This is a genomic window from Pseudomonas orientalis, from assembly GCF_002934065.1.
In the GTDB taxonomy this organism is placed as follows: Bacteria; Pseudomonadota; Gammaproteobacteria; order Pseudomonadales; family Pseudomonadaceae; genus Aquipseudomonas; species Aquipseudomonas orientalis_A.
Genome location: NZ_CP018049.1, coordinates 4,642,758 through 4,757,263, shown reverse-complemented (window position 1 = coordinate 4,757,263; position 114,506 = coordinate 4,642,758). Strand labels below are relative to the sequence as shown.

Genomic DNA, 114,506 nt, shown 5'->3' with positions numbered 1-114,506 from the left:
CCTGGCGCTCCTGCATGGCTTCGAGCAGTGCGGCCTGGGTCTTGGCCGGGGCGCGGTTGATTTCGTCGGCCAGCAGCAGGTGAGTGAACAACGGCCCCTTGCGCAGCTTGAACTGTTCGGTCTGCAGGTCATACACCGCGTGGCCGGTGACGTCGCTGGGCATCAGGTCCGGCGTGAACTGGATGCGTGCGAAATCGCCGCCGAAGCAACGGGCCAGGGCACGCACCAGCAAGGTTTTGCCAAGGCCGGGCACACCCTCAAGCAGCACATGGCCACCTGCAATCAATGCGGTGAGCACGTCATCGATCACCGCGTCCTGGCCAATGACTGCCTTGCGTAATTCAACGCGCAGGGCCTGGGCCTGTTGACTTGCGGTTTGGATAGTATTTTCTGCGTTCAGGGTTGTGGCCATTGGAGAGTCGCTCATAGGGCATTCCTGAGGGTTTGCAGACACGCCACCTGTTGGCTGAAATCGGCGCTGGAGAGCCGTTTCAGCGCAGGTGCGCCGAGTGCCTGGCGGATGATAGGGGAGGGTTGTCGCGTCAGGTGTTCCAGCACCTGACATTGTTCTGCCATGTCGAGGTGTTCAAAGCCGGGGTGACGGCGCCGGGCGGTGCGCAGTAAATCCTGCTGCAAGGCTTGCAGCAAGGCGCCCTGGCCGCTGCGGCGTAGCAGGAAGTCGGCGCTGGCGCGCAAATGCTCCTGTAGCTGTCGACGCGCCTTGGGTGCGGGTGCCTGGATCGGGCCCTGGCGCAGGCCGGCGTGCCAGAGTGCCAGGGCAAGCAGTGCGACCAGCGCGACGAGGGCCTGGGGGAAGTAACGGGCCAGCAGGGTAAGCAGGTTGTCCGCATCGCTGTTGAACAGCAGGGTGACGTCGGTGCCCTGGTTCAGGTACCACAGCAGCCAGGCATTGTCGTGCTTGCCGATGCTCGGGGTTTTCCACAGGTCGCTGTCGGTGAGCACCGTAACGCGGCCTCGCCCCAGGTCAAGTTGCATCAGATGGCTGGACTTGGCGCTGTTGGCTGAAAACTGCGCCAGGTGCCTGGGGTCGGTAAGGTTGAAGTCGGTGTCAAAACTGAAATAAGCCGGCGCGGTTTCATTGTCGACATACAGTTTCGTGAGGTCCGGCGCGATCTTTTTGCGCGGCGCCGCCGGCTCGTCGAAGTCATCGCTAAGGGTTTGGTGAAGATTGAGACGATCGAGCAGCAGGTCGCCGCTTTTACCGGTCTCTTCATCCCATAACGCCTCGGCCACCAGTAACAGGTGCCCCCCGGCTTTTGCCCACGCCAGCAGTTGTTCGACCTGGCCTGGAGTCATGTTGCCACGCTCCCCCAGCAACAGCAGGCTGTGGCCTGGGGCGGGCAGATCGGCAAGCCGCTCAAGCCCGTTGGCCTGTGTTACCGCCAGGCCTTGCCGGCGCAGGAAATCCTCCGCCGCGAGGTAGGGGTTGGCCAGTGCCTCCGGCGATGGGCCACGATCCACAACCTCCTCATAGGGAATTGCCTTGTGCCAGGCATACAGGCCGCCCGCTCCCAACAGGCAGGCCAGCAGCGCGGCAATCCACAGTAATGGCCGGTTCATTGGCTGGCTCCGCTACTGAAGAGTGCGCGCCAATCGCTGCACAGCTTTTGCTGGGCGGTGCCGGGAGGCAGTCGATGGCCATAGGCGAGGTTTTGCCAGTGAGCGGTCAATTCGCTGCTGAATGCCAGCAACTGCGGTTGCTGCAACTGATGAATACGCTCCAGCACCTGGCCCTCGGTGTCGGCACTTTTGAGTGGCAGGTTGAATTCATGCAGCAGCCGGCTGAGCAGGCCGCGATACAGCAGGCCCAGGGCTTCCCGCGGGCGGGTGGGCCATAGCTGTTCGGCGGCGCTGGCGATATCGTCGGGCAATGTCTCGACCCCCAGTTCCAGGCCGAACAATTGGGCAGGCGCAGGTCTTGCTATGTTGGGTTGAGGTCGCCGTTTGCGGCTGACAAATGTGCGCAGCCATTCACGGTAGCGCCATACCACCAGGGCCAGCCCGCCAATCACCACGCTCCATAACAGTATCTCCAAGCCTTGGGCCACGTGCTTGAAGGTGTTGCTGTTGAGGTTGTCGAGCAATTGCTGGAGCCAGGCAGGTAATTTACCGTCCCCATGGGCTTTGGGGGGCGTGGCGGGTTTTTCCTCGCCAAAACGATAACGGGTGACGGTTTGCGGATTCTTGAACGGCGGTTTTTCCAATAGCGCCTTGATCGATTGGCTGGCCGCCTGGGTGCCGAGGGGCTTCAGATCAGCGGTTTGATCGGCCTGCGCCGATGGGCTCAGTTGCACCAGCGTGAGCCCGACGACCAGCAGCAACAGCGGCGCGACACCGCTCAGGCGTTGGCGCAACCGGCGAAACACCAGTTCCAGGTCCCAGGCTTCCAGAACGGTGCGACGGTTGAGGTACAGGCTGAAACCGCAGGCGACGTAGATGGGCTCCCAGAACACCAGGACCAGCGCATAGAACGCGTTGCTCAGGTGTTCCAGCCATAGCCCCTGCGGGCCTGTCGCCAGTACCAGCCGCTGCCAGTCCCAATCCAGTTCGACCTGCTCCGGGATGAATAGATAGAACAGCGCCATGCACCCGAACCATAGGCCGATCTCCAGATGCACCCCGATAATCGTCAGCCAGCGCGCGGCACCTGCATTGCGCTGTTGCAGTACGCCCAGGCGTTGTTGACGCACTGGCCCATCCAGGCCTTCGAGCTGGTTCACCGGCAGCATGAAGCTGCGGCTCAGGCTCAGCCGGCGCCAGGTCAGGCTGGCGAACAGTTGCCCCTTGAGCAGGCGTGGCCACTGGCGAACGGACTGCTTCAGGCTCGGCGTTTCACCAAACAGGGCCTTGGAAAGAATGTACAACGGTAAGCGCTCGAAGGCAGGCTTGAGCCACCAGAACAGGAATAGGGCGTAAGACGGGTACTGCCACAGCAGCGCGGTGAGCAGCAGGAACACAGGCAGGCTGACCAGCGCCCAACTGCCCATCAGCACTGCACGATGTTCCCGGGCCATCAGTACGCCGAGGTCCATGGCTTCCCAGGAGGTACGCGGGCGGATGACCACACTGGCGTCAGTCAGGCGCATTATGAGTCCGACCAGCGAAGATCAGATAGGCGGCCACCAGCAGCCATAGTGCGCTGCCCACCAGGTATTTGATCCACGGCGCAATGCTCGTGGTGGATGACCAGTAGGCTTCGATGAACGCTGCGATCAGCAGGAACACCATGACTCCGCAGAGCATCTGCACGCTTTTGCGGGCCGCCAGGCGCAGGGATTCGCTACGTGCCAACGGCCCTGGCGCGATCAGTGACCAGCCCAGTTGCAGGCCCGCCGCACCGGCCAGTGCGATGGCGCTGAGTTCGAAGGCACCATGGCCGATCACGAATGACCAGAAGGTCTGGCCGTAGCCGATTTCACTCAGGTGCCCGGAGACCGCGCCGATGATCAAGCCGTTGAAGACCAGGAAGAACACGCTGCCCAGGCCGAACAGCAAGCCTGCGGCAAAGGTCTGGAAGGCGATGCCGATGTTGTGCATCACGTAATAGCCAAACATCATCCAGTCTTCGCTGGAGGCGCGTTCGGCCGCGCGGCCCAGACGACTGGCGGCGGGGTCGTACATGCTTTGCATCTCGGCCACCTGTTGCGGGCTGACGATGCTGTAGATCAGGTCGGGAAACAGGTAGACCAACAGGGCTATGCCCAGCAGGCTGCCAAAGAACAGCAGGCTGGCGATCAGCACGAAGCGCCATTGTTCGCGTACCAGGCGCGGGAAATCGGCGAGGATGAAGGCCACCATGTTCGCCGTCGTTTGGCTGCGATGGCGATACAGTTGCTGGTGGCCGCGCAGCGCCAGTTGTTGCAGGCGGTCCACCAGGTAACTGCTGTAGCCGCGCTCCTGGGCCAGGGCCAGGTGTTGGCACAGGCGTCGATAGTGATAAGGGAAGTCGGCCACCTCGCAGGCTTTGCCGCGCTCCAACTGTTTCAGCTGTTCAGCGAAGGTCTGCCATTGCTGCTGGTGCCGGCTTTCAAAAAGGCTCTGCTTCATGTCGGCCCCAGCAAACCACGGGCCACACCGTTAAGTTGCTCCACGGCGCGAGCCGGAGGCACCTGCAAGGGCGCGGCGAGGATTGCAGCCAGTTCGTGCACCCGCTCGGCAGACAGGTCGGCCTGGCGTTCGGCGAAACCGAGGATGGCCCGCTGTTCGCTCAGCTCCAGCGCGAAGGGCAGGCGCAGGGCGGCTGCCTGAGGTAGGGGGCGGCGGGCCAGCGACTGTTCGCGGTAGACCACCAGCGTTCCCGCCGCCAGGTCGCCAAGCCGCTTGAAGTGCGGATGTTGCAGGCAACTGATGGCGCCGAAGAAGTAGCCGAAGGGCAGCATGTCGACAAAACGCAGCAGGTTCCGGATCAGTGATGCCGACCAACCGATGGCCGTGCCGTCATCCTGTACCACCCGCAGGCCCATGACCTGCTTGCCGGGCGAGCAGCCCTGGTTGAGCACTTCGAACAGCACCATGTACCACCAACTGACCAGGAACAGCAGCAGCGCGCCCAGGCCTAGGCCGAGGTTGCCAAGCAGCGCCAGGGGCACCAGCAGGATGCCCATGATCACGCCGCGCGCGAGCAGATCGAAGGCGTAGGCCAATGCCCTTGGCGCAAGGCCGGCAGGTCGCAAGGGCAGGTCGATACCCTCGGGGGTCTCGATCTGGTAGCAGGTATCCAGAGGAGCTGTTGGCATTGCGTTCCTTGGCAGTGCGAAGCGACTGAGAGACACGGATGCTAGCAGTGTCGAGGCGGGAAGCAACCCTTCAAGATTTTGCTGGATATTTGTCCAGTAAGGTATCGCTGGCCCCTGGCCCCTTGCAGCGCCTAGACTTTGCCGGTCTTCAGCACAGGAACAGCCCGTGACCTCCATTTTCTGGTACGACTATGAAACCACCGGAATCAACCCGCGCAGCGATCGCCCGCTGCAGGTAGCCGGCATTCGTACCGACCTCGAGCTCAACGAGGTCGGCCCGCCGATCAATCTGTATTGCCGGCCCAGCGACGATATCCTGCCCCATCCGGCAGCGTGTGCGATCACCGGTATCACGCCGCAGGTCCTGGCGCACAAAGGCCTTGCCGAAGCGGACTTCATGACCCGGGTGCACGCCGAACTCGCGGCCCCCGGCACCTGCGGCGCGGGTTATAACACCCTGCGCTTTGACGATGAAATGACGCGCTACAGTCTCTATCGCAACTTTTTCGACCCTTACGCACGCGAGTGGCAGGGCGGTAACAGCCGCTGGGACTTGATCGATGTGATGCGTACCGCCTATGCCCTGCGGCCGGAGGGGATTGTGTGGCCCGAGCAGGACGGGCGCGTGACGCTCAAGCTCGAACGCCTGACGCAAGCCAACGGCATCGACCACGGCCAGGCCCACGATGCGTTGTCTGACGTGCGCGCGACCATCGCCCTGGCGCGATTGGTGCGTGAAAAACAACCCAAGCTGTATGAGTGGCTGTTCCAGTTGCGGAGCAAGCAACGGGTGATGGACCAGGTGCGCCTGTTGCAGCCGCTGGTGCATATTTCCGGACGCTTCAGCGCCGAGCGACATTATCTGGGGGTGGTCTTGCCGTTGGCCTGGCATCCGCGCAATCGCAATGCATTGATTGTGTGCGACTTGGGGCTCGACCCGCAGGCCCTGCTCGAACTGGATGCCCAAACGTTGCGCGAGCGCCTCTATACGCGGCGCGATGAGCTGTCGCAGGGTGAGCTGCCGGTGCCTCTGAAGTTGCTGCACATCAACCGCTGTCCGGTCGTCGCGCCCTTGAAAGTGCTGCGCGCGCAAGATCGCGAGCGGCTGCAATTGGATATGGAGGTTTACCAGGCACGGGCGCTGCGACTAACTGACGCACAGGAAGTTTGGCGTGACAAGTTGGCGAGCGTTTACGCCGAGGAGGAATATGCGCCGAATGCCGATCCAGAGCAGCAGCTCTATGAGGGTTTTATCGGCGACCGTGATCGGCGCTTATGTGAACAAGTTCGCATGGCAGAGCCGGTACAACTGGGACGCCAGCAATGGCCGTTCGATGATCATCGATTGCCTGAATTATTATTCCGCTATCGCGCGCGTAACTTTCCTGAAACCTTGAACAATGAGGAGCAAGAGCGCTGGAGACTTTTCTGTCAGCAACGGTTGTCAGACCCGGTATGGGGCGCACCCAATACCCTGGCGGCATTTAAGCTGGCCCATCAGGAATTGAAAAACAGTGCGACAGCGTTTCAGTGCCAGGTACTGGATGAATGGCAAGACTATGCTGACTCTTTAGCGGCCCGCCTGAATCTGTAGCCGAGCAACTGCAAAACATTCAGACAATAAAAAACGCCAGCGAGCTGGCGTTTTCAATGTGTCGCGTATCGGGTGCAGATCCGACCAGGCTTAGCCCAGCAGGGTAGCCCAACCTTCTACCACGTCACCGCCCCACTTGGCTTTCCACTCTTTCAGTGTCTTGTGATTGCCGCCTTTGGTTTCAATCACTTCACCGTTGTGCGGGTTTTTGTACTGCTTGACCTTGCGGGCACGTTTGGTGCCGGTAGTTTTCACAGCGCCACGCGGTGCTTTAACTTTCGATTCCGGATCCAGCAGCGCAATGATGTCACGCAGGGATTTGGAGTATTCGCCCATCAGGGTGCGCAGTTTGCCTTCGAATTCCAGCTCGGTTTTCAGCTTGTCGTCTTGCGACAGGTTCTTCAAACGGGCTTGCAGCTCTTTGATAGCTTCTTCGGTGGCACGGTATTCGTTGATCAGAGACATGTGGACTACCTTATGTAGAACGCTGATTGACAGGGTGAGTGGCCTAATAATAGTCAGGCAATTTCATCAAGTAAACATTTAAGCAGCTATTTACGTGAATTAGATTGAAGTTTTTCGCCGCGGTGTGAAGTCGAGTTAATTATCGGGTACGCGGCTAAAAACAATCAGCTTAATTCTGCTAATTGCCGAGCTTGCCTGTGTAAGGCCATATAACGGTGGTAAAACCTTACGCTGTTAAGGGGTGTTGCCAGCGCCAGGGATCAGAATAAGGCACAAGGAGTACTGCAGTTTTTCTGCGCAATCGCTAGAATGGCGGCCTTTGCGAAGTTCTGGAGTTTCCCCCTAATGCGCACTTTTCGGCTGGTGATTGCTTGCCCGGACCGGGTTGGCATCGTTGCCAAGGTCAGTAACTTTCTGGCTTCTCATAACGGTTGGATCACCGAGGCGAGCCATCACTCGGATGATCTCAGCGGTTGGTTTTTCATGCGTCACGAAATTCGTGCCGATACCTTGCCTTTTGGTCTGCAAGCCTTCCGTGAGGCGTTTGCGCCGATCGCCGAAGAGTTTTCGATGACCTGGCACATCACCGACACCGAGCAGAAGAAACGCGTCGTGCTGATGGCCAGCCGTGAATCCCACTGCCTGGCGGACCTGCTGCACCGCTGGCACAGCGATGAGCTCGATTGCGAGATCGCGTGTGTGATCTCCAACCATGACGACCTGCGCAGCATGGTCGAATGGCATGGCATCCCGTATTACCACGTGCCGGTCAACCCGCAGGACAAGGAGCCGGCGTTCGCTGAAGTGTCGCGCCTGGTCAAGCAGCACGATGCCGATGTGGTGGTGCTGGCGCGCTACATGCAGATCCTGCCGCCGGAACTGTGCCGCGAATACGCGGGCAAGGTGATCAACATTCACCACAGCTTCCTGCCGTCGTTCGTGGGTGCCAAACCTTATCACCAGGCGTCACTGCGCGGCGTGAAGCTGATCGGCGCGACCTGTCACTATGTCACCGAGGAGCTGGACGCTGGTCCGATCATCGAGCAGGACGTGGTGCGCGTCAGCCACAGCGACAGCATCGAAGACATGGTGCGTTTCGGTCGCGACGTCGAAAAGATGGTGCTGGCCCGTGGCTTGCGTTATCACCTGGAAGATCGCGTGTTGGTGCACGGCAACAAGACCGTGGTGTTCTGATCCACACAGTTGGATTGAACAAACAGGGGCCCGGGAGTAAAACTCTCCGGGCCCTTTTTATTTTCAGGAGGCGGCCATGACCGACCCACTCGACAAGGCGACTTCCAGGCCACCCGCTACCCTGGGCGAGGGCTGTCTGAGTCGCTACGACCCGGATGCGCTGGGTGCTGAGGATGGTACTGACTTTCCCGGCGCCGCCCGGTTGTGGGAGCAGTTGCAGGAGGGTGAGAAGCCGCCCGCTGCCCCCGAAAAAGACGCTTGAGCAGCGGTTTGCCCACCATCAACAGAAACACGGGCGCACCGGCCAACAGATAGAAGTAGTAGGTGACCGCCCGCCAGATCAGAATGGCTGCCGCCGCCGTGGAGTTGCCCACCATCGGCGCAAGCAGTGCCGCCGACGTCAACTCCGCCGCCCCGGCCCCGCCTGGCAGCAGGCTGAACTGCCCGGCGGTCAATGACAGCATCTGGATCAAGAAGCTCAAGGCCCACTGCACCTGCCCACCCAGGCCGCGCAGCGCCAGGTACAACACGCTGTAGCGTAATAGCCAATGCAGGCTGGTCAGCGCAAAGACCCCGAGCAGGGTGCGCCGGGGCAATTTCAGCGTTTGGGTGAAGGCCGCGAGGAAGCGCAGCAACCGGCGGGCCCAGCGCCGGCGGGTGCCAACGCTCACCTTCATGGCCTTGAGTGCCCGTCCTGCCAGGCGAATCAGGCGGCGATGAAAGCGCACCACCAACAAGCCGCCGACGACGCCACCGACCATCGACACGGCGCTGAGCCCCAGCAGCCATTCCAGGCGCGGGTTGAGGCTATGGAACAGCGCATACAGCACGATGCCCACCAGTGCGCAGAAAAAGAACAGCAAGTCACTCAACTGGTCCATGGCGAACACCGCGCTGCCATGGGCTGGCCGTATGCCATTGCGTGCCAGCAGGCCCATCAGCGTGAGTGGCCCGCCGCTGCCGCCAGGGGTCGCGCACATGGCGAATTCGGTCGATATCACTACGCCCAGGCTTTTGCGCCATCCCAACCGACTGCGCTGCCGGCCAAGCAACAAGCGGATGCGCAGGCTGTTGATCAGCCAGCAGCCGATGATCATCGCAAACATTCCCAGTAACAGGGGCAGGGGAAACTGGCGCAGGCGCGCAACGGTTTCGCCGCCACCCAGCCACACCGGGATCACCAGCGCGACCAGCAGCGCCAGTCCCAGCCAGATCAGCCGGCGCATGGCAGCGTCGACAGCCACGCGGACTTGGTTTGTGGCGTGCGCCCATTGTCAAGCAGGCGCTTCAGGGTTTGCAGCCAATACTGACGGGAAAATTCGTGACGCATATCGACGGGGTGCAAGCCTAATCTGATCACCGATGCGGTCTGCCAGCGCTGCTCGCGTCGATCACTCAGGACCTTGGACAAGCCTCGGCGCCATGCACTGCGCGCGCTCCACACCAGGCCCGGGGCGTGGATGGGCGTGAAGTCGGGCAGGCGATACAGGTGCTGCGGGTCGCTGGTGTAGCTCAGCGGTAACTGGCGCAACGCCAACCGGGTGCCCTGGCTCATCAGCCAGGCGGGTGCGACAAACCCTTGCAGGGGCCAGTCATTGCGCTGGAATACCTCAATGCCGTCGGTCAGGCGCTGCAACGCTTCGGCTTCGGACAACTGGTAGAACTCGCCCTCATGGGTATAGATGCGCCGCATGAACCATTCCCGGGGTGTACGCGGCCGGGGTTGGTCGTCGCAGTGGTAATACCCGTGCAAGGTGAGTTCATCGCCCCTGGCCACGCGATGGTCGAGCAGGCGCCGGAAGTCGGCATGGGTGGCCAGGGCGTTGTGATGATGAAAGTCCGGAACCACCAGCCAGGTGACAGGGACATTGCCGATGGCATCGACGGCTTCGACAAAGGGCCGGTAATCAGCCCAGGTGCTCGGCGCCACGTCGTGCAGCACCAGCATGACTGAACGTTCAACCATGGGCGAGCATCGGCTTTTGTGTGCCGAGCACGGCGTGGTAGTGCCCCAACAGACTGTCCACCACCGCATCCCATGCGTAATGCTGTTCGACATGGCGCCGCGCCTGTTCCCCGAGACGGCGGCTGTCGGCGCCAAACAGTTCGCGTACCGCATCGGCCATCGCCTTGGGGTTGTTGGGCGCGCAGAGCAGGCCGCAGCGCTCGTCGACAATCTCGGTAAAGGCTCCCGCCGCCACGGCGACCACCGGAATGCCGCAGGCCATGGCTTCCAGAATGACCAGGCCGAAGGTTTCCTGGTCACCGCCATGCAGCAACGCATCGGCGCTGGCCATCAAGCGCGCAACATGATCCGCCGGGCGGAAGCCATCGACTACGGTGACATTGTCCGGCACATGGGCCGGCATGCCGGAACCCACCAGCAATAGGTGATAACCCTCGCCCAGGCGCTTCATGCAGTTGAGCAGCACCGGCAGGTTTTTTTCCTTGGAGCCACGCCCGGCGAAAATCAGCAGCCGGGTGTCTTCATCGATCCCCAGTTCGGCGCGCAGGCCGGGGTCGCGTACCTGTGGCGTGAAGGTTTGCAGGTCGACGCCCAAGGGTTGCACGAAGACGTTTTTTACCCCAAGCCCAATGAGTTTGTCGGCCATTACCTGGCTGGGCGCCAGTACCCGATCAAAATTCCCATAGAGTTTGCTGACATAAGCTTCGACGTTGGGGGTAAACCAGGCGCCCATGCGGTTACGCACCAGCAGGGGGAGGTCGGAGTGATAAAAACCGATGACGGGCACATCCAGCTGGCGCCGGGCGTCCAGGGCGGCCCAGGCGGTCAGGTAGGGATCGCCGACTTCGATCAGGTCAGGCTGCAAATCGTGCAGGACATTTCGCCATGGCGCCAGGCGCAGGGGGAAGCGGTAGCCTTTGCCGAAGGGCAGCGGCGGCGCCGGCACCTGGAAAATACCATCGCGCTCGCTCAAATGGGCGCCCGGCACCAACAGGCTGTGGCGAATGCCGGGCTTGAGCGCCAGGCGCCGGTGCTTGGCGTCCAGATAAGTGCGTACGCCACCGCTGGCCGGGGCGTAGAACATGGTTATGTCAGCGATATGCACGATGAACATCCCTCCGATCCATTGCTCTCCTTAACGTGGACCTGAGGTAAGGATAGATGTTCGATCGGGATTGGGGTCGTGCTGCGTGTTCGAGCTTGAAAGGCTGGCAAATGTGGGAGGGGGCTTGCCCCCGATGGCGGCCTCAGGACCGACCAGGATGCTGGATCAGACCGAGTACATATCCGTTTCTGCGGTAACGGCTGCTTAGGGTTCCGCCCTTACGGCGGCTCACTTTTGAAAAGCGCAAAAGTAAGCAAAACGCTCTTGCCCCACCACTCGGCACCTCGCTTGGGCTCGGTGTGCCCGAACGCAGGCTTGAATCCGTGGGCCGCCGCAATGGGCCATCCATGGCCCAGTGCGGCTAACCCGGCGTCCTGCCGGGTTACCCACGGATTCAAGCCTGCGTTCGGCCAGCGTGGTTTAACGGGGCGCCTAAGATCAAAAACAGATCAAGATCAAGAGCGGCTCGCTTCGCATCGTGGTTACGTTTGGGCGCTACAGAGTTGTGTAGACACCTATGCTCATCCTGGGCAAGCCGCTCCCACATGTTTGCCGAGTACCGCCAAGCCCCTATGTGTATCAGATGCGGAAGCTGCCCACCAATTGCTTCAGGCGCGACGCCTGTTGCTCCAGGTCCGTGCAGGCGCGCAGGGTCGATTGCAGGTTTTCCACGCCTTCCTGGTTGAGGGTGTTGATCTCGGTGATGTCCATATTGATCGATTCCACCACCGAGGTCTGCTCCTCGGTAGCGGTGGCCACGGACTGGTTCATGCCGTCGATCTCGCCAATGCGCTGAGTCACGCTGTTCAAGCGCTCGCCGGCCAGGTTGGCGATTTCCACGCTGTCCTGGCTGTGGCGCTGACTTTCACTCATGGTGCTCACCGAGTCGCGGGCGCCGACTTGCAGTTCCTCGATCATCTTCTGTACCTGTTGCGCCGATTCCTGGGTGCGATGCGCCAGGTTGCGCACTTCATCGGCCACCACCGCGAAGCCGCGACCGGCTTCTCCGGCACGCGCGGCTTCGATGGCGGCGTTGAGTGCGAGCAAGTTGGTTTGCTGGGAAATACTGGTGATCACTTCAAGGATCTGGCCAATGTTCACCGTCTTGCTGTTCAGCGCCTCGATATTGCTGCTGGAGGCGCTGATCATGCTCGACAGCTGGGTCATGGCCTTGATATTGCGCTCTACCACCTGCTGACCGTCTTCGGCCAAATGCCGCGCATCACTGGCCTGGCTGGAGGCCTGCGCCGCGTTACGCGCGATTTCCTGGGCGGCAGCGCCCAGTTGATTGATCGCAGCGGCAACGCTGTTGGTGCGGTTGGCCTGCTCGTCTGAATTGACCATCGACGAGTTGGACGCGCTGACCACCCGCAGTGCCACTTCATTGACCTGCTCGGTGGCCGATGACACTTCGCGGATCGAGGTGTGGATGCGCTCCACGAAACGGTTGAACGCGGTGCCCAGGGTGCCGAACTCGTCGTTGTTCTGGATGGTCAGGCGCCGGGTCAGGTCGCCTTCGCCGTCGGCAATGTCCTGCATGGCGCGGGTCATCACGTGCAGCGGTTGCAACAACACGCGGATCAGCATGCCCAGCAACGCGATGATGATCACCACGGCGATGAGGGTGGCGATGACCGCCGAGGTGCGGAATTCAGTGAGCATGGCGAAGGATTTGGCTTTATCCACCGAAATGCCCAGGTACCAGTTTACCGACGGCAGGCCCTTGATCGGGGTAAACGTGACGATATTGGTCTTGCCATTGGCCTGCACTTCGCTGAAATCAGCGCTGATCTTCGGCGTGTCCTTGGGGTAAACGTCCGACAGGGTTTTCATCACCAGCGCCTTATCCGGGTGCACCAGCACTTTGCCGTCGGCACTGACCAGGAACGCGTAGCCCATGCCGCCCAAGTCCAGCGCGCCAATGTTGTCCACCAGGGTTTGCAGGCTCAGGTCGCCGCCCACCACGCCGATGCTCTGGCCGGCCTTGGCGCTCGGTGTGGCGATGGAAATAATCAGCTGCCCCGTGGCCGCGTCGATATAAGGCTCGGTCAGGGTCGAGCCGTTGCTGGCCTGAGCGCCCTTGTACCAAGGGCGAACACGCGGGTCGAAACCGTCGGGCATCTTGGTGTCCGGGCGGATGGTGAACGTGCCCTGGCTGTCGCCGACGTAGGTCGCCATGAACGACGATGTCAGGGCTTTCTGTTCCAGCAGGCCGGCAACCACGGAAGGCTCGGGATTTAGGGCGATATTCTGCGCAGCGTTTTCAACCAGGGCGATGCGGCCGGTGAGCCAGGTCTGAATGCTGCCGGCGGTGACGTCGCCCATTTCATGCAGGTAGCTATTGAGGTCGTCACGAATCGCATTGCGCTGCAGGTAGTCGTTATAGAGGGTAAACAACGCAAAGGCGGCGATGACGATAAGGGAGGCTGCAAGCAAAATTTTATGGCTGAAGCGCAGGTTTTTATTCATGGCTTGTAGGGTCCGCTAAGGTCTTGATATCCGGTGCGCGCCCTCTAGAGGAGGCGCAAAATGGCAGCGTTAAAAAAGTGTGATATTTCTGGTGAGAGATCCGTTGGTCCATGTCGGAATTATCTGACCGTTTTCTAGTCTTTGTCGGGCTTACATCCGTCTATATCGACCTTGCGGCACTAAAGATTAACCATAGGTGACGAAATGCCTGACTCCACACAACTGCTTATCGGTGCCGGTCCAGACGGCCAGCCCATCGCCCAGCCCATGCGCCTGGCCAACCGTCACGGGCTGATTGCCGGTGCCACCGGCACCGGCAAGACCGTCACCTTGCAGCGCCTGGCGGAAGCGTTCAGTGACGCAGGGGTGGCGGTATTCGCCGCCGACATCAAGGGCGACCTGTGCGGCCTGGGCGCTGCGGCCAATCCCCAGGGCAAAGTCGCCGAGCGCATCGCCGGGATGCCCTTCCTTGATTACGCGCCGAAGGCTTATCCGGTCACGCTGTGGGATGTCCACGGCCAGTCGGGTCATCCGTTGCGCACCACCATCAGTGAAATGGGCCCGTTATTGCTCGGCAGCCTGCTGGAACTCACCGACAGCCAGCAGTCGGCGCTGTACGCGACATTCAAGGTGGCCGACCGTGAAGGCCTTTTGCTGCTGGACCTCAAAGACCTCAAGGCCTTGCTCAACCACCTGCGTTATCACCCTGAACTGTTGGGCGACGACGCGGCGCTGATGACCACCGGTTCCAGCCAGGCGTTGTTGCGGCGCCTCGCGGTGCTGGAGCAGCAGGGCGCCGAGGCGCTGTTCGGCGAGCCGGCCCTGCAGCTCGAAGATATTTTGCAGCCCGCCGGCGACGGGCGCGGCCGTATCCATTTGCTGGACGCCAGCCGCCTGGTGCATGACGCGCCGAAGGTCTACGCGACCTTCCTGTTGTGGCTGCTGGCGGAATTGTTCGAGCAACTGCCCGAGCGCGGCGACGCGGAAAAGCCGCTGTTGGCGCTGTTTTTCGATGAAGCGCACCTATTGTTCGCCGACACCCCCAAGGCGTTGCAGGACCGTCTGGAGCAAGTGGTGCGGTTGATTCGCTCCAAAGGGGTGGGCGTGTACTTCGTCACGCAGTCGCCGGGCGACTTGCCTGACACGGTGCTGGCGCAACTGGGCCTGCGTATTCAGCATGGCCTGCGGGCATTCACCACCAAGGAACAAAAATCCCTGCGGGCGGTGGCGGACGGTTTCCGGCCTAACCCGGCCTTCGATGCCCTGGCGGTGCTGACCGAGTTGGGCACCGGGGAAGCGCTGGTGGGCACCTTGCAGGAAAAGGGCACGCCGGAGATGGTCCAGCGCGTGCTGGTCGCGCCGCCACAGTCGCGGATCGGACCGCTGACCGAGGCCGAACGGGCGGCATTGATCGCCAGTTCGCCGCTGCAGGGCCGTTACGACAAGCCGATTGACCGCGAATCGGCCTACGAGGTGCTGATGGCGCGCAAGGACTTGGGGCCGACCGATGAGACCAAGCCTGCGACGCAAGAGCCCAGCTTCACCGACAAGGCCGGTGCGTTCCTGGGAACCACGGCAGGCAAGGCGCTGAAATCCGCCATGCAGCAGGCCGCCAATCAGATGGGGCGGCAGTTGGTGCGCGGCTTGCTGGGCTCGTTGCTGGGCGGCAGCAAGCGCAAGTGAGGCTCAGGATTTGGGCCTGGCATGGGCGGCCAGCCGTTGCAGTGCCGCGCGCAGACCCGGATCGTTGATCCCTTCAGCCGTGGCCTGGAGGGTTTCGGCGGCATTTTCCGACAGGTCCATCGTATGCCCCGCCGTGCTGCGCAGCACGGTGGGCGGCTGGACCTTGAACTGGATACGCACCAGGCCGGCAAACTCATCGAACACCATCAATTGTCGCTGCAGGCGTTTTTGCTGGTAACGCAAACGGGTCGCCCAATGGCCGTCAGTGACAATTAATAGCAGATTGCCTTCACGCCAGGACGCCACATGACAGTGTTCGCGCGCGGCCGGTTGCAGCTGGCTTTCGAGCAGGCGTTGTAAATGCCCCAGCCGTTTCGCGTGGCCAAAGATGGCTTTCAACGGCTTGGCTTCGCGAAGCAACACGCCGGGAGCGCGGGCTGGAAGAGGGCGAAATGCCATGTATAGACACCTTAGGTAACAGAGCCAGCATCTTATCAGAAAGCGCGTGTGGGCCCCGAAGCCATGCATCGGCAGGGCTTTTCCCGTGAAATCAATAAGTAACTTCTGCGCTTGATGGGTTGAAGTTCCAGCAAAAGCCCTTATTTTAAACAGGCCCTCTCACAGCGCCGTGCCCGCATCCGGGAACAACGCCACTTTCCTCACCCACGATTCCGGGTAGAATGCGCGTTCGCATGCGGCCGTGAGGGCTGCTCGGGCCACTGACGGTGCGCCCTCCATCCCTATGTGTGGAAGAACCTGCCGATATGTTTGCGCCTTTGTTAAAGAAACTTTTTGGAAGCAAGAATGAGCGCGAAGTCAAACGCATGCTCAAGACGGTGCAGCTGGTCAATGCCTTCGAAGAGCAGATGGTTGCCCTGTCGGACGAGCAATTGCGCGCCAAGACCCAAGAGTTCAAGGCCCGCATAGCCAAAGGTGAAACCCTCGACAAGCTGCTTCCCGAAGCCTTTGCGGTCGCCCGTGAAGCCGGTAAGCGCGTCATGGGCATGCGCCACTTCGACGTCCAGTTGATCGGCGGCATGACCTTGCATGAAGGCATGATTGCCGAAATGCGTACCGGTGAAGGCAAGACCCTGGTGGCAACCCTGGGCGTTTACCTCAACGCATTGTCCGGCAAGGGCGTGCACGTTGTGACGGTGAACGACTACCTGGCTCGCCGCGACGCCAACTGGATGCGCCCGCTGTATGAATTCCTCGGCCTGACCGTCGGCGTGGTAACGCCGTTCCAGCCGCCGGAAGAGAAGCGCGCCGCCTACGCCGCCGACATCACCTACGGCACCAACAACGAATTCGGTTTCGACTACCTGCGCGACAACATGGCGTTCAGCATGGAAGAAAAATTCCAGCGCGAACTCAACTTTGCCGTGATCGACGAAGTCGACTCCATCCTCATCGACGAAGCCCGTACCCCGCTGATCATCTCCGGCCAGGCCGAAGACAGCTCGCGCCTGTACACCGAGATCAACAAGTTGATCCCGCGCCTGGAGCAGCACATCGAGGAAGTCGAAGGCGTGGTGACCAAAGAAGGTCACTTCACCATTGACGAGAAGACCCGTCAGGTCGAACTCAACGAAGCCGGTCACCAGTTCGTCGAAGACATGCTGACCCAGATCGGCCTGCTGGCCGAGGGCGAGAGCCTGTACTCGGCGCATAACCTGGGCCTGCTGACCCACGTGTATGCCGGCCTGCGCGCGCACAAGCTGTTCCATCGCAACGTCGAATACATCGTGCAGGACGGCCAGGTCGTTCTGGTCGACGAACACACCGGTCGTACCATGCCCGGTCGTCGTCTGTCCGAAGGCCTGCATCAGGCCATCGAAGCCAAGGAAATGCTCAACATCCAGGCCGAGAGCCAGACGTTGGCATCCACCACCTTCCAGAACTACTTCCGTCTGTACAACAAACTGTCCGGCATGACCGGTACGGCCGACACCGAAGCGTTCGAATTCCACCAGATCTATGGTCTGTCGGTGGTGGTCATCCCGCCGAACAAGCCGCTGGCGCGTAAAGACTATAACGACCTGGTGTTCCTGACCGCCGAAGAGAAATACGCGGCGATCGTCAACGACATCAAGGACGGCATGGCCAAGGGCCGTCCGATCCTGGTGGGTACCGCGACCATCGAGACGTCCGAGCACGTGTCCAACCTGCTCAACAAGGAAGGCATCGAGCACAAGGTGCTTAACGCCAAGTTCCATGAAAAGGAAGCCGAGATCATTGCCCAGGCCGGTCGTCCCGGCGCGCTGACCATCGCCACCAACATGGCCGGTCGTGGTACCGACATCCTGTTGGGCGGTAATTGGGAAGTGGAAGTGGCCTCCCTCGACAACCCGACCCCCGAGCAAATCGCTCAGATCAAGGCTGACTGGCAGAAACGCCACCAGGCCGTGCTGGAGTCCGGCGGTTTGCAGGTGATCGCGTCCGAGCGTCACGAATCGCGCCGTATCGACAACCAGTTGCGTGGTCGTGCCGGTCGCCAGGGCGATGCCGGTTCCAGCCGTTTCTACCTGTCCCTGGAAGACAGCCTGATGCGTATCTTCGCCTCGGATCGGGTGAAGAACTTCATGAAGGCCCTGGGCATGCAGTCCGGGGAAGCGATCGAACACCGCATGGTGACCAACGCCATCGAGAAGGCTCAGCGCAAGGTCGAAGGGCGCAACTTCGACATTCGCAAGCAACTGCTCGAGTTCGATGACGTCAACAACGAACAACGTAAAGTGATCTATCACATGCGTAACACGTTGCTGGCCGCCGACAACATTGGCGAAACCATCGCTGACTTCCGCCAGGACGTGCTCAACGCGACCGTCAGCGCACATATCCCGCCGCAGTCGCTGCCTGAGCAGTGGGATGTGGCCGGCCTGGAAGCCGCGTTGAAAAGCGACTTCGGCGTCGACCTGCCGGTTCAGCAATGGCTGGACGAAGACGATCACCTGTACGAAGAGACGCTGCGCGAGAAGCTGATGACCGAGCTGCTGGCCGCGTACAACGAGAAAGAAGAGCAGGCGAGTGCCGAAGCACTGCGCACCTTCGAGAAGCAAATTGTCCTGCGCGTGCTGGACGACCTGTGGAAAGACCACCTGTCGACCATGGACCACTTGCGCCACGGTATCCATTTGCGTGGCTACGCCCAGAAGAACCCGAAGCAGGAGTACAAGCGCGAGTCGTTCACGTTGTTCTCCGAGCTGCTGGATTCGATCAAGCGCGATTCGATTCGCGTGCTGTCCCACGTTCAGGTGCGTCGCGAAGACCCGATCGAGGAAGAAGCACGTCTGCGTCAGGAAGCCGAGGCACTGGCTGCGCGCATGCAGTTCCAGCATGACGAAGCGCCTGGCCTGGAAGCGCCTGAGGTGTTGGGCGAAGAGGTCGATGTGGCCCTGGCTCAAACCCCGGTACGCAATGATCAGAAATTGGGCCGCAACGAGCTGTGCTTCTGCGGTTCGGGCAAGAAATACAAACACTGCCACGGCCAGATCGAATAAGATTTTCGCCTGACGCTGCAACATCCTGCGCCGCGACCGGCATCAGCCGTCGCGGCGTTTTGCCATTAATTCCCGTCGACAGTGACGGCATACACATCCTCTCTCTCAAGGAGCGCATACATGGCTGTTGGTCTTGGTCCTTTGCCCACATTGCACCCGGTTGCCGGTTTTGAACTCGGTATCGCTTCGGCCGGTATCAAGCGTCCGGGGCGCAAGGATGTGGTGGTGATGCGCTGTGCCGAAGGCTCGACCGTCGCCGGTGTGTTCACCCTCAACGCCTTTTGCGCTGCGCCGGTGATCCTGGCCAAGCAGCGTGTGGCCGGGTCGATTCGTTACCTGTTGACCAACACGGGGAATGCCAACGCCGGTACCGGCGAGCCTGGCCTGGTCGCCGCTGCGCGCATCTGCGCCAAGCTGGCTCAGTTGACCGGCGTAGACGCCAGCCAGGTGCTGCCGTATTCCACCGGCGTGATCGGTGAGCCCTTGCCGGTGGAGAAAATCGAAGGCGCCCTGCAAGCCGCGCTGGATGACCTGTCTGTGGATAACTGGGCGGCTGCGGCCACCGGCATCATGACCACCGACACCTTGCCCAAGGGCGCGAGCCGTCAGTTCGTGCACGATGGCGTCACCGTCACCGTGACCGGTATCAGCAAGGGCGCCGGCATGATCCGCCCGAACATGGCCACCATGCTCGGTTATATCGCCACTGACGCCAAAGTCTCCCGCGATGTGCTGCAGCGCCTGATGCTGGACGGCGCCAACAAGTCGTTCAACCGCATTACCATCGACGGTGACACCTCCACCAACGACTGCTGCATGCTGATCGCCACCGGCCAGGCCAACCTGCCGGAAATCACCTCCACCGAAGGCCCGCTGTTCGCGGCGTTGAAGCAGGCGGTGTTTGAAGTGTGCATGGACGTGGCCCAGGCCATCGTGCGTGACGGTGAGGGCGCTACCAAATTTGTGACGGTTGAAGTCAACGGCGGCGGCAACCACCAGGAATGCCTGGATGTGGGCTACACCGTGGCGCACTCGCCGCTGATTAAGACCGCATTGTTCGCTTCCGACCCGAACTGGGGCCGCATCCTCGCAGCCGTTGGTCGCGCCGGTGTACCTGACCTGGACGTGAGCAAGATCGACGTGTTCCTTGGCGACGTGTGCATTGCCAGCCGTGGCGCCCGCGCCGAAACCTACACCGAAGCCCAGGGCTCGGCAGTGATGCAGCAGGAAGAAATCACCATCCGCATCGAGCTGGGTCGCGGCGAGTGCAGCGAAACCATCTGGACCACGGACCTGTCCCACGAATACGTGAAGATCAACGCGGAATATCGCACCTGAAGGTGGGAGCGAGCTTGCTCGCGAAAAACTCAACGCCATTGCGTTCATCCAGGGTGTACGCGTTATCGTTGACGTTCTTCGCGAGCAAGCTCGCTCCTACAAGGGTTATAACGAGAGGAAGCAGTGGCGGTGAAACGAGTGCATGTAGCAGCAGCGGTGATCCGCGGTGTCGATGGCAGGATCCTGCTGGCACGCCGCGCCGATACTCAACATCAAGGCGGCCTCTGGGAATTTCCCGGCGGCAAGGTGGAGGCGGATGAGTCGGTCCCCACGGCCTTGTCCCGCGAATTGCAGGAAGAGCTGGGTATCCAGGTCACCACCGCGCGGCCGTTGATCCAGGTGCAACATGACTACCCGGACAAACAGGTGCTGCTGGATGTCTGGGAGGTCTCGGCCTTCACCGGCGAACCCCACGGCGCTGAAGGGCAGCCGTTGGAATGGGTGGTGCCACGGGACCTGGTCAACTATGCGTTCCCGGCGGCGAATACACCGATTGTCGCTGCTGCGCGCTTGCCCGCCGAATACCTGATCACCCCTGGCGAGCTGGAAACCCCGACGCTGCTGCGTGGCATCCAGAAGGCTATCGCGGGTGGCATCAAGCTGGTTCAACTGCGCGCACCCAACGGCTACGACCCCAAATACCGTGACCTGGCAGTGGATGCGGTGGGCCTGTGTGCCGGCAAGGCGCAATTGATGATCAAGGGGCCGTTCGAATGGCTGGGGGATTTCCCCGCAGCCGGCTGGCACATGACCTCGGCGCAATTGCGCAAATATGCGAGCAAGGGCCGTCCGCTGCCTGAGGATCGTTGGCTGGCGGCTTCTTGCCACAATGCTGAGGAGCTGGCGCTGGCGGAATTGATGGACGTGGATTTCGTCACGCTGTCACCGGTTCAGCCGACGCAAACCCATCCCGAGGCCCAGCCGCTGGGTTGGGAGCAGGCGGCCGAGCTGATCCGTGGGTTCAGCAAACCGGTGTTTCTGCTGGGCGGAGTTGGGCCTGCGCAGCGGGAGCAGGCTTGGGAGACTGGGGCTCAGGGTGTGGCTGGGATTCGGGCGTTTTGGCCCGGGGATTGATTTTGCTTTGACGGGCGCTATCGGGGGCAAGCCCCCTCCCACATTTTGAAGGTGTTCACAAATCAAGTGTGGGAGGGGGCTTGCCCTCGATGAGGCCCTGTCAGTCACCCGTGAAACATCAGTTTGGCTTGGCCGCCGCCTGCCACAACACCTCGGCAACCCCCTGGCGCCTGGCTATTACCCTGGCCGCCACAAACAGCAAATCCGACAACCGATTGATATACGCCAACCCCACACCCTCCAACGGCTCCACCGCATTCAAATGCTGACAGCGGCGTTCGGCACTGCGCGCCAGGCTGCGGCACACATGGGCCTGGGCGATCAGCGCTGAACCACCGGGGAGGATGAAATTCTCCAACGGCCCCACCTCTTCGTTCCAGCGATCGATTGCCGCTTCCAGCCGATCCACTTCCGCTGCCGTCAACGCTTTGTACACCGGCATCGCCAACTCGCCGCCGAGGTCGAACAATCGGTGCTGGCAAGGTGTGAGCACTTCGATGACATCATTCAATTCGGGGTGCTTGCCGCTCTGTTCCTCCAGATTGGCCAACAGCAACCCCAACTGACTGTTCAGCGTATCCACCTCGCCGATGGCCTCGACCCTGGGGTGATCCTTGGGCACGCGGCGACCGTCGCCGAGGCCGGTTTCGCCTTGGTCGCCGGTGCGGGTGTAGATCTTTGACAGGCGAAAGCCCATGGTCATTGCTCCAGTCGGGTGAGTTCAGCAGGGGATAATTGGCTGCCGGCCAGCGGCAGACGCAAGGTGAAACACGTGCCTTGGCCGAGGGTCGAGTGCACTTCCATCTGGCCCTTGTGGTTATTGGTAATGATGAAATACGACACCGACAACCCAAGCCCGGTGCCCTGGCCTATTTCCTTGGTGGTGAAGAACGGCTCGAAGGTGCGTTTGCGCACGTTTTCGCTCATGCCGATGCCATTGTCTTCCACCTGGATCTCGGCCCAGGGCGGGTTGAGGCGGGTGCGCAGGATGATGCGCCCCGGTTCGCTGTCGTCTTCACGCAGGTGAATCGCCTGGGCGGCATTTTTCAGCAGGTTGAGCAGCACTTGCTCCAGTTCGTTGGCCGTGCCCGGCACCGGGCCCAGTTGCGGATCGAACTGGCGGATGATTGCCTGGCCCTTGAAGTCAAAGCCGATGGCCAGGTCGAAATCGTTACCGGCGATCTCCACGGCCTGGTCGATCAGGGCCGGCAAGTCGCAGGGGGCCATTTGCCGGTTGCTGCGGCGGCTGAAGCTGAGCATGTGCGTGACGATTTTCGCTGCACGCGCGCCCGCCTGTTGAATGCCGTCAAGTAATTGCGGGACTTCGCGCGCTCGCAGGTAACGGTTGACGGTTTCCAGTTCGATACCTGCCTGTTCGGCGTGTTCCAGGTTCCTGGGCAGGTCGGGTGACAGGCGCCGCCGGATGTTTTGCACGTTGTGCAGGATCGCGCCCAGCGGGTTGTTGATTTCATGGGCCATGCCGGCCGCCAGGCCACCGACCGAGAGCATTTTTTCCGATTGCACCATCATTTCTTCCAGGGACAGGCGCTGGGTGATGTCGTCGATGCGGATCACCACGCCACGCCCGGCACCGCCCATCAGCGGGTAGAACGTCAGGGCGTAGTGCTTTGGCTCGTCGTCCTTGACCCAGGTGACCCGCTCGATCCGCTCGACAGTATGCTGTTCCACCGTGGCCTTGATTTGCGGCAGGTACGGCTTGAGCGGTTGGAACGCGAGGAAGATCGGCTGATTGAGGGCTTCATCCAGGCGCGTGCCGGAAAGCGCAGTGGCTTCCTGATTCCACTGGGTGACGTAGAGCTGTTCGTCCAGGGCAATCAGCGCTGAAGGCATTGAGTCGATGATGCTGTTGAGGTAATTCTGAAAACCGGTGAGTTTTTTCTCGATTTTGCTGCGCACCTGGACTTCCAGTTCCAGCTTGCGGTTGGTATGGCGGGTTTCCTCGGCCAGGCCCTGGGCCTGGTCGTAGGCGGCCTGGGAATCATCCCGCGCACGTTTGAGCTGTTGTTCACGGGCCTCGATGCGCGACAGCATGGTATTGAACGCTTCCGCCAGGCTGCCGATTTCGTCATGGTTGCCGGGGCCTGCGCGCAGGGCGTAGTTCTCTTCGCGCGTCACCTGGCGCGACAGTTCTTCAAGCTCATGGATGGGGCGGGTGATCAAGCGTTTGATCTGCCGGGCAATCACCAGCCACAGCAAGACGCTGAAAATCAGGATGCCCAGGCTCGCGGTCAGGGTGCCGGTATAGAACGCCACCGGTAGCTCACTGCTGGCCACCAGCAACAGATGCCCCGAAGGCTGGCCGGGGCGGGGCAGGGTGATGATCTGGTTGCTGCGAAACTCGGTGAGTCGCCAGGCTTCGACATGCCGGTAATTGTCGGGCAGGTGCAGGCGATCGCCGTGTTGCATCTGCGCCAGGCGATTGCCCTCGCCGTCGTACAGGGCAGCGGCGCGCAACGGTGAATAGCTGGTCAGTTCATTGAGCAGGGCATCGGCCTTGTCCGGGGACTGAAGGGCCTCGGCGGCGAGTGCCGGGTTGGACACCAGTCGACCGATGGCCTGCAACGCCTGGGGCGCCATGCTTTCCTGGGAGATCCAGTAGGCGGCGCTGATAAAGGTCAGGTTGGCCACCAGCAATACGGTGGTCAGCAGTACCAGCAGGGCGGCCAGCAATTTCTGCCCTACCGGTAAGTTTTCAAGACGCTGGCGCAGTGGCATCAGGTTTTTCGCAGGCAATAGATATAAGGCAGGGTAGCGCGTGCCTCAGTCGTGGGGCAATCGGCGTGCAACCAAGTGCTCGATCAAACGCGCCTGCACCTGCTGCAGATGCGGCAGCACCCGTTGATGACGAGCCGCCGCCTCGCAGGCGTAGCCCAATAAGTAGCTGATTTCGGTACGCCGCGCGTTGGCCACGTCCTGGTACATGGACGAGTAGTTGGTCGCGGTAGCCTGGATCACCCGTTGCACCTCGCTGAGCAAGTCCTGCGCAGCCGCAGGCTGGCCGCAGCACTCCAGCAGTTCGCTCAATTCGGCGCACAAGGTGGCCACTTCGCATTGATGGGCCTGGAGTCCCCCGTTGCGGCACTGGTAAAGCACGGTCAGTGGGTTGATCGCGCAATTGAGCGCCAGCTTGCGCCACAGGCGCGTGAGAATATCGGTGCTCCATTCATGGGCAATGGCGGCGGCCTGCAAGTCCTCCAGCCACAGCGGCGCGGTGGGGCGCGCCGCGTCCCCCAGCCAGGTGTAGCCGTGGCCGGCAAATACCACGCGCCACTCGCCATCGCGGAACGCGCCTTCGGTGCTGGAGGCAAAGATGCAACGCGCCTGCGGCACCTGCGCGGCGACGGCATCCTGGCTGCCGAGGCCGTTTTGCAGCAGGATCAGTTCCGCGTCAGGCGCCAGGCGATGTTGCAATTGTGCGACAGCGCTTTGGGCATCGTAGGCTTTGCACGCCACCAGCAGGCGGTGGATCGGTTCGGGACTGTCGGGCGTTTCGCCGGTGACCCGGTAGGTGTGCGCGATGCCTTGTTCAACCAGGGTCAGGCCCGCGCCCGACGCATAGCTGGCCAGGCGCGCCTGATCGCGCAGGATCAACCGAACCGGCACGCCCGCCCGCGCCAGACGCGTGGCCCAGAGGGTGCCCAGGCTACCGGCGCCGAGAATATGCCAGGTGGTCGCCATCAGTGTGTGCTCCTTGGGGTCGCCAGCGGTGAACGCGGCGAAAGAACCGCTATAATGCCCCGGCATTTTAGCTCGGGCGCGCTCCATCTCTACTGAGCCCGCCCCTTATATTGGAGAAATGACATGCCTTCGTTCGACGTGGTATCCGAACTGGACAAACACGAAGTCACCAATGCCGTCGAAAACGCCGTCAAGGAACTGGACCGTCGCTATGACTTGAAAGGCAAGGGCAGCTTCGAATTCAAGGAAAAGGAACTGACCGTCAACCTGACCGCTGAAGCCGATTTCCAGCTGGAAGCGATGATCGAAATCCTCAAGCTGGCCCTGGTCAAGCGCAAGATCGACGTGCAGTGCCTTGAAGTCAAGGACGCCTATGCTTCCGGCAAGCTGATGAAGCAGGAAGCCGTGCTCAAGGAAGGCATCGACAAGGAACTGGCGAAGAAGATCGTCGCGCACATCAAGGACGCCAAGCTCAAAGTCCAGGCGGCCATCCAGGGCGAGCAGGTGCGTGTCACCGGCAAGAAGCGCGACGACCTGCAAGAGGCCATCGCGGCCCTGCGCGCCAAGACGTTCGACATGCCGCTGCAATTCAATAACTTCCGCGACTGATGGCAGTTTGGGGAACCAGTGGGCGTTTTTGACGTCCCACGGCCCAGAATCGGCGCCTACAATTGAGCCCTACGGGGCTCAATTGCGTTTTCAGGCAGTCAATCAAGCCGCATATCCGCTAAGACAGGAGAAGCTACATGGATTTAAACGCAGAAGTGGATCACTTGATCAAAACCTCGCAGTCCTGGATCCCGATGATCATGGAGTACGGCAGCCGGGTGCTGCTGGCCGTTATCACCCTGGCCATCGGTTGGTGGCTGATCAACGTGTTTACCCACCGCGTAGGGCGCCTGCTGGCGCTGCGTAACGCCGACCTGGCGCTGCAGCACTTCATCACCAGCCTTGCGAACATTGCGCTGAAAGTCATGCTGATCGTCAGCGTGGCGTCGATGATCGGCGTGGCAACCACCTCGTTCGTCGCCGCCATCGGTGCGGCTACCCTGGCTATCGGCCTGGCACTGCAAGGCAGCCTGGCCAACTTCGCCGGCGGCGTGCTGATCCTGCTGTTCCGTCCGTTCCGTATCGGTGACTGGATCGAAGCCCAGGGCACCTCGGGCACCGTCGACAGTATCCAGATTTTCCACACGGTGCTGCGTACCGGCGACAACAAGACCGTGATCGTGCCGAACGGCATTCTGTCCAACGGCATCATCACCAACACCAACCGCCAGCCGACCCGCAAGGTCGTGTTCGATGTGGGCGTGGACTACGAGGCTGACCTGCAGAAAGCCCGTGAAGTGTTGCTGGAACTGGCCAAGGACCCGCGCGTGCTGGCCGACCCTGCGCCCGTCGCAGTGGTATCGACCCTGGGCGACAGTTCCATCACCGTTTCCCTGCGCTGCTGGACCAACACTGCGGATTATTGGGATGTTGTGTTCATGCTCAATGAACTGGCGCGCGACCGCTTGAAAGCGGCGGACATTGATATTCCGTTCCCGCAGCGCGTTATTCGCGTGATGCAGGAAGCCCCGGTGAAGTGATAAAGCCGTGTTGCGTTTAAGTTGGCCGAAAGGTCAGCTTAAACGCGACGGTTATATGTCATGGGCGAATATAGTTACTTAGCTTGCTAGTTACTTTTCCGTTGACATATAACTGCAATAAAAAAGCCGCTCCCTTGCAAACAGGGGAGCGGCTTTTTATTCAAGGTCGAAACCTTAAGTCATCGTTGTAAGGGCTTTCGCGATTACAGGATGTTCAGCGGGTAGTTCGCGATCAGACGCAGTTCGTCGATCGAAGGCGAACCGTAGTAAACGCCATCACCGGAACGATAGGTCGCTTGACGCAGACGCAGGCTGAGGTTTTTAGCCGGGCCGCTCTGGATCACGTACTTGGCTTCGATGTCACGTTCCCACTCTTTACCGTTGCTGGTGGTGGCCGTGTTGGCGCCGCTACCGGTGACGTAACGGGTCATGAAGCTCAGGCCGGGAATGCCGAAGGTCGCCATGTTGATGTCGTAACGCGCCTGGTAGGACTTCTCGCCTTCGGCGTTGAAGTCGGAACGGGCGATGGAGTTGGCCAGGAACACGGTGCCGCCGCCATCTACGCCGTAGCCGTAGTCGCCGTCGCCGGTAACCTTCTGCGCCGCCAGGGTAAAGGTGTGAGCGCCGATGGTGTACGCACCCTGCAAGCTGAACGCGCGGTTGTCGAGCTTGGTCACGCCATCTTTTTCGGCGCGCTGCAGGCCGGCACCATCGCTCTTGGTGTCGTAGATGTTGAAGTCCAGCGCGAACGACTGGTCATCGCTCAGGGCGTGGGTCCAGTTCAGGTTGCTGTAATACTTGCGGAAGTAATCTTCAGTCTTCGCGTAGTACAGGCTACCGGTAACTTCCGGAGTGAAGGCATAGACGCCGCCGACGAAGTCGGTCTTGGTCAGGCCCAGGCTGTCATGGTAAGTCTGGTTCTGCGCGACGCTGGAAGTGAAGTGACCGCCTTCGAGCTTCAGGCCCTTGATCTCGTTGCTGGTGATCGAGATGCCCTGTGGCAGCTCAGGCAGCAGACGGCTGTCATCGGAGGCGAATACAGGCGCTGTGGTGTACTGGTCACCGATTTTCAGCACGGTATTGGAGATGCGGAACTTAACCGCGCCGCCTCCTTTGGAGTACTCGTCCTGGGAACGACCGTCGGAACCGGTGGGGAACAGACCAGTGCCGGCGCGGCCCTTGCCGCTGTCGAGCTTGAGGCCCATCAGGCCGATCACGTCGACACCGACACCCACGGTGCCCTGGGTGAAGCCCGATTCGTACAAGGCGTTGAAGCCCAGGCCGCTTTCTTCGGCACGGCTCTTGGAGCCTGGGCCCGACGGGTTGTTACGGAAGTCGCGGCTGAAGTACAGAGCGCGAGTATTGATGCTGAACGTGCTGTCTTCAACAAAGCCCTTGGAATCGTCCTGGGCGGACGCCATTGCGAACTGCGAGGTGCCTGCTGAAACAGCCAGGGCGATCATGCTCCACTTCATCACGCGCATCGTGATTTGCTCCTTTGGTTTTAGGAAGAGTACTGCCGTCCCACCTGTATTTTTATCTGGGCGGCTCTTTCTTTATTGTGTCGGCGCAAAGTTAGCTCACACCGGCGTTATTGACGATACTTACCCAACTATCCTTTCAGCTTCTTTACGAGGCTGTCGTAAATTGCTAGCTCCGTGTCGCAAATCACAGCCCGGCGGTGACCGGGCTGACAACTTCAATGTTCTTTTCAGACTTGCAGAAAGTTTGAAATCTATCCTTGGTACACATTGAAACGCTCTGTTACCTATCGCGAAACCCTGGCATTCACCCAGGTGCCGTTGCCGACGATAGTGAGGTGAATGCAACAAGCGTGCACAAAGCGCTGACCGAATGTCATTTTTTCGTGAAAAACGTTACGGCCGTGTAAAAACCGCATAGGCACGGGCTTTTTAAACCGATTGGTTCTCGCTCGATGCGGGGGTGTTACTCCCGTTAGGTGGTCCACAGAACCTGCATCTGAGCAAAACGTTACCGATTGACCCTCCAAGTGGGTAGCGGTTGGATCTCTTTGAGGCACGGCTGGGTCATTTTGGTGCATCCCTAGGGGCCCGACTTAGCGTGGTTCAAGTGTCCAAATGCCTCGAAAGAGTGCGTGCAGGCGATCCATTTGCCTCAAGGCTTCCTCGCATTCGCCGTGAAGCCGTAAGCATTCGGCGTTATGCTGGTCGCCTGAATTGACTGCCGAACGGAGTGTCCACGTGTTCGCTTTAGATCAACGCCTGCAACAAGACACATTGGCCATCGGGGACTTCCCGCTCTGTCGCCTGCTGCTGTCCAATGATTCGAATTACCCCTGGTTCATCCTGGTTCCGCGCATCGACGCTATCAGCGAAGTGTTTCAACTGGATGTCGCCGAACAACAGCGGTTGTGGCAGGAAACCACTGCCCTCGCACAGCTGCTGAACGATGGTCTGGCCGCCGACAAGATGAACATCGGCGCGCTGGGCAACGTCGTCAGCCAGTTGCATGTGCATGTCATCGTGCGCAAGCGCGATGATGCAGCCTGGCCCGCACCGGTGTGGGGCAAGCATCCGGCCCGTCCCTACAGCCCGGAGCAAGTGGTGGCGATCCGCAGCCGACTGCGTGAATTACTGCCAGCCGACTTCATTTTTACCCAGGACTGAACCATGGACCTGCAAGCTCGCGTCAACGATCTGGAAAGCCGTCTGGCCTTTCAGGACGACACCATCGAAACCCTCAATGACATTCTGGTCGCCCAGCAGCAAGCGGTGGAGCGCCTGCAATTGCAGATGATCGCGTTGCTCAAGCGCCAGGAAGAGATGGGCGGCCAGTTCGAAACCTCGGAAGAAGAAGCACCGCCACCGCACTATTGAATGAGCGTGCAATAAAAAACCGCGATCCAGCCTATGCCGGATCGCGGTTTTTTGTGCAGCGCAGGCTGGAATCAGCGACGCGGCAGGGCAGCGATTACATCTTCAGCTTGCAGACCTTTGTCGCGGTTCATCACCGAGAACTCCACACGCTGGCCTTCAACCAGAACGCGGTGGCCTTCACCGCGGATAGCCCGGAAGTGGACGAAGATATCGTCGCCCGAGTCGCGGGAAATGAAGCCGAAGCCTTTGGAGGTATTGAACCACTTGACGGTCCCGGTATCCCGGTTGGTCATGTCGTAGTTTTGCGACGCGGCCGCTGGGGACGAACGGTAGAAGCTGATGGCCAGGTGAAGAACGATGGCGACCACAGCAATCACCAGGCTGAGCAGGATGGCCGGGTGGCCGCCCACTTCAGGCATGGGTGCCAGCAGGGTGAGGGTTTGAACGACTACGGTCAGTACCAGCAGCGCGCTGACCAGGTTTTGCAGTTGATGACGCGTGCCTTTGTTCCAGTAAGGGATTACCGGTGCCAGCGTCAGGTTGAGAAGGCCGAACAAGGCCAGGTATAGAGCGTCGTGTTGTTGCAGGTAGGGCAGGCTTTCAGGCTGCAGGCTCGGGATAAAGGACAGCAGCAAAGCCGCAACGCCCGTCAGCAGGTGGACGATTTTCAACATTTTGATTAACTCACGTTAAGACGGATCACAAGGAAGAGCTGACTGGCACGGTTCGCTTCTGAACAATGGGAGGCGTTGAGCACGTGCGCGGGTATCAGCCTATGTGACGTGCCGCAGAAATGAACGGCAGCCACACGGCGTCTATTTAACAGCAAAGGCTGTGCCTACTCAAATCAAGCATTTCGGGGTGTTGCAATCGCGGCGGCATTTTTGCGCCGAAGGCTTGTCCTAGACGGGTGCAGGTAATTTGCGCGGCCTTCCGAGCGTTTTTCCTACAGGACAACAGGCTCACTGGCCGCTGCCTCGACAGCGGTGCGGGGCGATTTGCCGCACATCGCCTGGATATGCCGGGCTGCACGCAGCCAGCACTCTTGCTAGAGTGATCCTGCGCCTGATCAATGAATGCTCATCAATTGAAGGGGAAAAACATGGCAATCGATATTGGTATCAGTGAAGAAGACCGTAAATCCATCGTCGACGGACTCTCACGGCTGCTGTCCGATACCTATGTACTGTATCTGAAGACCCACAACTTCCATTGGAACGTCACGGGCCCCATGTTTCGTACGCTGCACCTGATGTTCGAGGAGCAGTACAACGAGCTGGCGCTGGCGGTGGATTCCATTGCCGAGCGTATCCGAGCCCTGGGCTTCCCGGCGCCGGGTGCCTACTCGATCTATGCACGTCTGTCTTCAATCAAGGAAGAGGAGGGCGTGCCGAGCGCCGAGGAGATGATCAAGCAACTGGTGGCTGGCCAAGAGGCCGTCACTCGTACCGCGCGTGGCATTTTCCCATTGCTCGACAAGGTCAGCGATGAGCCCACGGCGGACCTGTTGACCCAGCGTATGCAAGTGCACGAAAAAACCGCCTGGATGCTGCGCTCGCTGCTGGAAAATCAGTAACCGTCGAACCGGGTGGCGCCTGCAGGGCGCCACTCACTGGTTTCCCTGTACTTCCTGGCGTTGTCCTACGACCCCCATCTCCCGCGTCTTCTGGCCGCTCTTGGCTTCCTGCTGTTTTATAGACCTACCGTCCAATGGGAGAAACCCATGGACTGCTGTTTGGCAAGGGAGTGTCAGGTGTATGTCGTGTGGATTGAGTAAGGGCGTGGAAACCGCTGGTTTTCACAAGATAAAGGTCGATCCCTTCGCTAAAGGGTTCGACATGGGGCTCGCCAAACCCTTATCGCGGTCGGTGCGCCTCAATGGGTTTTCCACATGCCTGCGGCTTGAACAGATCTATTGGAATATCCTCACGGAAATCGCCAGGATCAATACCTGCTCGGTCAGTGCGCTGTTGTCCTACGTCGACCGCGAAGTGCATTTGCGTTATGGCGGTGTGAAGAACTTCAGCGGGCTGGTGCGGGTGGTGTGCGTGGTTCACCTGTTGAAAGATCGCCTTGGCGCCTTCGGACCAGCGTGACGGGATGGCTCCAGGCCCCGGCCCTTCCTTCTGGCGGGCCGGGCCTCGGGCAGAAAGCCGGCTGCGCTGCCTCGATTTACCAGATATAATCCCGCGCTTTGCTGCGCATGCCGGCTTTATGTACAACGGCAGGGCGTAGCGCAGTAACGATCTGATCGGCGAGACATCTCCATGCCCATGTACGACTATCAATGTGCTTCCTGTGGTCATCAGTTGGAAGCCATTCAGAAGATCAGCGCCGCGCCGTTGGTCGATTGCCCAGCCTGCCAGGCACCTGAGTTGAAAAAGATGCTGTCCATGCCAGGCTTCCGCCTGAGCGGCAGCGGCTGGTACGAGACCGATTTCAAGACCGGCGCCAAGAAGAACCTGGCGGGCGGCGACAAAGCAGACTGAGTTGAACTCTACGCGCAGGCTCCTGCATTATCCGTCCCCTGCTTTAATGTACGGTGGCGAGGCAGTCCTGCCACCGAATTTCGAATTACGAGAAGTGAAACCACTACCATGATGCGCAGCCACTATTGCGGCCAACTGAACGAGACCCTGGAAGGTCAGGAAATCACCCTTTGCGGATGGATTCACCGTCGCCGCGACCACGGCGGGGTGATCTTCCTCGATATCCGTGATCGTGATGGTCTGGCCCAGGTGGTGTTCGATCCGGATCGCGCCGAGAGCTTCGCTGCCGCCGACCGCGTGCGCAGCGAATACGTCGTGAAAATCACCGGCAAGGTGCGTCTGCGCCCGGCCGGTGCGGTGAACAAGAACATGGCGTCCGGTGGCATCGAAGTGCTGGGCTATGAGCTGGAAGTGCTGAACGAGTCGGAAACCCCGCCGTTCCCACTCAACGAATATTCCGACGTGGGCGAGGAAACTCGCCTGCGTTATCGCTTCCTGGACCTGCGTCGCCCGGAAATGGCCGAGAAGCTGCGTCTGCGCTCGCGCATGACCACCAGCATCCGCCGCTTCCTCGACGAGAACGGCTTCCTTGACGTTGAAACGCCGATCCTCACCCGCGCCACCCCGGAAGGCGCGCGCGACTACCTGGTGCCTAGCCGCACCCACCCAGGCAGTTTCTTCGCCCTGCCGCAATCGCCGCAGCTGTTCAAGCAACTGCTGATGGTGGCCGGCTTCGACCGTTACTACCAGATCGCCAAGTGCTTCCGTGACGAAGACCTGCGTGCTGATCGCCAGCCTGAATTTACCCAGATCGACATCGAGACCAGCTTCCTCGATGAAAAAGAGATCATGGGCCTCACCGAACAGATGATCCGCAACCTGTTCAAGGAAGTGCTGGACCTGGAGTTCGGCGACTTCCCGCACATGACCTTCGAAGAAGCCATGCGCCGCTACGGTTCCGACAAGCCAGACCTGCGTAACCCGCTGGAACTGGTGGACGTGGCCGACCAGCTCAAGGATGTCGACTTCAAGGTGTTCAGCGGCCCGGCCAACGACCCTAAATGCCGCATCGCTGCCCTGCGCGTACCTGGCGGCGCGAGCATGCCGCGCAAGCAGATCGACGACTACACCAAGTTCGTCGGCATCTACGGTGCCAAGGGCCTGGCGTACATCAAGGTCAACGAGCGCGCCAATGGCGTTGACGGTCTGCAATCGCCGATCGTTAAAAACATCCCGCTGGACAACCTGAACGAAATCCTCGATCGCGTCGGTGCGGTCGATGGCGACATCGTGTTCTTCGGTGCCGACAAGGCCAAGATCGTCAGTGAAGCCCTGGGCGCGCTGCGCATCAAGCTCGGTCACGACCTGAACCTGCTGACCTGTGAATGGGCGCCGATGTGGGTTGTCGACTTCCCGATGTTCGAAGAAAACGACGATGGCAGCTTCAGCGCCTTGCACCACCCGTTCACCGCGCCGAAGTGCTCCCCGGCCGAGCTGGAAGCCAACCCGGCCGGCGCGCTGTCCCGTGCCTACGACATGGTGCTCAACGGCACCGAGTTGGGTGGCGGCTCGATCCGTATCCACCGCAAGGAGATGCAACAAGCGGTATTCCGCCTGCTGGGCATCAATGAAGCGGAACAGGAAGAGAAGTTCGGCTTCCTGCTCGACGCGCTCAAATACGGTGCACCGCCCCACGGTGGCCTGGCGTTCGGCCTGGATCGCCTGGTGATGCTGATGACCGGCGCCCAGTCGATCCGTGAAGTGATTGCGTTCCCGAAAACCCAGAGCGCCGCAGACGTCATGACCCAGGCTCCGGGTGTGGTGGATGCCAAGGCACTGCGCGAACTGCACATCCGTCTGCGCGAGACGCCGAAGGCTGAGTAAGGCTGCTGCGTGAAAGCGCGATAAGGTTGTAAGCAGTCAAAAAGGCGCATCTTCGGATGCGCCTTTGCGTTTAAAAGAGGGAAATCTCGCCGGCGGCGGGATTGACAGGTTTCTAGAGAATTTCGGAGTTGTGTTATGGCTGGCCATTCCAAGTGGGCGAACATCAAGCACCGCAAAGAGCGTCAGGATGCCAAGAAAGGCAAGATCTTCACCAAGTGGATTCGCGAACTGACCGTCGCCGCCCGCCAGGGTGGTGGTGACCCGGGTTCCAATCCGCGCCTGCGCCTGGCGCTGGACAAGGCGCTCGGCGCCAACATGAGCCGCGACATCATCGACCGCGCCGTGGCCCGTGGCGCCGGTGCCGCCGATACCGACGACATGGTCGAGCTGACTTACGAAGGCTACGGCCCCGGCGGCGTGGCGGTGATGGTCGAGTGCATGACCGACAACCGTAACCGTACCGCCGCAGCGGTGCGCCATGCGTTCAGCAAATGTGGCGGCAACCTGGGGACCGACGGTTCGGTGGCCTACCTGTTCGAGCGCAAGGGGCAGATCACCTTTGCGCCGGGCACGGATGAAGACGCGCTGATGGAAGCCGCGATGGAGGCGGACGCCGACGATGTGGTCACCAACGAAGATGGCTCCATTGAGGTGTTCACCTCATTCGCCAGCTTCTACTCAGTGCGCAATACCCTGGAAGCCGCAGGCTTCAAGGGCACCGACGCGGAAATCGTGATGCTGCCGACCACCAGCGCCGAACTCGACCTGGACGGTGCGCAGAAGGTGTTGAAGCTGCTGGACATGCTCGAAGACCTGGATGATGTGCAGAATGTGTACTCCAACGCCGACATCCCGGAATCCGTGGCTGAACAGCTAGGCTGAAAAAATGTAAATCAAAATGTGGGAGGGGGCTTGCCCCCGATGAGGGAGTGTCAGTAGGCACATTTGTGACTGACCCACCGCCATCGGGGGCAAGCCCCCTCCCACATTGAAACTACGATGTCTCAGAAATTGTATTTATTTAACCCGCAGGCGTTATGACTTTAATCCTAGGTATCGACCCCGGTTCGCGCATCACCGGTTTTGGCGTGGTGCAACAGACCCCGCGCGGCTGCGTGTATGTCGCCTCGGGCTGCATCCGCACGGGCGCAGGCGAACTGGCCGAACGCCTGCAGATCGTCTATCGCGGCGTGCGGGAGGTCATCCAGACCTACGGCCCGGTAACCATGGGCATCGAAAAAGTCTTTATGGCCAAGAATGCCGATTCGGCGCTCAAGCTCGGCCAGGCGCGTGGCGCGGCCATCGTGGCGGGGGCCGAGGAGGGCATGGAGATCGCCGAATACACCGCGACCCAGGTCAAGCAGGCCGTGGTGGGTACAGGTGGAGCCAATAAAGAGCAGGTGCAGATGATGGTCATGCACATGCTCAAACTTACCTCCAAACCCCAGATCGACGCCTCCGACGCCCTGGCCATCGCCATTTGCCACGCCCACACCCGCTCCAGCCTGCTGCCCCATGGCCTGGGTGCGGCACGCAGTCGTGGCGGACGCCTGCGTCTCTGATAGCATCAGCGCAATCGTTATTTCCGGTCAGGCCTGCTCTGACCTCCAAGCTTTAAGGATTTGAACCGTGATTGGACGCTTGCGCGGCACCCTGGCTGAGAAACAGCCGCCGCACCTGATTCTGGATGTGAATGGATTGGGTTATGAGCTTGAAGTGCCCATGACCACCTTGTACCGCTTGCCGTCGGTCGGCGAGCCGATAACCTTGCACACGCATTTAGTGGTGCGCGAAGACGCGCAACTGCTCTATGGTTTCATCGGCAAGCGCGACCGCGATTTCTTCCGCGAGCTGATTCGGCTCAATGGCGTCGGGCCCAAATTGGCCCTGGCATTGATGTCGAGCCTGGAAGTGGATGAACTGGTACGCGCCGTTTCAGCCCAGGACACCTCGGCCCTGACCAAGGTGCCGGGTGTGGGCAAGAAAACCGCCGAGCGTTTGCTGGTGGAACTCAAGGACCGTTTCAAGGCCTGGGAAGTGGTGCCGAGCATGTTCGCCCTGGTCCCGAACCAGCCGGATATGCCGGCAGGCCAGGTCGCCAGTGCCGAAAGCGATGCGGTCAGTGCGTTGATCTCCCTGGGCTACAAGCCCCAGGAGGCCAGCAAGGCCGTATCGGCCATCAAGGACAAAAACCTGAGCAGTGAAGACATGATCCGCCGAGCCCTGAAGGGAATGATTTAAGTGATAGAAGCTGATCGTCTGATCGCGGCTACCGGCCCGCGCGACCGTGAAGAAGTCCAGGACCGCGCCATCCGCCCCCTGAGCCTGGCCGACTATATCGGCCAGCCCACCGTGCGCGAACAGATGGAGCTGTTCATCCAGGCCGCACGCGGGCGCAGTGAGTCGCTGGATCACACGCTGATCTTCGGCCCGCCGGGCCTGGGCAAGACCACCCTGGCCAACATCATTGCCCAGGAAATGGGCGTGTCGATCAAGTCCACGTCCGGCCCGGTGCTGGAGCGCCCCGGTGACCTGGCCGCGTTGCTGACCAATCTGGAACCCCACGACGTCCTGTTTATCGACGAGATCCACCGGTTGTCGCCGATTGTCGAAGAAGTGTTGTACCCGGCGATGGAGGACTTCCAGCTCGACATCATGATCGGCGAAGGCCCGGCGGCCCGTTCGATCAAGCTTGACCTGCCGCCGTTCACGCTGGTGGGGGCCACGACCCGCGCGGGCATGTTGACCAACCCTTTGCGAGACCGTTTCGGTATTGTTCAACGTCTGGAGTTCTACAGCACGGCAGACCTTGCGACCATCGTCAGCCGTTCGGCGAACATCCTCGGCTTGCCGCTGGACCCGGAAGGCGCGTTCGAAATCGCCCGACGCGCCCGCGGCACACCACGGATCGCCAACCGCTTGCTGCGCCGCGTGCGCGATTTCGCCGAGGTGCGCGCCAAGGGGCATATCACCAAGGCGGTCGCGGACCTGGCCTTGAACCTGCTGGATGTGGACGAACATGGCTTCGATCACCAGGATCGGCGTCTGCTGCTGACCATGATCGAGAAGTTCGACGGCGGCCCGGTGGGCGTGGACAGCCTCGCGGCTGCCATCAGTGAAGAGCGTCACACCATTGAAGATGTACTGGAGCCCTACCTGATCCAGCAGGGCTATATCATGCGCACGCCACGGGGCAGGGTGGTGACGCGTCATGCCTATCTGCACTTTGGGCTAAACATTCCGTCACGATTGGGAGAGATGCCCGTGGTAGACGAATTCCTTGATGCGGTAGACGATTAAAAAACTGTAGGAGCGAGCTTGCTCGCGAAAAGCGTCAACGATAACGCGGTATGTCTGGTTATACGCGGCGTGCTCAGGTTTTTCGCGAGCAAGCTCGCTCCTACAGGGTATTTGCCATGTGGGGTGATTTATCTGAAGTTTGTGCTGTCCCAGTGTCTGGCGTCGTCATTCAGGCGTTGGAAATATGTTCAGGTATTGAAAAAACAGTTGTCCAGCCGGATTGGCAACCTGAGGAGTAAGCACTAGAGTATGCGCGCGCAAAACGGGGATCAGTCGTTCGCACATCGCTGTCGCGTTTATTACGAGGACACGGATGCCGGCGGCATCGTTTATTACGTCAATTACCTGAAATTCATGGAACGGGCTCGAACCGAGCGGCTAAGGGAGCTGGGCTTTGCCCAATCCACGCTGGCCGGGGAGGACCTGTTATTCGTCGTGCATTCCAGCGAGGCGCGTTACCACGCACCGGCGCGACTGGACGATGAGTTGTTGGTCAGCGCTGAAGTCATCGAATTGAACCGTGCCAGCCTGCGATTCAAGCAGCAGGTCAGGCGGGCTACGGATGCAACGCTGCTCTGTGAGGGGCAGTTCCTGGTGGCGTGTGTACGCACCAACAGTTTGAAACCTCGGGCCATTCCCGAAACTCTACGTGCAGCCTTTGCTGCCGTGAGCGGCGCGGGTAAACAATCAAAGCAGGAGATTTAGCGTGGAACCTACCGTCGTCGACCATTCCTCGATGTGGAGCCTGGTCAGTAATGCCAGTATCGTGGTGCAACTGGTCATGCTGACCCTGGTAGCCGCATCGGTTACCTCTTGGGTCATGATTTTTCAGCGCAGCAACCTGCTGCGTGCCGGTCGACGCGCCCTGGAGAGCTTCGAGGAGCGCTTCTGGTCGGGTATCGACCTGTCCAAGCTGTATCGCCAGGCCGGCAGCAATCCGGACCCGGATTCGGGCGTCGAGCAAATCTTCCGCGCCGGCTTCAAGGAATTCTCGCGTCTGCGCCAGCAGCCGGGCGTTGACCCGGAAGCCGTGATGGAAGGCGTGGCCCGAGCCATGCGCGTGGCCATCTCCCGCGAAGAAGAGAAGCTGGAGCAAAGCCTGCCGTTCCTGGCGACTGTCGGCTCCGTCAGCCCGTACATCGGCCTGTTCGGTACCGTATGGGGCATCATGAACTCCTTCCGGGGTCTGGCCCAGGCCCAGCAGGCGACCCTGGCTACTGTAGCCCCGGGCATTGCCGAAGCCCTGATCGCCACCGCGATCGGCCTGTTCGCCGCTATCCCCGCAGTAATCGCCTACAACCGTTTTGCCGCCACCAGCGAAACCTTGATCGGTCGTTACTACACCTTCGCCGATGAATTCCAGGCGATCCTGCACCGTAAAGTGCACACCAGCGAAGAATAAGCAGGTAATTCCCAATGGCTTTAATCGCTCGAGCTCGCAAAAAGCGCAAGCCGGTCGCCGAGATGAACGTAGTGCCCTACATCGACGTGATGCTGGTGCTGCTGGTTATCTTCATGGTGACCGCGCCGATGCTCAACCAGGGCGTGAAGGTTGATCTGCCCAAGGTTTCCAGTGAAGCCTTGCCGCAGGACAACAACACTCAGGTCCTGACCATTTCGATCAAGGCTGACAAGACCTACTACTGGAACCTTGGCAGCGAAGTCGACACACAGAAGCAGCAGGACAAGGCGCTGACCTTGCCGGCGATGACCGATGCCGTGACCAAGATCATTCGCTCCGGCAACGAAGGCGGCAAGCACACCCAGGTGTTCATTCGCGGTGACAAGTCGGTCGACTACGGTTCCGTCATGGGCGCCATGGGCGGGCTGCAGAAGGCCGGCGTGGGTAACGTTGGCTTGATTACCGAGGCGCCCTGATGCAGCAACAGCGAGAGCCGTCCGCCTCGGAAAGCTTCTTCTGGCCTAGCGTCTGGGCAATTGCCCTGCACGTCCTGGTGTTCGGCATGCTGTTTGTCAGCTTTGCCATGACCCCGGACCTGCCGCCAGCCAAGCCGATCGTGCAGGCGACCCTGTATCAGCTGAAATCGAAAAGTCAGGCCACCACCCAGACCAATCAGAAGATTGCGGGTGAGGCCCAGAAGTCGGCTGCGCGCCAGACCGAAGTCGAGCAGATGGAACAGAAGAAGGTCGAGCAGGAAGCGGTGAAGGCTGCTGCGGAACAAAAGAAAGAAGAGGCGGCTCAAAAGGCCGAGGAATCGAAAAAGGCTGACGAAGCGAAGAAAGCCGACGAGGCGAAAAAGGCTGATGAAGCCAAGAAGTCCGAGAAAGCTGCCGAAGCCAAAAAGGCCGAAGAGAAACAATTGGCTGATATAGCCAAGAAGAAGTCCGAGGAAGAAGCCAAGAAAGCTGCCGAAGAAGAGGCCAAGAAAAAGGCCGCTGAGGAAGCCAAGAAAAAGATCGTCGAAGACGCGAAGAAGAAAGCCGCCGAAGACGCCAAGAAAAAAGCTGAAGCAGACGAGGCGAAGAAGAAAGTCGCCGACGACGCGAAGAAGAAAGCTGCCGCCGACGCCTCCAAGAAAAAGGCCCAGGAAGCAGCCCGTAAATCCGCCGAAGAGAAAAAGGCCCAGGCCCTGGCAGATTTGCTTTCCGACACGCCGCAGCGTCAGCAAGCCTTGGCCGATGAACGTGGCGATGAAGTCGCGGGCAGTTTTGACGACCTGATCCGGGCGCGGGCAGCGGAAGGCTGGACACGTCCACCTTCGGCACGTAAAGGCATGACAGTAGTGCTGCAGATCGGCATGTTGCCGGACGGTACGGTGACTTCGGTCAGCGTGGCCAAGTCCAGTGGTGACGGTTCGTTCGACAGTTCGGCGGTTGCCGCAGTCAAGAATATTGGCCGGTTGACCGAGATGCAGGGAATGAAACCAAGCGACTTCGCTCCCTATCGTTCATTCAAGATGACATTCACACCTGAGGATCTAGCCTTGTGAGAAACCTTCTTCGAGGAATGCTTGTCGTTATTTGCTGTATGGCAGGGATAGCGGCGGCGGATGAAAAGAACATCCTGGTTACCAGCGGCAGCGATCGGGCCACCCCGATCGCGGTAGTACCGTTCGGCTGGCAGGGCGGCAGCGTGCTGCCGGATGACATGGCCCAGATCGTCAGCGACGACCTGCGCAACTCCGGCTACTACGCACCGATTCCAAAAGGCAACATGATCAGCCAGCCCAACCAGGCCAGCGAAGTCGTGTTCCGTGACTGGAAAGCGGTGGGCGCGCAGTACCTGATGGTCGGCAACATCACGCCGGCCGGCGGTCGCCTGCAAATCACCTACACCTTGTTCAACGTGGCCACCGAGCAGCAGGTCCTGACCGGCAATGTCTCCGGCACCGCTGAACAACTGCGTGACATGGCCCACTACATTTCGGACCAGTCGTTTGAAAAACTCACCGGTATCAAGGGGGCGTTCTCCACGCGCCTGTTGTATGTGACCGCTGAGCGTTTCTCTGTCGACAACACTCGCTACACCCTGCAGCGTTCGGACTACGACGGTGCGCGTGCAGTGACCTTGCTGCAGTCCCGTGAGCCCATCCTGTCGCCGCGCTTCGCGCCGGACGGCAAGCGTATTGCCTACGTATCGTTCGAACAGAAGCGTCCACGTATCTTCGTCCAGCACATTGATACCGGCCGTCGCGAGCAGATCACCAACTTCGAAGGCCTCAACGGTGCACCGGCCTGGTCGCCGGATGGTTCGCGCCTGGCATTCGTGCTGTCCAAGGACGGCAACCCGGATATCTACGTGATGAACATGGCCTCGCGTCAGCTCTCGCGTGTGACCAGCGGCCCGGGTATCAACACCGAACCGTTCTGGGGTAAAGATGGTTCGACCATCTACTTCACCTCTGACCGTGGCGGCAAGCCTCAGGTCTACAAGGCAAATGTGAACGGTGGCGGCGCGGAACGTGTGACCTTTATCGGTAACTACAACGCCAATCCCAAGCTTTCGGCCGATGAAAAGACGTTGGTAATGATTCACCGTCAGGATGGTTTCACTAATTTCCGGGTTGCGGCCCAGGATTTGCAGCGCGGAACCGTGAAAATCCTTACAGATACCAACCTTGATGAGTCAGCCACTGTTGCGCCCAACGGCACCATGGTAATCTACGCCACCCGCCAGCAGGGCCGGGGAGTCTTGATGCTCGTGTCCATCAACGGACGCGTAAGGCTCCCGCTTCCTACCGCACAAGGCGAAGTCAGAGAACCATCCTGGTCCCCTTACCTGAACTGACGCGGCGCTACAAAAAGAAGTACTTAACACACTGGGGTTCATTAGGAGTTTCACGATGGAAATGCTGAAGTTTGGTAAGTTTGCTGCTCTGGCTCTGGCTCTGTCCGTAGCCGTTGGTTGCTCCTCTAAAGGCGGCGACAATGCCGGTGAAGGCGCAGCTGTTGATCCAAACGCTGGTTACGGCGCTAACACTGGTGCAGTCGACGGCTCCCTGAGCGAAGAAGCTGCTCTGCGCGCGATCACCACTTTCTACTTCGAATACGACAGTTCGGACCTGAAGCCAGAAGCCATGCGCGCTCTGGACGTTCACGCCAAGGACCTGAAAGCTAACGGCGCTCGCGTTGTTCTGGAAGGTAACACTGACGCCCGTGGTACTCGTGAGTACAACATGGCTCTGGGCGAGCGTCGTGCGAAAGCCGTTCAGCGCTACCTGGTACTGCAAGGTGTTGCTCCAGGCCAACTGGAACTGGTTTCCTACGGTAAAGAGCGTCCAGTTGCAACTGGCAACGACGAGCAGTCGTGGGCTCAGAACCGTCGCGTCGAACTGCGTAAGTAATTCGTCATGCGAACGTGCCGTCGTGCTCTGACTGTATTGGCTCTCAGCCTCGCACCGCTTGCGGTGTGGGCTGCGGTTCCTGTAACGGATAGCAACTCTGGCTATAACAATAGCGGCAGCAGTTATCCGCCAGCAGGTTATGGCACGAACGGCGCCTATGCTGGGGGGGCGGCTACGGCCGCGCCCTCGGCACAGGGCGAGCTGTTCAACCAGCTGCAACGCATGCAGGATCAATTGGCCCAGCAACAAGGCGCCATTGAAGTTCTGCAGAATCAAGTAAACCAGCTCAAGCAAGAAGGCCTGGAGCGTTACCAGGATCTTGATCGACGTATTGGAGCCGGTGTTGCACCTGCCGCTACTCCTGATAATTCTTCTGCCGGTGGCGCGCCCAGTGCCGCTATCGGTGGTGCCGCTGCCGGTGGCGCAGCAGCGGGGGCCGCAGCAACTGCCCCTGCCGCGAGCAGCGAACCGGGCGATCCGGCGAAGGAAAAACTGTATTACGATGCAGCCTTCGACCTGATCAAGGCCAAGGACTTCGATAAAGCCAGCCAGGCCTTTACCGCGTTCCTGCGCAAGTACCCGAACAGCCAGTACGCGGGCAATGCCCAGTACTGGTTGGGTGAGGTCAACCTGGCAAAAGGTGATTTGCAGGGGGCGGGCCAGGCGTTTGCCAAGGTCAGCCAGCTGTACCCCAAGCATGCCAAGGTGCCTGACTCGCTGTACAAGCTGGCTGACGTAGAACGCCGCCTGGGTCATACCGACAAGGTCAAAGGCATTCTGCAGCAGGTGGTTGCCCAGTATCCGGGCACCTCCGCCGCGCAGTTGGCCCAGCGGGATCTGCAACGCTTGTAGGCAATGCAGCCCGTTTAGAAGAAACCCGCGCCTGGCGCGGGTTTTTTCGTTAGAATCCACGCCCTTTTATGAAACACGCTTCCTGGGGTTGACGCGTTGGCGCAATCCCTTGAAGTGCCTGACGGAGGCGGACAGCCTGTTTAGCTGTTACGCCCGTGGCGACTATGCAAGACACATTACGTATTACCGAAGTTTTTTACTCGTTGCAGGGTGAAACGCGCACTGCCGGCCTGCCCACCGTATTCGTACGGCTCACCGGCTGCCCCTTGCGTTGCCAATACTGTGACAGCGCCTATGCCTTCAGCGGCGGCACCGTACGCACCCTGGATGACATCCTCGAGCAGGTTGCCGGTTACCGGCCGCGCTACGTCTGTGTAACGGGCGGCGAGCCGTTGGCGCAACCCAATGCCATCCCCTTGCTCAAGCAGTTGTGTGATGCCGGTTACGAGGTCTCCCTGGAAACCAGTGGCGCCTTGGATATCTCTGCGGTCGATCCGCGAGTCAGCCGAGTAGTCGATCTGAAGACCCCCGACTCCAAGGAAGCCCATCGCAATCGCTACGAGAACATGGACTTGCTGACGGCGAACGATCAGGTCAAGTTCGTCATTTGCTCTCGCGACGATTATGACTGGGCGACTTCCAAGCTGATCCAGTTCGGCCTTGAGCGTCGAGCGGGGGAGGTGTTGTTTTCCCCGAGTCATCACGACCTCAACGCCCGCGATCTGGCGGACTGGGTAGTGGCGGATAACCTGCCGGTGCGTCTGCAATTGCAGTTGCACAAATACCTGTGGAATGACGAGCCGGGTCGCTGATACGGCTGATGAGACGCCTATGGAAGGCCTTCAAACCGAACCATTTTTGTCTTCAATGCGTTTTTTCTGATTTATTTCAAATAAGGTGTTGAATAATCCTTAGAAATCAGTATTATACGCGCCACCACACAGCGGGTCGTTAGCTCAGTTGGTAGAGCAGTTGGCTTTTAACCAATTGGTCGTAGGTTCGAATCCCACACGACCCACCATTTTTGGCGGTTTAGAAAATCCGGAAGGCCCACGCAAGTGAGGATTTCCGGGTTTTTTTTTGCCTGTCATTCTGGTATTCCCATATAGAAGCGGCTTGCGTCGTGATCAATTCATCTCGCTGGTCAGCCGTAAACCTTCCTTTTCTCTCGCGTCTCTCCCGTCCCATCCAGGTTATTGCTATTAAAGTAGCCAAGCTGAAGGAATCTACCAATATTTTTATAGATATTGGTTTTTTTATGTATTTTTCTTCACGTTGTCGACTCAAATACGCAATTCATGCCAAGCTTTCTTTGTTTAGTATTGGATCCAATGTCGAGCGTGGTCAGCAAGTCTGCCTAGGCAACCGACGATCAGTCTAAAAAGGAGAAGCCACATGATGCTCAAGGATCCTTCCAGCAAATACCGCCATTTCACCACCGTCGATCTGCCGGACCGCCAATGGCCCCATGTCGTGCAGGCTGCGGCACCGACCTTGTGCAGTATCGATATGCATGATGGCAACCAGGCGCTGATCGAACCCATGAATGCCGAGCGCAAGCATCGCTTCTTCTATCTACTGGCCAGGGTGGGTTGCAAGGAAATCGAGGTGGGGTTTACTGCCGAGTCCCTCAAGGGGGTGACGAGTGCCGTCAATCGCGCATCGCGTCTGGGCCTGCTCAGCGTGATGAGTGCGGCGGTGCCTTCCTGAGATGAATGCACATACCGCATTGGCGGCGCTCACCGGTAACTATGGCCACGGTGACATCGTTGCTTCGCATCGACATGAAGAAGGCCAGTTGGTGTATGCCATCAACGGCGTGATGCTGGTATCGGTGGTGGGCACCACATGGGTGGTGCTCTCCGGCCACGCGCTGTGGGTACCTTCGGGGCAGGAGCACCAGATCCGCATGACCGGCGAGGTGCGCATGCGCACCTTGCTGATCACCCCCGGCGCCCACCGCGCCTTGACCGAGGAGTGCCACGTCATCCGCGTGTCGCCACTGCTGCGTGAGCTGATCATCGCTGCGGCCGAAACGCCCGACAGCGAGCCGGCCGTGGTGCGTCATGTGCAGATTGTCGACCTGATCTTCTCCGAACTCGACAGGGCGCCAAGGGTCTTGGCCCATGTGCCGATTCCGGATGAGCCGCGGCTCAAGTCGCTGTGCGCCGACTTTATCGACAACCCTTCACAGGAATCGAAACTGGAGAGCTGGGCGGTGCAACTCAATATGAGTTCGCGCACCCTCGCTCGGCTGTTCCAGAAAGAGTTGGGCATGAGCTACGGCGAGTGGCGCAAGCGTACACGGCTGCTGCTGAGCATGCAGCGCCTTGCCTGCGGTGTGTCCATTCTGGAAGTGGCGCTGGAGCATGGTTACCAAAGCCCGAGCGCTTTTACCGCGATGTTCAAACGCACCATGGGTTATACACCGAGCAACTGCCGTCTGGTCTGAGCCGCACCCGGCGTTCACCCCCCTCCCACTGGACATGGCCCGCGGCTGCGCAGGGCCATGTTTGCGTCTGCGCGGCCGACGGTTGCTCAGGATTCAACGGTGGCACGCAGGTTGTCCCAATCGAAACGATGGTTGTCTGGAACTCGGGAGATGCGCAGCGCTGCGCTCTCTTAACCTGCGTCTCTACTTAGCACTCTGGATTTCTGCGATGGGTTCGCCTTCTTTTTCCGCGCGGCACTGCCGTCTTTCGCTCCTGGGCGCGGCGGTTGTCTGGTTGGCGGGGTGTTCTTCCTGGATCGCCCATACGCCGGCGCAATCGCATCCCCAGCGAATCGATGCCTTGAGCCGCCTGCCGCAAGGCGTATCGGCCCAGGCGCTGCCCGACCGTTGGTGGCAGTTGTACAACGACCCCAGGCTCGATGCGCTGGTGCAGCAAGCGTTGGAACACAATCGCGATCTGGCGGCGGCGCAGGCCCATGTGCAATCGATGCTGGCCGGGATCATGCAGGCCGACGCCGAGCGTTGGCCGTTCACGCAGGCCTCACTGGGCGCCGCTTACGGCAAGACGGCCGACGATCAGACCCTGGCCGAGGCCATCGACAGTCACGCACCGTCGCAGTGGTCCTTCAACCCAGGCTTCGAATTGGCTTACCAGGTGGATGTGTGGGGCCAGGTCCAGCGCAGCATTGAACGGGCGCAGGTGCAGGCGGCGGCGGCTCAGGACGCCGAAGACCTGCTGCGTATCACGGTTGCCGCGCAAACCACGCGTGCCTACGTGAATGCCTGCGCCCTGGGCGCACGCGCCAAGGTGCAGCGTCATTCGCTGGAAGTGGTCGGGCACAGCCTGGCGCTCACCGACCGCCAGCGTCAGGCAGGCGTGGTCACAGATCTTGAATACAGCCGCATGCAGGCACTGCAAGGCGAAACCCTGGCCTTGCTGCCGATGCTGGAGGCGCGTCGCCGGGCCGCGCTGTACGAGCTGGCGATGCTGACCGGCATGGCGGACCTGGAGCAAGGCTCAGGCGCGGCGACCTGCGAAGTGGTGCCGCAACTCGCCGCCGCACTGCCGGTGGGGGATGGCTGGCAATTGCTGGCGCGCCGACCCGATATTCGTCAGGCCGAGCGGGCTTTGCAGGCGTCCACGTTGCAAGTGGATATCGTCCAGGCCGACCTTTACCCCAAGGTGACCTTTGGTGCATCAGTGTCTTCCTCGGCCATCAATACCCATGAACTGGGCGACAGCAGCGCGGTGATGTTCGGCATCGGCCCGCTGATCACCTGGCAGTTCCCCAACTGGCGTGCCAATCGCGCACGGGTCAACCAGGCCCGGGCGCTTGAGCAGGTGCAGGTCGCGCAATTCGAGGCCAGCGTGCTCAACGCCCTCAAGGACGTGCGCCAGGCACTGGTGTTGTACGACGGCGAGCGCCAGCGCCACGCCGCCCTGAGCCAGGCGCTGGAGAGCAGTCAGCACGCCTACAGGCTCGCGCAGTTCAATTACAACGCCGGCTCCATCGACTTTCTCGACGTGCTCGACAGCGAGCGTGAGCTGATCCGCCTGCAAGCCACGCGCGCCGACGCCGATGGCCAGTTGCTGCAGCGCCAGATCAGTCTGTTTCGCGCCCTGGGCGGCGGCTGGCAGTCCGCTTCCAGCCAGGCCCCGACCGCTGCGCTTACCCATGCTTCCGTCAATTCTTCCGGTACCCAGCCATGAATATCGCTGTTGATGAAAAAAACACTGTGCAGGATGAGCAGGAGCAGGTGGTCGAGCAACTCATGCACGACCGCAAGCAACGCCGCAAACGCAACCTGATCCTGCTCGGTGGTGCTGTTTTATTGATCGCGGCAGTGGTGTTCGGCGTGTATTGGATGACCATCGGGCGCTACCTGGAACAGACCGATGATGCCTACGTGCGCGCCGACTGGATTCCCATCAGTCCGCGGGTATCGGGCTACGTGGCCCAGGTGCTGGTCGAGGATGACCAGCCCGTCAAGGCCGGCGATGTGCTGGTGCGCATCGAGGACCGTGACTACCAGGCGAGGTTGGCCCAGGCCCGTGCGGAGTTGGCTGAAGCGCAAGCCTCGATTGCCGCCCAGCAGGCCAACCTGCAAGTCACCGACAGCCTGATCGCGCAACAAAAGGCCGGCATTGCCCAGGCGGAGGCGCACACGCGCAGTGTGGGAGCGGAGTTGCGCCGCGCCGGTCTGGATCAGCGTCGCTATGAAGGCCTGGTCCGTGAGCATGCCGCCAGCGCCCAGCGTCTGGAAAGCGCAGCCGCCAGTTACACCCAGGCCAGCGCTGCGGTGGAAATTGCCCGGGCGATGCAACGCCAGCAGGAAACCCGGCTGAATGTCGCCATTACCCGGCGCCAATTGGCCGATGCCTCGCTCCAGCAGCAAATAGCCCGGCGCGGCCAGGCCGAGGCGCAGTTGAAACTGGCGACCAACGCGCTTGAAGACACCTTGATCCGCGCGCCGATCGACGGGGTGGTGGGGCAGCGCAAGGTGCGCACGCGCCAGTACGTCGCACCGGGCCTGCCGTTGCTGGCGGTGGTGCCTTTGCACCAGGCCTACGTGGTGGCCAACTACAAGGAAACCCAACTGCGCGATATGCGCGCCGGGCAACCGGTGGATATCAGTGTCGACAGCTATTCGGGACGCAAGCTCACGGGGCATGTGGTGAGTTTTTCGCCGGGCTCGGGGGCGGTGTTTGCGCTGCTGCCGTCGGACAACGCCACCGGCAATTTCACCAAGATCGTGCAGCGCTTTCCGGTGAAGATCGTGATCGATCAGCACGATGAAGGTGGCCCGATTCTGCCGGGCATGTCGGTGATTACCACGGTAGATACCCGTCCTGCCGTCCAGGACGCCAAGCATGACTGAGGCCGGAGAGAAAAACGTCTCCTTTCGCGCCTGGGTGGCTGTGATCGGCGGGCTGTTCGGTTGTTTCATGGCCGGCATGAACGTGCACGTGACCAGCGCCGCGCTGCCTGAAATCGAAGGCTCGCTGGGCGCGACCTTTGAGGAGGGCTCGTGGATTTCCACGGCGTATCTGGTCGCCGAAATCGTCATGATCCCGCTGACCGCCTGGCTGGTGCAGGTGTTTTCCCTGCGCCGGGTGATGTTGGTGGGCTCGTTTGTATTCCTGGTGGCTTCCATCACGTGTTCCTGGGCGCCCAACCTGGAAGTCATGATCATCATCCGGGTCATCCAGGGCGCCGCCGGCGCGGTGCTGATCCCGCTGTCGTTCCAACTGATCATCACTGAACTGCCGCCGAGCAAGATCGCCATGGGCATGGCCCTGTTCGCCCTGTCCAACAGCGTGGCCCAGGCTGCCGGCCCGTCCATCGGCGGCTGGCTGACAGATGCCTATTCTTGGCGCTGGATTTTCTACCTGCAACTGGCCCCGGGTATCCTGCTGTTGCTGGCGGTGGCGTGGTCCATCGATGCCAAACCGATGCAGTTGAGTTTGCTCAAGCGCGGCGACTGGGGCGGTATTTTGGCCATGATCGTCGGCCTAGGCGGTTTGCAGATCGTGCTCGAAGAAGGCGGACGCAAGGACTGGTTCGGCTCCGATTTCATCTTGTGGATGTCGTTGATCGCCGGCGTCGCTCTGGTGTATTTCGTGCTGTCACAGCTGTACGGCAGCCGCGCCTTCATCAACCTGCGCTTGCTCAAAAGCTACAACTTCGGCGTGGCGAGCGCGGCGATGTTCATTTTTGGCGGGGCCACGTTCGGCCTGGTCTTTCTGGTACCCAATTACCTGTCCCAGTTGCAGGGCTACAACGCGCGCGAAATCGGGATCAGCCTGATTGCCTACGGGATGGTGCAACTGGTGCTGGCACCGTTCATGCCGCGCCTGATGAAGTGGCTCAACCCGAAGTTGATGGTTGCCAGCGGGTTTTTCATCATGGCCCTGGGGTGCTATCTCGGTGCGCATCTGGACGTGGACAGCGCCGCCAACGTGATCATCCCGTCCACCGTGGTACGGGGCATCGGGCAGCCATTGATCATGGTAGCGCTGTCGGTGTTGGCCGTGTCCGGGTTGGCCAAGGATGAGGCCGGTTCGGCTTCCGCCTTGTTCTCCATGCTGCGCAACCTGGGGGGCGCCGTGGGCACAGCCGGGTTGACCCAGATCGTTGCGATGCGCGAACGCTTTCATTCCGAGCGCGTCGGCGAGTCGATCACCCTGTTTTCCCCGTCATTGCAGGAGCGCCTGCGCGCCAGCATGGCAGACAGTGAAGCATTCATCTTCAACCAACTGGTGCCCGCTCAACAGCAAATCCTTGAAGGCCTGATGCACACGGTGCGTCGCGAGGCCTACCTGATGGCCTACAGCGATGCGTTTTACGTGTCCTGTGTCGCCTTGATCCTGTGTGGTGTGGCGGCATTGGCGTTACGTCAACAAGCGAAGTATTGAATGCACGCAGCTCGCGATATTCGCAACGGCTACAACCCTTCCAACCGGATGACAGAGCGCATCACCTGGTGGTGTTTCGCGCCACTGGTCACGATTTCCAGTGGGAGCAGGTGACACAATGGTGGCGGCACCTGTCGACGATCGACGGTGACAATGCGTTATTCGTTGTCTGTCGGCGTCTCCCCAAGGGTGTTGAGGCAGGCATCGGCGATATCGCTCTCATTAAAGCTAAAAAAAGGAGCTGTTCATGCTACATCTGGAACCCGATACCCTGGTGCGCAATCCCGTGGGCAACCCGGTGGTCGCCAGCGTTACCGTCAACGGCGACGCGCGCAACGTGTGGAATATCGTCGGAGACTTTTCCGGCTTCGCCAAATTCATCCCGGCGTTGTCTCACATCGAAATGACCGGGGAGGGTGTGCGCTCGGTACGCAAGAAGCTGTTCAAGGACGGCAACGTGGTGATCGAGCAACTTAACAGCCATGACAACGAAGGCATGACCATGACCTGGTCGCTGATTTACACCTCGCTGAATATCGGCAACCTGTGGGCCGTCATGCAAGTGGAGCCGCAAGGTGCGAATCAAAGCCAGGCGACCTGGACCATCATTGGTCAGCCTTACACCGGCGGCCCGGAGGACGTGCCGGCGTTCGAGGCGTTCCTGCAAGGGTTTGCCGATGATGCGATGAAGAACGTGCAGGCGCTGTTCAACTGATGAACAACAGGTGACGGGGCGCCCAACGCCCCGGCACCGCCGGGATTGTAAAATGCAAAAGGCCATTCGCATGAATGGCCTTTTTTTGTACGAGCCTATAATCAGCCTCCCGCTGATTGCTCGTTCAACAGGAAGGCGTGCAGCGCCTCCATCGTCATGCTTCCCAAGTCTTCGCCTGCGCGCGAGCGAACGGTGACGGTACCGTTTTCTTTCTCTCGCTCACCGACCACGAGCAAGTAAGGCACCCGTTGAATAGTGCTTTCGCGAATCTTGTAGCCGATTTTCTCATTGCGCAGATCAGCTTCCACCCTGAACCCCAGTTGGACCAGGTCATTGCGTGTCTGGTCGGCATAATCGTTCTGTGCATCGGTGACCGTCACGACGATGGCCTGCACCGGCGCAAGCCAGAGCGGGAACTGACCGGCATGGTGTTCGATGAGAATGCCAAGAAACCGCTCCAGAGAACCCACGATTGCGCGGTGCAGCATGACCGGCTTGCGTCGTTGCGAATGCTCGTCGACGTATTCGGCGCCCAGACGATCCGGCATGTGATAGTCGACCTGCATCGTGCCTACCTGCCATTCACGGCCGATGGCATCGCGCAGGTGATATTCGATCTTGGGGCTGTAGAATGCGCCTTCGCCCGGCAGCTCTTCCCACTCCACATCACACTCGGACAGGGCCTCACGCAACAGGTTTTCGGCCTTGTCCCACACTTCGTCGCTGCCCAGGCGCTTGCCTGGCTCAGGGCGCAGTGCGATTTTGACCGCAATGTCAGTGAAGCCGAAGTCGGCATATACCTTGACTGCCTGGTAGTGGAACGCCTTGATCTCGGCCGCGATTTGCTCTTCGGTGCAGAAAATGTGCCCGTCATCCTGGGTGAATGCGCGTACTCGCATGATGCCGTGTAAAGCGCCCGAAGGCTCGTTGCGGTGGCAGCCGCCGAACTCGCCGTAACGGATCGGCAGTTCACGGTGGCTGCGCAGGCCATGCTTGAAGATTTGGATGTGGCCGGGGCAGTTCATCGGCTTGAGTGCGTACTGGCGGTTTTCGGACTCAGTGACAAACATGTTTTCTTTGTAGTTGTCCCAGTGTCCTGATTTCTTCCACAAGGTACTGTCGAGCACTTGCGGCGACTTGACTTCACGGTAGCCGCCATCGCGGTAAACCCGGCGCATGTACTGTTCGACCGTCTGCCACAACGACCAGCCCTTGGGGTGCCAAAAGACCATGCCTGGCGCTTCTTCTTGTTGGTGAAACAAGTCGAACTGTTTGGCCAGTTTGCGGTGATCACGCTTTTCAGCTTCTTGAAGTTGGTTCAAGTAGGCCTTGAGCTCTTTTTCGGTGCCCCAGGCAGTGCCGTAGATACGGCTGAGCATGATGTTGTTGGAGTCGCCGCGCCAGTAAGCGCCAGCCACTTTCATCAGTTTGAAGGCGCCAAGCTTCGCTGTGTTGGGCACATGCGGCCCACGGCACAGGTCGGTGAACTCGCCCTGGGTATAAAGCGAGAGGATTTCTCCGGCGGGTATGGAGTCGATGATTTGGGTCTTGTAGCTTTCGCCCAGTTGTTCAAAAAACGCCAGTGCTTCATCCCGTGGTAATTGCGTACGGGTAACCGGTAGTTGTTCTTTGACGATCCTGGTCATTTCGGCTTCGATGAGCGGCAGATCGTCCATTGTGAAGGGACGAGGTGCCACGAAGTCGTAATAGAAGCCATTGTCAATAACCGGGCCTATCGTTACTTGTGTGCCGGGGTACAGGCGTTGAACCGCCTGTGCCATCAAGTGAGCCGTCGAATGGCGTATCAGCTCCAGCGCTTGCGGACTTTTGGTCGTGACAATCTCTACGGTGGCGTCTGTGTCCAGAAGGTAGCTGGCATCGACCAGCGTGCCGTCGACTTTGCCGCCAATAGTCGCGGCAGCGAGGCCCGCGCCGATGGATTGGGCCAGTTGTTGCACAGTCAATGCTTCTGGAAAATCTCTGCGACTGCCGTCCGGTAGAGCGATAGTGACCATATGTAAGGGTGCTCGAATATTAAAAGTTTCTAACGGGTGAATGCGTCGTGTATAGGCACATGAGCTTATAAGCAACACATCCTGTGTTTGCTGTCTGAGCGTCTGGAACTGCGGTGTGCAACCATATCACGATATGTTCCATACATATTCATTGGCGAGATAGGGTTTCATTTTGTTGCTGGTCTCCAACCATTCCCGGTAGGGATCACTGGCCTTGACGATGCCGCTGCCGGCGTAGACATGAATATGCGATTCGGTGAGCTTGACCGTGCGAATCGCCAGCGCGAAGTTGGCATCATCACCCAGGGTGAAGTAGCCAAGCCCACCGGTAAAAAAGCCGCGGTCGATTTGCTCATAGCGACGAATACGTTCGCCGCAGACGGCCAAGGGTTTACCCCAGATCGTGGCGGGTGGATAGACCGCCGCCAAGGCATCGAATACGTTAAGCCCTGCTTTTACCGTGCCACTGATCAAGCTTTTGAGATGCTGTACGTAACCCAGGTCGATTACGCTGCGCGACTCGCGCAAGTCCAATGAGCCGTTCTCACAGACCGTTGCGAGCTGTTCAAGAAAGAGCCCGGCAGCGGTTTCATGCTCCTCGAGCTCCTTCAGGTCGCTGGTGAGTTCGTGCCGATAGCGGGCGTTTTTTTCACCCTCGCTCGAACCCTTGCGAGTGCCCGCCAAGGGCTCGACAACCAGGAGGTCGTTGTCCTTGCGCAGCAGTGTCTCGGGTGAAATACCGACCCAGGCCACCTGGTCGGCCCATCGGAAGACGAACTCGTAGTGCGGGTTGGGGCGCGGTGCCACCAGGCGCAGCAGCAGCGCAGGTGAAATTGGCCGTTCGAGGGTTAATTTGACTTCACGGCCAATGACCACTTTGTCTGCATCGGTGCAGGCAAGCTCGTTCAACAAACCGACCAGATCATCGACGTAGTCGGCACACGCTGGAATATCTTCGCGTTTGATAATGCGCGGGTTGGCCGTTGGCGTGAAGTCTGCCGCAGAGGCGATGAGGCGGTCGTCGATGGCGTACCAGATATCGTCGTGCAGACAGCTGAACGTCAACTGCTCGTCGCTGATCCGGCAGAATAGGCGAGGCAGGGTGAAGACCAACGGTTCGCTCAAGTGTTCGGGATGGGTTGCGCAACGCCAGCCGCCCAGGAAAGTCGCGCAAGCGGGCAAGCCATGCTTTTGCATCAGCCATGGGCATAGCTGCTCTACGAAGCGCGCCACCGCATCAAACAACTGTTCATGGAACAATCGCGAAGCGTCCAGTGCCAGCGTCTGCGCCAGGCACACCGCCTGCTCGTGCTGCAACTGCAGGGTCAGGTGCGTCCCATCATGGGTGACCACTACGCGAAACTCACTGCCCAGGCCGACCATCGACGTTCGTACGCCGTCAGTATGCTGGCTGAACAAGCCCATGAACTCAGCGGCCAACTGCGGAAAACGCCGCTCCAATACCGGCAGCAACGCGGCGCCCAGTTCATGTGCGTTCAGGTTTGGATAAGGATTGGCGTAGCTCGACTGTTTAAGGGTATTCATCGAGACTCCCGATAGGCATGGGCCAGATGACTGCATAGCTGCAAGGTTTTTTGAAAATCGAAGAAGGGTGCCGCGTCTTCATGACGTTCAGGGGCCAGAAGACTGGAGACGTGGCTGCGAACTTCCAGGGCAATGCCACTCAATCGGCTGTCGAGGGTCCTGTGCAAACTCAGGGTCTGATCCCATTCCCGGGCGACGTCCTGGGTCAGGCTGCTGGTCGCCGGGTGCGCGGTGTACCTGTTCAGCGGGTCACATAACCAGATCACGGGCGATCGCTGTGTCTGCAGGGCGCGGATCGCTTCGCCCAATGCTTGCGTGCCATCCGCGGTATTGGCAATCAGGAGGATTTTGCCTGTTTGACGCTCAGGGTTGAGGCGCTCCACGATGTTGACCAGCCTGTGCGTATCGAACTGCCGCCCGAGGCGAAGGGCGATAGGGTTGTCCAGGCCACGGGCAAATTCCACATAGCAACTGTCGCTGAACAGATTGCACGCGTCGATCCACAGCAACGATGCGCTGGCGGCGTAGAAACCCGAGCGACGGGTACGACGTACCAGGGCTTCTTCATAGTCCAGATGCGCGCACTCATGGCTGGTATGGATCGCCGACGCCTTGGCGCGCAACCGCTGCATTGCCGCCTCAGTGGCCTCGTAAGCCCATAGCAGGCGATTGGCGTCCGGGCGCCTGGCCCAAGGCGTTGGCGCCTGGCAGTTGACCATATCGCCAAAGTAGCGATCCAGTGTGATGCCGTCGACGAGTTCCGTGGCGTCAGGTTGGGTGTGCGCATAACTGCCGGCGACCGAGCCGATTGCCAGTACCGGCAGGCCCAGCATCAATGCGAGGTAGCGGCTCAACGATTCAACCGTCTTGAAGCGTTGATCGAACGTGGCGTGGGTAACATCGTTCAGGCTTTGCTCACGCTGACCCATGAGCTGCACGAATGTGTGCCCGTCCGCTGCGTGCGCAAGTGCCCGCCGCAGCCGGACAATGTCGTCCTCACTGACAAGACCGGGCAGCCGTGACAGTTGCTTGAGCACGGCCGGCAGCTGCTTGCCTTGATAGTCAGGCATGTGCCGGCGCTCTTTATCACGCCAGCTTCCCGGTCGCCAGGATTGCGACGCGTATACCGAATCGAGATTCAACATTTCAAGCCTCCAGGCAATACTCGACATCAATGGCGATGGGTGACTCACTCAAAGGTGGCCCCACCGTCAACGACCAGGTTTTGCAGGGTTATATGGTTCGCATCGCCAGACAGCAGAAAGGCAACTACTGCAGCAATATCCTGTGGCTCGGCGATTTTTTGCAGCGGAATACCGAGTCGATATTGCCCGGGGTCACCTGCGATGATGCGCTGCTCGGTCTGCGGTCCTTCACCGGCAATGTTTGCCAGCATGGACGTGCGGGTCGAGCCGGGCGATACGACATTGCAACGAATGCCCTGAGCGGCGAATTCCAGGCCTATGCACCGGGTGAGCATCGCTGCCGCGGCCTTGGACGAACAGTAAGCACCCATGTTGATGCGCGGCGTGCTGCCGGCATTGGAGGCGACCGTAACAATTGCGCCTTGACCCCGTTCGGCCATACGAATGGCCACGGCTCTGGAGACGAAGAAGGTACCGTGGACATTCACCTCGAAGGTCGTCTGCCATTCCTCGGCTGACGTAGTGGCAATGCTTTTGGGGACCAGCACACCGGCATTGTTGACCAGTCCGGTCAGCGGGTACTGGTTGTCAATGGCGGCAATGGCCAGTTCCACTTCCTGGGGCCGGGTGATATCGACCACCTTCGGATGCAGCCTGGGTGAGCGTTGTTCATCTGCCAGCGCTGCCAGTGCCTGGGCGTTGTTGTCTAGCGCAAACACATCGGCGCCTTCCTGGAGCAGCAGGCGGGTGATGGCGGCTCCGATACCCTGGGCCGCTCCGGTAACGACAATCGACTGATGCTCGAAACGGCTCATGGATGCTCGCACTCCGTCACAGGCATCCGCGCGCTGAGCAGTTCCCACCAGGCGGTAAAACCGGGCCGTTCGGCAAGTTCCATGAAGCTCACGTCAATGCCGCGCTTGCGCCATTTCTCACTGAGTGTCAGCAGGCGAACCGAGTCGACTCCAGCCTCTTGAGGCGACTCGAATTCGGCGAGCTCCTCGGTGGTGATGCGCAGTATCGCGGCAATCTCGGCATAAAAATCCGCTATGTCGTAGATCAGCTTGCCCTGGCTCATCGTGCCTTCCCCAGGTCTGCCAGCATGTCATCGCAGGACATGATTTTGCTCGAGCAACTGGCCATATGACGTATCGCCATTTCATGCAAATCCAGAGAGAAGTCGCCCATGGCATCCGCCACCACGAAGGGCTGGATATCGCACATGAATGCTTCGGTCGCCGTGACCAGGCAACCGATGTGGGCATACACACCGCAGATAATCAGTTGGTCGCGCTGACCCTCCTGCAAACTTTTGAGAAGCGGCGATTTGGCAAAGGCGCTGTAGCGATGCTTGACCAGCACCTCATCGCGCTCGGCGGTGGGTTCAAGCCCTGCGACAATGTCCTTTGCGTTGCCTTCCTCGGGCATGCCCGGCCCCCAGAAGTCCGTCAGCAAACCGCGGTCGTCCTTGGATTGGTTGCCCGGCTGGGCGGTGTAATACACAGGAATATCCAGCGCATGGCAGCATTCCTTGATGGCGGCGATACGTTGTACGACGCCATCGATGAACGCCTTGGAGGCGTAAGGCGCCAGGAAGTAATTCTGCATATCGTGGATCAGCAGCGCCGCACGGGACGGTTCGACGGTCCAGTCCAACGGTTTGCGTTGCAGTGCCACTTCGCTCGGGGCGCGGTATTCCATGATTTTCGGGATTGCCATCATTTAATCCTTGTAGGTTCAGGTGCCAGTTAAGCCTTGGGTTTATTGGCCCAGTTGTACTCGCAGTAATTTCTTGTCGATCTTGCCCAGCGTGGTCTTGGGCAACGACGGGACCAGATGAACCTGATCCGGGACTTTGAAGGCCGCTATGCCTTGCTGGCGAACGAACGACTTGAGGGCGCTGGCAGTCAGCTGCACGCCGGGCGCCAATACGACCACGGCGCACGACACCTCACCCAGGTACTCGTCCGGCAGCCCGATGATCCCGGCCTCCAGAACGCCTGGATGAGCAAGCAGATAACCTTCTATTTCTTCTGCGGCGATTTTTTCGCCGCCGCGGTTCACCTGGTCCTTGATGCGGCCGGTGACCACCAGGTAGCCGTCATCGCGGAACACCACGACATCCCCCGTGCGGTAGAAACCATCTGGCGTGAAGGCCCTGGCATTGTGTTCCGGCGCGTTCAGGTAGCCGCGAATGGTGTAGGGGCCGCGTACCAGCAATTGCCCGGCGACACCATTGGCTACCGGCTCATCGTTCTCGTCGACGATCAGGATTTCATCGCCACTGCTGATAGGACGTCCCTGGGTACGCAATACATGCTCCTCGGTGTCGCCCACTGCCGTGTAGCAAACCAGACCTTCGGACATGCCGTAGACCTGCTGCAGCTGGCAGTCGAACGAGGTGGCAAGCCGCTCGGCGACGTCATCGCTCAGGCGCGCTCCTCCGACCTGCAGCAACTGCAGGCTGGACAGGTCATGGTCGCGGGAGGCATGCAGCCAGGCCTGGGCGAGGCTTGGAACCACCGACGTCAGTGTCACGCGCTCGCGCTCTATCAGGGCAAAGGCGGCTGAACCGCTGGGGTCTGAGGTCATGACGACGCGCCCACCGGCATATAGCACGCCCAGGAAGCCCGGCGAACTGAGCGTGAAGTTATGCCCGGCAGGCAGCACGCACAGGTAGACACTCTCGCTGTCCAGTTGGCAGATCCGGGCGCTTGCCTTGAAGCTGTAAAGGTAATCGTCATGACGGCGCAGGATGAGTTTGGGCAGTGCCGTGCTGCCGCCGGACAGGGTGATCAGCGCAGGCTCGCGCGAGCTGCGCTGCGGCCAGGCGGCGGTGCGTCCGTACAGGTTGGCGAAAGGAACGAAACCTTCGGCATCACCGACCACGATGACCTGCTTGATGGCTGGAATGTGCTGCGTGAGCTCGGTTGCGATACGCCGGTAATCAAACCCCAGCGCCTGGTCCTTGATCACGTAGGCGATCGCGCCTGAAATCTCAAAGATATGCGTGATTTCATTCAAACGATCCGAAGGCAGCGCAAACACCGGAATCGCGCCGAGGCGAAACAGGCCGAAAATGGTTTCTATGAACTCCAGGGAGTTCGGCAATTGCACAACCACTCGGTCACCGGCCTTCAACCCGAGGGTGGCGAAGCCATCGGCAATGCGGTCGGCATTGCTGTCCAGTTGCGAATAGCTCAGGTTCCGATCGCCGTCGGTAACGGCTATTCGCTGCGGGGCGAGCAGTGCGTGGCGGGTGAGGATGGCGCCGAGGGTTTCCCCGGTCCACCAGCCACTGGCGCGGTAGCGAGATTCGAACGCTTCGGGCCAGTAAGGTGCATCGAGCCCTTCGGTCGGTACAGGAGGACTGATGAGCGCCTCATGATCGTGGGCTTGCGTGCGGGCCAGGCATTCGCTGTGACTGGCCGGGCCGAACAGGGCAGTCCAGCCTGCCGGCGTGGGCGCAAACTCAGGCCACAAGGAAAGCTGGCGGGCATCGTTGGCGAGTAGGCTGAAGCGGCCCTCGACATCATCGAACGGGTTATGAAACGCGCGCAGGGCACGGGGCGCACGCACGGGCACAACCGGGTTGAGTTGCTTATAGTTCGCCAGCAACACCTGCGCCAACGGTTCGGCAAGATCGGTCACGAAATAATGCCCGCCGCCTTCGATCACTGACAGCGTCACGTCCGAGGAGTACATCTGCCAATCCTTGTAGCGCTCCTCATAGTCGGGCGTCAGGGGGTCCATGTCGCCGACGATTACATGAATGGGGGCTTGCAGCGTTTGCCGGTTCAGCGCTTCCTCGGCGAAGAAGCGCGCCGTCTGGGTGGCGTCATGCTTGGTCATGCGCGCGATGCTTGCCATGCTGGCATCGTCGAGGACTTCTTTGAATCCGCCGATCTGCTGCAGGAAATCAATAATGCTTTCACCGCTCTGGTCGGCAACCCTGGCCTGCACGTCGACCGGGTCCTGGTCCAGCAGCATGCCGCCAATGACCAGGGCCTTGAGGTCGGCGCCGGCCTGTTCGAGGCGGCGTGCGATTTCGATGGCGGTGGCGTTACCGGCGCAGTGCCCGTAGACGATAATCGGCCCGCTCAATGTGGCGAGGATTTCCTGGGTCGCGGCATCAGCGACGACTTCCAGCGCTTGCATGCCTTCGTCCGGGCGCATGATGTCGTGCCCAGGCAAGTTCACCGAGACACAGTTGAAGACACTCGACAGCTGGTTGACCAGGTTACGGTAGGCAAACGCATTGCCGCCGGCAAATGGAACGCAGACCAGGTTCAAGCGCTCTTTCTTTGCGCTCTTGTCGAACGCATGCAGCCAGTTGACCGCGCCTTGCGCCTCGTTGTCTTGATGATCGCGCAGGTAGTCTGCGTTGGCCCGGGGGGTGGGGTGGTCGAACAGTTCGGTGACCGGCAGTCCCAGGTCCCGGCAGATCCGAATGGCTTTGATTGAATCGCCGCCGATATCGAAGAAGTTGTCATCGATGCCGAGGGTGTCTATCTCCAGCTGCTCACTCCAGGCGGCCAGCACTCGCTCGTCCAACTCATCGCGTGGCGCTTGGACCTGGCGTGCGCCCGACAGGGCAATGGTCGGCAGGGCCTTGCGATCAACCTTGCCGCTCAAGGTGACGGGCAGGCGCTCTTGCACGCCGATGGCGCCGGGCACCATGTAGGACGGTAACCGCTCGCGCAGGTAGTCGCGCACCTGTGCGGTGTCGATATCCTCGCAACGGCAGGTGGCTTTGGGGACGACGTGCGCCACCAGCTTGGGATCGCCCGAGGCGTCGGTCACCACCAATGCAATGGCGTCGGACAACAGCGGGTGGCCACGCAATTGGGTTTCGATTTCGCCCAATTCAATGCGATAACCGCGGACCTTGACCTGCTGGTCGGCCCGCCCGATGTATTCCAGTACGCCACCTTCCTGCAATGCCGCCACGTCACCGCTGCGGTACATGCGCTCACCGGGAGCACCGAAAGGGTCGGCCACAAAGCGCGTGGCATCCAGATCCTGGCGATTGAGGTAACCACGGGCGAGGCCTGCGCCCCGTACGTACATCTCGCCATAACCGCCCACGGGTACCGGACGCAGCGCGTCATCCAGCACCTTGATGTCCAGGTCATCGTAGACCGTGCCGATCAGGCTGCCCTGGTTGGTCTGCACCTGTTCCAGCGTGACGAACTGGTACGTCGCGTTGATGGTCGTTTCGGTGATGCCGTACAGGTTAAGCAAGCGGGTCCGGCTGTGACCGTAGTGTTCGAACCAGGGTTTGAGCCGGCTCAAGTCCAGCGCTTCGCCGCCAAAGCACTGGTAGCGCAGATTCAGTCGAGCGGCCAGCGCTGGCTGATCGGCCTGGGCCTCCATGAAACGGTAGAACGCAGAGGGGATCTGGCCGAATACCGTCACCTGCTCCTGCACCACCAGTTCCAGCAGTTTTTCCGGGTCGCGGGTCGTGTCCACCGGTACCAGCACCAGGCGGCCGCCATGCGCGAATGCGCCCCACATTTCCCACACGGAAGCGTCGAAGATGTAGCCGTGACAGGCCGTCCACACGTCGCTGCTGCGGTAATCAAACCAGTGATGGGTGTTTTCGAACAGGCGCACGACGTTGTGGTGGGTGATGCACACGCCTTTGGGTTTGCCCGTCGAACCTGAGGTGTAGATGATGTAGGCCAGGTCGTTGGCGCGAGGGCCCGATTGCAGGTTGTCGATCGATTGCTGTTGCACTGCATCCATGCACGATGGGGTGTCGATCACCATGACCTTCACGTCGCTGCCCGAGACCAGCGCCTGGCTGGACTGGTCGCAGATCACCAGTGTCGGGCAGGTGTCCTCAAGGATGGTGGTGATGCGTTCGGCGGGTGCATCCGGGTCCAGTGGCACGTAATGCGCGCCGGCCTTCAACACGCCAAGGATGCACACAAAGGTTTGGACCGAGCGCGCCAATAGCAGCGCGACCGGTTGGGGGCTGGTTTGCCCGGTCTGGTCCTGGATCAAATGGGCAAGACGGTTGGCGCGTTGGTTCAGCGCCTGATAGGTGAGGTGTTCGCCGTTGAAGGTCAGGGCGATGGCATCCGGAGTCGCGTGCACGGCGCGCTCAAAGCGTTCGACCAGGGTCTGCGCCAGCGTATGCGCCTGGTTGACCGGGCTGAAGCAGGCATTGCCTTGGGCGTAGCCCGGGTCTGTTGCATCGTAGGCGTCCAACTGCCCCAATGGCGTGTCGCTGGCCGCGGCGAAACGTTCGACAAAGTCGATGAACCGTTGCACGTGCCGTTCAAGGGCATCGCGGCTGTACAGCGCCGGGTTGGCCATGGCAATGATGTTCAGCGTTTTATCGTCGGCCGGGGTTTGGATCAGCAGCGAGAGATCATCGGCCGGGCCTGCGCTGAGCACATGGACCTCGCCGGGAACGCCGTCGAACGACAGCTTTGCGGAGAAGAAATCGATGTTGATTTGCGGTCCGGTCAGGCGTCGGTTGTCCCCCAGCAGGTTGCAATCGCGGCGGATGTCTTCGGCCCGATAGCGCTGATGAGGGCGCATGCGGTCCAACTGTGCCTGCACGCTGGCGACCAGTTGCTCAACGCTTTGGCCGGGTTTGATGTCCAGGCGCAGCGGCAGCACATTGGCCAGGGTGCAGGGCACGTTGATTGCGCCCGTGGCGAAGCGGTTCATCATGGGGACGCCAACGGTCACCTGCCGGTAACCCGTGCTACGCCCGACAAACGCGCCAAAGGCCGCCAACAGCACGTTGACCCATTGCGAATCCATGGCCTCGGCGCGTTCGCGCAAGCTGGCCATGATGGATTCGTCCAGCCCCCGGCGATGTTGGATGGCCTGGTAGGACGGCTGAGCGACATCACTGTTGAGGCTGGCCACTTCGGCCATGTCCTGGCAGTGCTGCTGCCAGAATGCACGGTCCTGTGCAAAGGCCGGCGATGTGCGCCAGGCCTGCTCGTTCTCCAGCACCTGCCGAACGCTGCCGAAAGGCGATGGCGAGCAGAGGTCCGGGGCTTGCCCGTAGAGGTCGGCAACGCGTTTGAACAGCATGGAGAGCGCAACGCCATCCATGGCGATATGGTGGGTTTTGAAGTACCAATAGTTGACGTTGGGCGCCACCTGTAGCAGCGCGCTGGAGAAGATCGGGCCGCTCGACAGGTCAGTGGGACGGGCCAGGTCGCTCTCCATCCAGCTGCGCGCTTGCTCGGCATCCACTGCAAGCACGTTGAGCTCGACGGCCACTTGGGCGAGGATGGTCTGGGTCAGCGCGCCGTCCTGAGTCTCGTCTTCATGAAAGCGCGCACGTAGTGCTTCGATGTCGTCCACCGCCCGCTGCAGGGCGTACTGAAGTCGCTGGGGATCGATATCGCCGCTCATTTCGATATAGCTGGCAACGTTGTAGGCAGGGCTTTGCGGATCGAATTGATGCCCCATCCAGATCGACTGTTGGGCAGATGTCAAAGCAGTGGTGAATGAGGCTGACATGCCAGTTTAACTCCGGTCGGAAATGGTAAATGCAAGAGAGGTCATGCCTTGGGCAAGTGCTGCTGGCCTTTCACCGCGTCGAAAAAACGCTCGCACAAATAGCTGCGCTTGGACGGGTCGACTTGAGCGTCGATCAGCACCGGTCTGTCCATGTTCAAGGCTTCTTCCAGGTGCTGGCGCAGTTCGCGGCCCGTGGTGGCGGTGAACGCCTGGACTTGCAGGAATTGCCCGGCTGCCGAGAAGCTCATGGGCATCTGTTCGGTCAGCGCAATATCTGCCGCATCCGAGGAAAGCGAGGCCCAGCGTTGGTTGTTGAGCACAATCACGATAGGACTCAGGCCGAATTTGGCGGCGCGCATCAGCTCGTTGCCGGTCATATGAAACGCACCATCGCCCACCAGCACGATAGGCCGCTTGCCTGTACCCAATTGGTAGCCCATGGCGCCCGGCACGGCGATCCCCATGCTCATGTACAGCGGCGAGGTCAGAACGTCGGCAGGGAACATACCCAGGGACATGAAGAACACGTCGCCGCAGTCGACCACCAGCTGGGTATCCGGTTGGGTGACGAAATGACGGTTGAGCTCGTTGATGATGTCGAAGGGCGTCAACGGGCTTTCTTCTGAGGGGTAGAGGCTGGCCGGCGTCGGTACGATGAAGTCCTTTTGCGTCTCAGTCAGTGGTGCCAGCGGTGTCTTGGCGTTGTGGATCACATCGCTGAAGGCAATCAGGAACTCGGCGGTGGACGCGTTGAAGTGCTGACGCCCGACGCTGATCTTGCCGTCATCGGCGTGGATCAAGCGGCCCTTGGCGATATGACTGGCGATGCCCATGTTGACGTCAGAGTTGGGTTCGCCGATGAGCATCAGTACATCGCATTTGGCCAACAGCTCACGGGTAACCCGAGAGGGTGACGCAGGCCCGGCATAGATGCCGCGGTAGTTGGGGTGCGAAACGGGGATGCCGCCTCGGGACATCGGCGTGGCCACCCACGGCATGGCCAGGCGCTCGCAGACGCGCATGGCCAGGTCCGTCAGCCCGCGCCGCTTGAGATCAAGCCCGGGCACGAACACCGGATCCCGGGCTTTGCGCACCAGCGCGTAAGCCAGCTCCGCGGCCTGGCGAGCGGCCTGGCTATAGCGCGTCGAGGGTTCCAACGGCACCCGACGGGCAGGGCTGTAGCGCACCCGCGCCTGGAACAGGTCTCGGGGAATTTCGATATACACCGGCCTGGAGTGAAGCACCGCCAGGGCCACGGCTTCGCGCAGTTGCTCCAGCACCTGGTGCGGGTCGGTCACACAGACCTGGTGCACCGTAATTTCCTTCATGATGCGATATTGGGTCTGGTGATCCACGATCGTGTGGTGCAGGAATAACGGCGCCTGACGCTCACGGGTACCTGGGGAACCGGAAAACACCAGCAATGGCACGCGCTCTACATAGGCCTGGGCAATGGCGTTGGTGGCGTTCAGCACGCCTACGCCGTAGGTGAAGCACACGGCGCCGGGCACCCCTTTGCCGACGGCATAACCCAACGCCGCCAGCGTGGTGCCGTACTCATGGGACATCGTCCTGAGTGCAAGCCCCGGCGTGGTCAACAGCTCACGTGACAGCTGCATGGTGAAGTCGCCGGGAATGCAAAACAGGTCATCGATCCCGCTTTCTACCAGCACTCGACCCACCAAGTCGCCCAGACTGACCTCCTCGGAGGCCAGGTTGATGTGGGTGGATGGGAGGTCGGTCATCGTTGGGCACCCTGATAGACCGCCGCCAATAATTCCTCATCCAGGTAGTTATCGAAGGAGTAGGCCAATGGCGCGAGGGGGAAAGCCTGGAGGAACTCCTTGATCTGCTGCGCGACCTTGGCCGGCTCGGTTTTCTTGAAGTACAGGTCGGCGATGAAGCGTGCGACCACTTCGAAATCTTTCTCTTTCATGCCACGGCGTGTCATCGCCTGAACACCCAAACGGATGCCATGCACGCCCGGTTTTCCGGGGATTTCGATATTGGTGGAACGAATCCCGCCGGCATGCAGGCTGTTGACGCACAGGTCGAGTGCTTTTTGCAGATCACCCACGGCAAAGTGCACTTGGTGGGTCTGGGTGAAACCGAACGACTCTCCGGTCACATCCAGCCCCAACTCATGCAGGTGACGGGCCAGAGTCTTGGCATTGCTCACGATCTGCGCGGCATAGTCCCGGCCGAAGAGTTCCATCTCCTTGAATGCCACCCACATCGGCGGCAGTTGTTCGGCGTGGCAGTTGCTCTGCAAATGCGGGCAGACCCACAGCGAGGTGTCTACCAGCAGGGGATGCTGAGCCGACTTGAAGCCGATATAGCCTTTTTGCGGGCCGGGAATCGTCTTGTGCGTGTTGCCATGGACGATGTCGGCGCCACAACTGAGGGGAGAATCAAATACGCCGCCCATGATCAGGCCGCCGTCGTGGCTCATGTCGTACGTCAGGGTGCAGGAGTCGGGCAGCACGCTGCGGATCTCGGCCAGCGGCTGCCAGCGCAGCTTGAATGATTGATCGAGAATGACGATACGGATATGCGGGTTGCGCCGCACCATCTCATCGAGTTTGGCGACGTCAATCAGCAGGCTGGTCGGGTTCACCGGCAGGTGGAAAATCTCGATGCCCATTTTCTGTGCCAGGCTCTCCAGCGCAAAGTGGCCGCCGTCGCGGTGGGCAAAATGGACAAAACCTTCACCCGGTTTGCACGCCGCGAGCATCAGAGCCTGCTCGGCCGTAGAGCCGCCGTTGGGGCGCCAGTCGAAGGCCTGCGCGCCTATCAGTGTTTTACCCAGGTCGCGCACTTGATCGGCGATGGCATTCATGTGACCCGGTTCCGGGAAATGCCACTCGCCTGCGGGTACTTCAAAGGGAAACGAGCAATGGTAGAACGCACCGGCTGTAGAGCCGGATGTCAGGCGCACCAGGGCGCTGGGATAGTTTTCGTTCGCCGTGAGGCTCAGGCTGTCCTCACGGTACTGGTGGTCCTTGCCCAGGGTTGAGCTCAACCAATCGACGATCTGGGCGGTTTGTTGTTTGACATTGCTCATTGGGTTTTCTCTGCGCTTGAGGTGAAGGCGGATGGGCTGGCTTCGTAAAGCGACTCGCGGGGGCCGCCAATCACGTCGTATTCGATCTGGCAGGCTTCATCGATGATCAGCCCGTAGAGTTGCTCGATCAGGGATTCGCGGATGTGGTGCCGGCGACCCCGCACCTTGCAACGTTCGACGACCTGGACCACGCGGTTGGGCTGCATGACGGCGGTCTGGTGATCTTTTTTGCTTTGCGCTACCTCTCGAATGAGGCCCAGACGCTGGCCGAGCAAGTCCACCAGTTGATCGTCGATGTGGTCGATCCTTTGGCGGTAGTCCGCCAGGCTTTCAGGGGCCCCCTCAATCGCCTTCGGCGCCTGGTCAAGCTGTTCAAACAGGTGACGACTGGTATTTTCAAGGCCCGGATTCAGTGGCTTCAACGCGTTTCTCAGCATCGCCATCGACAAGTGATAATCCAGGCGCGAGTCGGTATTGACCACGTCGTCCAGCTTGCCCAGCTGCGCCAGCATGCGACTGCGTATCTGCTTGGAGTAGGGGTTGTTCGATTGGATTTCCCAATACACATCGGGATGGTTTTTAGTCATGCGTGCCAGCAGCGCGAGCATGACCTTGAAGGGGGGCGGGGCGAGTTCGAACAAATCCGTCAGAGGGGCGGCGGACTCCTCCAGCGTCAAACCGAATCCCATGACCAACGCGTGGCCAAGGGTCTGCAGGTATGCCATCGTCCGGTCATGCTCGCTGGCGGTCATCTGGAAAACATTCGCTGGCCAACTGTGCAACCACTCGACAAGTCGTGCCACGGCGTCACCGTCGCGATAGGTCACCACGGCTACAGGTCTGCCGGCAGGATCCAGGTCGCCGGAAAACATCGGGTTGATGCCGACCATGGGTTGCGCTACATCCAGCGTCGCGACGAAGTCGGCGAATTCGCTCTTGATCGACAGGGTGTCGACGATCAGGCAATCGGAGCGTAAAGAGGGCAACAGCTGCGGCAGCGCTTCGCTCAGGACGTTCTGGGCCAGCGCCAACACGAGGATTTGAGCATCACCCAGTCGCTGCTTCATTTCATTGCCGGGACGCAAGACATCGCCCTGGATAACCGTGTGGGGCTGCGCCGATTGATCATCGACGGCAATATCAATACCGGTGACGCAGTACCCGGCAATGCTCAGTTGATTGGCCAGTAACTGGCCGATTGAGCCGAGTATGCCGACGACAACGGCATGACGCTGCGGGGAAGGAAGGCTCATACCGATGTACTCCTCAACTGTGTGACGGCCTCGACAACGCCGCTGGCCTTGACGATGGTCTCGATGTATTCGCCCAGTGGGTCAGAGAGCGAGGTAATTGCGCCGCCGACGCCGAAGCGGGCGACCTGGGCGTGGACGGTGATGGAGCGAATCATGATGTTGAGATCGCAGGCGCCGCCCAGGCCAAACCAGCCGAGCGAGCCGGAATAGGCGCCACGTGGGCCCTCTTCGAGGCGGTCGATGATTTCCATCGTGCGTTTCTTCGGCGCGCCGGTCATCGAGCCTCCCGGAAACGTGGCCCGCACACAGTCAACCGCGCAAAGTGATGGTTTGAGCTGCCCGCTGATGGTCGAGACCAGTTGGTGCACATGGGAGTAGGTTTCGACCGCAAACAGCGCTGGCACCCTGACCGAACCGATGGTGCAGACCTGCCCCAGGTCGTTGCGCAACAGGTCGACGATCATCAGGTTTTCTGCCCGGTCTTTTTCGTCACCGCGCATCTGTTCGATCAGTTCCTGATCTTCCTCGGCGCACCGCCCGCGCGGCCGGGTGCCTTTGATCGGCTTGGCTTCCACTTGGTGATGCCGGTCGATTTTAAGAAAACGTTCCGGTGACGAGCTGATGATCTGAAAGTCGGGGATCGAAAAATAACCGGCGTGAGGAGCGGGCGTCAGCTCGCGCATTACGCAATAAAGGTCGAAGGATGAGTCGGCGAACGCAAACTCGATCAAGTTGGTCAGGCAGACCTCATAGGTCTCACCGTCAATGATCTCGCGCTGGGCCTCGTTGATCTTGTCGATATAGCGCTGCTTGGAGTGCCGTATGCAGGCGTGCTCTTGTATCCACGCTTCAACCTGAGGCAGTGACAGCTTGCGTTGACGACTGACAGGCTCCGCCACCCGGGGTTGCTCGCGCAGTCGCGCCTGGACCTGATCGAACCAATGGGCCGCATCTTGCCGGTCTTCGTCATGTTCAACGAGGTACAGCAGGTAACAGCGCTGCTCGGCGTGGTCGAAAGCAATCATCCGGGTTGCCAGGATGAAAGCGGCATCGTGTGAGTCGGATGTGTAAGCCTGAGCGCCGAGGGTTTCGCACTTGAGTTCGTAGCCCAGCAGGCCGACGTACCCGAGGTTGAAGTCAAATGGCAACGAGTGCGGCTGTTCGCAGTGGTAATGGTTGAGGCGCGCGGCCATCAACTCAAGAAAGTCCGGTGTCGACTCCCAGGTGATGCCGTTGCTGCGTTCAACGCGCGCGCTGTGAGCGGACGTGTCATAGGTGATCGTTTCGGCAAGGCGGCCATGGGAATCGCCCATAAAGGAGAAACGCGAAAAACCTGGTTTCACCACGCTGCTTTCGAGAAAGAAATGACGCGGCGAAGCAAGAAACTCGCTGCGAAATACACGCAATGGATCGGGGTTGTAATCAAGCGCTCTGACTTCGACATCAAAGGTCGTCATTGCCCACTCCTGATAGTTGTGATGCCGGCATCCGGCAGGTTTAGCGGGGTAGACGCTCGAGCTTGTGCCGATGCGCGATGTCTCGAAAGTTGCGCAGCAGGTCGAGCCCGGAATCGGTACAGATGGATTCGGGATGGAACTGGATGCCGTAGAGCGGTCGTTCGGTATGGCGGATACCGTGGATCATTCCGTTTTCATCCCACGCGCTGAGTTCGAAGGGCCCCTTGAGCGCCTTCACGACGAGGGAGTGATAACGAACCACTGGCATATCCACGGGGAGGCCTTTGAACACGCCTTCATTGTTGTGGCGTATCTGTCTGACCCTGCCATGCATGGGCTCCGGCGCATGGTCCACGTCCATACCGTGCACGTGCGCCATGCACTGATGCCCGAGGCAAACCCCCAGCAAAGGCACATGTGCATCGCGGATCACGTCTTCACTGATCCCCACGTCTTGTCGGCGCTTGGGTGTGCCCGGGCCTGGAGATACGATGATGCAGTCATAGCGGCCCAAGTCGATATCATGGGGCGACGCATCATTGGTAAAGACATCAGGTTCTTCCCCCGTTACTTGCCCCATATATTGATAGAGGTTGTAGGTGAAAGAATCGAAGTTATCGATGATCAAAGTCTTGAACATGGGGCCGGCTCTCGTTTCTTAACGCTCAAATCGTGACATAGTTACGATCTGAAAAAGCATCTTTAACGCTGTCCAGTTCTAATACGCCGATCTGGTTGAGCAGTCGGTAGATACGTTGCAATATCGATTTTTTCATGCGTGCCTGATCCGTCGAGAAGTGCGGATCGGATTCATGAATCACTTGTTCTGCCTGTGCCTCGGACAAACCGCAATGAGCGAGTATCTTGCGTTCGAAACCACGGCTGAGGTCGGCCCCGAGAAAATCATCCAGGTAGGCCGGTAGCATGAGACCGAAGTGTTCTTGAGTTTCACGAGGAAGCTGTGGCCAGCGCTCTTTCATCAGATCCGCGAAAAATCGAGAATGGCGGCCTTCGTCGCGTACATGGTCCATCATCAGTGTAGTAAACGACTGAGCCAACTCCCGCTCACGGCCCAAGTTGGCAACTTCATCGGTCAATACGTTCTCGGCGAGCGTGACGGCCAGCAATTGAAAGTCCATGCGCATACTTTCCGGCAGGCTGGCATAGGCGCGCGCGGTGGCATCAAGTTTTCGATTGGTTTGCGGCACTTCCAGGGGTTCAATGGCGCTTTTTTTCTTCATCTGAATGATATAGTCAAGCGCAACATGAGCATGGTAGCCCTCGTCAACGATCACCGTCAGCGCCTGCAATTTGGCCGCATCATTGATATCTTTAATATTGTTGTGAAGCATGTCCAGGCAGCACTGGATAACGAACTTTGTTTCGAGTAAGCCGACGCCGTACAAAAACTGATAAGCCGCCTGAGTCAAGATATACGAGCGTACCTGCGGGCCCAGCTCCAGCACCAAGGGGTGCTCGCAAATAGAGCAGCGCGCCACTGGATAAATAAGCTGTTCGCTGCTGTAGTCGGGCACGAGAATGCGCGGGGTTGAGCGCACGGTCGCTTTGGCGTACCACGTGTCGGTAATTTTATTCAGCAATTGAGATTCAGGCATGACGGCCCTCCAGGGAATGAGACACGAGGCGCGACCAGAGTCGCGGTCGACAGTGGTGTGTCTGTCAGCTAATAAAAAAGGGGCGAATCACGAGACTGTTATCCACGACGCGAAAATCTTCTTTCCGTCGGAGTGCGTGACCTTCCCGACACGGCTGGCATGTATGCCGACATTGCGCAGCAGCCGTTCAACGCCCAGGGGCGACACGGTAATTAACTTGTTTGCGCCCTGGCTGGCGGCGCTCGCCAGTGTTTCGCGCATCAAGTCGATGGCGATATCGGAAGAAAACTGAGACGCCACTTTTTTATTTCGCACGTCGAAATCCATTGCCGCGAAGCGCGACAATTCCAGGACAGTTTCCGAATGGGGCGGTGTTTCGCCGCTTAACAACTCGGGAAACACTTCGCTCAATAAGTAGGGGCGGGTGGTGCTGAGTAACCGAGCAGTGCCGATGATGTGGTCATCGTCGTTCTGAGCAACCACATAGACGGTGTCGTCACGATCAAACTGATCATATTCGAGACCGTCGGTGCAATTAAGCTTCCAGCCCAGGTGTTCAACGAACACTTTGTGACGATAGTGTCCTATCGCAGTCATTACAGCGGGCGGCAGTGTGGATGATGTTCCGGTAATGAAGTGCACTTTTTATCACCTGGCGAGAATCTGCCGGGCAATTAGATATAAAAATGGCTCGCGGGCCACCTACCATAAATCGTAGGTTGCCCGAATTCACACAGCGTGCTAGTTTCGTTCCTGCCATGATTCTGGCGCTGGAAAACGCTGTTTTATTGACACGCCGAGTATTCGATCACGGATGTCACACTAATAAACCCAGCATGGCCGCACGCACAACGGCAGCGGTTTTATTGCAGGTTTTCAGCTTGAGAACGGCATTTTTAATATGAAAGTCGATCGTGTTTTTAGACACGGTAAGAATGTCTGAAATCTCGCCCGCTGATTTTCCATCGGCGGTCCATTTGAGGACTTCCAATTCACGAAACGTCAGGTTGGGATCTTGTTCTTTTCGATGACGATGGGTAATCGCTCTCGACAGCGAAGAATGAGCAATGGACACCAGCCAGATAAGTTTGCTTTGAATATCCGCCAGTTCTGATGGGCTCAGTGGCTGCGCGCACCTGGACACGCTGAGCATACCGCCGGCGCCAACCAGATCGATGTGCGACTGCGACCAACCTACTTTAATGCCATAAGCATTCGCCTCCTCCCACAGTTCTGGGGCGAGACGAAAACTTGACGCACTCCAGACCAGCGGATCCTGCGTGCGCCGCCCATGCAGTACAGCGGGATCACTCTTGATGTAGTGAGCGGCGCTGTAGCGGGCTCTCCACGCATCAGGGTAATTGTCGAGGATAATGACCTTGGGCGCGGTCAATGGCAGAGGCAGTTGCAGTCCATAAGCGCAGTGGTCAAAGCCGAGTTGCTGCGCAGTGGCGGTAATTTTTTTGAAGATGCTTTGTTCACATATGTCGAACTCAAAAATGTTCCACATATCGCCTTTCCATGTATTCATCAGACCTCCTTGTCTCTTTGCCTCAACGGCAAGTCACGTTTTCTGGGACTGTGCCTTGCTCCGCGTTACCTGGTGGAGGCGCCGGGAGCGGCATTGTGAGCGACCGTGCATGCAGCCGATTAGCCCATCCTTATTTTTTTTCAGCAGCGCCCGAATGGCGCAGATCTGACCCAGCACCCATGCAGCTTTGAAATGTTTAGAAACATCGCGGCGAAGATACTATCAACGGGCTGTGCGCACTAGTGAAACTATAGAGTCAGGCAAGTGATGCGCCCGGCGTTGGCCCACGTGTGTTTGTGGCAGACCGGTACTGCTTCGTGCACGAGATTAGGCTTTTGAATCCATTCGATATTCTGTAGCCTTGCGCAGCTTCAGCTTTACCCGTGCTTGATGAATACACACTTCGTCCGGCGGCGCCCGAAGGGCTCCAGAGCCGGTGGTACACTCGACTTTCGCGCTACTGCGCCTGCAGGTCTTGCGAACATGACGCATATTTCCGAACGCCTACTGGTTCAAGCCCACTTAGACGCCAAGCAGCCCAAGGCCCTCAGCGTCGACGAAGAAGCGAGCCTGCGTGCCGCCATTGCCGCCGAGCTGAAAGCCCAGGACGCGGTGCTGGTTGCCCACTTCTATTGCGACCCGGTGATTCAGGCCCTGGCCGAAGAGACCGGCGGCTGTGTTTCCGATTCCCTGGAAATGGCGCGCTTCGGCGCTGCCCACCCAGCCAAGACCGTGCTGGTGGCGGGGGTGCGGTTCATGGGCGAAACCGCGAAAATTCTGACCCCTGAAAAACGTATCCTGATGCCGACCCTGGAAGCCACCTGCTCCCTGGACCTGGGTTGCCCGGTGGATGAATTCTCCGCGTTCTGTGACCAGCATCCCGAGCGCACGGTGGTGGTCTACGCCAACACCTCGGCAGCGGTCAAAGCCCGTGCCGATTGGGTGGTGACGTCCAGTTGCGCGTTGGAAATCGTCGAAAGCCTGATGGACAACGGCGAGACCATCATCTGGGGCCCGGACAAACACCTGGGCACCTACATCCAGCGCCAGACCGGTGCCGATATGCTGCTGTGGGACGGTGCGTGCATCGTCCACGAAGAGTTCAAATCCAAGCAGCTCGAAGACATGAAGGCGCTGTATCCGGACGCCGCGATCCTGGTGCACCCGGAATCGCCGACTTCGGTGATCGAACTGGCGGACGCCGTCGGTTCCACCAGCCAGTTGATTGCGGCAGCGCAGCGCCTGCCGAACAAGACGTTCATTGTCGCCACTGACCGCGGCATCTTCTACAAGATGCAGCAGTTGTGCCCGGACAAGGTCTTCATCGAAGCGCCTACCGCCGGCAACGGCGCGGCGTGCCGCAGTTGCGCGCACTGCCCGTGGATGGCGATGAATACGCTGGAGCGTACATTGCAGTGCTTGCGCGAGGGCAGTAACGAGATATTTGTGGAGCCTTCGGTGATCCCGCAGGCGGTGCGGCCGCTCAAGCGGATGCTCGACTTCACCCAGGCTGCACGCCTCAAACTGGCCGGCAACGCATAGCCTGAGGTCAACTGGGTAAAAATGTGGGAGGGGGCTTGCCCCCGATAGCGGTGGATCAGTCAAGATATCGGGTGACTGTCACACCGCCATCGGGGGCAAGCCCCCTTCCACATTTTGGTCTTCACTTGGCCGGCGGTTACTTCTTTTGCTTCGGGATACGCACCAGTTGCGTGTCCGAATAGATGTCATGCCAACTGCGCTTTTGCTTGTCGAACAGCGACCAGATAAAACCCAGCCCCACGCACAACCACGACGCAATCGACACCACGAAACGCAACAGCGCCTGCCACAGGCTGATGCGCGTGCCGTCGGCGTTTTGCACGCGTACGCCCCATACCTGCATGCCCAGGGTCTGCCCGGAATGGGTCCAGAACTTGGCGAAAAAACCAAACAGCACAAACAGCAGAATCGTCGACAGCAACGGGTCACCGTCCAGTGCGCCGGACTCGGTAAGTGCGCGCATCTTCGCCTCACCCACGAAGGCGATCCACACCAGCTTGTAGATAAAGGCGGTGACGATCAGCAGCGCGGTGCACAGCAGGAAGTCATAGAACATCGCTGCCAGGCGGCGGCCCAGGCCAACGGCGGGGAACTCGCCCTGAGGGCGCAACAGGGGTTTGGACATGGCAGGGCTCTCTGCTGAAAACCTGCAGTTTACGCAATGATCCCCATAAAAAAGCCCCTGACGTCATATCAGGGGCTTTTTGTCGCAGGAAGGATCAGGCTTCTGCTTGTACTTCGTCAGCTTGCATGCCTTTCTGGCCTTGCACAGCAACGAAAGTCACTTTCTGGCCTTCTTTCAGACTCTTGAAACCGTTGCCCTGAATGGCGCGGAAATGCACGAACAGATCCGGGCCGCTTTCTGGAGTGATAAAACCAAACCCTTTCTCGTCGTTGAACCACTTGACGGTACCGCTCTGACGTTCAGCCATTTTCTTCTTTCCTTTGACGCTAAAAATTAATGACAGCCCCTTTCACATGAAAGAGTACTGGGCTGGGTTGCAGGAAAGTAAGAGACGTCGAACGGGTTGTAGCGTTACTACTTCAGCTACTGCCCAGGTCCAGGTTCCAAGCGACCCATGCAAACACAGTGGAGAAACTCTACGCCAACTAATATGAAAAAAACAAGCCCTGCCAGAAAGCCCGATTTTGCTTGGGCTGATGACAGTTTTTTGAATAAAATGGCGCTGGCATATTCGATAGGTAGACTCACTTGTTATAGGAGGATCCCCATAACAAAGACTATCGGCTGTGCACTGTTATATGGCGATCGCGTTACAGTTTAGTGCACGCAACGCAATCGCGTTACTTATGGAAACAGTCAGTCAGCCACGGAAGTAACGTTGCGGCACAAATGGCATTTTACTTACACGTAATGGCACCTTTTTCCCACGCACCAGCGCAGAAACCTCGGTATCCAATGCCACAAATGCACTGTCCAGGTAACCCATGGCTAACGGGGCGCCCAAGGTTGGACCAAACCCTCCACTGCACACGCTACCGATCACGGTGCCGTGCGCGTCGACAATCTCTGCACCTTCACGCACCGGCGTACGTTCCTGGGGCAGCAAGCCGACGCGTTTGCGGCTTACGCCGGTTTGTTGCTGGGTGAAGATCCGGTCTGCGCCGGGGAAGCCGCCGGCACGGGCGCCATCGGCACGCCGAGCCTTGGAGATCGCCCACAGCAGGCTGGCTTCGATCGGGGTGGTGTCGGTGTACATGTCATGACCGTACAGGCACAGGCCGGCTTCCAGGCGCAGGGAGTCGCGAGCGCCCAGGCCGATCGCCTGCACTTCGGTCTCGGCCAGCAGGCTGCGGGCCAGGCTCTCGGCATTTTCAGCCGGCACGGAAATTTCGAAGCCGTCTTCACCGGTATAGCCGGAGCGGCTGACGTAGCAGTCCACACCCAGCAAGCGCAGGGTGGCGAATTGCATGAAGGTCATCTGGGTGACTTGTGGTGCCAGGCGCGCCAGTACCTTCACCGCCGCCGGGCCTTGCAGGGCCAGCAGGGCGCGCTCTTCGAACAGCGGCTCGACGCTGCACTGATCGCCGATGTGTTGACGCAAGTGCGCCAGGTCCTGGTCCTTGCACGCCGCGTTGACCACCAGGAACAGCTCGTCGTTGCCCAGGTTGGCCACCATCAAGTCGTCGAGAATGCCGCCCTGTTCGTTGGTGAACATCGCGTAGCGCTGCATGCCCACCGGCAGGTCGATGATGTCGACCGGTACCAGGGCTTCCAGGGCCTTTGCGGCATTGGCGCCGGTCAGGCGGATCTGGCCCATGTGCGACACATCGAACAAGCCCGCCTGTTCACGGGTGTGCAGGTGCTCTTTCATGACGCCCAACGGGTATTGCACCGGCATGTCGTAGCCGGCGAAGGGCACCATGCGCGCGCCCAGTTCGAGGTGCAGGGCGTGCAATGGGGTTTTCAACAGGGTTTCGGTGGACATGTTCAGCTCCTGAAACTTATTTTTCGAGGCCGACTCGGTCAAGTGTGGGAGGGAGCAAGCCCCCTCCCAGATTTTTTGACCCCTTTCAGTCAGGCGGGTTACGCGTAGCTCTCGATCGACGGGCACGCACACACCAGGTTGCGATCGCCAAACACGTTGTCGACCCGGCCCACCGGCGGCCAGTACTTGCCTTCGATCAACGAGGCTACCGGGTACACCGCCTGTTCACGGCTGTACGGGTGCGTCCACTCGCCCACCAGTTCCGCTGCGGTATGCGGGGCGTTCTTGAGGGGGTTGTCGTCCTTGTCCAGGGTGCCGTTTTCCACTGCGCGGATTTCTTCGCGGATGGCGATCATTGCGTCGCAGAAGCGGTCCAGTTCTTCCCTGGATTCACTTTCGGTCGGCTCGATCATCAAGGTGCCGGCCACCGGGAACGACATGGTCGGCGCATGGAAGCCGAAGTCGATCAGGCGCTTGGCCACGTCGTCCACGCTGATGCCGCTGCTGTCTTTGAGCGGGCGCAGATCGAGGATGCATTCGTGCGCGACCAGGCCGTTGCTGCCGGTGTACAGCACCGGGTAGTACTCTTCCAGGCGACGGGAGATGTAGTTGGCATTCAGGATTGCCAACTGCGACGCGCGCTTGAGGCCCGCGCCGCCCATCATGCTGATGTACATCCAGGTGATCGGCAAAATGCTTGCGCTGCCGAACGGTGCGGCACACACCGCGCCTTCCTTGCGCTCCATGGCCGCATGGCCTGGCAGGAAGGGCGTGAGGTGCGACTTGACGCCAATCGGGCCGACGCCTGGGCCGCCACCGCCGTGGGGGATGCAGAAGGTCTTGTGCAGGTTCAGGTGGGACACATCGCCGCCGAACTTGCCCGGTGCGCACAGGCCCACCATCGCGTTCATGTTGGCGCCGTCGATGTACACCTGGCCGCCGTTGTCATGGATGATCGCGCAGATGTCGCGGATGCCTTCCTCGAACACCCCGTGGGTGGACGGGTAGGTGATCATCAGCGCGGCGAGGTGCTCGCGGTGTTCAATGGCCTTGGCGCGCAGGTCTTCGATGTCGACATTGCCGCGTGCATCGCAAGCGGTCACCACGACGCGCATGCCGGCCATGTTGGCGGTCGCCGGGTTGGTGCCGTGGGCTGACGACGGGATCAGGCAGATGTCGCGACGTTCTTCGCCACGGCTTTGGTGATAGGCGCGGATGGCCAAGAGGCCGGCGTACTCACCTTGGGAACCAGCGTTCGGTTGCAGGGAAATGGCGTCGTAACCGGTGGCCGCGCATAGCATGGCCTCCAGTTCGCTGGTCAGTTGCTGATAGCCGGCGCTTTGTGCGGCCGGGGCGAACGGGTGCAGGGCACCGAATTCGGCCCAGGTCACCGGGATCATTTCGCTGGCGGCGTTGAGTTTCATGGTGCACGAACCCAGCGGGATCATGGTGCGGTCCAGCGCCAGGTCCTTGTCGGCCAGTTTGCGCAGGTAGCGCATCAGCTCGGTTTCCGAATGGTAACGGTTGAACACCGGGTGGCTGAGGATCGGCGACTGGCGCAGCAGGGCGCTCGGCAGGGTGCTTTGGGTGGCGGCAAAGGCGGGCAGGGCCTTGCCGTCGGCGAAGATGGTCCACAGGGCTTCGATATCGGCCTGGGTGGTGGTCTCGTCGATCGACAGGCCAACGCGTTCGCCGTCCACTACGCGCAGGTTGATGCGCTGGGTGCGCGCCTTGTCGTGCAGGGCGGCAGTATTTGCGCCGGTGTTGAGGGTGATCGTGTCGAAGAAGTGTTCCTGCTCGACCTTCAGGCCCAGGGCGGTCAGGCCCTTGGCCAGGATCGCGGTCAGTTGGTGAATGCGCTGGGCGATCTGGGTCAGGCCTTCAGGACCGTGGTAAACCGCGTACATGCTGGCGATGTTGGCCAGCAGCACTTGGGCGGTGCAGATGTTGCTGGTGGCTTTCTCGCGGCGGATATGTTGCTCGCGGGTCTGCATGGCCAGGCGCAGGGCCGGCTTGCCGAAACGGTCCACCGACACACCGACCAGACGGCCTGGCATGTCGCGCTTGAACGCATCCTTGGTGGAGAAGTACGCCGCATGCGGGCCGCCAAAGCCCAACGGCACGCCGAAGCGTTGCGCGCTGCCGATGGCCACGTCGGCGCCGAACTCGCCCGGCGGGGTCAGCAGGGTCAGGGCCAGCAGGTCGGCGGCCACGGCGACCAGCGCATTGGCGGCGTGGAAGCGCTCGGTCAACTCGCGATAATCGAACACATCACCGTTGCTCGCCGGGTATTGCAGCAGGGCGCCGAAGAATGCGCTGACGTCGCTCAGTTCGCGCTCATCGCCCACTACCACGTCGATGCCCAGCGGCTCGGCGCGGGTGCGCAGAACGTCGAGGGTTTGCGGGTGGCTGTGCACCGAGGCGAAGAACGCGTTGCTGCCTTTGTTCTTGCTCAGGCGCTTGCAGAAGGTCATGGCTTCGGCGGCGGCGGTGGCTTCGTCGAGCAAGGACGCGTTGGCGATCGGCAGGCCGGTGAGGTCGCTGATCAGGGTCTGGAAGTTCAGCAGCGCTTCCAGGCGGCCCTGGGAGATCTCCGGCTGGTACGGGGTGTAGGCGGTGTACCAGGCCGGGTTTTCCAGCAGGTTACGCAGGATCGGCGACGGCGTATGGCAGTTGTAGTAGCCCTGGCCGATATAGGTCTTGAACAGTTGGTTCTGGCCGGCGATGGTCTTGATCCTGGCCAGGGCCTGGGCTTCGCTCAGGCCGTCTTCCAGGCCGAGCACGCTGGTGCCCTTGATGCTTTCCGGGATCACGCTGGCGCTCAGGGCTTCGAGGGAGTCAAAACCCAGGCTGGCGAGCATGTGCTGCTCGTCTTCCTGGCGCGGGCCGATGTGGCGGGCGATGAATTCGTTGGCGGTGGTCAGATTAACGGTCATGGCGCGCTCCTCAGGCTTCAGCGTTGGCTTTGATCAGGCGGTCGTACGCATCCTGATCCAACAGCTTAGCCACTGCATCGGCGTCGGCTGGTTTAAAGCGGAAGAACCAACCTTCGCCCATCGGGTCTTCGTTGACCAGTTCGGGGCTGCCATCGAGTTTGTCATTCACTTCGAGGACTTCACCGTCCAGAGGCATGTAAACGCCGCTGGCGGCCTTGACCGATTCCACGGTGGACGCTTCGGCGCCCTTGTCGTAGGCCTGCAGCTCAGGCAGTTGCACGAAAACCACATCACCCAGCGCGTTCTGCGCAAAAGCGGTAATGCCCACGGTGACGCTGCCATCGGCTTCGGCGCGCAGCCATTCGTGATCTTCAGTGAAACGCAACTCGCTCATGGAAACTCCTCAGGGCCAGATTCGTCTGGTGGACGGGATTGGGATAATGGGGAGTTGCTTAGCAATATCGCGGCCAAGGTTATTAAAGTGTTACAAAACAATGGGTTATAAAAACTGGCAGTGATGCTGTGTGTTTTGCCTGTAGCGATTTCGCTACAGTTCGACCTGAGAAAAAAAGACTATGTGGATCAAAGCCTTGCATGGCGCGCGAAAAGCAGGGTTGTAGCGATATCGTTACGCTGTAGCGATTTCAGGACAGCGGACGTCGTTCTCAGACCAAAACCTGGAATGCCTTTCAAATGTGGGAGGGGGCTTGCCCCCGATAGCAGTGGGTCAGTGAAAGATAAGTTGGCTGACACACCGCAATCGGGGGCAAGCCCCCTCCCACATTGGTTTTGTATTTCACATTGAGCTAGGGTTTGTTGGGAATGCCGTACTTGCGCAAACGATGGGCAATCGCGGTATGGGAGGTTTGCAGGCGGCTGGCCAGTTGGCGGGTCGAGGGGTAGCTGGTGTAGAGCTTTTCCAGCAGGTCGCGCTCGAAGTGTTCCACCGCTTGTTCCAGACTGTCGATTTCGCCGTCGCTCTGGCGGGCGACGGACGTGCCGGCGATGTCCAGATCGCCGATGTCCACCAGGCTGCTTTCACAAATGGCGGCGGCGCGGAAGATCACGTTTTGCAGCTGACGCACGTTGCCCGGCCATCGGTTGCCCAGCAGTGCCGGGTAAGTACCGGGCGCCAGGCGGCAGACGGGGCGCTGGATCTGCGCGCAGGCCTGCTGCATGAAGTAGCGCGCCAGCAGCAGGATGTCCTGGCCGCGTGCGCGCAACGGCGGTACTTCAACGTTGAGTACGTTGAGGCGGTAGAACAGGTCTTCGCGAAAGGTGCCTTCGCTGACCATCTTTTCCAGGTCGCGGTGGGTGGCGCTGAGGATGCGCACATTGACCTTCACTTCGCGGTCGCCGCCCACCCGGCGAAAGCTGCCGTCGTTGAGAAAGCGCAGCAACTTGGCCTGCAGGTACGGCGACATTTCGCCGATTTCATCGAGGAACACCGTGCCTTGGTTGGCCAGTTCCATCAACCCGGGCTTGCCGCCGCGTTGGGCGCCGGTAAAGGCCCCGGGGGCGTAACCGAACAATTCACTTTCGGCCAGATTCTCCGGCAATGCGGCGCAGTTCAGTGCCAGGAACGGTGCACTGTGACGGGCGCTGATCGCATGGCAGGCACGCGCCACCAGCTCTTTGCCGGTGCCGGTTTCGCCCTGGATCAACAGCGGGGCATCCAGCGCCGCCACGCGTTGCGCGCGCGCCTTCAAGGTGCGGATCACCGGGGACTCGCCCAATAGCGCGTCGAAACCTTCGGCATGGTCGTGGTGCAGCGCCGACAGTTGCTCGCCGATGCGGTTGGGCGGGTAGAGGGTGAGCAGGGCGCCGGCATCGGTGATCGGCGTGGCGTCCAGCAACAGGGTCTGGCCGTTGACGCTGATCTCGCGCAACGGCAGGCGAAAGCCATGTTCCAGCAAGGTGTCCAGCAGCCCTGGGTCATTGAACAGCGCGGCGATGCTTTCGCCGGCCGGTTCGCGCCCGTACAGGGCGATCAACGCCGGGTTGGCCAACAGGATCGTGCCCGCGCTGTCCAGGGCCAGCACCGGGTCGGTCATCGCCGCCAGCAGCGCGTCGAGTTGCAGGTGGCGGCGCTGGCCGGGAAGGATGTCGACCACCGTCACCGCCTGCACGCCCTGCACGCTGAACAACGCATCGCGCAGTTCCTCGAGCACCTCGGCGCTCAAGGTCGGTGCGTCGATATAGACGTTGGGCGGCACCATCTCCACCGCATCCAGGTTGAGGTTGCGCCCACCCAGTAGGGCCAGGACTTCCTGGGTGATGCCGACGCGGTCGATGAAGCTGACGTGGATACGCATGGGGCGATTGCAATTCTGGGGAGCAGAGGCGGCAAGTATGCCTGAGCGGTGATGGAGATCAAAAATGTGGGAGGGGGCTTGCCCCCGATAGCAGTGTGTCAGCCAAAAATCTATCACTGAGCCACCGCCATCGGGGGCAAGCCCCCTCCCACATTTTGCACAGCAGTGTGTCAGTGCAAGGTGTTACTCCAGGTGTTCGGGCTTGACCGGGTCGCCGGATTTCACATCCAACTGATGGCGCACATCTTCGAACATCAAGTCGTACTGCTTGTGCATCGACCCGTTCAACACTGCGACTTTCGGCATGCCATATTTCTGCGCGATGTTCATCGCATGCCGGGCAAAGTCGAACGCCTGGTCCTTGGGCAGGAAGAACTCTTCCTTGAGGTCCTTGCCCTGCACCGAACCGTGCAGCTTGAACAACATGCCCTTGCCTTCCTTGGGGTCCTGGCTGACTTCATAGTCGATGCACAGGTTGTAGCTGTAGTCATGCTCGTTGAGTGCGTGACGTTCGACGTGCAAGTGTCCCGGTTCAAAGGTAGCCATAGGCAAATCTCCTCTACTTCACAGATAGGTGATGCCAGGTGTCGCCGTGCTGATGCGGGTGCCGGCGTGGCCCTGGACGATGGCTTCGATGTCCGAGAGTGAACCGATCACGGCGGTTTTGCCAGTCTGGCGGGCGAACTCGCAGGCCGCTTGCACCTTGGGCCCCATGGAGCCGGCGGCGAAGCCGAGGTTTTCCATTTCGTCCGGGTGGGCCTGGCCGATGGCCTTCTGGGTGGGCTTGCCGTAGTCGATAAAGGCGGCTTTGACGTCGGTAGCGATCACCAGCAGGTCGGCGTCCAGTTGCGAAGCCAGCAAGGATGAACACAAGTCTTTATCAATCACGGCTTCAATACCGCGCAGCTTGCCGTCTTCGCCATACATCGTCGGAATGCCGCCGCCGCCGGCGCAGATCACGATGGCGTTTCTTTCCAGCAGCCACTTGATCGGGCGGATTTCAAAGATGCGTTTCGGGCGGGGGCTGGCCACCACACGGCGGTATTTGTCGCCATCCGGGGCAATCGCCCAGCCTTTTTCAGCGGCGAGTTTTTCGGCTTCGGCTTTGGTATACACCGGGCCGATGGGCTTGGTCGGGTTCTGGAAGGCCGGGTCCCTGGCGTCCACTTCAACCTGGGTCAGCAGGGTGGCGAAGGGCACTTCGAAGTCCAGCAGGTTGCCCAGCTCCTGTTCGATGATGTAGCCGATCATGCCTTCGGTTTCGGCGCCCAGCACGTCCAGCGGGTAGGGCGAGACGCTGGTGTAGGCCGCCGCCTGCAACGACAGCAGGCCGACTTGCGGGCCATTGCCGTGGGCGATCACCAGCTCGTTGCCGGTGTGGATCTTGGCGATCTGCTCGGTGGCGATGCGGATATTGGCGCGTTGGTTGTCCGCGGTCATGGGTTCACCACGGCGCAGGAGGGCGTTGCCGCCCAGGGCTACGACGATGCGCATAAAGAATGTCCTTCTGAAATCCATCGTTGTGAGCACTGGTCTAAATGTGGGAGGGGGCTTGCCCCCGATGCGGTGTGTCAGCTACAGATTTGTTGGCTGATCCACCGCCATCGGGGGCAAGTCGAATCGTCGCACCGCCCCTCCCACATTTTTGAGCTCTGTTCCGACAGTGAGAGTTAGATATCCGCCAACGCCGACACCAGGATCGCCTTGATGGTGTGCATGCGGTTTTCCGCCTGCTCAAAGGCAATGTTGGCCGGCGATTCGAAGACTTCCTCGGTCACTTCCACGCCATTGGCCAAGTGCGGATAGCGTGCGGCGATGTCCTTGCCGACCTTGGTTTCGCTGTTGTGGAACGCCGGCAGGCAGTGCATGAACTTCACCCGTGGGTTGCCCGAGGCCTTCATCATCCTGGCGTTGACCTGGTAAGGCAGCAGTTGCTCGATACGCTCGTCCCAGGCTTCCACCGGCTCACCCATGGAGACCCAGATATCGGTGTGGATGAAGTCCACACCCTTGACCGCCTCGGCCGGGTCTTCGGTGATGGTGATGCGTGCGCCGCTTTCTTCAGCGAAGGCCTGACACTGCTTGATGAAATCGTCGTGTGGCCACAGCGCTTTTGGCGCGCCGATGCGCACGTCCATGCCCAGCTTGGCACCGATCATCAGCAACGAGTTGCCCATGTTGTAGCGCGCGTCCCCAAGGTAGGCGTAGCTGATGTCATGCAGCGGCTTGTCGCTGTGCTCGCGCATGGTCAGGGTGTCGGCGATCATTTGCGTGGGGTGGAATTCGGCGGTGAGGCCGTTGAACACCGGCACGCCGGCGAACTTGGCCAGCTCTTCGACGATCTCCTGCGCAAAGCCACGGTACTCAATGGCGTCGAACATGCGGCCCAGTACGCGGGCGGTGTCTTTCATGCTTTCCTTGTGGCCGATCTGCGACGACACCGGGTCGATGTAGGTGACGTGGGCGCCTTGGTCGTGCGCCGCCACTTCGAACGCGCAACGGGTGCGAGTCGAGGTTTTTTCAAAAATCAGTGCGATGTTCTTGCCTTTGAGGTGCGCACGCTCGGTGCCGGTGTACTTGGCGCGCTTGAGGTCGCGGGACAGGTCCAGCAGGTAGTTCAGCTCGCGGGTGGTGTGGTGCATCAGCGACAGCAGGCTGCGGTTGCGCATATTGAAAGCCATGATGGAATCTCCTTAATAGTCGATAGGGTCGCGGATGATCGGGCAGGTCATGCAGTGGCCGCCGCCACGGCCTCGGCCGAGTTCACCGGCGCTGATGGTGATGACTTCCACTCCGGCCTTGCGCAGCAGGGTATTGGTGTAGGTGTTGCGGTCGTAGCCGATCACCACGCCAGGTTCCACGGCCACCACGTTGTTGCCGTCATCCCACTGCTCGCGTTCGGCGGCGAAGCTGTTGCCGCCGGTCTCGACCACACGCAGGGCCTTGAGGTTGAGCGCTGCGGCGACGGTCTCGAGGAAGTTGGTTTTCTCGCGTTGGATATCGATACCGTGGGGCTTGCTCTCGTCGGGGCGCAGGGTGAAGGGCACGATCTGGTTGACCACTTCGGGGAAGACGGTGACCAGGTCGCGGTCGCAGAAGCTGAACACCGTGTCCAGGTGCATCGCCGCGCGGGATTTGGGCAGGCCGGCGACGATCACCCGTTCCACCGCGTTGTTCTTGAACAGATTGCGCGCCAGTTGGCCGATGGCCTGGTGCGATGAGCGCTCGCCCATGCCGATCAACACCACGCCGTTGCCGATTGGCATCACGTCACCGCCTTCCAGCGTGGCGGCGCCGTGGTCCTGGTCGGGGTCGCCGTACCAGATCTGGAAGTCGGCGTTGGTGAACTCCGGGTGGAATTTATAGATGGCGCTGGCCAGCAGGGTTTCCTGGCGTCGCGCCGGCCAGTACATCGGGTTGAGCGTCACGCCGCCGTAGATCCAGCAGGTGGTGTCGCGGGTGAACTGGGTATTGGGCAGCGGCGGCAGGATGAAACTGGCGTGGCCGAGGAAGTCGCGGAACATCTCGATGGTCCTGCCGCCGAAGCTGCTCGGCAGATCATCGGCCGACACGCCACCGATCAGAAACTCGGTGATCTTGCGCGGCTCCAGGCTGCGCAGCCAGGAACCGACCTCTTCGACCAGGCCCAGGCCAACCGTATTGGCGGTGATCTTGCGCTGCAGAATCCAGTCCAGGGCTTCGGGGATGGCGACGATGTCGGTCAGCAGGTTGTGCATTTCCAGCACATCAATGTCCCGCTCGCGCATCTTGGTGACGAAGTCGAAGTGGTCGCGCTTGGCCTGGGCCACCCAGAGCACGTCATCGAACAGCAGCTCGTCGCAGTTGTTGGGGGTCAGCCGCTGGTGGGCAAGGCCTGGGGAGCACACCATGACTTTACGCAGTTTGCCGGCTTCGGAATGGACGCCGTATTTCACTTTTTCCGTGGTCATTACAGATCCTCCAGTGAACAACAATTACAGGGTCAGGAAGCCGTCGTAGAGACCATAGGCCGCCACCAGGGCGCCAATGACCACTGCGGTAAAAATCAGCTTCTCGACGTTGGTGAATATCGGTTTGCCCAGCTCACGCTTGGCCTTGGCGAACAGGATCGCGCCGGGGGCGTAGAGCAGGGCCGAAAGCAGCAGGTATTTGGTGCCGCCGGCGTAGAGCAGCCAGATCGCATAGATCAGGGCGAGGGCGCCGATGAACAGGTCTTTGCGCCGCTCCTTGAAGGCGTTCTCGTAGGTTTCGCCACGTACCGCCAGCAGCAGGGCGTAGGCCGCCGACCATAGGTAGGGCACCAGGATCATCGAGGTGGCGAGGTAGATCAGCGACAGGTAAGTGCTGGCGGAAAACAGCGTGATGATCAGGAACAGTTGCACCATCGCGTTGGTCAGCCACAGGGCGTTGACCGGCACGTGGTTGGAGTTTTCGCGGCGCAGAAACGCCGGCATGGTGTGGTCCTTGGCGGCGGCGAACATGATCTCCGCACACAGCAGCACCCATGACAGCAACGCGCCCAGCAGGGAAATGATCAAGCCGACGCTGATCAGCACTGCGCCCCAGTGGCCCACCACATGCTCCAGCACGGCGGCCATTGACGGGTTCTGCAGCTTGGCCAGTTCCGGCTGGGTCATGATCCCCAGGGACAGCACGTTCACCAGCATCAGGAACAGCAGCACGGTGATAAAACCGATCACGGTAGCCTTGCCGACGTCGCTGCGTTTTTCCGCCCGGGACGAGAAGATGCTCGCGCCCTCGATACCGATGAACACCCACACGGTGACCAGCATCATGTTGCGCACCTGGTTCATCACGCTGCCCAGGTCCGGGTTTTTCACGCCCCAGATGTCAGCGGTGAAGATGTCCAGCTTGAACGCGAACAGCGCGATCAACACGAACAGCACCAGTGGCACCACCTTGGCGACGGTGGTCACCAGGTTGATGAACGCCGCTTCCTTGATCCCGCGCAGCACCAGGAAATGCACGGCCCACAGCAACACCGACGCGCCAATCACGGCGGCGAGGGTGTTGCCTTCGCCAAAGATCGGGAAAAAGTAACCGAGGGTGCTGAACAGCAGTACGAAGTACCCGACGTTGCCCAGCCAGGCACTGATCCAGTAACCCCAGGCGGACGAGAACCCCATGTAGTCGCCGAAGCCGGCCTTGGCGTAGGCGTAGACACCACCGTCCAGGTTTGGCTTGCGGTTGGCGAGGGTCTGGAACACGAATGCGAGGGTCAACATGCCGATGGCGGTAATCACCCAGCCAATCAACACCGCGCCGACGTCGGCACTGGCGGCCATGTTTTGCGGCAATGAGAAGATCCCACCGCCAATCATCGAGCCCACCACGAGTGCAACCAGTGCGCCAAGCCTTAGTTTTCCGGGTGAATCAGACATTGTGTGACTCCAATGCAGGAGAGAGAGATCACAGAATAATTCCGTGGGCTAATCAAATAGCTGACTCAGATCACTTCATTGGCACATTCCATTGTAAATTAATGACTTGGCATGGAAGTTCGTGGGACGATGAAAATCCCGAAGAAGCGCTTTGCAGAGCGCTTCTTGCGTGTTGATTAATCATTTGGTGTGACGTGGATGTATGACGCTAGTTCGTATTCGCGAATGTGCAAACTTTTTAATGAAGTTTGACGACTGCGTCATGTCGCGCTTATTTAAATTCTAAATACGCCTGAACTTGCTGTGTTTACATGCCTTTATGTTATGAGTGCGCTGCATGCATTAATTGAATTGATAGTGTGCCCAAGTGTCTGCTGAGAAACTTATTCGAGGAACTTCAATGTCCCACCCTGCGCACAAACTTCGGCTCAGTGCCCTGATCGCCCTGGTGGTGGGTTCGATGATCGGCGGTGGGATCTTTTCCTTGCCGCAGAACATGGCCGCACGGGCTGGCGTGGGCGCCGTGCTGATCGGCTGGGCCATCACGGCGGTCGGCATGCTGACCCTGGCCTTTGTGTTCCAGACCCTGGCCAACCGCAAGCCCCAACTGGATTCGGGCGTGTATGCCTACGCCAAGGCCGGGTTTGGCGATTACATGGGGTTCTCATCCGCCTGGGGTTACTGGATCAGCGCGTGGATGGGCAATGTCGGCTACTTCGTCTTGCTGTTCAGCACCCTCGGCTACTTCTTTCCGGCGTTCGGCCAGGGCAATACGCCGTTGGCCATCGGCTGTGCGTCGGTATTGCTGTGGGCCGTACATTTTCTGGTGATGCGCGGGATCAAGGAGGCGGCGTTCATCAACCAGATCACCACGGTGGCGAAGATTGTGCCGCTGCTGATGTTTATCGTGATTGCCGCCGTGGCGTTCAAGGCCGATATCTTCAGCCGCGATATCTGGGGCCTGGGCAATCCGCAAATGGGCAGTGTGACGGACCAGGTGCGCCACATGATGCTGGTGACCGTGTTTGTGTTCATCGGTATCGAAGGCGCCAGCGTTTACTCGGCGCGCGCCGAGAAACGTGCGGACGTGGGCCGGGCCACCGTGATCGGGTTTCTCGGTGTGCTGGCGCTGCTGGTGCTGGTGAATGTGCTGTCCCTGGGGATCATGAGCCAGCCGGAACTGGCGCAGTTGCAAAACCCTTCCCTGGCCGGGGTGCTGGAGCATATCGTCGGATCCTGGGGGGCGATATTGATCAGCATCGGCCTGGCGGTTTCGTTGCTGGGGGCGCTGCTGTCGTGGGCGTTGCTGTGTGCCGAAATCCTCTACGCCACCGCTCAGGACAAGACCATGCCGGCGTTCCTGAAGAAGGAAAATGCCAACCAGGTGCCGGTCAACGCGCTGTGGCTGACCAACGTGATGATCCAGGCGTTCCTGGTCATCACGCTGTTTTCAGCCAGTACCTACACCACCCTGATTTACCTGGCATCGTCGATGATTCTGGTGCCGTACCTGTGGTCGGCGGCCTATGCGGTGCTGTTGAGCGGGCGTGGGGAAACCTACGAAGGCGCTCAGCGTCGGCGCATCAAGGACTTGCTGGTGGGCCTGATTGCCCTGGCTTACGCCGTATGGCTTTTGTATGCAGGCGGCCTGAAGTACCTGCTGCTGTCGGCACTGTTGTATGCGCCCGGTGTGATCCTGTTCGCCCAGGCCAAGCGCGAGCAGGGCCAGGCGTTGTTTACTTCGGTGGAAAAAGGCATTTTCGGCTGTGTGGTCGCAGGTGCCGGAGTGGCGGCCTATGGGCTGTACAGTGGGGTGTTGTCGTTGTGACATGTCGGAAATTGATAGTGGGTGTACTGGCCTCATCGGGGGCAAGCCCCCTCCCACATTTTGATTTGCGAACACATTCAAAGTGGGAGGGGGCTTGCCCCCGATAGCGGTTTTGAGGTCACCACTGCGCCCGGTGCGACCCCAATTCCCCAGCCGGCAAATCCCATTGCAGCGGCGTACCGCTGATGGCCAGCGGCGCCAGCAGCCGATGTGCCTGGCCCCAGGCGGTCTGCTCCGCCACCAGACCTTGATCACCCGCTTCTTCGGCCCGCAACGCCGGTTGCTCCGGCACCTGCCCCGCATCCACCAGTAACTTCGCTGTACGCGCCAGCGACAAGCGCGCCGAACCACCCCGCCCGGACGTCAAGCGTTCGCTCAACGCCCGGATCGCGCTCGCCGCCATCAAATACCCGGTCGCGTGGTCCAGCGCCTGCACCGGCAGCGGCGACGGCTTATCCACCTGTTTCCAGGCCATGCCGGCCTCGGCAATCCCGCTGCTCATTTGCACCAGGCTGTCAAAGCCGCGCCGATTGCGCCATGGGCCGCTCCAACCATAGGCATTGAGGCTGATGTCGATCAGGCCTGGTGCGATGCGTTGCAACTCGTCGCCCGCGTAGCCCAGTTGCTCTAACGCATCGGCACGGTAACCGTGGAGCAGAATGTCGGCGTCCCTGAGCAAGGCTTCGAAAGCCTGCCGACCTGCGGCGCTTTTCAGATCCAGGCGCGCGCAGCGCTTGCCCAGGGTCATTTCCGGCACCACGCCGGGTTCGTCCCAGGTGGGCGAATCGATGCGCAATACGTCCGCCCCCAGACCCGCGAGGAAACGACTGGCGACGGGGCCGGCCAGGACGCGGGTCAAATCCAGCACCTTGAGACCGGCCAGCGGGCGGGCCGCGGTGCCTTGCCAGGGTTTGTCGCCGGTGGTGTCGAAGGCCTGCCGCTGTATCAGTGGCTCGGCATTCACCGCCAAGCCCTGGGGGTGGCCCTGCCAGGCTTGCCATGTGCGCATTTGCGCCGCGCAACCGCCCTCGTCGACCACCGCCTGTTCCAGTTCGGCGCCGTTCCACTTGGCGACATTACGCGCCATTTGCGCGCGTTCAGTCACCTTGCCCAGCACCCGTTCAGCGGCGGCGCGGTGATGGGGCGCGTTGGTGTGCAAGCGAATCCAGCCGTCGGCGCTGGCGTAGTCACCGGCTATCGGGTCCCACAGCGGCGGCACTTGCCAGCCCAGTGGACGAATCGATGAGGAAAACCACAACGAGGCGAGGCGACGGTCTACGCTGATGCTCGGCAAGCGTGCGGTCTGTTGACGGATAAGCTCGGCAACGGCCTGGCCGGCGGCGCCGACACTGGCGGCGGCCAGGTCAGTCACGGCGAAGGCCGAGGGCAGGGCGCCGGGCTCGTTCAGGGTCAGTGGAGTAGGCGGCAGATCGAGTGCGGCTTGGATGGGTGTCAGCAGGTCAGTCATCGAAGGCCCTCCATAAGAGAAGGGCCACTATAGAAGATCATCAGGCCGGTGTGGCAACCCCGGGCACCAATGGCAGTTCGATACTGGCTACAAAGCCGCCGCCGGGATGATTGGCGAGGATCAGGTGGCCGCCATGGCGCTCGGCGGCGCGACGTGCGATCGCCAGGCCCAGGCCGTGGCCTTGGGCGGTCTGGCCGGGTGCGCGGTAGAACGGCTCGCCCAGTTGACTCAGGTGCTCGGCTTCAACGCCGGGGCCGTGATCGCGCACGCTGATCAGGATCCGTTCACCGTGCCGCTGCGCATGCAACTCGATGGCTTGGCCGGCCGGGTTGAAGCGCTGGGCATTGCGCAGCAGGTTGTCCACGGCGCGTTCGATCATGGTCGGCCAGCCCTTGAGGCGCAGGTTGGGCTCGGCCGTCAGTTGCACCTCTTGCTCCGGCGCGCTGAGCTGGGCGTCCTTTTGCAGCGTGTTGAGCAGCGGGTTGAGGTCGATCTCTTCGGCGCTGGCATTGTCGGCGTCCACCCGGGCCAGTACCAGAATCTCACTGATCAGTGCTTCCAGGCGGTCGCATTCGCGGGTCAGGCGCGGCCAGAGTTTTTCCCGCTCTTCGGGGCTGGCGCGCTCGGCCAGGGCCAGGGCGATACGCAAGCGGGCCAGGGGCGAGCGCAGTTCGTGGGAGACGTCGCGCAACAGTTGGCGCTGGCTGCCGATCAGGCTTTGCAGGCGGGCGCCCATGCGGTTGAAGTCGGTGGCCAGGACGCCGAATTCATCGCGGCGGTTGGCCAGTTGCGCCAGGCTGTTCTGTTGATACGTGGCCTGGCCCAGGTCATGCACCGCGCCGCGCAGTCGGCTGAGCGGGCGGGTGATGGACAGCGTCACCAACAGGCTGAACAGCGTCAGCACCACCAGGGCAATGGCCAGGGCGCTGAACGGCCATAACAGGCTGCTGCGGTGCCAGGCGTCCAGCTCCGGATGAGGAATGCGATAGATCAGCAGGTAGGTGTCGCCGGTTTTTTCGCTGGTGTATTCGGCGGTCAGGCGCCGCCAGGGCAGGTGGCTGTCCTGGCTGTCATTCTGCCGGGCTTCAAGGGCGGCGGCGCGGCGCGGGAAGGTGCCGCGTACCACCGGCTCGCCGCCCTCGTTGAGCACTTGCACGTCAATGTGGTACTGGCGCTTGCGTTGCTGCAGCAACTCCTGGGCAGCCTCTTCGCCCTGGGCTTCGTAGAGTTGCGTCCACTCTTGCGCCAGATTGTTGAGGCCGGGATGGCGGCTGAGAATCCAGGCGTCCTGATTCAGCATATGCCCGAGCAGGATCGACAACCCCGCAACCAGGGCGATGGCCAACCAGAAACTCGCCAGGATGCGCCAGAACAATGACCGCACAGGAAACCCTCAAACAGGAAAAGCCCAGCGGCGGGGAGCCACTGGGCTGGGAGCATTAACGCTGGGGCATTATTGCGCTTTTTGCGGCTGTTGCGCTTTCCAGGCCTGGAATTCCTTCCATTCGGCACGACGCTGCTCTTGTTGCTTGACGATCTCGTCGAACTTCTTCTGCTGGTCGGGCTTGAGGATGGCGCGAATATCGGCCTGGGTTTTCTGCTTGCCGGCGGCGATCTCGTCCTGCATGGCTTTCTGGTCGGCGGCCGGCAGTTTGTCCAGGTACTTGCGGGTCAGGTCTTTGCGAGCGTGCCATTGGTCACCCATCAGCTTGCGGATCTGCTCGTGTTGTTCCGGGCTCAAATCCAGCTGGCGGAACGGGCCGCCTTTACCACGTGGGCCGTGTTCACCGTGACCCGGGCCACCCATCATGTGGCCTTCCGGACCGCCCATCGGGCCTGGGCCTGGGCCTTCCGGCATGGCGGCCATGGCGACGGTAGGCAGTGCAGCGGCGAACATCAAAGCGATAAGGGTCTTGCGCATGGTGATTCTCCTGTCTCTATTCCGGTGAGTCCGGATGTGAGTAGATTACCCAGGGCAAGGTCAGCCGCCGTCAGCGGAGCGTAAAGGTTTGGTAAGGGTGAGGCGGCGGCTCCGATCAAGGTGCGTAGTAGTAACCACGGCTACGCAGCGCCACGATCCGCGGCCGGCCGTCCGGGTGCGGGCCGATTTTCTTGCGCAGGTTACTCACGTGCATGTCCAGGCTGCGATCGTACAGGGTCAACTTGCGGCCCAGGGCGATCTGCGCCAGTTCCTGTTTATCCAGCGGTTCGCCGGGTTGGCGCAGCAAGGCTTCGAGCAGGCGGCTTTCGGAGACCGTCAGGGTAAATTCCTGTTCGTCGATGCTGACCACCCCGCGCACCGGGCTGAAGCACAGGTCGCCCAGCTCCAGTTGGGTCGACACGGCAGCCGGATGACTGCGGCGCAGTACGGCGCGCAGGCGCGCAGTGAGTTCGCGCGGGTCGCAAGGCTTGGCCAGGTAATCGTCGGCGCCCAGTTCCAGGCCGAGGATGCGGTCCAGGGGTTCGCCCCGGGCCGACAGCATCAGCACCGGCAACTCCGGGTGGTCATTGCGCAATTGCTTGAGCAATTCCAGGCCACTGCCATCGGGCAGCATCACGTCGAGCACCACCGCCGCCGGGGCGGCTTCGGCCAGGGCCTTGCGGGCGCTGGAGCCGTCGTGGCAGGCGCGCACCTGGAAACCTTCCTGGCTCAGCCAACTGACCAGCAGCTCGCAGAGCTCCTGGTCATCATCTATCAGTAACAGCTCGCTCATGACTCACTCAATTTAGCCATTGTCGACGACGACGGTGCCCACCGCTGGCGAAGATGCCACACAGCAGGGCGATCAGTGCGACGCCCGCACCGGTGACAAACCACTGCTGCTGCTCGGTCAACCATCGGGTCAAGGCGCCGTCCTGTGTCTCTTTGAGTTGCTGGGCCAGGCGTTGGTTCTCCTGGCGCAGACGACTCAGTTGCGCGCTTTCGCGGGTGGCTTGCGCGCTTTGCAGTTGCTTGCTCAGCTCTTCGCGCAGCCCTTCGCTTTCTTTCAAGCGTTGTTGCAATTCGGTGACCTGGCTGTGGGGACTCAAGGACAGCGGCGTGGCGCTGCCGCTGTTGGAGGTCTCTTCAGCCTGGGCCGTCGCCCCGAGGGTTAACACTGCCAACAGACACAACTGACGTAAGCGCATCGGAACTCCTGATTCCACACGAATATTCAGAACGTTGTCGGCAGGTTACCGGGAATAATGAGCCATCGGGTTGCGCCGAACCGTTCAGGGTCGGCGCAACCGGACTCAGGGCAGGACTTGCTTGAACGGCTTGATCACCACATCTGCGTAGACACCCGCCGCCACATACGGATCAGCCTTGGCCCACGCCTGGGCATCGGCCAGGGACGCGAACTCGGCAACGATCAGGCTGCCGGTGAAACCCGCGTCGCCCGGGTCGTTGCTGTCGACGGCCGGATGCGGGCCGGCCAGTACGATGCGGCCTTCGGTTTGCAACTGCTTAAGGCGTTCGACATGGGCGGGGCGCACGCTCAGGCGTTTTTCCAGCGAGTTGGCAACATCGGTGGCAATGATGGCGTAGAGCATGTCAATCCTCGGTTTTCGGCGTGGTGGCGGCAGTGTCATGCAGGTGGCGCGACAGGTAGATACCCTGGCCGACCAGGAACAGCAGGGTCATGGCCAGGCTGCCGAACACCTTGAAGTCGACCCAGTAGTCTTGAAAGGTAAACGCCACGAACAGGTTGGCGGCACCGCAGAAGATGAAGAACACGATCCAGGCCACGTTCAAGCGTACCCAGATCGGCTCCGGCAAGGTCAGCGCGTGGCCCATGATCCGCTTGATCAGCAGGCGATCACCAATGAAGTGGCTGCCGATGAAGACCAGGGCGAACAGCCAGTTAACCACCGGAGCTTTCCACTTGAGGAAGGTTTCGCTGTGGAAGGCCAGGGTAAGGCCGCCGAACACCAGGCAGGCGACGAGGGTCAGCCACTGGCTTTTTTCCAGCTTGCGCTGGGAGATGAAGATGGCGCCGTAAACCACGATGGAGCTGATGATCAGCACGGCGGTGGCACTGTAGATGCCGCCGAACGAGAGCTCGTGACCGGCGATGTCGATGACCCTGGGGTCGAGTTTGGTAACGATGAAAAACAGCAACAGCGGGATGAAGTCGATGAATTGTTTCACAGTAAGAGCCAGAAGCTGGATGTGGCGGCATAATAACAAACATCCTTGGTTGCGATAGCGCCAGCTGACTTGAGGTTACACACTCCCGTGAATGTTGATTTGCACTGCCACAGCACGGCCTCCGACGGCGCCCTGGCGCCTGCGGTACTGGTTGCGCGTGCGTTTGAAAAAGGCGTGCGAGTCCTGTCGCTGACCGACCACGACACCCTTGAAGGCCTCGACGAGGCCCGCACGGCGGCCCATGCACTGGGCATGCAACTGGTCAACGGCGTGGAATTGTCCTGCACCTGGGGCGGCGCCACCATTCATGTGCTCGGCTACGGTTTCGAGCAGAACGCCCCAGCGCTGGTGGCCGCCATCGCCCAATTGCACGATGGCCGCTGGCTGCGGTCCGAAGAAATAAGCCGCAAGCTCAGCCTCAAAGGCATGCCTGGCGCGCTTGACGGCGCCCGCGCCATCCAGCAGGAACTGGGCGACAGCGGTAACGCGCCGGCCCGTCCGCACTTTGCCGACTGGATGGTGCGTGAGGGGTTCGTCAAGGATCGCGCCGAGGCCTTCCGTAAATGGTTGGGCGCGGGCAAGTTGGGCGATGTGAAGCAACACTGGCCGACCCTGGAAGACACCGTCGGCACCCTGCGGGGCGCCGGGGCCTGGGTCAGCCTGGCGCATCCCTGGCATTACGATTTTACCCGCAGCAAGCGCCGCAAGCTGATCGGCGACTATATTGGAGCGGGTGGTCACGCGATCGAAGTGGTCAACGGGCATCAACCTGCCGAGCAGGTCGGTAGCCTGGCGATCCTGGCGCGCGAATTTGGTCTGCTGGTCAGTGCCGGCAGTGATTTTCATGGCCCAGGCGGCTGGTCCGAGATCGGCGAGTATCGCCAGGTCCCGGAAGATCTGCCGCTGTTGTGGGGGCGATTCAAGCATGACCCCATTATTGCCACCGTCTGAACAGGTAGAACACGTGAGTCAATTCTTCCAGATTCATCCGGAAAACCCCCAGGCGCGCCTGATCAAGCAGGCGGTCGAGATCATTCGCGCCGGCGGCGTGGTGATCTATCCAACTGATTCGTCCTACGCCATCGGCTGCCAGATCGGCGACAAGGGCGCGGTCGAGCGGGTCAGACGTCTGCGTGAGCTGGACAAGAATCATAACTTCGCGCTGATTTGCAGCGACTTGTCGCAGTTGGGGCTGTTCGCCAAGGTCGACACGGGCACCTTCCGCTTGCTCAAGGCGCACACGCCGGGGCCCTACACCTTTATTCTCAACGCCACCCGCGAAGTGCCGCGCCTGCTGCTGCACCCGAAGAAGCGCACCATCGGCCTGCGCGTGCCGGAACACCCGATCGCCCTGGCGCTGTTGGCCGAGTTGGGCGAGCCGCTGATGAGCGTGTCGTTGATCATGCCGGGCGATACCGAACCGCTGGAAGATCCGTATGAAATGCGCCAGTTGCTGGAGAAGCAGGTGGATCTGATCATCGACGGCGGCTTCGGGGGCGGCAAGGCGTCTACCGTGATCAACCTGGCCGACGGCGAGCCTGAAGTGATCCGTGTGGGCTGCGGCGACCCTACGCCGTTTATGGTCGAGGCCTGAATGTCGGTCGTGGAAACCGTCGATCCCCAGGCGGGCGCCCAGCAGGAACTGCCATTTGCCATGGTCTATGGCCAGGCGGTCATGGAAATGCCGCTGGATTTGTACATCCCGCCCGACGCCCTGGAGGTCTTTCTCGAGGCCTTCGAAGGCCCGCTGGACTTGCTGCTGTACCTGATTCGCAAACAGAACATCAACATCCTCGATATTCCCGTGGCGGAAATCACCCGCCAGTACATGGGCTATGTCGAATTGATGCAGTCGGTGCGCCTGGAACTGGCCGCCGAATACCTGGTGATGGCCGCCATGCTCGCCGAGATCAAGTCGCGCATGCTGCTGCCGCGCTCGGAAGCGGTCGAAGCCGAAGAAGATGACCCGCGCGCCGAACTGATTCGTCGCTTGCAGGAATACGAGCGCTTCAAGGCAGCGGCCGAAGGTATCGACGGTTTGAGTCGGGTCGGCCGCGATGTGGTGGTGCCCAAGCTGGACGCGCCCGAGGCACGCGCGCGCAAGTTGTTGCCTGACGTCAGCCTGGAAGAATTGCTGATGTCCATGGCCGAGGTGCTGCGCCGTGGCGACATGTTTGAAAGCCACCAGGTCAGCCGCGAAGCCCTGTCCACCCGCGAGCGCATGAGCGATGTGCTGGAGCGCCTCAAGGGCGGCGGGTTTGTGCCGTTTGTCGAGCTGTTCACCGCAGAAGAAGGGCGCCTGGGCGTGGTGGTGACTTTCATGGCGATCCTGGAGCTGGTCAAGGAATCCTTGGTCGAGCTGGTCCAGAATGAGCCGTTTGCGGCTATCCATGTGCGGGCGCGAGCCGAATAACGAGCTGAATCGATGAATCTGACTGAACCCCGCGAACTGGCGCCCTTGCTGGAAGCTTTCCTCCTGGCCTCGGGCAAGCCGCAATCCCTGGAGCGCCTGTTCGAACTTTTTGAAGAGGCCGAACGCCCCGAACCGCCTGTGTTCAAGAAGGCGCTGGAGATCCTGCGCAAGTCCTGCGACGGCCGTGCCTTTGAGTTGCGTGAAGTGGCGTCGGGGTATCGCCTGCAGATCCGCGAGAAATTTTCCCCGTGGGTGGGACGCTTGTGGGAGGAACGCCCGCAGCGTTATTCACGGGCGATGCTGGAGACCATGGCGTTGATCGCCTATCGCCAGCCGATCACCCGGGGCGAGATCGAAGATGTGCGGGGCGTGGCGGTCAACAGCCATATCGTCAAGACCTTGCTGGAGCGCGAGTGGATCCGCATCGTCGGCTACCGTGACGTGCCCGGCAAACCGGCGATGTTCGCCACCACCAAAGTGTTCCTCGATCACTTCAACCTGAAAAACCTCGACGACCTGCCGCCGTTGGCCGAGCTGCGCGAGATGGAAGCCGAGCCGGTGCTGGATTTCGACGACGCGCCCGTCCCGGCTGGCCTTCAGGAGCTGGCCGACGCCAGCGCCGAGCCGGAAGAACCGAAGGACGAGACCAGTTTCCATACGCTGTTGCTGGAACTGGACGACATGGAGCAGGGGATCAAGACCGACTTTGATGATTTGCTGCGTGATGGCGTCGCTGAGCCGCAAACCGAGGTGAACGTTGAGCCCGAGCTCGGCGTCGAAGAAGATATCCTCGGTGTCGCCGATGCCCGCGAAAAACTGCTGGCCGCCGTGGCGGCCCTTGAGCAGCCGCCGCTGAGCGATGAGGAAGACGAAGCCCGGGCCCTGGCCGAGGCCATCGAAAACGAACGCCGCCAACTCGAAGACTGACAAGATCCAATGTGGGAGGGGGCTTGCCCCCGATTGCAGTGTGTCAGTCAGTACAACCATCACTGATACACCGCAATCGGGGGCAAGCCCCCTCCCACATTTTGATCGCCGTTGTCCGAGAGCAACTATGACTTCGACCAAAGACCCCTGCATCAGCATCTGCAAGTTCAGCGACGACATCTGCGTCGGCTGTGGCCGCAGCAAGCGTGAAATCCGCGCCTGGAAGAAACTCGACAAAGTCGACAAGCGCACCGTGCTGGCCGAAGCCGAACTGCGCTTGCTGGCGTTGGGCGCCACCGGTCGGCGGAAAAGCAAATGACTTGGGTGTTATCGACTACTCTCTGATGCGCAACACGCGCCATGCGCGTATGATTCGCGACCCTTTGCCGACCTATTCGGCCAAAGCCCCGCTTTCAACACTCTTCAGGCCACGCCTGAATCGACCCACCGGGAGGTGCTTAAGATGAACGACAAAGACCAGAACGACAGCCAGGAAATCGGCCCAGCAGGCGAAAAACTGCAAAAGGTGCTGGCGCGTATCGGCGTGGGCTCGCGCCGCGACGTCGAAGCCTGGATCACCCAGAAGCGCATCAAGGTCAACGGCGTCGAGGCCACCCTCGGCCAGCGCGTCGACCTGCATGATGCAATCACCATCGATGGCAAGGTCATCAAGCGCGAAGAAGCCGCCGAATCGGTACGCCGCGTGATCATGTACAACAAGCCCGACGGCGAGATCTGTACCCGTGACGACCCGGAAGGCCGTCCGACCGTGTTCGACAAGATGCCCAAGCCCAAGGAAGGCCGCTGGATCAACATCGGTCGCCTGGACATCAACACCACCGGTTTGCTGATGTTCACCACCGACGGTGAGTTGGCCAACCGCCTGATGCACCCCTCCTACGAGATGGACCGCGAATACGCCGTGCGTGTACGTGGCGAAGTCGATGACGAGATGATTGAGCGCTTGAAAGCCGGTGTGGTCCTTGAAGACGGCCCGGCCAAGTTCACCGACATCAAGCAGGCGCCGGGTGGCGAAGGGTTCAACCACTGGTACCACTGCGTGGTGATGGAAGGCCGCAACCGTGAAGTCCGTCGCCTGTGGGAATCCCAGGGCCTGGTGGTCAGCCGCCTGAAGCGCGTGCGTTTCGGCCCGGTGTTCCTCAACTCCGACCTGCCGATGGGTCGCTGGCGCGAAATGAGCCAGTACGAAGTCGACATCCTCAGCGCCGAAGTCGGCCTGACGCCGGTCGCGATGCCGCAGATGAACGCCAAGAGCAAAGACAAGCTTGAGCGTATGCAGCGTAAATCGTCGCGCCCTGTGCCGCGTACCGAGCGCGTTGCCCGCACCCTGCGCCCGGCGTTGAATGCTCCGGCAACCGGCGGGCGTATTTCCCGCGAGCCGCAGATTGAAGGTGAGCGCCGCCCCACCGCGCCATCGCGCCAGGAAGGCGAGCGTGCTCCACGCGCCCCGCGTCCAGCCCCGTCGGGTGGTCGCAGCAACCGTGGTGAAGCCGACCGTCCGGCCGACAACGCCAGCACCAAGCGTCCGGCCAAGCCAGCGGCGAACAAGCGCCCTGGCCCGAAGCTGGTCGCCGACGAGCCGTCGGGCAAGCGCCGTGGCGCGCCGGCGGGTTCCGGTCAGCGTCCGGGTTTTGGTCGCAAGAAGCCGCAGTGATGCCGTAGCCGCTGCATAAAAAGCCAACCCTGGGGTTGGCTTTTTTTTTCTCTAAATTTGAAATGCAATCAACGGTGGGAGGGGCTTGCCCCCGATGACCATAGGTATCTACACAATTTTGGTGCTACACCGCACCTGTGGCGAGGGAGCTAACGCGTATCTACCTGACGCTCCGAGGTCCAAATGTGGGAGGGGGCTTGCCCCCGATGGCGGCCTCTGGGCCGACCAGGATGTTGGATCAGATCGAGTACATATCCGTTTCTGCGGTAACGGCAACTTAGGGTTCCGCCCTGACGGCGGGTCACTTTGGAAAAGCCCCAAAGTAACCAAAGGGCTCTTGCCCCACCACTCGGCACCTCGCTTGGGCTCGGTGTGCCCGAACGCAGGCTTGAATCCGTGGGCCGCCGCAATGGGCCATCCATGGCCCAGTGCGGCTAACCCGGCGTCCTGCCGGGTTACCCACGGATTCAAGCCTGCGTTCGGCCAGCGTGGTTTAACGGGGCGCCTGAGATCAAGATCAAAGGCCAGATCAAGATCACGAGCGACTCGCTTCGCATCGTGGTTACGGATACCTATGCCCCGATAGCAGAGTGTCAGTCGGTCAATTCTTGGCTGATACACCGCTATCGGGGGCAAGCCCCCTCCCACAGTTGGATCTCCGGTGTTTTCGAGTGCTTTGCTCAGAAGGCAAACGTCCCATCAAACACCGGCTTGTCATCCAGCGCCAACACCCCGCTGGCAAAGATCAGGTCCAGGTGGTGACTGCCTTTCTGCCCGCCGCCCAAGCCTAGATGCAACCCGCAATGGCGTTCTTCAAAGCCCGCATTGCGCGCGTATAAATCCTTCACGCCTTCATTGGTGCCGATGCCCAGTTCTTCTACGCGGCGGTTGGACGGGTTGGCGTTGAGGTACTTGTTGAAGTCATCCACCAACCCCGGCACGTCGCTGGCCACGCTGCAGATGGTGGAGTTCTCGATCCACAGTTCCAGGGGTGACTCCAGCACGCCGTATTTACGTGCAAAGGGGATGGTGCTGAGGAAGGTCCCGACAAACCGCACTTGCCCGTTGATGGCTTCACTGTGGGTGGCGATCTCGCCAGGGGCCAGGTCGTGGTTGCCGACGCCGTTGATATTGGTCCACTTCTTGATGCTGCTCATGGGGGCTTCAAGGCGTGAGCCGTGCTTGTCGGTGAAGCTCAGCACGGTGGCCTCGGACATGCGCCGGATCAAGGTGGCGTTGAGGTCGGCTATGCGCTGCGGTTCGACGCTGAAGGTGTCGTAGAAGTAGTCGCCATAATCCTTGAACAACAGAGATTTCTTCCAATGTTCGGCCATCACGCCCTGCAATGCGCGGATAAAATCCGGTCCTTCGGCGCGGGGGTTGGGCAGGGTCGAGGAATCGTAGAGGAACAGGTACAGGTCGCAGGCTTCGATGGCCTGGGCCAGGGATTCACTGGCGCTCAGGTCCAGGCGCTGCACCTGGAAATTGAAACGGGCGGCGCTGCCGTGGGTGATTGCCTGGGCGATGGCGTCGTAGCGTTCGGTATGGCCCAGCAGTACGGTAGGGCGGCTCAGGCCCTGGAGGGCCGGGTGATGAGCGAGGTAGTAAAGAAAGTGTTCGACGGCGCGGGCCTTGTCCATGACGGGAGTCCTTCGGTGCCTTGGGTAAGGGGGCAGGTGCCGTGCACGGCACCTGCCGGATGCCTGCCGGGTGTTAGAACGGCCACATCGCGGTGCCAAATGGCACAACGGCATCGGCTTGCATCATTTCAACGGCGGCCTCATGGGTCGGCGCTTCAAACCAATCGTCGAGTTGCAGTTCGGTTTCCAGGTCTTTTTCCAGTGCTTGCATGGTGTATCTCCTAGAGGACGTTGTTTGAGAACGGCTTGCCAGCGGGCTTCGCAGGCAAGTGCAGAGAACCTAGGAGAGAGTGTTTCAAAATGCAAAATATTTATTGACACGGTCTCATTTGGATTTTTTCTTCGGTTTTTTTGGCGTTATTTTTTATCGAGGAAAAACAGGTGATTGGCTGAACCGATTGTGCAGTCAGGCTTGACTGACAATTTTCCGTAAACCTCCGTTTGAGCCTGACCGTAACGCCAGGTTTCCGGCTTGTAACGTTAGATTTACGCTGTCGGCCCGATAACTCTCGTAGGAAAGCCCCTGTAAGGAATGCCTGACAGATTGTCGGGTGCGCGCTCATGGTGCGTGCCGAACCTGTCGAGCGGTGTACAATGCGCCGCGTTTTACTGTGACCCCCTTGCGTATCCACGCAAAGGCCAAGACCTCAGGGGTTCAATCGCCCTGATCACTCCGCCCGGTCACGAGCCAGGCGGGTTCGATTTCGTCACAGATAAAAACAAACAGGTGACGCATGACCGCTAGAAAGACGCTGTACTCCTGGTGCCTGCGCTGGGGTTTGAGCGGCGCTGCTTGAGACGGTATTCAAGGCAGCAACCTGCATTCAACCTCTTCAAACCTTGCGTGAGACCCTTTTCATGAGTGGACCCCATTCCTCTTCAGGCGAGCTGAAACGCGGCCTGAAAAATCGGCATATCCAGTTGATCGCCCTCGGTGGCGCCATCGGCACCGGCTTATTCCTTGGCTCGGCCGGGGTACTCAAGTCCGCCGGCCCGTCGATGATCCTGGGCTATGCCATTTGCGGTTTTATTGCCTTCATGATCATGCGCCAGCTCGGCGAAATGATCGTCGAAGAACCGGTCGCCGGCTCCTTCAGCCATTTTGCCCACAAGTACTGGGGCGGCTTCGCCGGTTTCCTGTCGGGCTGGAACTGCTGGATCCTGTACATCCTGGTGGGCATGTCGGAGCTGACGGCCGTTGGTAAATACGTGCACTTCTGGTGGCCGCAGATTCCGACCTGGGCCTCGGCAGCGGCCTTCTTCGTACTGATCAACCTGATCAACCTGGCCAATGTCAAAGTCTTTGGAGAAGCCGAGTTCTGGTTTGCGATCATCAAGGTGGTGGCGATTGTCGGCATGATCGCCCTGGGCAGCTACCTGTTGGTCAGCGGCAGCGGCGGGCCACAGGCTTCGGTGACCAACCTGTGGGAGCACGGCGGCTTCTTCCCCCACGGCGTGGGCGGGTTGGTGATGGCCATGGCGATCATCATGTTCTCTTTTGGCGGTCTGGAAATGCTCGGCTTTACCGCTGCCGAAGCGGACCAGCCACGCACCGTGATCCCCAAGGCGATCAATCAGGTGATCTACCGCATCCTGATTTTCTACATCGGCGCGTTGGTGGTGCTGTTGTCGTTGACCCCGTGGGACAGCCTGCTGGTCACCCTTAACGCCTCCGGCGATCCCTACAGTGGCAGCCCTTTCGTACAGGTGTTCTCGATGCTGGGCAGTAAAACCGCCGCGCATATCCTCAACTTCGTGGTGTTGACCGCAGCACTGTCGGTGTACAACAGCGGCACCTATTGCAACAGCCGTATGTTGCTGGGCATGGCCGAACAGGGCGATGCGCCGAAGGCCCTGGCGAAGATCGACAAGCGCGGTGTACCGGTGCGTTCGATCCTGGCGTCGGCAGCAGTGACCCTGGTGGCGGTGCTGATGAACTACTTCATCCCGCAGCATGCGCTGGAACTGCTGATGTCGTTGGTGGTGGCCACGTTGGTGATCAACTGGGCGATGATCAGTTATTCCCACTTCAAGTTCCGCCAGCACATGGACCGTACCGGCCAGGTGCCGTTGTTCAAGGCGTTGTGGTATCCGTATGGGAACTGCATCTGCCTGGCATTCGTGGTGTTTATCCTGGTGATCATGCTGATGATTCCGGGGATTCAAGTGTCGGTGTATGCGATTCCGGTATGGGTGGCGTTCATGGCGGTGTGCTACTGGATCAAGAACAAGCGCAAGGCGCGGCATTGCTTGACGACGGCGGCCTTAACGGCAAAGTAAAAGCCGCATCCAGTGCCAAGTTGTGGGAGCGGGCTTACTCCCACAATTGGAACGCGTTCGACTTAAAGGCGCGTATCCTTGAACGCCCACTCTGCCAAGGCCCCCGTTCTCCATGCTGGTGATTTCCAACAACGTCCACTTGCCCGATGCTGAAATAGAGCTGACCGCCATTCGCGCCCAGGGCGCTGGTGGGCAGAACGTCAACAAGGTGTCGAGTGCGGTGCACCTGCGTTTTGATATTCCGGCGTCGTCGCTGCCGGAGTTTTACAAGGAGCGGCTGTTGGCATTACGCGACAGCCGTATCACCAGTGATGGCGTGCTGGTGCTCAAGGCCCAGCAATACCGCACCCAGGAACAGAATCGCGCCGATGCGCTCGAGCGCCTGGTGGAGTTGATCCTCAGTGCCACCAAGGTGGAGAAAAAACGCCGCCCGACCAAGCCGACCCTGGGCTCGAAAAAACGTCGTCTCGAATCCAAGACCAAGCGCGGCAGCATCAAGGCTGGGCGCGGCAAGGTCGACTTCTAGTCCTGGCGCGCTTCGCGGGCCTTGGGCGCCTGGCGATACAGGTACACACTCAGCAGCAAACCACCCAGAGCGGCGAGGGCGGCGAACAGGAAGATCGACCCAAAACCGAAGCCTGCCGCCACGGCCCCGGCCAAGGGCCCGGTGATACCCAGGGACATATCAATAAACAGCGAATAGGCCCCCACCGCCGAACCGCGGCTGGAGGCGGGCACCAGGTTGACCGCTTCCACCCCCAGCGCCGGAAAGACCAGGGAAAAGCCAAACCCGCTCAACGCCGCGCCCGCCAGGGCCAGGTTGGCGTCCGGCGCCAGCCACAGCAACAGCAGTCCGAGGATCTCCACTGACAGGCAGGCAATTGCCACGCGAAATCCGCCGATACGGTTGATCAGGTTGCCGAACAGCAGGCGTGCGCCGATAAAACTGGCGCCAAACAAGCTCAATGCCCACACCGCGTTATCCCAGTGCTGGGTGGTGTAATACAGCGTGATAAAGGTCGCGATGGTGCCAAAGCCGATGGAACCCAACGCCAGCGCGCAGCCATGGGGCAATACCCGGCCCAGTACATTCATGAACGGCAGGCGCACGCCGCTGACGATTGGCGCGGCGACTTTGTTCCAGGCCAGCAACAGGCCGACTGCGGCCAGCAGGACAATGCTGACGCCCATGCTCCACAGTCCGAACTGTCTGACCAGTAATACGCCCAGCGGCGCACCGACCGCCAGCGCGCCATAGCTGGCGATGCCGTTCCAGGAGATGACCTTGGCAGTGTTCGCCGCACCGACCCGGCCGATGCCCCAACCGATGGCGCCCGAGCCCACCAGGCTTTCAGCGCTGCCCAATACCAGGCGGCCGATCAGCAGGCTGCCCAGGCTCAAGGCTGGCAGGCTTGAACTCCAGGCGGCGAGCAGCATGAACACACCGCTCAAGCCACACCCGGCCAAACCGATCAGCACCGCGCGCTTGCTGCCCAGGTTATCGATGATTTTGCCCGCATACGGACGACTCAGCAGGGTGGCCAGGTATTGCACGCTGATCACCAGGCCGGCAACCACCGCGCCATAGCCCAGCTCACTGTGGACATAGCCTGGCAATACGGCCAGGGGGATGCCGATATTCAGGTAGCCGATAAAAGTGAACAGCACGATGGAAACAACTTGCAGCGTGACCGCCATGGGGCGCTGGGTATCTGGCATGGGGAGAGGTCCACTGTCGCAGCAGGTAAAGATAGGCTGCTAATGATACCGGTGGTTTGGCTCGCGCAGGGCGCTAAAGCGCAAAAACCTCAGCGCAGGAACGCTTCAGGCGTGCTCAGGGGCCAGCAATTGGGTGGTGACCAGGGCGGCCAGGGCGTTTTCCTGGGTGCCGAAGCGCTTGAGCAACACGGCTTGTTTGTCCGCGCTGAGGCGGTTCCAGACCTCGACCATCTGCAGGGCAGCGTCGAGTACGGCGGTATCCGGGGTATCGGTCATTTTTACAGGGGTCTCGAATGATTCAGGCAGTGTGGAAAGCGCTCAAAGCTGCGCTTTCCACACGGTCTGGTACGGCGTCAGTCCTGGCTTTTGCTGTCGACTGGTTTTGCTTCTTTGGCTTCGGGCCGTGTGTCGCTGGCCTGTTGCGGTGCTGGCTGCTCTGTAGGCTGCAGGCTTGGGAAGGGGAGATTAGGTATCTCGTGCATCGTCGTCGCTCCTCGCAAGGTCTGTTTCAATCGCAGGTGATTGCGCGCTCTCAAAAAGCCTTGGCAGGATACAGCACTATAAATGACAAATAGACTTTTATATCGACCGTGACTAGAACGGCACTTTGCCCAGGATCATGTCGCGATACATCACAAAATCACCGAGCAGGCTGTAAAACGGGTGCTGGAAGGTGGCCGGACGGTTCTTCTCGAAGAAGAAATGGCCGATCCAGGCGAAGCTGTAGCCGGCGATCGGCACGGCCAGCAACAGGCCCGGCGAGCCTCGGCCGATGGCGTAGGCCAGGATGCCGATCACCAGCGTAGTGCCGATAAAATGCAGGCGCCGGCAGGTGCTGTTGCCGTGCTCCGCCAGGTAGTACGGGTAAAACTCGGCGAAGCTGTTGAATCGCTTGACGTTTTCCACGGTGACACGCCCTCTGATTGTTGTGCGGCCCAACAGATGTTCGGCGGGGAGCTTATTTGAGTCTAGAGTGATCAGTGATGACAGCCAGTGACAATAGATGCCACTTTAGTATCCTTGGCCTCCTGGCTACCGTTTAAGCCTGCCAGCACAAGAAGACGCCATGAGCGAACGAACAACGTCTGCAAGCTGGGCGATGGGGATAGTCAAGGCCCTGGAAATGGACGGCCTGGATTGCCGGGCCCTGTTCAAACAACTGGGATTGGACTATGCCGATCTCAGTAACCCCGACGCGCGTTTTGCGCAGGATGCCATGACCCGTTTATGGCAGCGCGCAGTGGAGTTATCGGGCAACCCGGCCATTGGCCTGAACATGGGCAAAGTGGCGCGTCCGGCCTCGTTTCATGTCGCCGGTTATGCCTTGATGTCCAGCAACACCCTGGCCGACGGCTTCAGGCGCCTGGTACGTTACCAGCGCATCATCGCCGAAAGCGCCGACTTGAGTTTCCGCCTGCTACCCGAGGGCTACGCGCTGATCCTGACCGTGCACGGCGATCACCTGCCGCCCACCCGACAAAGCGCCGAGGCCTCGCTGGCCAGTGCGTTGGCGCTGTGCGGCTGGCTCACAGGACGAACCCTGCAACCGCACAAGGTGATGCTGCAGGGCGATCAACCGGTCGATCTGGCGCCCTACAAAGAGGTGTTCCATGCGCCGCTGGAATTCAATGCGCCGTATGACGCGCTGATTTTCGAGCAGGCCGACATGGATGCGCCATTGCCCACGGCCAACGAGGCCATGGCGCAGTTGCACGATCGTTTTGCCGGTGAATACCTGGCGCGCTTTTCCGAAAGCCGTGTGACCCACAAGGCACGGCAGGTATTGTGCCGCCTGCTGCCCCAGGGCGAACCCAAGCGCGAAGTGGTGGCGCAGACGTTGCATCTGTCCCAGCGTACCTTGCAGCGGCGTTTGCAGGAGGAGGGCACCAGCTTCCAGGCCCTGCTTGACGACACCCGTCGTGAGCTGGCCGAGCAATACCTGGCGCAGCCGAGCATGACCTTGCTGGAAATCGCCTACCTGTTGGGGTTCGCCGACCCCAGCAACTTCTTTCGCGCGTTTCGCCGCTGGTTCGACGCCACGCCCGGCGAATACCGGGCGCGGTTGCAGCATACGTCGACCGTCAGTGACGCCAGAACGCCGGAATACAGAGCACAAACACCGTAATGATTTCCAGCCGTCCCAACAGCATGCCCAGCGACAGAATCCACTTGGCCGCATCCGGCAGGCTGGCGAAGTTGCCGGCCGGGCCGATGGTTTCACCCAGGCCCGGGCCGACGCCGGATACGGTACTGGCCGCGCCGGTCAGCGCGGTCATCCAGTCCAGGCCCAGCAGTGACAGGGCCAGCGCGATGGCGCAAATGGTGATGGCGAAGAAAAACGAAAAGGTCAGGATCGACCGCACGATTTCCTCGTCGAGACGGTGACCGTTGTACTTCTGTTTGATCACCGCGCGCGGGTGAATCAACTGGTTCAGGTTGGCCTTGAGCAGGATGTAGGCGACCTGGAAGCGGAAGATCTTGATCCCGCCGGCGGTAGAGCCCGAACAGCCGCCGATAAAGCCCAGGTAGAAGAACAGCATCAGTGAAAAGTTGCCCCAGAGGCTGTAGTCCCCCAGCGCAAAACCGGTGGTGGTCACCACCGAGGTGACGTTCAGCGCCACGTGGCGCAGGGCATCCAGCCAGTGCAGGTTGGTGGTCCACCAATACCAGGTGCCGAGCACCAGCCAGGTCACCACCAGCAGACCGAGCAAGCCCTGCACCTGCTGGTCCCTGAGCAGCGCGCGACGGTTGCCGCGCAAGGTCGCCACGTACAGGGTGAACGGCAGGCTGCCCAGGATCATCACCACCACCGCCACCCAGTGCACCGCCGGTTGCTTCCAGTGCGCCAGGGATTCATCGGAGGTGGAAAACCCGCCGGTGGAAATCGCCGACATGGCGTGGTTGATCGCATCGAACAGCCCCATCCCGGCCCACCAGAACGCCAGGCTGCCAAGGATGGTGATGCCCACATACGCCGCCACGATCAGCCGCGCGACCATATGGGAGCGCGGCATGACCTTTTCCGAACGGTCCGACGACTCGGTCTGGAACAGGCGCATGCCACCGATGCGCAGCAGCGGCAGGATCGCCACCGCCATGCCGATAAACCCGATACCGCCGAGCCAGTGCAACAGCGAGCGCCACATCAGGATGCCCGGCGACATGTTGTCCAGCCCGCTCAACACCGTGGACCCGGTGGCCGTGATACCGGACATGCTTTCAAAAAACGAGTCGGTGTAGCTGATGTGCTGAGTCAGCAGGAACGGCAGCGCGGCGAAGACGCACACTACCACCCAGCTGGTGACGGTCAGCAGGTACATGTCCCGGGGGCGCAGGTGCACATGTTCCGGGCGCCCGGGAATGACCAGGGCGAGGCCGGCGATAAAGGTGATCATGCTGGCCCACAGGAACGAGGGCAGGTCGCTGGTGCGTTCGAAGATCACCAGGGTGGCCATGGGCACGACCATGGCGATCGCAAGTGTGATCAGGAAGATGCCGATGATGAAACCGATGATGCGCAGGGTCGGCAACGCCATGAAATTCGCTCGGGTGGTTTGGGCAGAGGCGCCATTCTACCTGCGGTGGAGGTCTTGTAAACCAAGGGCTGGGGCAACCTGTGGGAGGGGGCTTGCCCTGATACCGATCAGTTAGCGCAGAGCCCCTGTGGGAGGGGGCTTGCTCCCGATGGCGGCCTCAGGACCGACCAGGATGTTGGATCGATCCCGGTCCAAATGTGGGAGGGGGCTTGCTCCCGATGGCGGCCTCAGAGCCGACCAGGATGTTGGATCGATCCCGGTCCAAATGTGGGAGGGGGCTTGCCCCCGATGGCGGCCTCGGGGCCGACCAGGATGTTGGATCGATCGCGGTCCAATGTGGGAGGGGGCTTGCTCCCGATGGCGGCCTCTGGGCCGACCAGGATGTTGGATCAGATCGCGTACATATCCGTTTCTGCGGTCATGGCCACTTAGGGTTCCGCCCTGACGGCGGGTCACTTTGGAAAAGCCCCAAAGTAACCAAAGGGCTCTTGCCCCACCACTCGGCACCTCGCTTAGGCTCGGTGTGCCCGAACGCAGGCTTGAATCCGTGGGCCGCCGCCACGCGCCATCCATGGCGCGGGGCGGCTAACCCGGCGTCCTGCCGGGTTACCCACGGATTCAAGCCTGCGTTCGGCCAGCGTGGTTTAACGGGGCGCCTGAGATCAAGATCAAAAGCCAGATCAAGATCACGAGCGACTCGCTTCGCATCGTGGTTACGGATACCTATGCCCCGATAGCAGAGTGTCAGTCGGTCAATTCTTGGCTGATACACCGCTATCGGGGGCAAGCCCCCTCCCACAGGGGATCTGCGGTGTTTGAAACAGGTATGAAAAAGGCGACCCGAAGGTCGCCTCGTTCAACTGCGCCTTGATCAGAACTCGTGATCGGCGCTGTCCGGGTTCAGGTCGCTGATGCCCAGCTTGCCTGCGGCGGCTTCGATCGAACCGGTCTGCTTGACCAGCGCAGCGATGGCGTCACGCACGATCTGGTTGCCTGCATCGTTACCGGCCGCGATCAACTGATCGTAGTGCTCGCCCTTGCCGGCGTGGTCGACCATCACCTGGATCTTCGCTTCGGTCGCCGCCAGGTCAGCCTTGAGGACTGCATCGGCCGCCGGGTCGGCTTTCGCGACCAGGGACGAGAGGCTCGGGCCGGTCAGCTTGTTACCGTCGACGCGGGTGTACTCGCCCAGGTAGACGTTACGGATGCCCTTGGCGTCATAGAAGTGTGAGTAGTGGGTGTTGTCGCTGAAGCAGTCCTGCTCGTCTTCCGGCGAGTTGGCTTCCAGAGAGACCTTCATGCGTTCGCCGGCCAGTTCGCCGAGGGACAGGCTGCCCATGCCGAACAGCATCTTGCGCAGGCCGTCGGTAGCCGGTTCCGACTCGAGGGTGGCGCGGTAGTTGTCTTCGACGTTGGGCTTCCAGTTGCCGACCATTTCCTGCAGATCGCTGACCAGCAGTTGGGTCACGGCGCGCAGGTAGGTGCGACGACGCTCGTTGTGGCCGCCGGTTGCACCGTCACCGGTCATGTAGTCCGAGGCCGGGCGGTTGCCCGCGCCTGGGCCGGTGCCGTTGAGGTCCTGGCCCCAGAGCAGGAATTCGATGGCGTGATAGCCGGTGGCGACGTTCGCTTCGGAGCCGCCCAGCTCATTGAGGCTGGCGAGTTTTTCCGGGGTGATTTCCTTGACGTCGACCTTGTCTTCGCCAACCTGGATTTCGTTGTTGGCGATGATGTTGGCGTTGGCGCCCGGGTTGCCCAGTGCGTGTTCGTAGGATTTGTCGACGTAGTCGATCAGCCCCTCGTCCAGAGGCCAGGCGTTCACCTGGCCTTCCCAGTCGTCGATGATGGTGTTGCCGAAGCGGAACACTTCACTCTGCAGGTAAGGCACGCGCGCGGCGATCCAGGCGGTACGAGCTGCCTTGAGCGTGTCGTCGTTGGGGTTGGCCAGGAAGGTGTCGATGGCGGTCTGCAGGGTTTTCGCGGTGGACTCGGCGTCGCTGTACACCGCAAATACCATGTCGGCGTAATGCGCGACCACGGCCTTGGCGGCCGCTTCGTCGACCTGGCCTGCAGGCGTGGCAGCCGCTGGAGCGGTAGTGCTGGCAGCGGCAGGCGCCTGAGGCGCGGCGGCCTTGTCTTTACCTTCGCCGCAACCGGCGAGAGAAATAGCAATGGCCAGCAGACTGGCGGTGGCCAGGGGCATACGAATCATGGCGAACATCCTGCTTCGGTTGTTGATAGGGCGCGCGGGGGGCGCAAAAGCTGCGACATAATGCGAAAGATTTGCATTTTGTGTAAAGGCTTATACGCGGGAAATATTTGGTATCGTTCTGCCCGCTCAAAGAATCGCCGCGTTATCGCGTTCCGATTGCTTCAGGAAAGCCGCCAACTCCCGGGCCTGCAGCGGTTTGCTGTAGTGGTAGCCCTGGCCTTCATGGCAACCCTCGGAGATGATGTAGGCCTCTTGCTCGGCGGTCTCCACGCCCTCGGCAATCACCTGCATGCCCAGGCTTTTGCCCAGTTGGATGATCGCTCGCACGATGGTCGCGTCGTCGTCATCGTCCAGCAGGTCCTGGACGAAGCTCTTGTCGATCTTGATCTTGTCCAGCGGCAGGCTTTTGAGGTAGCTCAGGGATGAGTAACCGGTGCCGAAGTCATCGATGGCGATCAGCGCCCCCGAACGGCGCAGGCTCAACAGGTGCTGGGCGGCGGTGCTGATGTCTTCCATCAGGCCGGTTTCGGTGACTTCCAGCTCCAGGCTGCGCGGTGGCAGGCGGTAAATCTGCATCAGGTTGTTGACCACGCGCGGCAACTCGGTGTGGTGCAGTTGCACCGTGGACAGGTTGACCGCCATGCGCAGTTCGGTGAAGCCCAGGTCATGCCATTCGCGCAGTTGGCGGCACGCCTGATCCAGCACCCATTCACCGATGGGAATGATGGTGCCGTTCTGTTCCGCCAACGGGATGAACAGGTCCGGTGGAACCAGGCCGTGTTCCGGGTGCTGCCAGCGAATCAACGCCTCTACACCGACCACGCGGTGGTCGCGATAACTGATCTGCGGTTGATACACCAGGTGAAACTGGTCGCGGCTCAAGGCATCGCGCAGGTCTTTCTCCAGTTCGCGGCGCCGACGTATTTCGCTGTCGACGCTGGCGATGTAGAACTGATAGCGATTGCGCGAGCGGCTTTTGGCCAGGGTCATGGTCTGTTCGGCTTTTTGCAGCAACTTCTCGGTGCTGTCGCCGTCTTCCGGGAACAAGGTGATGCCGATGGTGGCGCGCAGGCGAATCTGGTCCTGATCGAGGGCGAACTCCGCTTCCAGGTCATCCAGGATACTTTGCGCCAGTTCGGCGGCTTCGTAGGGCTGGTCGATATCGGCTTGCACCAGGGCGAACTGATCGCCACCCAGGCGGGCGAGCGCGCCCAGGCGGCCGCTGTGGGCGCGCAAGCGATCGGCCAGGGCCAGCAGCAGTTTGTCGCCGTTCTGATAAGTGAACTGTTCGTTGACGCTCTTGAAGTCATCCAGCCCAACGCACAACACTGCCACGCGACGCTGGCGCCGGCCGGCATCAGTCAGGATCCTGTCCAGTTGCTCCTGCAACTTCTGGCGGTTCGGCAGGCCGGTGAGAAAATCATACTGGGCCATGCGCAACAGGCTGGACTCGGCCTCGTGGCGCAGGTGGGTATTGCGTTCGATGGATTCGAGCAACTGGTTGGCGGTGTTTATCCACAGCCCCAACTCGTTGCGCTCATGCCCCTTGAGCTGCGGGATCTTGTGCTCGCTGGGCCGGTCCGGATTGATCGACGCCAGGTGCTCGATAATCCGCGACAACGGTTTGGTCAGCAGCCAGTGATACACCAAGTACAACACCAGGCCCAGAGCCAGGGCGCGCAGCACACCGGAGATAAAAATGATCACTGAGCTGACAAGGAAGCCTTCGCCGTATGTGGCGGTGTCGAGGGTAATGCTCAGGTCGCCGTAATACTCGCTGTAGGGGCCCTTGCCGACCAGTGGGGTGGTGAAGCTGCGTTCCTGCCCAAGAATCAGGTCGGTCAACCAACGGCTGGAAGAGGGCTGCAAGGCGCGGCTTTTTTCCGCGAGCATGGTTTCGTTGGGATGACCGATGGAGGCCACGCGCACGGCGTCATCCTGAAACAGACCTTCGATCACCTGCATGCCCATTTCGCGGTCCAGGCTGTAGACGGCCTGGGTCGAGGGGTCGCGAAACATGTCGAGGATACGTTGGGCATCTCCGGCCACGGCCTGGCGCGTCTTGTAAGCGTCGAACACGATCTGCGCCACGCTCAGTGCCACGCCCACGATCAGTGCCGAGAGCAAGACAACCCGTAGCAACTTCACCGACAAGCTGTTTTTGAGTTCCAGCTTCAAAGGGGCATTCCTTGTCTCATGCGGGTGGCCTTCAATATGCCATGAGTATTGGCAATCTGGTGAGGGCAGTCAAAGGAACATTGGAACGCGAAGCGCCTTCAAGGCTGGCAGGGAGAAAAAATTAAAAAAAACGGCGGAGTTGCTCCGCCGTCTGACTGTTCGACTAGCGCGCTGCATGCCAACGGCTACTTGGCATTTCAAACGCATTGATCAACTGACTGAAAAATCAATCTTCGGCGGTGGCGGTGGCATGTTGTCCTCACCGGGGCGTTCCGGCGCTTTCGCGCCACCTTCATCGCCGCCGCCACCTGCACCACCGGCGAGACCTTTCATCAGGCCGCTGATGAGTTGCATCGCCATCTGCCCGCCTGCTTTTCCGATTTCTTCCATCTTTTTTCTCCAGAAGAGCGCGAGAGGGTTATTCCTCTCACTCACTGCGTGGCACATTCCCTGCTGGGAGTTCCACGATTCTAGATGGCTTGCTGCTTGTGAGCGCCCATGAAAAAGCCCGGCAATCGCCGGGCTCTTTTTACTGCAAGCGTTGCTTAGGCAGTGAAGGTCTTGCCTTCGAACTGCTCAGCCACGAACTTCCAGTTGACCAGGTTCCAGAACGCTTCCACATACTTTGGACGCACGTTGCGGTAGTCGATGTAGTAGGCGTGTTCCCAGACATCGCAGGTCAGCAGCGGGGTGTCGCCGTTGGTCAGCGGGTTGCCGGCGCCGATGGTGCTGGCCAGGGCCAGGGAACCGTCAGCCTTTTTCACCAGCCAGCCCCAACCGGAACCGAAGGTGCCGACCGACGTCTTGGTGAACTCTTCCTTGAACTTGTCGAACGAACCGAACGCAGCGTTGATGGCTTCAGCCAATGCGCCGGTAGGTTGACCGCCGGCGTTTGGCGCCAGGCAGTTCCAGTAGAAGGTGTGGTTCCAGACCTGAGCGGCGTTGTTGAAGATGCCGCCCGAGGAAGATTTGACGATTTCTTCCAGGGTCTTGCCTTCGAACTCGGTGCCTGGCACCAGGTTGTTCAGGTTCACGACATAGGTGTTGTGGTGCTTGTCGTGGTGATACTCCAGGGTTTCCTTGGAGATGTGCGGCTGCAGGGCATCGTGTGCGTAGGGCAGCGGCGGCAATTCGAAAGCCATGATGATTCTCCTAATCAGGTCAGTTGCGGTGAGCGCAAGGCCGATCACGGGCGGCCAAACAAGCGCCGGCGAGTCTGTACTCTTTGCGGCGCAAGTCCGGGATCATAGCACCGGGGGTGCGGCAAAACCACGCAACAACTGTGTGGGATAGAGGTTCCAGAGCCTTTTGGAATAAGTTCATGGCGCACTGATTAATTGGTAGGCCACGCTGAACATCATCACGGCCACCAACAGGTCGAGCAGGCGCCAGGTGGCCGGGCGCGCCAGCCAAGGCGCCAACCACGCCGCACCGAGGGCCAGGGTGGTAAACCACAGCAACGACGCACTGGCCGCGCCGGCCACGTAGGCCCCCGGCTCCGTTTGTTGCGCGCCGAGTGAGCCGATCAGCAGCACGGTGTCCAGGTAAACATGGGGGTTGAGCAGGGTCACCGCCAGCGCGCTCAGCAGCACGGCGCGCAATGAGCGGGTCTTGAGGCTGGCGTTCTGGTCCAGGCTTTGTGTCGAACAGGCCCTGCGCAGCGCGCACGCGCCGTACCACAGCAGAAACGCCGCTCCGCCCCAGCGTGCCACCGCCAGCAGTATCGGGCTCTGCGCCAGCACAGTGGCCAATCCGAACACTCCGGCCGCCACCAGCAGTGCATCGCAGATTACACACAGGGCTGCGACCGGCAAGTGATGCTCGCGGCGCAGGCCCTGCGCCAGAACGAACGCATTCTGCGTGCCGATCGCCATGATCAGCCCCAGGGCTACCAGCAACCCGTTCATATAGCTTTGCCACATAGCGAAAAATCCTTAAGTCATGCTCAAACGTTGCTGGCTATGGTGCCGGCCGGCCCTGTATAAGAAAAACCAATATTGCTGATCGCTCATTAGGAAAACTGATGTTCGACTATAAGTTGCTTTCCGCCCTGGCGGCCGTGGTGGAACAGGCTGGCTTCGAGCGCGGCGCGCAGGTGCTCGGGCTGTCGCAGTCAGCCGTGTCCCAGCGCATCAAGTTGCTGGAGGCGCGCGTCGGCCAGCCGGTACTGGTGCGGGCGACACCACCGACCCCCACTGATATTGGCCGACGCTTGCTCAACCATGTGCAACAGGTGCGCCTGCTGGAGCGTGACCTGCAAAGCCAGGTGCCGGCGTTGGACGAAGAGGGCATGCCCGAGCGCCTGCGCATCGCGCTGAATGCCGACAGCCTCGCCACGTGGTGGGCGCTGGCGGTCAGCGACTTTTGCGGCGAACAGCACCTGCTGCTGGACCTGGTGGTGGAGGACCAGACCGTGGGCCTCAAACGCATGCGCGCCGGTGAAGTGGCGGCCTGTATCTGCGCCAGCGAGCGCCCGGTTGCCGGCGCCCGCAGCCTGGCACTTGGCGCCATGCGTTACCGCGCATTCG

Annotated in this window: 104 protein-coding genes, 1 tRNA gene and 3 pseudogenes (2 of these 108 cut by a window edge); 46 read left to right on the top strand and 62 right to left on the bottom strand. The window is 60.4% G+C overall.

The window, feature by feature from the left end; translation table 11 throughout:
• The 5 genes in view from BOP93_RS21440 to BOP93_RS21420 are tightly spaced (each overlapping or abutting the next) and all read right to left on the bottom strand, a layout consistent with a single transcriptional unit that may run on beyond the window.
• Window positions 1–427, bottom strand: the 5' end (the start) of a protein-coding gene (locus tag BOP93_RS21440; protein ID WP_104504573.1) for an AAA family ATPase. It extends 572 nt beyond the left edge of the window; 427 of the gene's 999 nt are visible here — the first part of the coding sequence; its start codon is at window positions 425–427; its stop codon lies off the left edge, out of view.
• On the bottom strand, window positions 424–1,581 hold the full coding sequence (locus tag BOP93_RS21435; protein ID WP_104504572.1) for a DUF4350 domain-containing protein: 1,158 nt from the start codon (window positions 1,579–1,581) through the stop codon (window positions 424–426). Before BOP93_RS21435 ends, BOP93_RS21440 begins: the two co-directional genes overlap by 4 nt.
• On the bottom strand, window positions 1,578–3,107 hold the full coding sequence (locus BOP93_RS21430) for a DUF4129 domain-containing protein (protein WP_104504571.1): 1,530 nt from the start codon (window positions 3,105–3,107) through the stop codon (window positions 1,578–1,580). The genes BOP93_RS21435 and BOP93_RS21430 overlap by 4 nt, the downstream gene beginning before the upstream one ends.
• Window positions 3,094–4,068, bottom strand: a complete 975-nt coding sequence (locus tag BOP93_RS21425) for a stage II sporulation protein M (RefSeq protein WP_104504570.1) — start codon at window positions 4,066–4,068, stop codon at window positions 3,094–3,096. Before BOP93_RS21425 ends, BOP93_RS21430 begins: the two co-directional genes overlap by 14 nt.
• Window positions 4,065–4,757, bottom strand: a complete 693-nt coding sequence (locus tag BOP93_RS21420) for an RDD family protein (RefSeq protein WP_104504569.1) — start codon at window positions 4,755–4,757, stop codon at window positions 4,065–4,067. Before BOP93_RS21420 ends, BOP93_RS21425 begins: the two co-directional genes overlap by 4 nt.
• A gap of 166 nt (window positions 4,758–4,923) precedes the next feature.
• Here BOP93_RS21420 and sbcB point away from each other — a divergent pair, with 166 nt between their 5' ends.
• Window positions 4,924–6,351, top strand: a complete 1,428-nt coding sequence (gene sbcB, locus BOP93_RS21415) for an exodeoxyribonuclease I (RefSeq protein WP_104504568.1) — start codon at window positions 4,924–4,926, stop codon at window positions 6,349–6,351.
• 90 nt (window positions 6,352–6,441) lie between these two features.
• Here sbcB and mvaT read toward each other — a convergent pair whose 3' ends face one another.
• Window positions 6,442–6,816 (bottom strand): histone-like nucleoid-structuring protein MvaT, encoded by a 375-nt coding sequence (mvaT, locus tag BOP93_RS21410; protein WP_003175830.1) that lies wholly within the window; start codon window positions 6,814–6,816, stop codon window positions 6,442–6,444.
• Window positions 6,817–7,161: 345 nt separating this feature from the next.
• On the opposite strand from mvaT, the gene purU reads away from it, so the two are divergent.
• Entirely contained in the window at window positions 7,162–8,010 is an 849-nt protein-coding gene (gene purU / locus BOP93_RS21405; RefSeq protein WP_043050024.1) for a formyltetrahydrofolate deformylase, read from the top strand.
• 116 nt (window positions 8,011–8,126) lie between these two features.
• On the opposite strand, the gene BOP93_RS21400 is transcribed toward purU, so the two are convergent.
• The 5 genes and pseudogenes from BOP93_RS21400 to BOP93_RS28320 all read right to left on the bottom strand — a co-directional run.
• Window positions 8,127–9,236, bottom strand: a complete 1,110-nt coding sequence (locus BOP93_RS21400) for a lysylphosphatidylglycerol synthase transmembrane domain-containing protein (RefSeq protein ID WP_104504567.1) — start codon at window positions 9,234–9,236, stop codon at window positions 8,127–8,129.
• On the bottom strand, window positions 9,224–9,976 hold the full coding sequence (locus BOP93_RS21395; RefSeq protein WP_104504566.1) for a DUF2334 domain-containing protein: 753 nt from the start codon (window positions 9,974–9,976) through the stop codon (window positions 9,224–9,226). The genes BOP93_RS21400 and BOP93_RS21395 overlap by 13 nt, the downstream gene beginning before the upstream one ends.
• On the bottom strand, window positions 9,969–11,081 hold the full coding sequence (locus BOP93_RS21390; RefSeq protein WP_371914215.1) for a glycosyltransferase family 4 protein: 1,113 nt from the start codon (window positions 11,079–11,081) through the stop codon (window positions 9,969–9,971). The genes BOP93_RS21395 and BOP93_RS21390 overlap by 8 nt, the downstream gene beginning before the upstream one ends.
• Window positions 11,082–11,660: 579 nt before the next feature.
• Window positions 11,661–12,425: a methyl-accepting chemotaxis protein gene (locus BOP93_RS28325; RefSeq protein WP_370671690.1), complete on the bottom strand. Its 765-nt coding sequence runs from the start codon at window positions 12,423–12,425 to the stop codon at window positions 11,661–11,663.
• A gap of 93 nt (window positions 12,426–12,518) precedes the next feature.
• Window positions 12,519–13,550: pseudogene (locus BOP93_RS28320) on the bottom strand (HAMP domain-containing protein); the annotation flags it as partial.
• A gap of 204 nt (window positions 13,551–13,754) precedes the next feature.
• Between BOP93_RS28320 and BOP93_RS21375 the strand changes: the two are divergent.
• Window positions 13,755–15,233, top strand: coding sequence for a helicase HerA-like domain-containing protein (locus BOP93_RS21375; protein WP_104504564.1), 1,479 nt, complete (start codon window positions 13,755–13,757; stop codon window positions 15,231–15,233).
• Between the two features lie 3 nt (window positions 15,234–15,236).
• On the opposite strand, the gene BOP93_RS21370 is transcribed toward BOP93_RS21375, so the two are convergent.
• Window positions 15,237–15,692: a DUF721 domain-containing protein gene (locus BOP93_RS21370; RefSeq protein ID WP_104504563.1), complete on the bottom strand. Its 456-nt coding sequence runs from the start codon at window positions 15,690–15,692 to the stop codon at window positions 15,237–15,239.
• A gap of 305 nt (window positions 15,693–15,997) precedes the next feature.
• Between BOP93_RS21370 and secA the strand changes: the two genes are divergently transcribed.
• The 3 genes from secA (at window position 15,998) to BOP93_RS21355 (ending at window position 21,145) form a co-directional block, all read left to right on the top strand.
• The gene (gene secA / locus BOP93_RS21365; protein WP_104504562.1) at window positions 15,998–18,733 is read left to right on the top strand and encodes a preprotein translocase subunit SecA; all 2,736 of its coding nucleotides are present in this window, start codon (window positions 15,998–16,000) and stop codon (window positions 18,731–18,733) included.
• A gap of 120 nt (window positions 18,734–18,853) precedes the next feature.
• The gene (gene argJ / locus BOP93_RS21360) at window positions 18,854–20,071 is read left to right on the top strand and encodes a bifunctional glutamate N-acetyltransferase/amino-acid acetyltransferase ArgJ (protein WP_104504561.1); all 1,218 of its coding nucleotides are present in this window, start codon (window positions 18,854–18,856) and stop codon (window positions 20,069–20,071) included.
• Between the two features lie 129 nt (window positions 20,072–20,200).
• Window positions 20,201–21,145, top strand: coding sequence for a Nudix family hydrolase (locus tag BOP93_RS21355; RefSeq protein WP_104505344.1), 945 nt, complete (start codon window positions 20,201–20,203; stop codon window positions 21,143–21,145).
• A gap of 118 nt (window positions 21,146–21,263) precedes the next feature.
• Here BOP93_RS21355 and BOP93_RS21350 read toward each other — a convergent pair whose 3' ends face one another.
• Genes BOP93_RS21350 through BOP93_RS21340 form a run of 3 tightly spaced genes read right to left on the bottom strand, consistent with a single transcriptional unit; the run spans window position 21,264 to window position 24,844 of the window.
• Window positions 21,264–21,842 carry a cob(I)yrinic acid a,c-diamide adenosyltransferase gene (locus tag BOP93_RS21350; RefSeq protein ID WP_104504560.1) on the bottom strand — a complete coding sequence of 193 codons (579 nt, stop codon included), beginning with the start codon at window positions 21,840–21,842 and terminating at the stop codon, window positions 21,264–21,266.
• A 2-nt stretch (window positions 21,843–21,844) separates the two neighbouring features.
• Window positions 21,845–23,881, bottom strand: coding sequence for a sensor histidine kinase (locus BOP93_RS21345; RefSeq protein WP_104505343.1), 2,037 nt, complete (start codon window positions 23,879–23,881; stop codon window positions 21,845–21,847).
• A 45-nt stretch (window positions 23,882–23,926) separates the two neighbouring features.
• The gene (locus BOP93_RS21340; RefSeq protein WP_104504559.1) at window positions 23,927–24,844 is read right to left on the bottom strand and encodes a putative 2-dehydropantoate 2-reductase; all 918 of its coding nucleotides are present in this window, start codon (window positions 24,842–24,844) and stop codon (window positions 23,927–23,929) included.
• A 123-nt stretch (window positions 24,845–24,967) separates the two neighbouring features.
• On the opposite strand from BOP93_RS21340, the gene BOP93_RS21335 reads away from it, so the two are divergent.
• Entirely contained in the window at window positions 24,968–25,453 is a 486-nt protein-coding gene (locus BOP93_RS21335) for a YajQ family cyclic di-GMP-binding protein (RefSeq protein WP_003193880.1), read from the top strand.
• Window positions 25,454–25,590: 137 nt separating this feature from the next.
• Entirely contained in the window at window positions 25,591–26,433 is an 843-nt protein-coding gene (locus BOP93_RS21330; protein WP_065895083.1) for a mechanosensitive ion channel family protein, read from the top strand.
• Between the two features lie 203 nt (window positions 26,434–26,636).
• Here the strand turns inward: BOP93_RS21330 and BOP93_RS21325 are convergent, their stop codons facing one another.
• Window positions 26,637–27,917, bottom strand: a complete 1,281-nt coding sequence (locus BOP93_RS21325) for an OprD family porin (protein ID WP_057723848.1) — start codon at window positions 27,915–27,917, stop codon at window positions 26,637–26,639.
• Between the two features lie 738 nt (window positions 27,918–28,655).
• Here BOP93_RS21325 and BOP93_RS21320 point away from each other — a divergent pair.
• On the top strand, window positions 28,656–29,081 hold the full coding sequence (locus tag BOP93_RS21320) for an HIT domain-containing protein (protein ID WP_104504558.1): 426 nt from the start codon (window positions 28,656–28,658) through the stop codon (window positions 29,079–29,081).
• A 3-nt stretch (window positions 29,082–29,084) separates the two neighbouring features.
• The gene (locus BOP93_RS21315; RefSeq protein ID WP_104504557.1) at window positions 29,085–29,291 is read left to right on the top strand and encodes a SlyX family protein; all 207 of its coding nucleotides are present in this window, start codon (window positions 29,085–29,087) and stop codon (window positions 29,289–29,291) included.
• Window positions 29,292–29,362: 71 nt separating this feature from the next.
• On the opposite strand, the gene BOP93_RS28030 is transcribed toward BOP93_RS21315, so the two are convergent.
• Window positions 29,363–29,965 (bottom strand): cold-shock protein, encoded by a 603-nt coding sequence (locus BOP93_RS28030; protein ID WP_005790922.1) that lies wholly within the window; start codon window positions 29,963–29,965, stop codon window positions 29,363–29,365.
• A 428-nt stretch (window positions 29,966–30,393) separates the two neighbouring features.
• Between BOP93_RS28030 and BOP93_RS21305 the strand changes: the two genes are divergently transcribed.
• The 24 genes and pseudogenes from BOP93_RS21305 to BOP93_RS21190 all read left to right on the top strand — a co-directional run bounded on the left by BOP93_RS21305 (window position 30,394) and on the right by BOP93_RS21190 (window position 50,205).
• Complete coding sequence (locus tag BOP93_RS21305) at window positions 30,394–30,867, top strand: Dps family protein (RefSeq protein WP_003193874.1); 474 nt, start codon at window positions 30,394–30,396, stop codon at window positions 30,865–30,867.
• A gap of 181 nt (window positions 30,868–31,048) precedes the next feature.
• Window positions 31,049–31,387 carry a ribbon-helix-helix domain-containing protein gene (locus BOP93_RS21300; protein ID WP_104504556.1) on the top strand — a complete coding sequence of 113 codons (339 nt, stop codon included), beginning with the start codon at window positions 31,049–31,051 and terminating at the stop codon, window positions 31,385–31,387.
• 171 nt (window positions 31,388–31,558) lie between these two features.
• Window positions 31,559–31,780, top strand: coding sequence for an FmdB family zinc ribbon protein (locus BOP93_RS21295; RefSeq protein WP_003193872.1), 222 nt, complete (start codon window positions 31,559–31,561; stop codon window positions 31,778–31,780).
• A gap of 108 nt (window positions 31,781–31,888) precedes the next feature.
• A complete protein-coding gene (aspS, locus tag BOP93_RS21290; protein ID WP_104504555.1) occupies window positions 31,889–33,664 on the top strand; it encodes an aspartate--tRNA ligase in 1,776 nt (591 codons plus the stop codon).
• A gap of 135 nt (window positions 33,665–33,799) precedes the next feature.
• Window positions 33,800–34,546, top strand: coding sequence for a YebC/PmpR family DNA-binding transcriptional regulator (locus BOP93_RS21285; protein ID WP_104504554.1), 747 nt, complete (start codon window positions 33,800–33,802; stop codon window positions 34,544–34,546).
• A gap of 155 nt (window positions 34,547–34,701) precedes the next feature.
• A complete protein-coding gene (gene ruvC / locus BOP93_RS21280; RefSeq protein WP_019821257.1) occupies window positions 34,702–35,226 on the top strand; it encodes a crossover junction endodeoxyribonuclease RuvC in 525 nt (174 codons plus the stop codon).
• Window positions 35,227–35,293: 67 nt separating this feature from the next.
• Complete coding sequence (gene ruvA, locus BOP93_RS21275) at window positions 35,294–35,905, top strand: Holliday junction branch migration protein RuvA (protein WP_003175802.1); 612 nt, start codon at window positions 35,294–35,296, stop codon at window positions 35,903–35,905.
• A complete protein-coding gene (ruvB, locus tag BOP93_RS21270; RefSeq protein ID WP_053135842.1) occupies window positions 35,906–36,964 on the top strand; it encodes a Holliday junction branch migration DNA helicase RuvB in 1,059 nt (352 codons plus the stop codon). It abuts the gene before it with no gap.
• Between the two features lie 50 nt (window positions 36,965–37,014).
• Window positions 37,015–37,203, top strand: coding sequence for a hypothetical protein (locus BOP93_RS28055; RefSeq protein ID WP_157943538.1), 189 nt, complete (start codon window positions 37,015–37,017; stop codon window positions 37,201–37,203).
• Between the two features lie 10 nt (window positions 37,204–37,213).
• A complete protein-coding gene (gene ybgC / locus BOP93_RS21260) occupies window positions 37,214–37,669 on the top strand; it encodes a tol-pal system-associated acyl-CoA thioesterase (protein WP_003175800.1) in 456 nt (151 codons plus the stop codon).
• 1 nt (window position 37,670) lies between these two features.
• Window positions 37,671–38,366: a protein TolQ gene (gene tolQ / locus BOP93_RS21255; protein ID WP_034115768.1), complete on the top strand. Its 696-nt coding sequence runs from the start codon at window positions 37,671–37,673 to the stop codon at window positions 38,364–38,366.
• 23 nt (window positions 38,367–38,389) lie between these two features.
• Window positions 38,390–38,842: a protein TolR gene (gene tolR / locus BOP93_RS21250; RefSeq protein WP_161793227.1), complete on the top strand. Its 453-nt coding sequence runs from the start codon at window positions 38,390–38,392 to the stop codon at window positions 38,840–38,842.
• Complete coding sequence (tolA, locus tag BOP93_RS21245) at window positions 38,842–39,915, top strand: cell envelope integrity protein TolA (RefSeq protein WP_065887602.1); 1,074 nt, start codon at window positions 38,842–38,844, stop codon at window positions 39,913–39,915. Before tolR ends, tolA begins: the two co-directional genes overlap by 1 nt.
• Before the next feature lie 17 nt (window positions 39,916–39,932).
• Window positions 39,933–41,213, top strand: a complete 1,281-nt coding sequence (gene tolB, locus BOP93_RS21240; protein ID WP_065887603.1) for a Tol-Pal system beta propeller repeat protein TolB — start codon at window positions 39,933–39,935, stop codon at window positions 41,211–41,213.
• 55 nt (window positions 41,214–41,268) lie between these two features.
• Window positions 41,269–41,769, top strand: coding sequence for a peptidoglycan-associated lipoprotein Pal (gene pal, locus BOP93_RS21235; protein WP_003193861.1), 501 nt, complete (start codon window positions 41,269–41,271; stop codon window positions 41,767–41,769).
• Between the two features lie 6 nt (window positions 41,770–41,775).
• A complete protein-coding gene (ybgF, locus tag BOP93_RS21230) occupies window positions 41,776–42,621 on the top strand; it encodes a tol-pal system protein YbgF (RefSeq protein WP_104504552.1) in 846 nt (281 codons plus the stop codon).
• Window positions 42,622–42,785: 164 nt separating this feature from the next.
• Window positions 42,786–43,433 carry a 7-carboxy-7-deazaguanine synthase QueE gene (gene queE / locus BOP93_RS21225; protein WP_104504551.1) on the top strand — a complete coding sequence of 216 codons (648 nt, stop codon included), beginning with the start codon at window positions 42,786–42,788 and terminating at the stop codon, window positions 43,431–43,433.
• Between the two features lie 133 nt (window positions 43,434–43,566).
• Window positions 43,567–43,642 (top strand) — tRNA-Lys (locus BOP93_RS21220).
• A 374-nt stretch (window positions 43,643–44,016) separates the two neighbouring features.
• A pseudogene (locus BOP93_RS21215) lies at window positions 44,017–44,250 on the top strand (2-isopropylmalate synthase); the annotation flags it as partial.
• A gap of 82 nt (window positions 44,251–44,332) precedes the next feature.
• Entirely contained in the window at window positions 44,333–45,073 is a 741-nt protein-coding gene (locus BOP93_RS21210) for an AraC family transcriptional regulator (protein WP_104504550.1), read from the top strand.
• Between the two features lie 208 nt (window positions 45,074–45,281).
• Window positions 45,282–46,784, top strand: coding sequence for an efflux transporter outer membrane subunit (locus BOP93_RS21205; RefSeq protein ID WP_104504549.1), 1,503 nt, complete (start codon window positions 45,282–45,284; stop codon window positions 46,782–46,784).
• Window positions 46,781–47,953, top strand: a complete 1,173-nt coding sequence (locus BOP93_RS21200; protein WP_104504548.1) for an HlyD family secretion protein — start codon at window positions 46,781–46,783, stop codon at window positions 47,951–47,953. Before BOP93_RS21205 ends, BOP93_RS21200 begins: the two co-directional genes overlap by 4 nt.
• Window positions 47,946–49,490 carry an MDR family MFS transporter gene (locus tag BOP93_RS21195; protein ID WP_104504547.1) on the top strand — a complete coding sequence of 515 codons (1,545 nt, stop codon included), beginning with the start codon at window positions 47,946–47,948 and terminating at the stop codon, window positions 49,488–49,490. The genes BOP93_RS21200 and BOP93_RS21195 overlap by 8 nt, the downstream gene beginning before the upstream one ends.
• 247 nt (window positions 49,491–49,737) lie before the next feature.
• Entirely contained in the window at window positions 49,738–50,205 is a 468-nt protein-coding gene (locus BOP93_RS21190; RefSeq protein ID WP_104504546.1) for an SRPBCC family protein, read from the top strand.
• A 101-nt stretch (window positions 50,206–50,306) separates the two neighbouring features.
• Here BOP93_RS21190 and thrS read toward each other — a convergent pair whose 3' ends face one another.
• The 16 genes and pseudogenes from thrS to BOP93_RS21120 all read right to left on the bottom strand — a co-directional run bounded on the left by thrS (window position 50,307) and on the right by BOP93_RS21120 (window position 71,325).
• Window positions 50,307–52,220 carry a threonine--tRNA ligase gene (gene thrS / locus BOP93_RS21185; RefSeq protein WP_104504545.1) on the bottom strand — a complete coding sequence of 638 codons (1,914 nt, stop codon included), beginning with the start codon at window positions 52,218–52,220 and terminating at the stop codon, window positions 50,307–50,309.
• A 126-nt stretch (window positions 52,221–52,346) separates the two neighbouring features.
• A complete protein-coding gene (locus BOP93_RS21180; protein WP_157943536.1) occupies window positions 52,347–53,765 on the bottom strand; it encodes a chorismate-binding protein in 1,419 nt (472 codons plus the stop codon).
• Entirely contained in the window at window positions 53,762–54,910 is a 1,149-nt protein-coding gene (locus BOP93_RS21175) for a 3-deoxy-7-phosphoheptulonate synthase (RefSeq protein ID WP_257791294.1), read from the bottom strand. Before BOP93_RS21175 ends, BOP93_RS21180 begins: the two co-directional genes overlap by 4 nt.
• 44 nt (window positions 54,911–54,954) lie before the next feature.
• The gene (locus BOP93_RS21170; RefSeq protein WP_104504542.1) at window positions 54,955–55,725 is read right to left on the bottom strand and encodes a 2,3-dihydro-2,3-dihydroxybenzoate dehydrogenase; all 771 of its coding nucleotides are present in this window, start codon (window positions 55,723–55,725) and stop codon (window positions 54,955–54,957) included.
• Window positions 55,722–55,988 (bottom strand): hypothetical protein, encoded by a 267-nt coding sequence (locus BOP93_RS27710; protein WP_205885773.1) that lies wholly within the window; start codon window positions 55,986–55,988, stop codon window positions 55,722–55,724. The genes BOP93_RS21170 and BOP93_RS27710 overlap by 4 nt, the downstream gene beginning before the upstream one ends.
• Window positions 55,985–56,629: an isochorismatase family protein gene (locus BOP93_RS21165; RefSeq protein WP_124424801.1), complete on the bottom strand. Its 645-nt coding sequence runs from the start codon at window positions 56,627–56,629 to the stop codon at window positions 55,985–55,987. The genes BOP93_RS27710 and BOP93_RS21165 overlap by 4 nt, the downstream gene beginning before the upstream one ends.
• Before the next feature lie 42 nt (window positions 56,630–56,671).
• The gene (locus tag BOP93_RS28315; protein ID WP_430758802.1) at window positions 56,672–58,285 is read right to left on the bottom strand and encodes a (2,3-dihydroxybenzoyl)adenylate synthase; all 1,614 of its coding nucleotides are present in this window, start codon (window positions 58,283–58,285) and stop codon (window positions 56,672–56,674) included.
• A gap of 42 nt (window positions 58,286–58,327) precedes the next feature.
• Window positions 58,328–62,404: pseudogene (locus tag BOP93_RS21160) on the bottom strand (amino acid adenylation domain-containing protein); the annotation flags it as partial.
• Between the two features lie 41 nt (window positions 62,405–62,445).
• The gene (locus BOP93_RS21155) at window positions 62,446–64,149 is read right to left on the bottom strand and encodes a thiamine pyrophosphate-binding protein (RefSeq protein WP_104504540.1); all 1,704 of its coding nucleotides are present in this window, start codon (window positions 64,147–64,149) and stop codon (window positions 62,446–62,448) included.
• Window positions 64,146–65,468: a hypothetical protein gene (locus tag BOP93_RS21150; RefSeq protein ID WP_065949345.1), complete on the bottom strand. Its 1,323-nt coding sequence runs from the start codon at window positions 65,466–65,468 to the stop codon at window positions 64,146–64,148. Before BOP93_RS21150 ends, BOP93_RS21155 begins: the two co-directional genes overlap by 4 nt.
• Window positions 65,465–66,721: a chorismate mutase gene (locus BOP93_RS21145; RefSeq protein ID WP_104504539.1), complete on the bottom strand. Its 1,257-nt coding sequence runs from the start codon at window positions 66,719–66,721 to the stop codon at window positions 65,465–65,467. The genes BOP93_RS21150 and BOP93_RS21145 overlap by 4 nt, the downstream gene beginning before the upstream one ends.
• On the bottom strand, window positions 66,718–68,178 hold the full coding sequence (gene pabB, locus BOP93_RS21140) for an aminodeoxychorismate synthase component I (protein WP_104504538.1): 1,461 nt from the start codon (window positions 68,176–68,178) through the stop codon (window positions 66,718–66,720). The genes BOP93_RS21145 and pabB overlap by 4 nt, the downstream gene beginning before the upstream one ends.
• A gap of 40 nt (window positions 68,179–68,218) precedes the next feature.
• Window positions 68,219–68,818 (bottom strand): anthranilate synthase component II, encoded by a 600-nt coding sequence (locus BOP93_RS21135; RefSeq protein ID WP_104504537.1) that lies wholly within the window; start codon window positions 68,816–68,818, stop codon window positions 68,219–68,221.
• Between the two features lie 25 nt (window positions 68,819–68,843).
• Entirely contained in the window at window positions 68,844–69,794 is a 951-nt protein-coding gene (locus BOP93_RS21130) for a diiron oxygenase (RefSeq protein ID WP_104504536.1), read from the bottom strand.
• 87 nt (window positions 69,795–69,881) lie between these two features.
• Entirely contained in the window at window positions 69,882–70,436 is a 555-nt protein-coding gene (locus tag BOP93_RS21125; RefSeq protein WP_205885772.1) for an acyl-homoserine-lactone synthase, read from the bottom strand.
• Between the two features lie 175 nt (window positions 70,437–70,611).
• The gene (locus BOP93_RS21120) at window positions 70,612–71,325 is read right to left on the bottom strand and encodes an autoinducer binding domain-containing protein (RefSeq protein WP_104504534.1); all 714 of its coding nucleotides are present in this window, start codon (window positions 71,323–71,325) and stop codon (window positions 70,612–70,614) included.
• A 483-nt stretch (window positions 71,326–71,808) separates the two neighbouring features.
• Here BOP93_RS21120 and nadA point away from each other — a divergent pair, with 483 nt between their 5' ends.
• Complete coding sequence (nadA, locus tag BOP93_RS21115; RefSeq protein ID WP_104504533.1) at window positions 71,809–72,867, top strand: quinolinate synthase NadA; 1,059 nt, start codon at window positions 71,809–71,811, stop codon at window positions 72,865–72,867.
• Window positions 72,868–73,003: 136 nt separating this feature from the next.
• Here the strand turns inward: nadA and BOP93_RS21110 are convergent, their stop codons facing one another.
• From BOP93_RS21110 to arcD (BOP93_RS21060), 11 genes are all read right to left on the bottom strand, one after another.
• A complete protein-coding gene (locus tag BOP93_RS21110; RefSeq protein WP_104504532.1) occupies window positions 73,004–73,492 on the bottom strand; it encodes an RDD family protein in 489 nt (162 codons plus the stop codon).
• Window positions 73,493–73,586: 94 nt separating this feature from the next.
• A complete protein-coding gene (locus BOP93_RS21105) occupies window positions 73,587–73,799 on the bottom strand; it encodes a cold-shock protein (RefSeq protein WP_027902257.1) in 213 nt (70 codons plus the stop codon).
• Between the two features lie 393 nt (window positions 73,800–74,192).
• Entirely contained in the window at window positions 74,193–75,317 is a 1,125-nt protein-coding gene (gcvT, locus tag BOP93_RS21100; protein WP_104504531.1) for a glycine cleavage system aminomethyltransferase GcvT, read from the bottom strand.
• A gap of 98 nt (window positions 75,318–75,415) precedes the next feature.
• Complete coding sequence (gene gcvP / locus BOP93_RS21095) at window positions 75,416–78,253, bottom strand: aminomethyl-transferring glycine dehydrogenase (protein WP_104504530.1); 2,838 nt, start codon at window positions 78,251–78,253, stop codon at window positions 75,416–75,418.
• Between the two features lie 10 nt (window positions 78,254–78,263).
• Complete coding sequence (gene gcvH / locus BOP93_RS21090) at window positions 78,264–78,647, bottom strand: glycine cleavage system protein GcvH (protein ID WP_005790845.1); 384 nt, start codon at window positions 78,645–78,647, stop codon at window positions 78,264–78,266.
• Between the two features lie 412 nt (window positions 78,648–79,059).
• Window positions 79,060–80,568: a sigma-54-dependent transcriptional regulator gene (locus BOP93_RS21085; RefSeq protein WP_104504529.1), complete on the bottom strand. Its 1,509-nt coding sequence runs from the start codon at window positions 80,566–80,568 to the stop codon at window positions 79,060–79,062.
• A 183-nt stretch (window positions 80,569–80,751) separates the two neighbouring features.
• A complete protein-coding gene (locus tag BOP93_RS21080; protein WP_104504528.1) occupies window positions 80,752–81,114 on the bottom strand; it encodes a DUF5064 family protein in 363 nt (120 codons plus the stop codon).
• Window positions 81,115–81,132: 18 nt separating this feature from the next.
• Window positions 81,133–82,062: a carbamate kinase gene (gene arcC / locus BOP93_RS21075; protein WP_104504527.1), complete on the bottom strand. Its 930-nt coding sequence runs from the start codon at window positions 82,060–82,062 to the stop codon at window positions 81,133–81,135.
• 176 nt (window positions 82,063–82,238) lie between these two features.
• Window positions 82,239–83,249: an ornithine carbamoyltransferase gene (locus BOP93_RS21070; protein WP_057723821.1), complete on the bottom strand. Its 1,011-nt coding sequence runs from the start codon at window positions 83,247–83,249 to the stop codon at window positions 82,239–82,241.
• 12 nt (window positions 83,250–83,261) lie between these two features.
• Window positions 83,262–84,518, bottom strand: coding sequence for an arginine deiminase (gene arcA / locus BOP93_RS21065; RefSeq protein WP_065896406.1), 1,257 nt, complete (start codon window positions 84,516–84,518; stop codon window positions 83,262–83,264).
• 24 nt (window positions 84,519–84,542) lie between these two features.
• Complete coding sequence (gene arcD, locus BOP93_RS21060; RefSeq protein ID WP_104504526.1) at window positions 84,543–85,970, bottom strand: arginine-ornithine antiporter; 1,428 nt, start codon at window positions 85,968–85,970, stop codon at window positions 84,543–84,545.
• Between the two features lie 400 nt (window positions 85,971–86,370).
• Between arcD (BOP93_RS21060) and arcD (BOP93_RS21055) the strand changes: the two genes are divergently transcribed.
• Entirely contained in the window at window positions 86,371–87,798 is a 1,428-nt protein-coding gene (gene arcD / locus BOP93_RS21055; RefSeq protein ID WP_104504525.1) for an arginine-ornithine antiporter, read from the top strand.
• Between the two features lie 118 nt (window positions 87,799–87,916).
• Here arcD (BOP93_RS21055) and BOP93_RS21050 read toward each other — a convergent pair whose 3' ends face one another.
• The 7 genes from BOP93_RS21050 to BOP93_RS21020 all read right to left on the bottom strand — a co-directional run bounded on the left by BOP93_RS21050 (window position 87,917) and on the right by BOP93_RS21020 (window position 93,398).
• Entirely contained in the window at window positions 87,917–89,266 is a 1,350-nt protein-coding gene (locus BOP93_RS21050; protein ID WP_104504524.1) for a CoA transferase, read from the bottom strand.
• Window positions 89,267–89,306: 40 nt separating this feature from the next.
• On the bottom strand, window positions 89,307–90,650 hold the full coding sequence (locus BOP93_RS21045) for a sensor histidine kinase (protein ID WP_104504523.1): 1,344 nt from the start codon (window positions 90,648–90,650) through the stop codon (window positions 89,307–89,309).
• A gap of 69 nt (window positions 90,651–90,719) precedes the next feature.
• The gene (locus BOP93_RS21040) at window positions 90,720–91,187 is read right to left on the bottom strand and encodes an LTXXQ domain protein (RefSeq protein WP_104504522.1); all 468 of its coding nucleotides are present in this window, start codon (window positions 91,185–91,187) and stop codon (window positions 90,720–90,722) included.
• Window positions 91,188–91,302: 115 nt separating this feature from the next.
• Window positions 91,303–91,980 carry a response regulator transcription factor gene (locus BOP93_RS21035; RefSeq protein WP_065887631.1) on the bottom strand — a complete coding sequence of 226 codons (678 nt, stop codon included), beginning with the start codon at window positions 91,978–91,980 and terminating at the stop codon, window positions 91,303–91,305.
• 7 nt (window positions 91,981–91,987) lie between these two features.
• Window positions 91,988–92,395: a translation initiation factor 2 gene (locus tag BOP93_RS21030; protein ID WP_065895059.1), complete on the bottom strand. Its 408-nt coding sequence runs from the start codon at window positions 92,393–92,395 to the stop codon at window positions 91,988–91,990.
• 105 nt (window positions 92,396–92,500) lie between these two features.
• Entirely contained in the window at window positions 92,501–92,800 is a 300-nt protein-coding gene (locus BOP93_RS21025) for a YciI family protein (RefSeq protein WP_065887633.1), read from the bottom strand.
• Between the two features lies 1 nt (window position 92,801).
• The gene (locus tag BOP93_RS21020; RefSeq protein ID WP_065896412.1) at window positions 92,802–93,398 is read right to left on the bottom strand and encodes a septation protein A; all 597 of its coding nucleotides are present in this window, start codon (window positions 93,396–93,398) and stop codon (window positions 92,802–92,804) included.
• A gap of 87 nt (window positions 93,399–93,485) precedes the next feature.
• On the opposite strand from BOP93_RS21020, the gene BOP93_RS21015 reads away from it, so the two are divergent.
• The 6 genes from BOP93_RS21015 to rluB all read left to right on the top strand — a co-directional run bounded on the left by BOP93_RS21015 (window position 93,486) and on the right by rluB (window position 98,413).
• On the top strand, window positions 93,486–94,349 hold the full coding sequence (locus tag BOP93_RS21015; RefSeq protein ID WP_104504521.1) for a PHP domain-containing protein: 864 nt from the start codon (window positions 93,486–93,488) through the stop codon (window positions 94,347–94,349).
• A 13-nt stretch (window positions 94,350–94,362) separates the two neighbouring features.
• Window positions 94,363–94,992, top strand: coding sequence for an L-threonylcarbamoyladenylate synthase (locus BOP93_RS21010; RefSeq protein WP_065887636.1), 630 nt, complete (start codon window positions 94,363–94,365; stop codon window positions 94,990–94,992).
• Window positions 94,993–95,112: 120 nt separating this feature from the next.
• The gene (locus BOP93_RS21005; RefSeq protein WP_170827597.1) at window positions 95,113–95,811 is read left to right on the top strand and encodes a segregation and condensation protein A; all 699 of its coding nucleotides are present in this window, start codon (window positions 95,113–95,115) and stop codon (window positions 95,809–95,811) included.
• Between the two features lie 12 nt (window positions 95,812–95,823).
• A complete protein-coding gene (scpB, locus tag BOP93_RS21000; protein WP_104504520.1) occupies window positions 95,824–96,738 on the top strand; it encodes an SMC-Scp complex subunit ScpB in 915 nt (304 codons plus the stop codon).
• 127 nt (window positions 96,739–96,865) lie between these two features.
• Complete coding sequence (locus BOP93_RS20995) at window positions 96,866–97,057, top strand: DUF1289 domain-containing protein (protein WP_065887639.1); 192 nt, start codon at window positions 96,866–96,868, stop codon at window positions 97,055–97,057.
• A gap of 144 nt (window positions 97,058–97,201) precedes the next feature.
• The gene (rluB, locus tag BOP93_RS20990) at window positions 97,202–98,413 is read left to right on the top strand and encodes a 23S rRNA pseudouridine(2605) synthase RluB (protein WP_065887640.1); all 1,212 of its coding nucleotides are present in this window, start codon (window positions 97,202–97,204) and stop codon (window positions 98,411–98,413) included.
• Between the two features lie 680 nt (window positions 98,414–99,093).
• Here rluB and BOP93_RS20980 read toward each other — a convergent pair.
• Both BOP93_RS20980 and BOP93_RS27655 read right to left on the bottom strand, forming a co-directional pair.
• Window positions 99,094–100,053, bottom strand: a complete 960-nt coding sequence (locus tag BOP93_RS20980) for a leucyl aminopeptidase (RefSeq protein ID WP_065887641.1) — start codon at window positions 100,051–100,053, stop codon at window positions 99,094–99,096.
• Between the two features lie 73 nt (window positions 100,054–100,126).
• Window positions 100,127–100,264 carry a hypothetical protein gene (locus tag BOP93_RS27655; RefSeq protein WP_003237751.1) on the bottom strand — a complete coding sequence of 46 codons (138 nt, stop codon included), beginning with the start codon at window positions 100,262–100,264 and terminating at the stop codon, window positions 100,127–100,129.
• A gap of 647 nt (window positions 100,265–100,911) precedes the next feature.
• Between BOP93_RS27655 and BOP93_RS20970 the strand changes: the two genes are divergently transcribed.
• Both BOP93_RS20970 and arfB read left to right on the top strand, forming a co-directional pair.
• On the top strand, window positions 100,912–102,333 hold the full coding sequence (locus BOP93_RS20970; RefSeq protein ID WP_104504519.1) for an amino acid permease: 1,422 nt from the start codon (window positions 100,912–100,914) through the stop codon (window positions 102,331–102,333).
• 112 nt (window positions 102,334–102,445) lie between these two features.
• Complete coding sequence (gene arfB, locus BOP93_RS20965) at window positions 102,446–102,859, top strand: alternative ribosome rescue aminoacyl-tRNA hydrolase ArfB (protein ID WP_017847165.1); 414 nt, start codon at window positions 102,446–102,448, stop codon at window positions 102,857–102,859.
• On the opposite strand, the gene BOP93_RS20960 is transcribed toward arfB, so the two are convergent.
• The 3 genes from BOP93_RS20960 to BOP93_RS20955 all read right to left on the bottom strand — a co-directional run bounded on the left by BOP93_RS20960 (window position 102,856) and on the right by BOP93_RS20955 (window position 104,958).
• A complete protein-coding gene (locus tag BOP93_RS20960; RefSeq protein ID WP_104504518.1) occupies window positions 102,856–104,052 on the bottom strand; it encodes an MFS transporter in 1,197 nt (398 codons plus the stop codon). The two genes, arfB and BOP93_RS20960, sit on opposite strands and share 4 nt — an antisense overlap.
• 105 nt (window positions 104,053–104,157) lie before the next feature.
• Window positions 104,158–104,328, bottom strand: a complete 171-nt coding sequence (locus BOP93_RS27650; protein WP_163002878.1) for a hypothetical protein — start codon at window positions 104,326–104,328, stop codon at window positions 104,158–104,160.
• A gap of 318 nt (window positions 104,329–104,646) precedes the next feature.
• The gene (locus BOP93_RS20955) at window positions 104,647–104,958 is read right to left on the bottom strand and encodes a DUF962 domain-containing protein (RefSeq protein ID WP_104504517.1); all 312 of its coding nucleotides are present in this window, start codon (window positions 104,956–104,958) and stop codon (window positions 104,647–104,649) included.
• A gap of 160 nt (window positions 104,959–105,118) precedes the next feature.
• Between BOP93_RS20955 and BOP93_RS20950 the strand changes: the two genes are divergently transcribed.
• Window positions 105,119–106,177: an AraC family transcriptional regulator gene (locus tag BOP93_RS20950; RefSeq protein ID WP_065896417.1), complete on the top strand. Its 1,059-nt coding sequence runs from the start codon at window positions 105,119–105,121 to the stop codon at window positions 106,175–106,177.
• Here BOP93_RS20950 and BOP93_RS20945 read toward each other — a convergent pair.
• The 6 genes from BOP93_RS20945 to BOP93_RS20915 all read right to left on the bottom strand — a co-directional run bounded on the left by BOP93_RS20945 (window position 106,134) and on the right by BOP93_RS20915 (window position 113,900).
• Window positions 106,134–107,588, bottom strand: coding sequence for a TrkH family potassium uptake protein (locus BOP93_RS20945; protein WP_065887653.1), 1,455 nt, complete (start codon window positions 107,586–107,588; stop codon window positions 106,134–106,136). The genes BOP93_RS20950 and BOP93_RS20945 overlap by 44 nt on opposite strands.
• A gap of 871 nt (window positions 107,589–108,459) precedes the next feature.
• Window positions 108,460–109,800, bottom strand: coding sequence for an imelysin family protein (locus BOP93_RS20935; RefSeq protein ID WP_104504516.1), 1,341 nt, complete (start codon window positions 109,798–109,800; stop codon window positions 108,460–108,462).
• 126 nt (window positions 109,801–109,926) lie between these two features.
• The gene (locus tag BOP93_RS20930; protein WP_104504515.1) at window positions 109,927–111,978 is read right to left on the bottom strand and encodes a putative bifunctional diguanylate cyclase/phosphodiesterase; all 2,052 of its coding nucleotides are present in this window, start codon (window positions 111,976–111,978) and stop codon (window positions 109,927–109,929) included.
• A 210-nt stretch (window positions 111,979–112,188) separates the two neighbouring features.
• Window positions 112,189–112,368 carry a hypothetical protein gene (locus tag BOP93_RS20925; RefSeq protein ID WP_104504514.1) on the bottom strand — a complete coding sequence of 60 codons (180 nt, stop codon included), beginning with the start codon at window positions 112,366–112,368 and terminating at the stop codon, window positions 112,189–112,191.
• Between the two features lie 155 nt (window positions 112,369–112,523).
• Window positions 112,524–113,120 (bottom strand): superoxide dismutase, encoded by a 597-nt coding sequence (locus tag BOP93_RS20920; protein WP_003175739.1) that lies wholly within the window; start codon window positions 113,118–113,120, stop codon window positions 112,524–112,526.
• 177 nt (window positions 113,121–113,297) lie between these two features.
• Window positions 113,298–113,900 carry a LysE/ArgO family amino acid transporter gene (locus tag BOP93_RS20915; RefSeq protein WP_104504513.1) on the bottom strand — a complete coding sequence of 201 codons (603 nt, stop codon included), beginning with the start codon at window positions 113,898–113,900 and terminating at the stop codon, window positions 113,298–113,300.
• Between the two features lie 101 nt (window positions 113,901–114,001).
• Between BOP93_RS20915 and BOP93_RS20910 the strand changes: the two genes are divergently transcribed.
• Window positions 114,002–114,506: the 5' portion of a LysR family transcriptional regulator ArgP gene (locus tag BOP93_RS20910; protein WP_104504512.1), read on the top strand. The gene runs 389 nt beyond the window's last position; the window shows 505 of its 894 coding nt (coding positions 1–505); the start codon lies at window positions 114,002–114,004; its stop codon lies off the right edge, out of view.

Excerpts from the sequence above, each read along its gene's own strand:
- BOP93_RS21435 (WP_104504572.1), bottom strand. The coding sequence starts at position 1,581 with ATGAACCGGCCATTACTGTGGATTGCCGCGCTGCTGGCCTGCCTGTTG.
- BOP93_RS21430 (WP_104504571.1), bottom strand. The coding sequence starts at position 3,107 with ATGCGCCTGACTGACGCCAGTGTGGTCATCCGCCCGCGTACCTCCTGG.
- BOP93_RS21425 (WP_104504570.1), bottom strand. The coding sequence starts at position 4,068 with ATGAAGCAGAGCCTTTTTGAAAGCCGGCACCAGCAGCAATGGCAGACC.
- BOP93_RS21420 (WP_104504569.1), bottom strand. The coding sequence starts at position 4,757 with ATGCCAACAGCTCCTCTGGATACCTGCTACCAGATCGAGACCCCCGAG.
- mvaT (WP_003175830.1), bottom strand. The coding sequence starts at position 6,816 with ATGTCTCTGATCAACGAATACCGTGCCACCGAAGAAGCTATCAAAGAG.
- purU (WP_043050024.1), top strand. The coding sequence starts at position 7,162 with ATGCGCACTTTTCGGCTGGTGATTGCTTGCCCGGACCGGGTTGGCATC.
- BOP93_RS21400 (WP_104504567.1), bottom strand. The coding sequence starts at position 9,236 with ATGCGCCGGCTGATCTGGCTGGGACTGGCGCTGCTGGTCGCGCTGGTG.
- BOP93_RS21395 (WP_104504566.1), bottom strand. The coding sequence starts at position 9,976 with ATGGTTGAACGTTCAGTCATGCTGGTGCTGCACGACGTGGCGCCGAGC.
- BOP93_RS28325 (WP_370671690.1), bottom strand. The coding sequence starts at position 12,425 with ATGGTCAATTCAGACGAGCAGGCCAACCGCACCAACAGCGTTGCCGCT.
- BOP93_RS21375 (WP_104504564.1), top strand. The coding sequence starts at position 13,755 with ATGCCTGACTCCACACAACTGCTTATCGGTGCCGGTCCAGACGGCCAG.
- BOP93_RS21370 (WP_104504563.1), bottom strand. The coding sequence starts at position 15,692 with ATGGCATTTCGCCCTCTTCCAGCCCGCGCTCCCGGCGTGTTGCTTCGC.
- secA (WP_104504562.1), top strand. The coding sequence starts at position 15,998 with ATGTTTGCGCCTTTGTTAAAGAAACTTTTTGGAAGCAAGAATGAGCGC.
- argJ (WP_104504561.1), top strand. The coding sequence starts at position 18,854 with ATGGCTGTTGGTCTTGGTCCTTTGCCCACATTGCACCCGGTTGCCGGT.
- BOP93_RS21350 (WP_104504560.1), bottom strand. The coding sequence starts at position 21,842 with ATGGGCTTTCGCCTGTCAAAGATCTACACCCGCACCGGCGACCAAGGC.
- BOP93_RS21345 (WP_104505343.1), bottom strand. The coding sequence starts at position 23,881 with ATGCCACTGCGCCAGCGTCTTGAAAACTTACCGGTAGGGCAGAAATTG.
- BOP93_RS21340 (WP_104504559.1), bottom strand. The coding sequence starts at position 24,844 with ATGGCGACCACCTGGCATATTCTCGGCGCCGGTAGCCTGGGCACCCTC.
- BOP93_RS21335 (WP_003193880.1), top strand. The coding sequence starts at position 24,968 with ATGCCTTCGTTCGACGTGGTATCCGAACTGGACAAACACGAAGTCACC.
- BOP93_RS21330 (WP_065895083.1), top strand. The coding sequence starts at position 25,591 with ATGGATTTAAACGCAGAAGTGGATCACTTGATCAAAACCTCGCAGTCC.
- BOP93_RS21325 (WP_057723848.1), bottom strand. The coding sequence starts at position 27,917 with ATGCGCGTGATGAAGTGGAGCATGATCGCCCTGGCTGTTTCAGCAGGC.
- BOP93_RS21315 (WP_104504557.1), top strand. The coding sequence starts at position 29,085 with ATGGACCTGCAAGCTCGCGTCAACGATCTGGAAAGCCGTCTGGCCTTT.
- BOP93_RS28030 (WP_005790922.1), bottom strand. The coding sequence starts at position 29,965 with ATGTTGAAAATCGTCCACCTGCTGACGGGCGTTGCGGCTTTGCTGCTG.
- BOP93_RS21305 (WP_003193874.1), top strand. The coding sequence starts at position 30,394 with ATGGCAATCGATATTGGTATCAGTGAAGAAGACCGTAAATCCATCGTC.
- BOP93_RS21300 (WP_104504556.1), top strand. The coding sequence starts at position 31,049 with ATGTCGTGTGGATTGAGTAAGGGCGTGGAAACCGCTGGTTTTCACAAG.
- BOP93_RS21295 (WP_003193872.1), top strand. The coding sequence starts at position 31,559 with ATGCCCATGTACGACTATCAATGTGCTTCCTGTGGTCATCAGTTGGAA.
- aspS (WP_104504555.1), top strand. The coding sequence starts at position 31,889 with ATGATGCGCAGCCACTATTGCGGCCAACTGAACGAGACCCTGGAAGGT.
- BOP93_RS21285 (WP_104504554.1), top strand. The coding sequence starts at position 33,800 with ATGGCTGGCCATTCCAAGTGGGCGAACATCAAGCACCGCAAAGAGCGT.
- ruvC (WP_019821257.1), top strand. The coding sequence starts at position 34,702 with ATGACTTTAATCCTAGGTATCGACCCCGGTTCGCGCATCACCGGTTTT.
- BOP93_RS28055 (WP_157943538.1), top strand. The coding sequence starts at position 37,015 with ATGTCTGGTTATACGCGGCGTGCTCAGGTTTTTCGCGAGCAAGCTCGC.
- ybgC (WP_003175800.1), top strand. The coding sequence starts at position 37,214 with ATGCGCGCGCAAAACGGGGATCAGTCGTTCGCACATCGCTGTCGCGTT.
- tolA (WP_065887602.1), top strand. The coding sequence starts at position 38,842 with ATGCAGCAACAGCGAGAGCCGTCCGCCTCGGAAAGCTTCTTCTGGCCT.
- tolB (WP_065887603.1), top strand. The coding sequence starts at position 39,933 with ATGCTTGTCGTTATTTGCTGTATGGCAGGGATAGCGGCGGCGGATGAA.
- pal (WP_003193861.1), top strand. The coding sequence starts at position 41,269 with ATGGAAATGCTGAAGTTTGGTAAGTTTGCTGCTCTGGCTCTGGCTCTG.
- ybgF (WP_104504552.1), top strand. The coding sequence starts at position 41,776 with ATGCGAACGTGCCGTCGTGCTCTGACTGTATTGGCTCTCAGCCTCGCA.
- queE (WP_104504551.1), top strand. The coding sequence starts at position 42,786 with ATGCAAGACACATTACGTATTACCGAAGTTTTTTACTCGTTGCAGGGT.
- BOP93_RS21210 (WP_104504550.1), top strand. The coding sequence starts at position 44,333 with ATGAATGCACATACCGCATTGGCGGCGCTCACCGGTAACTATGGCCAC.
- BOP93_RS21205 (WP_104504549.1), top strand. The coding sequence starts at position 45,282 with ATGGGTTCGCCTTCTTTTTCCGCGCGGCACTGCCGTCTTTCGCTCCTG.
- BOP93_RS21200 (WP_104504548.1), top strand. The coding sequence starts at position 46,781 with ATGAATATCGCTGTTGATGAAAAAAACACTGTGCAGGATGAGCAGGAG.
- BOP93_RS21195 (WP_104504547.1), top strand. The coding sequence starts at position 47,946 with ATGACTGAGGCCGGAGAGAAAAACGTCTCCTTTCGCGCCTGGGTGGCT.
- BOP93_RS21190 (WP_104504546.1), top strand. The coding sequence starts at position 49,738 with ATGCTACATCTGGAACCCGATACCCTGGTGCGCAATCCCGTGGGCAAC.
- thrS (WP_104504545.1), bottom strand. The coding sequence starts at position 52,220 with ATGGTCACTATCGCTCTACCGGACGGCAGTCGCAGAGATTTTCCAGAA.
- BOP93_RS21180 (WP_157943536.1), bottom strand. The coding sequence starts at position 53,765 with ATGAATACCCTTAAACAGTCGAGCTACGCCAATCCTTATCCAAACCTG.
- BOP93_RS21175 (WP_257791294.1), bottom strand. The coding sequence starts at position 54,910 with ATGTTGAATCTCGATTCGGTATACGCGTCGCAATCCTGGCGACCGGGA.
- BOP93_RS21170 (WP_104504542.1), bottom strand. The coding sequence starts at position 55,725 with ATGAGCCGTTTCGAGCATCAGTCGATTGTCGTTACCGGAGCGGCCCAG.
- BOP93_RS27710 (WP_205885773.1), bottom strand. The coding sequence starts at position 55,988 with ATGAGCCAGGGCAAGCTGATCTACGACATAGCGGATTTTTATGCCGAG.
- BOP93_RS21165 (WP_124424801.1), bottom strand. The coding sequence starts at position 56,629 with ATGGCAATCCCGAAAATCATGGAATACCGCGCCCCGAGCGAAGTGGCA.
- BOP93_RS21155 (WP_104504540.1), bottom strand. The coding sequence starts at position 64,149 with ATGACCGACCTCCCATCCACCCACATCAACCTGGCCTCCGAGGAGGTC.
- BOP93_RS21150 (WP_065949345.1), bottom strand. The coding sequence starts at position 65,468 with ATGAGCAATGTCAAACAACAAACCGCCCAGATCGTCGATTGGTTGAGC.
- BOP93_RS21145 (WP_104504539.1), bottom strand. The coding sequence starts at position 66,721 with ATGAGCCTTCCTTCCCCGCAGCGTCATGCCGTTGTCGTCGGCATACTC.
- pabB (WP_104504538.1), bottom strand. The coding sequence starts at position 68,178 with ATGACGACCTTTGATGTCGAAGTCAGAGCGCTTGATTACAACCCCGAT.
- BOP93_RS21135 (WP_104504537.1), bottom strand. The coding sequence starts at position 68,818 with ATGTTCAAGACTTTGATCATCGATAACTTCGATTCTTTCACCTACAAC.
- BOP93_RS21130 (WP_104504536.1), bottom strand. The coding sequence starts at position 69,794 with ATGCCTGAATCTCAATTGCTGAATAAAATTACCGACACGTGGTACGCC.
- BOP93_RS21120 (WP_104504534.1), bottom strand. The coding sequence starts at position 71,325 with ATGAATACATGGAAAGGCGATATGTGGAACATTTTTGAGTTCGACATA.
- nadA (WP_104504533.1), top strand. The coding sequence starts at position 71,809 with ATGACGCATATTTCCGAACGCCTACTGGTTCAAGCCCACTTAGACGCC.
- BOP93_RS21110 (WP_104504532.1), bottom strand. The coding sequence starts at position 73,492 with ATGTCCAAACCCCTGTTGCGCCCTCAGGGCGAGTTCCCCGCCGTTGGC.
- BOP93_RS21105 (WP_027902257.1), bottom strand. The coding sequence starts at position 73,799 with ATGGCTGAACGTCAGAGCGGTACCGTCAAGTGGTTCAACGACGAGAAA.
- gcvT (WP_104504531.1), bottom strand. The coding sequence starts at position 75,317 with ATGTCCACCGAAACCCTGTTGAAAACCCCATTGCACGCCCTGCACCTC.
- gcvP (WP_104504530.1), bottom strand. The coding sequence starts at position 78,253 with ATGACCGTTAATCTGACCACCGCCAACGAATTCATCGCCCGCCACATC.
- gcvH (WP_005790845.1), bottom strand. The coding sequence starts at position 78,647 with ATGAGCGAGTTGCGTTTCACTGAAGATCACGAATGGCTGCGCGCCGAA.
- BOP93_RS21085 (WP_104504529.1), bottom strand. The coding sequence starts at position 80,568 with ATGCGTATCCACGTCAGCTTCATCGACCGCGTCGGCATCACCCAGGAA.
- BOP93_RS21080 (WP_104504528.1), bottom strand. The coding sequence starts at position 81,114 with ATGGCTACCTTTGAACCGGGACACTTGCACGTCGAACGTCACGCACTC.
- arcC (WP_104504527.1), bottom strand. The coding sequence starts at position 82,062 with ATGCGCATCGTCGTAGCCCTGGGCGGCAACGCCCTCCTGCGCCGTGGT.
- BOP93_RS21070 (WP_057723821.1), bottom strand. The coding sequence starts at position 83,249 with ATGGCTTTCAATATGCGCAACCGCAGCCTGCTGTCGCTGATGCACCAC.
- arcA (WP_065896406.1), bottom strand. The coding sequence starts at position 84,518 with ATGACCACGGAAAAAGTGAAATACGGCGTCCATTCCGAAGCCGGCAAA.
- arcD (WP_104504526.1), bottom strand. The coding sequence starts at position 85,970 with ATGTCTGATTCACCCGGAAAACTAAGGCTTGGCGCACTGGTTGCACTC.
- arcD (WP_104504525.1), top strand. The coding sequence starts at position 86,371 with ATGTCCCACCCTGCGCACAAACTTCGGCTCAGTGCCCTGATCGCCCTG.
- BOP93_RS21050 (WP_104504524.1), bottom strand. The coding sequence starts at position 89,266 with ATGACTGACCTGCTGACACCCATCCAAGCCGCACTCGATCTGCCGCCT.
- BOP93_RS21040 (WP_104504522.1), bottom strand. The coding sequence starts at position 91,187 with ATGCGCAAGACCCTTATCGCTTTGATGTTCGCCGCTGCACTGCCTACC.
- BOP93_RS21035 (WP_065887631.1), bottom strand. The coding sequence starts at position 91,980 with ATGAGCGAGCTGTTACTGATAGATGATGACCAGGAGCTCTGCGAGCTG.
- BOP93_RS21030 (WP_065895059.1), bottom strand. The coding sequence starts at position 92,395 with ATGCGCTTACGTCAGTTGTGTCTGTTGGCAGTGTTAACCCTCGGGGCG.
- BOP93_RS21025 (WP_065887633.1), bottom strand. The coding sequence starts at position 92,800 with ATGCTCTACGCCATCATTGCCACCGATGTTGCCAACTCGCTGGAAAAA.
- scpB (WP_104504520.1), top strand. The coding sequence starts at position 95,824 with ATGAATCTGACTGAACCCCGCGAACTGGCGCCCTTGCTGGAAGCTTTC.
- BOP93_RS20995 (WP_065887639.1), top strand. The coding sequence starts at position 96,866 with ATGACTTCGACCAAAGACCCCTGCATCAGCATCTGCAAGTTCAGCGAC.
- rluB (WP_065887640.1), top strand. The coding sequence starts at position 97,202 with ATGAACGACAAAGACCAGAACGACAGCCAGGAAATCGGCCCAGCAGGC.
- BOP93_RS20980 (WP_065887641.1), bottom strand. The coding sequence starts at position 100,053 with ATGGACAAGGCCCGCGCCGTCGAACACTTTCTTTACTACCTCGCTCAT.
- BOP93_RS27655 (WP_003237751.1), bottom strand. The coding sequence starts at position 100,264 with ATGCAAGCACTGGAAAAAGACCTGGAAACCGAACTGCAACTCGACGAT.
- BOP93_RS20970 (WP_104504519.1), top strand. The coding sequence starts at position 100,912 with ATGAGTGGACCCCATTCCTCTTCAGGCGAGCTGAAACGCGGCCTGAAA.
- arfB (WP_017847165.1), top strand. The coding sequence starts at position 102,446 with ATGCTGGTGATTTCCAACAACGTCCACTTGCCCGATGCTGAAATAGAG.
- BOP93_RS20960 (WP_104504518.1), bottom strand. The coding sequence starts at position 104,052 with ATGCCAGATACCCAGCGCCCCATGGCGGTCACGCTGCAAGTTGTTTCC.
- BOP93_RS27650 (WP_163002878.1), bottom strand. The coding sequence starts at position 104,328 with ATGACCGATACCCCGGATACCGCCGTACTCGACGCTGCCCTGCAGATG.
- BOP93_RS20950 (WP_065896417.1), top strand. The coding sequence starts at position 105,119 with ATGAGCGAACGAACAACGTCTGCAAGCTGGGCGATGGGGATAGTCAAG.
- BOP93_RS20945 (WP_065887653.1), bottom strand. The coding sequence starts at position 107,588 with ATGGCGTTGCCGACCCTGCGCATCATCGGTTTCATCATCGGCATCTTC.
- BOP93_RS20935 (WP_104504516.1), bottom strand. The coding sequence starts at position 109,800 with ATGATTCGTATGCCCCTGGCCACCGCCAGTCTGCTGGCCATTGCTATT.
- BOP93_RS20925 (WP_104504514.1), bottom strand. The coding sequence starts at position 112,368 with ATGGAAGAAATCGGAAAAGCAGGCGGGCAGATGGCGATGCAACTCATC.
- BOP93_RS20920 (WP_003175739.1), bottom strand. The coding sequence starts at position 113,120 with ATGGCTTTCGAATTGCCGCCGCTGCCCTACGCACACGATGCCCTGCAG.
- BOP93_RS20915 (WP_104504513.1), bottom strand. The coding sequence starts at position 113,900 with ATGTGGCAAAGCTATATGAACGGGTTGCTGGTAGCCCTGGGGCTGATC.